The following is a 115,343-nucleotide window of genomic DNA, read 5'->3' as shown; positions in this document are numbered from 1 at the left end:
AAGAAGCAGATACGCCACTGTACGACCCAGCTGCACCAGGTTCTCGCTTAGGCATACGTGCTAGTGAGCTAGAAGGCGTAGACTTATCGGGTATTGAAGGTTTTCACTGCCACAACCTTTGTGAGTGTGATTCTTTTGCTACTGCACGCACGCTTGAAGCCATTGAAAAGCGTTTTGGCAAATGGCTTGGTCAATTAAAGTGGTTAAACCTAGGTGGCGGACACCTGATGACCCGTGAAGGGTATGATGTTGAGCACCTCATCAACACACTAAAAGACTTTAAAGCCCGTTACCCACATCTAGACGTAATTCTTGAACCAGGGTCTGCGGTAGCATGGCAGACAGGGCCATTAATTTGCGAAGTGGTTGATATGGTAGAAAATGAAGGTGATATCGCTATTCTAGACATTTCAGCTACTGCACATATGCCAGATGTGCTGGAAATGCCTTATCGACCTACAATTTTGGGCGCGGGTATGCCTAATGAAAAAGCATATAATGTGAAGCTAGGTGGCAATTCGTGCCTTGCAGGCGATGTCATTGATACCTACTCATTCGATGCGCCGCTTAAGACCGGCGATCGATTACAGTTTGAGGATATGATGCATTACACCATGGTAAAAACCACCTTCTTCAACGGTGTAGAACATCCTGCTATCGGCATCCTGCGTTCTAACGGCGACTTTGAGCTGGTTCGCGAATTCAGCTACGAAGACTTTAAAGGTCGTTTGTCTTAATTAGCCTTTTTTGTAATTGGCTAATTGTTAATGAGCCGTTTTACGGGCAAGCTGTTTGATTAAACAAACAGCTTGCTAATTTGCACGGCTCACACAGTGAATTCCCTACTATCTGGTTCACCTTAATCAATGAACCCCTCATTTTTCTCAGGTTAAATTAAACCCAAATATGAGCAAATGGTAACCAGAGTATACTGATGCGAACACTAAGTAGTTTTAGATAACTACTTAAGAAAATAGCGCCCTCTTCATCAGCTTAAAATTCACCTTCCAATTTGTCTTAATTTTATGCTTTAGCGCGCTTTTGCTACTGACTTTGGGATCTTCAACGTTTGCAATAACGTCTTCAAGGGCAGCAGGGTGTAAATTAAAATCTTCAACCCTTTCTTTTGGAACATTTCCATAGCCTTTATATTCATTCACCTTGTTTTCAAAATGAATAATCGACATCCACATTCGCTTTCCTCTGATAGGCGTCAGTTCTTTTACACCACTCCAATATCCGTGCCTTTCTTGACACCAGATGGTTTTAAAATCTTCACTTTTTTCAATTAAACTCATAAACGGATTATGCACATGTGAGTGCAGGCCTAGCCTTACACGAGGCGCTACCTGCAGCGTGTATCCGTCAACAAAGTCAATTGCCATAAAAGATTGCTCTGAAAATTGATTCTGTACTTCTTTAACGAAATCTTGGTGAAGGCTATCATCGTTATCAAGCCTCGTCGTTATGAGGAAAGGGGCTGTTAATCTAGACGCTATTTCTTTTTTTATAGACGGATAAAAGTTTTCCATTCCGTCTGTGTAAATAGGGATAAAATTGGAGAATTTTGAAGCTAGCTCGTTTATTTTTTCGCGATAAATTTCTGGTGTATTCGTATCGAAAAATACTAGCCATTCAAAGTTTTTTACCGTTTGAGATTTTATAGACGAATAACAGTACTGCTCAAACAGCTTCAATCTGTTTTCCATCCAGCTATCAGTTAAAACTTTGGATTGAGATTTGGTCTCATCCCAACCTTTTTTTCGAAGATTAAAGCGCGTTAATATGAAATGCTGAAACATGATAATGCCGTTGAATATAAGAAAATGAATTTACAAAGAAAAAGAATGCAAAAGGAATATTGAAATAATACCAATAAAAACTATTCTTTTACGAAATTTTTTCTTTTTCTTTGTTAACTAAGACCCACAAAACGTTAATTCGCTCACATTATTTCCTGAAAAAGGAAAAACTGAATTGATTTCAGGTCAGAGCGAGGCCTTAGCATTCAAGTAAACAACGTAGGAATTCATCGCGCATTGATTTTTATGGCGGCGCGATGGGGTTAGTGGCTATACAACTCCACTTCCCGACGCCGCCTCAGATTTGTCTATCTCACCTTCAGCCAACACTTCGTCATCTAACTCAATTTTAAATGACGTTCCCGCTTTTCCATGCAGGCTATAACGAAAGCCGTACATTTCGCCTTCATTAAGAGAAACTTCCGCAAAGGTATTAGGGTGGATTAAGTCGTAAACACCTGAGTCGTTAGCTTGAGAAAATATATCAACTAACCATTTTCCTTCTGACATGGTGATTTTGAGTGTTTTTGTCATATGAGCCTCCATAAACCTCAGTCCTTTTTGAACTGAGCAGTTGACGTGGATTACACTCTTTTGTATTTATTCCAAGGCCCTTAAGATCAACAACGTGTTTACGCTTTTGCGTCTAGCCCAGCTTGATAAAGCGCATTCTTTTTCAAGTCATAGTGAGTGGCGACCACCGCCGCGGCCTTTTTAAGCGGCATGTGCTCACACAAAACACTTAGCAACGACATTGCCTCACTGGGTATCGCCTGGTCACTTACCTTCGCGGGACCAATCATGACGACGAATTCGCCTTTCTGGTGCGCAACATCCGCATTGAGATAATCAATTACATCTTGCGCGCTGCCACTCACGTAGGTTTCGAAGGTTTTGGATAGCTCTTTCGCTACAACAATCTGGCGTTCGCCTAAAACGCGCTGTATATCAGTAACGGTGTCTAAAATTCGTCGTGGGGCTTCATAGTAAACTGTGGTGAACGTTCGATCTATTAGCGCTGACAACACGCTTTCACGTGCCTGCACTTTAACCGGTAGGAATCCTTCAAAAATAAACTTGTCTGTCGGCAGTCCCGACGCGCTTAATGCTGTTATTGCAGCACATGGGCCCGGCAGAGCGCTAACCGGAATACCTTGCTCACGGCACTTGCGTACCAAAACAAAGCCCGGGTCGCTGATTAACGGCGTTCCAGCATCACTTATTAATGCTACCGACTCGCCGCCCTTTAAACGCTCACAAAGCATTGCTGTGCGCTTATCTTCGTTATGCTCGTGCAGAGAAAGAGTTTTCGTTCCAATGCTAAAGTGCTGTAAGAGTCGAGCGCTGTGACGGGTGTCCTCGGCAGCGATCCAGCTTACTTCACTTAATACGCGTATTGCTCTGGCACTTATGTCGTCTAAATTACCGATAGGTGTTGGAACAATATATAAGGTGGCGGTGTCTGTCATAACAGTGATTAAGTCTTACGTTAATTTTGAAGAATATGCGATAAGTGTATCACGCCATTAGTCCAGATTATGCTGGCAAGCGTAGATTTTCACACTGGTTAAGATAAACTTGGCCTATAACGATGTAAAAGGAATGAAACTGTGCGTCATATTGGACAAGCTGGAAAAATCTTTACGCTATCAGCCGTCGCTTCTGTATTGGTGCTAACGGGCTGTGGAAGTACACCTAAAACCCAGTCAAAGCCTGTGGTAGTGGAACCTACCCCAATTGAAACCACACAGGTTGAAGATAACGTCACGCCTGAGCACAAACTCCTTGAAGCAAAAAAAGTATGGGAGCGCACCCGCAACAAAGAACAGCGCGATACGCTGTTGCTGCAAGCGGCTGACCTGTACCTTCAAAATCAACATCCCGTTTTGGCTCAGCAAGTGCTATATGAGGTAAAAGAAGACGGTATTTCAGGGGTAAATCAATCTTATTACTCCCTTCTGGTAACCAAAGCCTATGCGGGAATGCCTGATGCCTCGGCAGAAGAATTGCTGGCTATGTTGGATGGCGTAACCGGTACAGGCGAAACCGCATTCCAAAAAGCGGAGCTTCAAACCCAGCTCTTCACGCAGCAAGGCAACCTGGCTGCGGCAGCGAATAGCGTATTAAAGACCAATCTTACTGACGATGAAAAAGTGCAACAAGTTTGGCAGTGGATTACCTCCATTCCTGCATCGTCACTAGATTCAGTAGGCAGTGCTTATCCCGACCTGTCTCCTTTCATTACTCTTCGCGAACTAACCGAAGAAAACGCGTCGTCACCGGAAAAATTAGCCAAAAGCCTGCAGCAATTTAAGCAGGTTTATCGCGGTCATGTATTAGAAAACGCTTTGCCTGAAAACGTGATTGAAGCAACCCAGCTTACCGATGCTGGCGCCAACGATATTGCGGTTTTACTACCACTTTCTGGCAGGTTAGCTCGCACGGGACAAGTCGTAAAAAATGGCATCATGGCGGCTTATTACACCGATGTTGAAAAGCGCCAAGATGAACACCTTCTACCTCGTCTTCGTTTTATCGACACCAACGAAGTGGATACACAGCATTTACTCAGCGAAATTGGCGATACCAAGTTCATCATTGGCCCTCTTTTAAAAGACACTGTTGAGCGTTTAATTCCCAGTTTGCCGCTTGGTGTGAACGTACTTGCATTAAACAGGCCTGACGAATTGCCAGACAATGCGTCTGCTAAAAGGTTGGCAACAGGATCATCTAATCCGGCGATAGCCGATGATGCTCTTGCCTCTGGTACAGGTCTCGCAGGTGATGACACACAAAATGAACTCCACTCATTAGGCTTGCCCACCTCGCTGAATTATTACGGGCTAGCACCAGAAGATGAAGCAACGCAGCTTGCTGAATTTATCTTTAATAAAGGATATCGTGCGCCTATCGTTATTGCCGCACAAAGCAGTCTGTACCAGCGAATGGACGACACCTTTAAAAAGCACTGGCGAATACTCAACAATCAGGAAAACAAGCAGCGCGCCAACATAACGTCGGTATCGTTTAACGACAGTAATTCACTTCGAGAGGGAATTACACAGGCGCTAGATGTGGCGCAAAGCAACGAGCGTATCAATCAAATTGAGTACATGACAAATGATGAAGTGTACAACATGCCTCGCAGTAGGCGTGATATTGATGCCATTGTTGCATTTGCCTCACCTCAAGACACAGAACTGCTTAACCCCATTATCGAAGCGAGCTTAAACCCATACGATGGCAAACAAGTCCCCGTGTATGCCACCTCTCGTTCAATGGATTACGACAGCGGGAAAAACCAATGGCGTGACCTGCAGAATGTGCACTTTATCGACATGCCTTGGTTAATGCCTTCACATAGTTGGCAACCTCTTCAGAACGAAGTTGAACAGGCTTGGCAAAATCAAAATACGATGCAAAAACGTTTGTTTGCGTTCGGTTTTGATGCTTATCAGTTGTTGCCTCAGCTAGGCATGCTTAACACGCTGAAATATCTCTCACACGAAGGGTTAACGGGTACACTTTCCCTTAATCAACAAGGTGAAGTAATACGCAAACAGCCTCAGGCAATTATTCGTAACGAAAAAGTTCAAATGCTTTCGGAGTAAAATTATGTCAACACTGCAAGGGAATGCAGCAGAAGACAAGGCCTGTAAATATCTGATGGAACAAGGCCTTACTCTTCGATGTCGAAATTACCGCACTCGGCGTGGCGAACTCGACATTGTAATGCAAGATGGCAGCACCATAGTGTGCGTTGAAATTAAATACCGAAGACGAAATCAGTTTGGCAGTGCTTTAGAATTTGTGACTGCTAAAAAGCTCCAGCGAATTCAGGCTGCGTTTGATTTCTATTTGTTAGATAATGGCTTAAATCCAGCGTCTACTTCTCTGCGAATAGACGTTGTTGCCATAGACGGAGACAACCTTCAGTGGTTGAAGAACGTGGGCTAAAGACTGACAATATCCAGCTTTTAAACTGATGTTCCCCAAAAAGGACTAGAAGCGTACGCCATCAATGAGCGCGGCCGATATTAATGAAAATGTCTTTATGTCAGACGTATTCCGTTTGTTTTATCTTATGATTTGCAACCCTTCATCGGTTTGATGAAAGTTTCTTAGGTTCCCACAAATAATGAGTCATCCCAACAACAAGGTTTCGTCCAGCAGCGTTGATAACCAAGAAATAGAGCTAATAGTCGGCAACTCCAGCTCTAATTTTTCTGGCGTAACGTCTACGATGCTGCAAGTAACATCGCTACAGAAGCATATGATAAATTTGCGGATAATGGGCAAGCATTTTGTTCCAGACCCATCAATGACTATTACTTTTTGGGAGGTCGCAAAAATGTGTCGACGCCCGCTTAGTAATGGTAAGTGGCGAATTTTTCATGCACGTCGCGTTGACGAGATGATTCAGGGTGTGATCCTCAAATACGTGTTTCGCGCCAAAATAAAGCTTGTATTTAGCTCTGCCGCTCAGCGAAAGCGTTCGGCTTCTACGGTGTGGTTAAGCAATAAAATGGATGCGGTTATTGCAATGAGTAATCGCTCTGCAAAATATCTAAATAAGCCCCCCGCCAAGATAAATCTACACGGTGTGCAAATAGACAACTACACGCCAGCAGAAAACAAGCAAGAAGCATGGCAAGCATTAGGCTACGGCGGCAAGTACGGCATTGGTATTCTGGGCAGAGTTAGAGAGCAAAAAGGCGTTCATCTATTTGTTGAAGCGTGCATCAAAGTATTGCCCAAATACCCTGACGTGAACGCAGTAGTTGTAGGTGCCATATCCTCGAGTAACCAAGAATTTGTAAACGAGCTTAAAGAAAAAGTTTCTAGAGCCGGGTTAACTGACCGAATTGTTTTCACCGGTGAATTGCCGTTTGAGCAAATTCCTAGAATCTTCAGTGCACTGTCATTAGTAAGTGCACTTAGCTATAACGAAGGGTTTGGATTAACTGTACCTGAAGCCATGAGTGCTGGAGCTGCGGTATTAGCTACTCAGGCGGGCGCATGGGAAGACATCATTAGGCCAGGCGTTGATGGGTATATTGTACCTACCAAAGATCAGCAAGCTGTCACAGAAAAGATGGATTTGCTGCTTTCGGATATGGACAAACTTGCAGAAATGGGCAAAGCCGGGCGCGAACACGTTGTGAAAAATTTTAAAGTTGAAGATGAAGCAAGAAGCTTGGTTGAGTTTTTTCGCACGCTTCAATAGAAAATGCGGGTTGATTATCGCGAGCGATAAACGTTAGGCCATTTTTCTCTCACGCTGAGGCCACAGTTTAAACCTCTGACTTTCAGATACTGGCCATTACAAAAATCAAGGCGCTGTAATGCAGCGCAAAAAATTTCACTAAATGGTCTGCCATTTGGTGAAAACAAAGAGATGACACATGATTGAACAGATAAAAGCGAATTTTACCGAGAGCATACAAACCAAAATAGCGGCATCGGAAATATTGCCAGAGCATATTGAGAAAGCGGCGTACATGATCGTTGAAGCCTTAATTAGAGGTAATAAAGTACTGAGCTGTGGTAATGGCGGGTCTGCAGGTGATGCGCAACATTTTGCTTCCAACATGCTCAATCGCTACGAGCGCGACCGTCCCAGCTTACCGGCAATCGCATTAAGCACAGACACCTCAACCCTGACGTCTATTGCGAATGACTATAACTTCGAAGAAATATTTGCGAAGCAAGTACGAGCGCTCGGCCAACCCGGAGATATACTGTTGGCTATTTCAACCAGTGGTAACTCTCGTAACGTCATAGCAGCGATGGAAGCGGCATTATCTCGCGATATGACCATTGTCGCGCTTACTGGCAAAGACGGCGGTGAAATGGCGGGCTTTTTAAGTGAACATGATGTTGAAATTCGCGTACCGTCAAACCGCACTTCGCGTATTCAAGAAGTTCATTTACTGGTAATTCACAATTTATGTGAATGCATTGACGACAGCTTATTCCCTGCCGATCACGGCGACGAGTAGTAAAGAGGACACAAGTGAAAAATTTGGGACTACTGGGTTCTTTATTAGCCCTAATTCTTACATTACAAGGGTGTGTAGTGGCCGTTGGAGCTGCAGGCGCCATGGCTGCGAAAGTGGCTAATGACAGACGTACTGTAGGCACGCAGCTTGATGACCAAAATGCCGATGCTGCGGTGTCGTATCAATGGTCGAAAAGCGATGCGCTTAAAGAGCAAGCTAACCTTCAAGTGGATGTTTATAACGGTGTAGCGTTGCTAACCGGGCAAGCGCCAAACCAAGGCTTAGTTGACGAAGCTGTGCGCCGCGCCCAAGAAGTAAGCTATATCAAAAAAATTCACAACCAAATTAGAATTGGCGAGGCGATAGGTGCAGGCACACAAGCCAACGATCTGTGGTTAGCGTCAAAAGTGCGTACTAAAATTGTGGCAGACGAACGAGTGCCTGCTCTACAAGTTAAGGTAGTGGTTCAAGATTCAGAAGTATTCCTGATGGGTCGGTTAACCAATTTAGAAGCCACAGCCGCTGTAGATATTGCTCGTAATATTACGGGTGTCGCGCGCGTAGTTAGAGCCTTTGAAATTGTTCAATAGAGAGTTCGCCACTGCCCTTTTGGTTGCAGGGGCACTCTTTATGGAAATTTTAGACGCCACGGTTATCACCACGGCGTTACCTGTCATTGCTGCCGACTTCAATGTGCCGGCAGCCCACTTATCTATTGGTGTATCGGCATACTTGGTAGCCGTAACACTCTTTATTCCATTAAGTGGTTACGCCGCCGATAAATTTGGCGCACGCACTATATTTGTAGCAGCGATTGCCGTATTCACTTTTGCCTCGGTGCTTTGTGGTCTGAGTACCAGCTTATTCGAATTTACCTTATCTCGAATTCTTCAAGGTTTAGGCGGGGCAATGATGGTTCCCGTGGGAAGATTAGTGGTTCTGCGGGATTTGCCAAAGGAAAAGCTGGTAAAAACCGTGGCCATTATAACCTGGCCTGCGTTAAGCGCACCGCTACTAGGTCCTGTGCTAGGCGGTTACATCGCCACTCATTTCAGCTGGCAGTGGATTTTTTATATGAATATTCCACTGGGCATTATCGCTATCATCGCGTCACTGTATCTCCTTAAAAACATTAAAGGCAATGTAGGTAAATTCGATATTAAAGGCTTTTTGCTCACCGGTATCGGCTTTGCGCTATTTATGGCGGGGATCGAGTTTTTAGCAAGTACCAGCAACAAGCTTATTCGACCACTTGGCATCATCGCTATTGGCTTAGTACTCATGGTATTGGCAGTCAAACACGTAAAAACGGCCAAGAATCCACTATTTTCTTTCGATGCGATGCAACACAAAACCTTCCGGCTTACTGTGTTTGGAGGCTCTGTTATGCGTGTCGCACTTGGCAGTGCACCGTTTCTTGTGCCACTCATGCTCCAGCTTGGATTAGGTTACTCACCTGTAGAAGCCGGCTCACTGTTGCTGTGGCTGTTTGCTGGAAACTTAGCGATAAAGCCAGCGACAACGTGGATCATGAATACCTTCGGCTTCAAACGCGTGCTTGTAATAAACGGCGTGCTCATAGCCCTTGGTTTTGTGGCGCTCGCGATGATAAATCACTCCACATCGTCATTTACTATTGCCGTTATTTTATTTGTTAACGGTATTACTCGCTCAATGCACTTAACGCTAATAAACACCATTGCTTTTGCCGACGTCCCCCCCAATAAAATGCGAGACGCAAACACGCTAGGCGCCATTTTAATGCAAATGAACCGCGGTCTTGGTATTACCCTTTCTGCGCTCGCTATCGCCGCTGCAGCATTCATTCTTGGACAAAGTGCCAATATGCCAAACCTACAAACGTTTACGCTATCTATGATGTTTATGGCCGCAGTAGCACTTGTCAGCATTTACGATAGCTTAATGCTGTCGAAGGAAGATGGCGATTCAGTGTTAAACAAACGAAAAGCGAAAAAAGCACGACAGACTTAGTTAATAGGCTTCATTAAGTGAACTGATGACAATTGTCATACGCGATTGGTGACGTTTGTGACTAACGCAATCTGAGGTACCTCGGCATACTTTACCTATAGACATTACTACATCAGGTAAAGCTCATGGAACAAGTATCTCACGCTTCATCAATAACTCCCGTTCAAAATGCTTCCATCCCATTGGAACAGCAGCGGGAAGATTTTAAAAAGAACCGATTCATTGCCATGCCGCTGGCAGGCACTGTTGTTTGGGCTCTACTTGGTATCAGCGCTCCCTTTGTATCTGAATTAACCATAACCTGGTTGCTGTATATCGGCACAGGTGCCATCTTCTACCTCGGTGCAGGTCTCTCCTACCTCACCGGTGAGCGATTTTTTGCCAAAAAGCCGGCAAAGAACAGTTTTGACCGTCTTTTCTTCGTTGGCATGATCATGAGCCTAATGGTATTTGCCATTGCGCTTCCCGTTGCAGCCATCGACCACACCACCGTTCCATTGAGTATTGGCATTCTCGCAGGCCTGATGTGGATGCCTTTATCATGGGCTATCGAACACTGGATAGGCTACTTTCACACGCTAACCAGAACCTTCGGCATTGTCGCCGCCTGGTACTTGTTTCCCGATGCAAGGGTAGAGGCAATATCGGCTGTGATTGTCGCTGTCTACATTGTGTCATTAATTACCCTTGAACGTCGTTTTCAATCAATCAAATCTAACTAATTTCACTTTAATTAAGAAGGAATGCACTATGACTTATTTACTTTTGGCAGTTGCAGTTATCACCGAAGTTACCGCTACCATGCTGCTTAAAATGTCGAACGGATGGGAGAAGTGGGCTTTTGGGTACGGCGCTATCTTTTTCTACGCGATATCTGGAATGCTGTTTGCCATGGTCTTAAAGAATATGGGAATTGGGGTCGCCTACGCCATTTGGTCGGGCATGGGAATCGCACTTATCACCGCTGCTTCGGTGGTATTTTGGAAACAAACTTTCGACATTTATGCCGTGCTGGGTATTATGTTGATTATCTCTGGTACGCTGCTAATTACTAGCAAGTCTGCCGTTGTATTTCAGTAGGGACGAAGTACTCACAATGCTCAGCAATAAAAGCATACAAGATAGTAACAGCGCGGTGCCTGCCGTCAAAAACGAGAGCACCGCGCCTGACATGCCCCTTTTGGCAAGTGGACGGAAAAAGCGCTGGTCTCACGGAAGCTTGTTTTTTTCACTGTTCTTTTTTGTTCCGCTTATTATTTCCCGTCCTCTTCCCATCGAAACATGGGTGCTTCAAACCCTGGGATACCTTAGCTTTGTCATTCTTTACATTAAAGCCATAAACCAGCCTGTTAAAACACTGCCCACTTATTTGCTACTCATGTTTCTACTTTCGGTAGCATGCAGCTTTCAAAACCCTGGTGGCGCAACCATTATCGGCTTTATTGCTTTTATCGTAGGTTATTACAATTCGCTCAAGACAGGCATAATGAGCATAGGCGTGATGATGCTGGTACTCGTGTCACTGCACATTACCGTATTTAATAACGCACATTTTCTTTTAAGTGCTTCGTTGCTCAACAGCTTAGTGCTATTCGGGTTTGGTGTTATGGAGCGCAAAGAAACACTCCATAGTCTGAAAGAAAGCCAGCAGGCCGAAGCGCTACGAGTATTGTCTGCGATCGCTGAACGTGAGCGAATAGGCAGAGACTTACATGATGTTGCGGGTCACGCACTCAGCTCTATTTCGTTAAAGGCACAACTGGCCGATAAACTTATAAGCAAAGATAAGATTGAAGACGCGCATCGCGAGGTAAAAGCGCTGGCACAGCTTTCTCAAGCGCTACTGAGTGATATTCGTCAAGCAGTGTCAGATATCAAGCAGCTTTCTCTTAGCGATGAAATAGCAAAAGACAAATCACTGTTAGAAGAAAACGGCTTTAATGTTACAACCGATATTGAAGGCGGCGCTGAAGCACGTTTAAGCGCTAAACAAGAAAGCCAGCTTGCGCTTATTATCAAAGAGCTGACAACCAATACCTTGCGCTATTCAAACGGTAACGCGGTATCCCTTGGTCTTGAAGTTAATGAGCAAACCGTGAAAATGACCTATAAAGATCATGGCGTAGTTGAGAACACCGCATCAATTAAAGAAGGAAACGGATTAATGGGAATTAGAGAACGCGCGGCGTCTATTCATGCGGATGTGGACATTTCTTTCCTTCCTCACCCTATTGTCAGGGTTCAGCTTACTACCGAGCAAGCTTTGTCACATAAGGCTTCCCTATGAACTCAAAAGCGCCAACTACTATTTTGATTGTTGAAGATCAGTCGCTGGTTCGCGATGCCATTGCCATGCTTCTGTCATTAGAAGACGACTTAACCATTGTTGAAAAGTGCAGTAATGGAAAGGAAGCCATTGATTATTTAAATGATAACCCTGCACCACACATTATTTTGAGCGATATTGAAATGCCGCTGGTTTCAGGGCTAGATCTAGCCGCCCACATTGCAAAGCAAAGTCTCAATACCAAGGTGGTGTTAATGACTACCTTTTCTAAACCAGGCTACATCAAGCGTGCATTAAGTTTAGGGGTTAAGGGTTTTATATTGAAAGAGTCTGACAGCGACTACCTGATAGATGCCATTCACAAAGTCTCTGCGGGAGAAAAGGTAATTTCGACTGAGCTCGCCATCATGGCTCTTGACGACAACAATCCACTGTCGCAAAAAGAAATGTCCGCACTAAAACTTGCTTCAGAAGGGCTTAAAACCCAAGGCATTGCTCAATCGCTGTTTTTATCTGAAGGTACGGTAAGAAACTACCTCTCAGAGGCTATTTCAAAGCTCGATGCGACCAACCGCGTAGATGCTGCTCGCATAGCTAAACAAAAAGGTTGGCTCTAATAAAGGCTTAAAACCACGTCGTAGCAATTGCTGTAGACGTCGGTATATTTAGCTTTTCAGACAAACCGCTAAGCACGCGTTCGGGACCGTATACGATACCTTGCTGTTTAGCGGTCCATACGCAGGTTAAAATACTCGTACCTTTGCGTAATTCACACTGCCACTTAGCGGTCGTTTCAGCGAGCCGTTCATAGTCATCTTCTATTTCCCAACCTCCGTCTACATGGTCTACGATAAGTTGTTCAAATTGAGCGAACGGAATAGGTTGAATGATTACCCATTCGTTTTTCTTAAACTTTTTTTCTAACCGCGATTTTTTAAAACTGGTAAACAATCCCACGCTCCATCTCCGTATGATTGAAAGGCCCTACTTACTACAAAAGCACGTCTTCTATTTCGACACCGTTCCCATAATCTGCCCTGAAGGTGTTGGACAAGAACACGATGTTCCAACCATTTCACTATTTGACGTTGGGCACGCGCCATACTCACCGTTTCCGCTATAACGACATTGGTTACCAAATTCAGGTTTAGCAACTACAACCTTGCCGTTTTTCTTCGCGTTTATATCTTCATCGTCGGGTAAATACACCGTGTAGGTACACCCTGACAAAAGCATATTAACAACAAGAAAACCAATACCGTAAAGTGCTTTCACTTTCATAAATAGTTGCTGGGCATTTTTAGAACAGTTTTAAAACTATGCTAATAATGAAGATAAAACAAGAAAAAATAAGCAAAAAAAAGCCAGTCTTTAGACTGGCTTTATAATTGTAACTCGTTGTAGCTATTAGAATTCAGTTGAGAATCTAACACCAAACTCGCTTGCGTCGTTGCTTAGAATTTGCAGGATGTAGTCACCTGTATTCAAGCGTGCATTGTCGTAACGCTCATCAAAAATATTGCGACCGTAAAGTGCAACAGTATACGCATCATTCGCTGGCGTATAAGCGATGTCGAAGTTAACAAGCTCACGGCTATCAAGTTTAGTCATACGCTCAGGTGCTGAAGTAGGCTCACCATACATTTCTGCACGATATGAGTAATCTGCACGTACGCGAATTGAATCACCACCATCAAGCTCAAAGGTATACTGCGGACCAATTGCAAGGGTTAGGTCTGGAGTAAGTGGCGCTACAGGATTGAATCCATCTTGCTCTTCAACATCAACATCCATATAACCAACGCTGGTCATCATGCTGAAGTTGCCATAGGTAAACGTAGCATCAGCTTCAACACCACGAGATGTTTGCTCTACCACAAGGTTTGCGGTGTCGAAGCCACCTTCGCTCACGCGACTTACTTGGTAAGGAAGATCTTCAAACTCAGTGTTAAATACTGCAACGCTAATGTCGAAGTAATCATTCACACGACCTTTAATACCTACTTCATAGTTAGTAGCAGTAATATTGTCAGACGCCGTAAAACAGTTATTTGCGCGAACCGCCGCTTGAGCGCCTTCGATATCATCAAAGCCACCTGCACCGAAGAACTCACCAATTAGGCAGTAAGGACGTGCTGGGAATTGACCCGACTGGTAGCCAGACTGAATTGTCGCATAGCCTGTCATGCCATTTTCAAATGTGTAGTTAGTGGCGAGTTCCCACGTCACTTCGTCCCAATCATTTGAATCATAGATAGTACCAAGTGCTGAAAATACGTTCGCTGATGCTTCTTTTTCATCTTTCGTGTAACGAAGGCCACCAGAAAGGCTAAGCTCATCAGTTAAGTCACGGCGAACGTTAACGTAAACCGCTTTTGAAGTGGTTTCTTGATCGAGCTCTAGCAGGTTAGCCCCACCGTCAAAACTAGAGTCGTCACCTTGACGGTTGCTACCTTCTTCATTGAAGTAGTAAACACCAGCAACAAAGTCAGTGTATTCGTTGATATAGCCGTTAAGCTGAAGTTCGATTGATGTTTGATCGGCTTCGCCACGCTCAGGGAACTGATCCAACGAGTAAATTGTACCGTCATCATCAAGACCTGCTTTGTACTTAGATGTACGCTGGCTTGCAACAACCTTTGCAGTGTAGTCTTCGTTAATGTCCCACTCCGTAGTGAGTGAAAGACCACGCGCTTCGTTCGACACGCCAGTTACTGCTTCAGTACCTGTTGCATTGTCGTAGATATCAGCGCCTTCAGGTGTCACATCTGTGTTTCGTAACGGTACGCCAACACCATTCTGACCACCGAAGTAGCGATCTGAACCCACTTCATCAATTAGCACAGTGTAAGGACGCAGACCGCCGTCACCATTGTTAGCATCTGCAGTTAATACCATGCGGAAGTCATTTGATGGCTCCCACTTAAGAGAAACGCGGCCAGAAACATCTTCAGTCTCACCAACATCGTACTCGGCGTTAGGCACGTTGATGAACTCACCAAGACCATCGCGCTTGTTAAATGACAGGTTCATGTTAAACGCTACGGTTTCTGAAAGACCGTGGTTAACAAAAAGATCAGCTTTAACGCGACCACGTGTACCAAATTCAGTGTTGATTTTGGTTACATCACCTTGGTCTGGCTCTTTTGTGATGATGTTAATTGCACCACCAATCGAGTTACGACCATATAGCGTACCTTGAGGGCCACGAAGTACCTCAATACGCTCAATATTATTTAGGCTCCAGTTTTGACCAACCTGACGGCCCAGATAAACACCGTCTACATAAACACTCACACCCGGATCGGTTGTGATTAGGTGATCTTGAAGACCAATACCACGAATAAATGGGTTTACAGACGATGTGTGGCCGGCAGAGAAACCAGTAACATTTAGGTTTGGAACGAATTTACCAACGTCAGTCAGGTCAGTAATACCTTGGTCAGCTAACTTGTCGCCATCGAAGGCGCTAATAGCAATTGGAACTTCATAGATAACTTGAGGGCGTTTTGTTGCGGTAACGGTAATGGCTTCAAATTGTTGCTCTTCAGTTGCTTCTGCTTCTTGGGCAACGGCAATATTTGAAATTGCTGGAACGGTCATCGCTACTGCTAGTGCGACAGGTGAAAGCTTACTGGCGAGTGCCTTAGACACGTCAGTATTGGTTTTCATGGTATAACCCCTTTGCGTGAGTGTTAGGTGTAATAATATTTTTAGGCCGCTTCAAGTTCTTCTTTGGAACTTTGAAAGACTAAACTCACTAATTTAAGAGGCGCACATAACCTTGTGCTTATACTGGATTACAGGCAATAAAAAAGTAAGTCGCAATAAAACATTACAAACTTACTTTCAATGAAACTCTGCTTTAAAAGTAGAACTTACTTTTCCAGCCCTCTAAAATTCAGTACGAAGAATTTAGGCTTGAAGACTGGAACGATATGTTACCGTTAGATTACGATCTTGCAAAGTAAAATATTACACTTTTACTAAAATAAGACTTCAAAATTAGACTAATTGGTTAGGTTAAGCATCAAACAAAAAGTATGTATAAATTCCATAAAAACAATTAGATATAATAAAGATAATTTACTCTATCTCTTCACAACACCTAAGCGAATAAAGTAAAGAAGACCTAGACCAGATGGACAAACTTTAAACAAATCACCATTGGCTTGAATCATTCTTTAGCTCAGAACCTCTGTATGTAACTTTCGTTACCAAACTCCCTCCTCCGTCCGGGCAGTAGCTATCAATATGGTTGCGCAAGGTTCGCCTAATAGACGTAAGCTGACACATGGCTCTGTTTGCGTATCGCATTAAACCATTGCACAACTGTCAACACAGGCCTCTAAACAAGACTATCAGACTAATATCTTACTCTCGTTGTCGACAATCCTAACCTTTCAAGGTTGAAAAAACGCCAAAATGGGCATATATTGTCGACATTAGTCATTAAAAGATTCTATACAGTGTTAGCAAAAAGCGAACAAGCCATCACCAATGCCGACCGTACTTTCTTTCAGTTAAGGAAGGATATAGTTGAGGGTATCATTCCAGCAGGCAGTAAGCTGAGTGAAATGGAATTGTCGACAAAGTATGAAGTCAGTCGCGCCGTTATTCGTGAAGCCATCAATCGTCTCGCTACCTGTCACTTGGTGGAACGTAAAGCTAACGTGGGTGCTCGTGTGGTTGCACTGTCCCCCGAAGGCCTTATTCAGCTATACCAAGTGCGCGAAGCATTAGAGGGTATGGCCGCCCGCTTGGCTGCACGCTACATGAGCGATGAAGAAATTACCGACATGCAGGCGTTGCTTGATAGCCACTTCGATAAAGTAAAAGACGGTCAAAGCTATTATCAAGAAGCCGGCGATGTAGACTTTCACTACAGAATTGTAACCGGCAGTAAAAACGATCATCTCATCAGCGTACTTGTAGACGGGCTTTACCATCTTGTTCGTATGTATCGCGTACAGCTCGGTATGGCTGGCCCTCGCGTAAGTACTGCGTTTGATGAACACAGACACATCGTTAACGCTATTGCCAATCGCGACGAGGAACTGGCTGAAATGCTAATGCGTCGCCATATTCTTTATTCAAAAAATAATATTGAGAAGAAGCTTAATCATGGTTAACACCACTCAGTCTTCTTCATACCTAATTCACCTCTACCCTACTTTCAAATAAGCGAGTGATTATCATGAGTGCAGGAAAGAAATTCAGAACCGCATTAGAGAACAACAAACCGCTACAAATTGTCGGCACCATTAACGCCTATACTGCCATGATGGCAAAGGCCATTGGGCACCAAGCAATTTATCTTTCAGGTGGCGGCGTAGCGAATGCGTCTTACGGCCTACCGGACTTAGGCATGACGTCACTTAATGATGTGATTGCAGACGTTCAACGCATTACCAGCGCGTGCGATCTTCCGCTCATGGTAGACATCGACACCGGTTGGGGCGGCGCATTTAATATTGCCAAAACTATTCGCGACATGGAAAAAGCAGGCGCGGCGGCAGTTCATATGGAAGACCAGGTTGCGCAAAAGCGCTGTGGTCACCGTCCTAACAAAGAAATTGTTAGCACAGAAGAAATGGTAGACCGCATAAAAGCTGCAGTTGACGCCAGAACTGACCCAGACTTTTTTATTATGGCGCGCACCGACGCGTTCGCACAAGAAGGTTTAGACAAAGCCATTGAACGTGCAAAAGCCTATGTTGCAGCAGGTGCTGACGGTATTTTTGCCGAAGCAGTGCAAACCGAAGAACATTACCGTGCATTTGCTGAAGCGCTAGACGTTCCGATCCTTGCCAATATCACTGAGTTCGGCAAAACCGAACTATGGAATAAAGAAGAGCTTGGTGAATGGGGTGCCGACATGGTGCTTTACCCACTAAGTGCATTCCGTGCGATGAATAAAGCAGCAGAAATGGTTTACAAATCTATACTTGAAAACGGCGACCAAAAAGCCGTTGTCGACAGCATGCAGACACGCATGGAACTGTACGATTATCTTGGCTACCACGAGTACGAGCAAAAACTAGATGCTCTATTCGCAGAAGGTAAGAACTAACACGAATACGAAACAGCAGGAAGCGAGTGAGGTGCGAGGCACCATTGAAGTTGAAACGGTACACAGGGCGTTACCACGCCGTGACCCCATCCATGGGGGCTCCGTTTCGGCATCCATGCCTCAAAGGGGTAACGCCCCGTGCACCGCCCCCACTCTCTCGGTGCCTCGCACCCCACTCGCCTGATGAGTTCAATATAGTTTTTATTTCTAAATTTTTAAAAAAGTACCTTACAAATTTTACAAGACCGGAGACAACAAGATGGCTAAACAGTTAAGTGGCGCGGGTTTACGCGGCCAAGTTGCAGGCAAAACAGCATTATCAACCGTAGGTAAATCAGGTTCTGGTTTAACGTATCGTGGCTACGACGTAAAAGACTTAGCGCAAAACTGTCAATTTGAAGAAGTAGCGTACCTTATTCTAAAGGGCAAGCTACCTAACCAGTCTGAGCTAGACGCTTATAAAACAAAACTTCGCAGCATGCGCGGCCTTCCTACAGCGCTTAAAGAAGTGCTAGAGCGCATACCAAAAAATGCTCACCCAATGGACGTACTTCGCACGGGCTGCTCAATGCTAGGTAACCTTGAAATGGAAACCAGCTTCGACCAGCAACAAGATGTTACGGATCGTATGTTGGCATGCTTCCCAAGTATTATCTGTTACTGGTACCGCTTCTCGCACGACGGCGTGCGCGTAGACGTTGAAACCGATGACGATTCAATTGGTGGTCACTTCCTTCACATGCTTCACGGTGAAAAGCCACGTGAACTTCATGAACAGGTTATGCATGTATCGTTAATTCTTTATGCAGAGCATGAATTTAACGCGTCTACCTTCACTGCACGTGTTTGCGCTTCAACCTTATCTGATATGCATTCTTGTATAACGGGTGCTATCGGCTCACTGCGTGGTCCACTTCACGGTGGTGCTAACGAAGCCGCCATGGAAATGATCGAGGGCTTTACCTCTGCTGATGACGCAGAAGAAAAAATGATGGGCATGCTTGAGCGCAAAGAGAAGATCATGGGCTTTGGCCATGCTATTTACTCAGACTCTGACCCGCGTAACGAAATTATCAAGCAATGGTCTGAAAAACTGGCTGCTGATGTGGGTGACGACGTACTTTACCCTGTGTCTGTTCGCTGTGAAGAAGTGATGTGGCGCGAGAAGAAACTTTTCTGTAACGCCGATTTCTTCCATGCCTCTGCGTACAACTTCATGGGTATTCCTACGCCGTTGTTCACACCAATCTTCGTAATGTCTCGTCTAACTGGTTGGGCGGCACACGTTATGGAACAGCGCGCTGACAACCGTATTATTCGCCCGTCAGCAGAATACACAGGCGAAGAACTTCGCCCAGTGCCTGCTATCAGCGAACGCGCTTAAGATTAAGGTTGGGGTTTTATGAATATTGATTACCGTAAACCGCTTCCAAACGCGGGTATCGATTTTTTCGATACCCGTGAAGCGGTAGATGCTATTGAGCCTGGCGCCTACGCCAAGCTGCCTTACACCTCACGTGTACTGGCTGAGAACTTGGTGCGCAAATGCGCCCCTGAAATGCTTACCGACTCACTTAAACAGCTGATTTATCGTAAGCGCGACTTGGACTTTCCGTGGTTTCCTGCTCGCGTAGTGTGTCATGACATTTTAGGTCAAACGGCACTGGTAGACTTAGCGGGGCTTCGCGATGCTATTGCCGCAAAGGGCGGCGATCCGGCGAAGGTTAACCCCGTAGTTCCAACACAGTTGATTGTGGATCACTCATTAGCTGTAGAGCATGCTGGTTTTGAGAAAGACGCGTTTGAAAAAAACCGTGCAATTGAAGACAGACGTAACGACGACCGTTTCCACTTTATCAACTGGACAAAAACGGCATTTAAGAACGTGGATGTTATCCCCCCGGGTAACGGCATTATGCACCAAATCAACTTGGAGCGTATGTCGCCGGTTATTCAAGCTCGCGACGGCGTTGCCTTCCCTGATACGCTAGTGGGTACAGACAGCCATACGCCGCATGTTGATGCTCTTGGCGTTATTGCCGTAGGTGTGGGCGGTCTTGAAGCGGAAAGCGTAATGTTGGGCCGCGCGTCTTACATGCGTTTGCCCGACATTGTAGGTGTTGAACTTACCGGCAAACCACAGCCAGGTATTACGGCTACCGACATTGTATTAGCGCTTACTGAATTCTTGCGTAAAGAGCGCGTAGTCTCTGCTTATCTTGAATTCTATGGTGAAGGTGCATCGCACCTGACGCTGGGCGACCGTGCTACTATTTCGAACATGACACCGGAATACGGCGCCACTGCAGCCATGTTTTACATTGACCAGCAAACCATCGATTACTTACGCCTAACAGGGCGTGAGGAAAAGCAAATTGCGCTAGTTGAGCAATATGCTAAGCACACAGGTTTATGGGCTGATGATTTAGAAACTGCCGAGTATGAGCGGGTGCTTACGTTCGACCTTTCTGCTGTTGGCCGTAACATGGCTGGCCCTTCTAACCCACACGCACGTTTACCTACCAGCGATTTAGAAAGTCGCGGTATAGCAGCGAAGTGGACCGAGGAGGAAGGCAAAATGCCTGATGGCGCGGTTATTATCGCGGCAATCACAAGCTGTACTAATACATCGAACCCACGCAATGTAATTGCTGCAGGTTTACTTGCTCGAAATGCCAACGCGCGCGGTTTAACCCGTAAGCCGTGGGTTAAGAGCTCACTAGCACCAGGCTCTAAGGCCGTTAAGCTGTATCTTGAAGAAGCTAACCTGATGAGCGAGCTGGAAGATTTAGGCTTTGGCGTGGTTGCCTTTGCGTGTACTACCTGTAACGGTATGAGCGGCGCGCTAGACCCTAAAATTCAGCAAGAGATCATCGACCGCGATCTTTACTCAACAGCAGTATTGTCGGGTAACCGTAACTTCGACGGCCGTATTCACCCTTACGCAAAGCAAGCATTCTTAGCATCGCCACCACTGGTTGTAGCTTACGCCATCGCCGGTACCGTGCGCTTTGATATTGAAAAAGACGTATTGGGTACCGACAAAGAAGGCAACCCAGTAACGCTTAAAGACATTTGGCCAAGCGATGAAGAGATTGACGCTATTGTAGCGAAATCGGTTAAACCAGAGCACTTCAGAAAAGTGTACGAGCCAATGTTCGATTTAAGCGTGGACTACGGCAAAGACATTAACCCGCTTTATGACTGGCGTGAAATGAGCACCTACATTCGTCGCCCGCCCTATTGGGAAGGCGCAATGGATGCTGAGCGCACCATGAAAGGTATGCGTCCACTGGCTATTTTGGGAGATAACATCACCACCGATCACTTGTCGCCTTCAAACGCTATTTTAGCCAGCAGCGCGGCAGGTGAATACCTCCACAAAATGGGCTTACCGGAAGAAGACTTTAACTCGTATGCCACACACCGTGGTGACCACTTAACCGCACAGCGCGCTACCCTTGCGAACCCGAAAGTGTTCAACGAGATGGTGCTGGAAAACGGTGAAGTGAAGCAAGGTTCACTGGCGCGCGTTGAGCCAGAAGGACAAGTTATGCGCATGTGGGAAGCTATTGAAACCTACATGAACCGCAGACAGCCGCTGATTATTGTTGCTGGCGCTGACTACGGTCAGGGCTCGTCACGAGACTGGGCAGCCAAGGGCGTGCGCCTTGCGGGTGTTGAAGTGATTGTAGCTGAAGGTTTCGAACGTATTCACCGCACTAATCTAATTGGTATGGGCGTATTACCCCTTGAGTTTAAACCAGGCACAACACGTAAAACCCTTGAGCTAGATGGCACAGAAACGTACGACGTAAGCGGCGAACCGTCACCAGGGGCAACGCTTACGCTAGTAGTAAACCGCCAAAACGGTGAGCAGCTAGAAGTACCAGTAACCTGTCGCCTAGATACCGCAGAAGAAGTCTCTATTTACAGCGCAGGCGGTGTATTACAGCGCTTCGCCAAGGACTTCTTAGAAGCTGAAGCTAGCTGATTGTGATAGGAAGACCTTTCAGTGGGAGGAGGTGAACCAGTTACAGGGCACGCCGTGAATACGTCCCTATAGGCTCCCAACTCGCATCCTTGCGAGTTGAGGGCCCTGAAACTAATCCACCTCCTCCGTAGCTAGTATCAGCTAGTTTGGTTGGAAGCTGTTTGTGATTTGAAACCCTCCAGCCGCAAGGATGCGGCTGGGGAGCGCACATGGATGTGTTCACAGCGTGTTTCAAATCACGAACAACCTTACTTCTCTCCAGATAAAATAGTTTTTAGTTTAAGAGTGCGTTGAGGCACGGTTGAAACCTTCGGGGCGCATGGACGCGCCCCGAGAGCCTACAAGGATGTATTTACGGCGTGTTTCAACTGTGCCTCAACGCACTCATACCGACGAAAGGAAAAAACATGACAAAGTATGCGCCACAACTTCGAGTACCGGCTACCTACATGCGTGGCGGTACCAGTAAGGGTGTGTTTTTCAATTTAACCGATTTGCCAGAAGCCGCGCAAAAGCCAGGTCCGGCGCGCGATGCCCTGCTTCTGCGCGTAATTGGCAGCCCCGATCCGTACGGTAAACAAACCGACGGTATGGGCGGTGCTACATCAAGTACCAGCAAAACCGTTATCTTAAGCAAAAGTGAACGTGAAGGTTACGATGTCGACTATCTATTTGGTCAAGTAGCCATAGACAAGCCATTCGTAGACTGGAGTGGAAACTGCGGAAACCTAACGGCAGCCGTAGGCGCATTTGCGATAACCAATGGGCTAGTGAATAGAAGTAAATTACCAGAAAACGGCATTGCCACCGTCAACATTTGGCAAGCCAATATCAACAAAGCCATTATCGCTAAGGTGCCAATGACTAACGGGGAAGTACAGGAAACGGGCGACTTTGAACTAGACGGTGTCACCTTCCCTGCCGCAGAAGTAGAAGTGGCCTTTGTTGACCCAGCTGACGGTGAAGGGGCAATCTTCCCGACAGGACGATTAGTCGACACACTTGAAGTTCCAGGCGTAGGCTCACTTCAGGCGACCATGATAAACGCGGGTATTCCTACTATTTTCATCAACGCAGAAGATATTGGCTACACAGGCACTGAACTGCAGGATGATATAAACAGCGACTCCGAGGCGCTGTCCAAGTTCGAAGCAATTCGTGCACACGGCGCGGTTCAGATGGGGCTCATCAATGATGTGGGTGAAGCTGCAAACAGGCAGCACACACCAAAAGTCGCGTTCGTTGCACCTCCAAGAGGTTACCAAGCTTCCAGTGGCAAAGATATTTTGGGTTCAGACATTGATGTATTGGTTCGCGCACTGTCTATGGGGAAACTTCATCATGCTATGATGGGCACGGCAGCAGTCGCGATCGCAGCGGCTGCGGCGATACCCGGCACTCTTGTAAATATCGCAGCTGGCGGCGACGAAAGAGACTCGGTTACTTTTGGGCATCCATCTGGAACGCTTAGAGTAGGAGCAAAAGCTACGTTTGAAGATAACAAATGGCAAATTAAGCAAGCTGTAATGAGCAGAAGCGCACGTATTTTGATGGAAGGCTCCGTGCGTGTTCCCGCTGAACAAAGTTAGTACAACGCAATGTTATATAAGAATAAAATTATTTAGACATAAGTATAAAACGCCCTCTCTTTGAGGGCTTTTTTGTCTATAATTGGTTATTATCGAAGCCTAAGTGCCGAGAGTAGATCACATGTATAAAGTTCTTGTAGTAGAAGACAGTCTCACTGTCCGAAAGATTGTAAACAAACTTATTGAGGATAATCCTCACTTTACGTGTGATCTGTGCGAAGATCTTGCGGAAGCGAAAAGTGCTCTCGAGAGTGACACCGAATACTTGGCAGCCATCGTCGACTTAAACCTTCCCGACGCGCCCAACGGCGAGAGCGTTGAGCTTGCACTTTCCTACAACGTTCCAACCATCGTACTTACTGGAAATTTCGACGAATTTACCCGTGCTCAGTTACTCGATCAGGGCGTACTGGATTACATCACAAAAGAGTCTCGCTATTCATACCTTCAAGTGTCTAAACTTGTAGACCGTTTAAGAAAGAATCTCACTACCAAAGTGTTGGTGGTGGAAGATTCTAGAACGAGCCGAAATCACATTTGTTCATTACTTCGCAAATTCCAATTTCAGGTACATGAAGCGAACGATGGCTTAGAAGCGTTAGAAGAGCTTGATAATCACCGCGATATTAAAATGGTTATTGCCGATCACCGTATGCCCAATATGGACGGCTATGAACTAGTTAAAGCAATACGCCACGAAAAACGCATGCAAGACTTGGTATTTATCGGTTTATCGGCAAACGGCGACAGCGTGTTGACCTCGAAATTCATTAAGAGCGGCGCCAATGACTTCCTGTCCAAACCGTTTTATCACGAAGAATTCTACTGCAGAATTATGCAAAACCTTGAATCACAAGAAATGATTCAAACCATTAGAAATTCAGCAAACTTAGACCCGCTAACCAAGGTATACAATCGCCGTTTTCTCTACGAAAAAGCAGAGGAGTTATTTGCCAATAAAGCGTCGAGAAAGGATGTCATTGTGTCTATGATCGATGCTGACAACTTCAAAAGTGTAAACGATACCTACGGCCATAAAACGGGTGACATGTTATTGCAGGAATTTGCAGCATTGTTAAAAGATTACTTCCCCGACGATCTTATTGTGCGCTATGGGGGTGAAGAATTTACGGTGGTATCAGTAAGGCCGCCTAAAGTGTATCTATCTGCGCTTTCAGCGTTTATGGATGCAGTGCGCTCTACTATTTTTACCAATCACAAGTTCAATATCACGTGCAGTATCGGCGTATGTACCGAGGAACACAAGTGCTTGGAGTCGCAGTTAGAAGTGGCTGATGCGCGCTTATACGAAGCTAAGCACGCGGGCAAAGATCAGATTATTCTGAGAGACTCAGTCGCCAAAACAGTAGAGGCCTAAATCACTGAGTCTACTGCAGCCAACGCGGCATTAAGTAGCAAACCACGACCAATAAGCAAAAATAGCCAAGCAATAGGGTGGCAATCGGCTTATCAATCAGTAAGCGTCGTTGACCAGAGGTGGTGATCGTCGCTGTATCGTTTTCATCATTAGCTGACAAAACAGACAAGATAATAGCGGGTATCACTGTGCTCGCGAACCCCGTTACATTCCACCAAAACCAAAACACGTCCTCGACAAAAAATGCGAACGACAAATTAGTCAGCACGCCACACATCAGGCCGGTATTGACCTGTGTGGCATTTATCTTCTTCGTTAGCATGCCAAGTAGAAACACAGCCAAGACAGGACCAAAAAAAACAGAGCCCACTTTGTTCACCGCTTCTATTACGGTAGGCGCTATATCGCCAGCATTGAGCGAAAGCAGCAAAATAATCCCTCCCCAAAGCAAGCCCGCAAACTTAGCATGATTCAGGTAGCCTTCAGGTTTTGCGCGTTTCCGAGTGAGTTTGAAATAATCTTCAAGCGAAACAGCGGCAAGAGAGTTTATTGCTGAGCTCAGTGATGACATGGCTGCCGCAAGAATAGCGACCACAAGCAAGCCGATAAGCCCATGAGGTAAATAATTAAGAATAAAGACCGGCATAAGCCAGTCCGGATTATCTTTAGGAATTTGCGATAGCAAGTTGGCGTCGTTAAACGCTAGTGTGCCGACCACCAAGCCTGCTAAACAATATAGAAGTGTTATAGGGAACCTAAAAATGCCATTGGCTAACATCATCTTTTTAAGATCGCTTTCCGATTTCGCTGACAATGCCCTCTGTGCTTCTGATTGATCACAACCGTAGTATGAGGCGTAGAGGATCACGCCACCTAGCACCATAGGAAAAAAGCCGAAGCCGTCACCATCAAAACCCAGAGATGAAAAATTAAGGGTAGAGACCCGCTCGCTTGGAAGTAACTGTAAAAAGTGCTCCCAACCGCCTAATGCGTTAAGACCAAAAGCAATGCAGATAGCTGTGCCCAAAACGATGACAACCATTTGTACCGCGTCACCATATACAACTGCTTTCATGCCTCCTTGTAAGGAGTACAAAACGGTAATCACACCAATGAGTAATATTGCCTGCGTGGATGAAACCTGCATGGTTCCTTGCAATATAATGGATAGCGCGTAAACCATTATGCCGGTAGCGAAGGCTCTGCTAAATTGAAATACAACACTGATACAAATACGAGTAGAGGTAGAGAAACGTCGCTCAAGATAGTCATAAATACTCACCACACCGCTTCGGTATAATGTAGGCAACACGGTGGTAATGAGTAAAAGCATGGCTAACGGAACTGCCAGTTCATAAGAGAGCCAAATCAGCCCTCCACCCTCACGGAAGCCGACAAATGCAGGAGCGGAAATGAAACTGACCGCCGAGAGTTGCGTCGCCATCACTGAAAGTAACAGCGGTTTCCAACTTAAGCTTCTTCCAGCGAGAAAATAATCTTTCTTTGACTGCTGTCCACGCAAGCTAAAGCCGATGACGAGTAAAGTGATGAGGTAAATCGCGATGACACTGTAATCAAGAATATCCATATAAACGCAAGGTTAAGCAACTAAATACCTACCATTACATAAACTCGGTCTATTTGCATAAAAAACGTATAAAAAAGCAGCGCTCAAAGAAACAGTGTACGTTACATCCAAGACCTTCTGGTTGACTCCACCTCGAATAGCACACTATCAGCTAGTTTATTAACGTAGTCTTCTGGTAGAAACGGCACAGTCACCGCCCCCGAAGCCAGTACAAACTTAACGGTGGCCTGTTTTCTTCGCTTCATAAACACGCTTTGCTTAACGATAACTTGCTGCGCTTTATAGGGCTCAAAGCATTGATAGTCGATGCCTATTCTACCTCGCCTTATATAAACGTACTTACTGTCGTAGGCTATACCCCATCGCCACCACCTAAGCGTGAGTAACAGCGATACCGCACTAAAGACAACGAGTGAACCTAGCATAATATCTAGATGGGATGACACAGCGCCAATAGTGAAAAAGGTAATAAAAGGCAACGTCCAGCCCGCAAGCAACCAAAAAGTAATAAATCGCTTACTAATGGTTTGATAATCTTGACCTCGCAGGTCACATCCAGGCATCACTTCTTGACTAAGCGCGAAGGCTTCATCTTCGGTTACCGATGGCACAATAAGCTTATTTGGCGACATCAGTTCTTGCATTTGCTGCCCAGCCGTTGAGTTCTGCTCAAAATACAAATTCACCCGCTTTAGTATTTTATCCAGCCAGTCTTGCTTCGCCGTAATCATTTGGATGCGTGAAGCTCGCATGCTGACTTCCAGTTTATTAAGCAAGCCGCTGCGACGGATATAGCGATCACCTGTTCGTGAAAGTGTGTAGCCGTAAAAAGTGAAAAGCGCGCCACCAACACTCAGCAGTGCCACTAACGCCATAAGCATCATGAGAATGACAAAGGCATACAATCCAAATTGCCACCACGCAACCGTTTGTTCACCAACCAGCTGATTAAGCTGCAAGCCTTTATCGGCTAACCACTCTGAAACCAGACCGAACACATCGTCATAGAAAGGTGCCGCAGCACCCAGTATGATCCACACGCGATTGTTGGTGATACCGTGAATAATGATGTCTTTCACGGACCGTCGATTTAATACTTCTTCATTTGAATGGGAAGAATCTATCGCTTTAGTGCGCGTTCGTGGCGTGGGAAAAGACGAACTCTGCTCGTCGGATAAATCTTCATTTGGCAAACAATCCAGGTCACCCTCATCGTGCAGCGCTTTTTCATACAACACCTGCTTTTTGAGCGCTTCAGCATAATCTTCAGGAACCGCTACAATTTTAGCTTCTTCTTTCCCACTTCCTGCGGTATCAAGCACCACTAACGCGTACCCAAAAGGTCGGTAATAAAAAGGGCGTTCTATCTTAACGTTTTGAATACGCCACAAAGGCAAGTTGGTATAGCGGCGTTGGAACACGCCATGATGAATCTCAACGTGCTGGTTGTGCACGCGAAACTTGTACATTAAAAAGCTTATTACGCCGCTAACACTGGTAGATAGAAAAAGGATTCCAGCACCGATTAGTACTTCAGGCGACAGCAGGTTATCCCAAATATTGAACGATATGGCTAAGGCGGGAATGGTATAAATAAGCACTTGAGCCGAGTTGGTAAAATTGCGAATAGTAAAGTACAAAATAGAAATTAGAGAGAGGCGCTGCCACTCATCACCCGTTTCTACTTTAAGTTTCGGTTCTTCCATATTAGCATCTTGCCCATGGGATTTGAGCGCAGTATCTTCTTTCAGCTCTTTTGACTGATTAAGTGTAGGCGCTTGGTGTGAGGGCGTTTCTGATACCGTCATTAGCGTGCACCTATATCTTTATGAGCAAGAATGAACTCACGCAACTGCTCTGCCCTTTCAATGCTTAACCCAGGTATCTCAAACGTGTGCATTTCACCACCAGCCGAAAACACCTGAAGTGAGGCAAGACCCGCCCACCTGTCCAATGGACCGCGATTAACCTCTACATGCTGAACACGCAAAATAGGTTGGCACGAAAGTTTTCTAAAAATTAGCCCTGACTGCTTACTGATGTCTTGCTCTCGAATCGCATAAAATATGCGTACATCAGCAAAAAAGTGGTACAGAGCCCATAGAGAGCCTACCGCGACGATACCAGCAACAACATACGGGTAGGCTTGCAGCAGTCCTTCTGGCAATGACCAAAAGCTTTGGAATCGTAACGCAGAAGCAATACCGATTAGCACTAAGGCTATCAATCCAATGGAGAGGATATTTAGTGTCCGGTACTTTTTGGATATAGGAAGTAATGCGAGCGTTTGAAGTGAGGGAATTTCCTCAACACTGAGCTGATTATTTGAAAACACGGTTTCTTGTTGTGCGCTAATTGTCATCGCATTAATTCCTTTTACCACTGTATAAATAAGATCAGCCTGCCGCCTTTTTTTAAGGAGAGGCTTAGCTACTTAACTACTTAGCTACTTTGCTACTTTGCTACTTTGCTACTTAGCAACGCTGCTCTGAACGCTTTCTCTAGCGCAGTTTTTATAACAAAAAAGAGGGCAAGCCCTCTTTTTTACGTTTCCTATTAAAGAGCGCGTTATGCTAACTAGTCATCAACCTGCTGTTCATTCAGCCAATCGTGTAGTGCCTTCATGTCGTGCTGAACCGCCATTTGTAGCTCTTCCACCCAATCATGCACGTTCTCCCACCATGTAGGGTGGTCGCCCTGTTGAATTTGATTAGCAATACGCTGTACACGAGCCAAACCAACAGAGCCAGCGGCGCCTTTAATTTTGTGAGCCTGTGAGCACACTTCTGACTTTTCGTCCGCACTTAAGCTTAGCTGCAGTATTTCCATGTATTCAGGCATTTTTTCTTGGAATACTTTAACGCTAGCGCGCACCATTTCATCCCCTATGGTATCAACTAACATCTGTAACAAGTCCATATCTAAAATGTTACTTAATGTTTTGTTAGGTTCAGGGCGCTCTACTTCGCCATCAATTTCAAGCGGTGCAGGTGGTGCATGGAACAGCTCGTTAAACACCTCGATAACGCGAGATTTTTTAATCGGCTTCGCAATGACGTCATCCATACCGTTTTCTAAGTATTCATCACGCTTTTTAATGACGTTTGCCGTTAGCGCCACGATAGGCGTTTGCATAACCAGATCTTCTTCAATAATCGTACTTGCCACATCGAATCCTGTCATGTCAGGCAATTGAATATCAAGCAAGATAAGGTCGTATTGGTTTTCCCTGACTTTGTCTATGGCTTCTTGACCGGTCATTGCTACATCGACTTTCTGGCCAAGCTTCTCGAGCAAGGCTTTAGCGACCATTACGTTCAATTCAATATCTTCTACTAACAAGATATTGAGCCCTGTCACTTGAAGCTGCGCGACTTTCATCGGGCTATTAGAAATCTGAACAGGCAACACAATTTCAAAACGGGTGCCTTTACCCACTTTACTTGAAACGTGAATTTCACCTTTCATCAAGTCGACCATTTGCTTACAAATTGCCAATCCAATACCGGTACCTGTGGCCGATTGGTGGTCAGGGTGATCAACCTGATAGTACATGGCAAAAATCTTATCAATTTCGCTTTCAGGAATACCTACGCCCGTGTCTTCAATCACAAATGTTACATACGCCTTATCACCATCAGGTTTCGTCGATGAAACCGTTAGACTTACGTGACCTTTTTGTGTGAACTTCACTGCGTTAAACAGGATGTTCCATAATATCTGACGAAGGCGCGTACCATCTATTTCAACAAGACGGGGAAGCGGCTCGTTAATTGTCGTTTTAAGCTCTAGCTGTTTGTCGGCTGCAAGTAGACGAATAATGCTGCTAAGTTCTTCGGTAAAGTCTTTCAACGATATGGTTTTTAGACTCAGCTCAAGCTTATCTCTGTCTAACTTATCAAGGTCGATAATATCGTTAAAAATATTACCTAATGTTATAGCGCTGGCGTATATCGTACTTACCCAGTTAAATTGTTCTTCACTCAACTCGGTATCACGCAGCATACGGCTTAAGCCCACAATACCATTTAGCGGTGTGCGTAGCTCATGACTTATGGTTGCGATAAAGCGAGTTTTGTCGGTACTTGCTTTTGCAGCAGCATTTTCAGCCTGCTTACGCTCAGTCATGTCTCGACCGAACGACAACAAGCCGAGGCGATTACCGTCTTTATCGAAGAAAGGTACACGCTTCATTTCGAAGTAACGACGACGTCCATCAGCAAAGCGAAGCCACAGCTCTTCTGTGATACTGGCGTTGGTTTCTAGAACTTCGTGATCACTCGCTACAATTTGGCGGGCAAGCTCTTCCTCATATACGTCTTTTGGCGTTAAGCCAAGCAGCTCTTGCTCGGTTTTGCCCGTCATAAGCTCCGCTATACGGTTACAACCAGCAAACCTGCCTTCTTCATTTCGGTAATATATTAAGTCTGGTGAGGCATCGATGATTGAACGTAACAAGGTTGATAAGCGGCGTGCTTGTGCTTCTTGTTCTGATTTATCCTGAATTTCTTTTTCTAAGTCTTTAAACAGCGCCTCACGCTCTTCTTGTGCTTGCTTGCGCTGCTCTATCTCGTGATTAAGCTGTCTGATGTTGCTTTGAAGTTCGCGGTTAAGAAAGACATCTTCTTCACGCAAACTTTCCAACTGGCTTACCACTTCCTTTAAGTTGGTACGTGAGTTTTCTAATTGCTTGATTAACTCACTAAAGAAATAAAGAACCCAAGGCGCAGATAACATGGTCAGTACTACAGCACTGATGAAGTCATCGGGCTGAACCTGGCTTCCCATGCTCACGCGAATTACGTATGAGCCCCCTAGCGTAAACACAAGCGAAAGAACAACAAACAATATGCTGAGCTTTAGAGTGCCAAAACGCTGAACAAATTGGGCAAAGCGAATTGCCCAAGAATCGTTTGGTGAATCTGAATGCATGTACGTCTAATTTAAGCTTATTTTGCGGTTATCCTATCAGGCTTTCCTCTTTTCGGGAATGCGGTTTGTCAAAGCATAACTCTGTGGCCCTGCTCAGAATTAGGATTTGAAAGGCGACTTTTCAGTAATTTCATTAATGTATTTGGTATTCACCCATCCCACCTTCGTGTAAGACACTTTCGCCCACTCCCCTCGCTTTTCCAGTATTTTTAGCACTTCGCCCTTATTCAAACCGTTCTCGACAGTTGGGTACGAAACATCTGGCCCTTTTCTCACATTCAGCGAATTGGCACTTACATTGGCCACCCGCTTTACAGGGCTAGCGAGATCCCGCTGAATTTGATCATGCGCCTCTCGCTGTGAATTCGAATCACTTGACTCAGTTGCCCACGTTTCACTATCACTTTGCAAAACAGCGGCTTTGAGTCTTTGAAGGGGAAAAGCGGGGCCAGGATCGACCTTTCGTGACGGCGCTATTTCTTCGTGCCCGACGATAGTAGAGATGTTGTAGTGGCTACACAACGCTTTACACAGCGATAGCGTCCTAACAATTTGTACGTCGGTGTACTTGTGCCAATAGCCCATAGACTGTTGGTTAATGTGCTGGGCAGCTAATACTTCATTCTCGCCAAAAATTTCGCCAAACCAACTTTCAAAGGTGCCGTCTCCTCTAGCCTTAAGCTGGCCGGCATTGTCTAATTCAATGCCGATAGAGTACTGATTCAAGCCACTACGCCCCTCGTAATAACTTTCTCCTGCGTGCCACGCTATTTTATTAGTCGGAAGCATTTGAACAATGTCACCATTGCGTCCAACGGCAAAGTGAGCTGACACACCGCTATCGGCATTGGTCAAGACATTCACCGAAGATGAAAGGCTACTACCGGCGGTAAAATGAATAACAATAGTATCGGGAGAGCCAGATTGAAAACGCCCAGATGTGTTAGGAGAAAGCCTGAAGGTGATATTGTCGCCAGTTAGAATATGATCATCTATACTAAATAAAGGCAGTGGTGAAGCATGTAGTGTATTCATACAATAATCCTTATTGTCTTAACAGCACGCCACCACAGTGAATTTTTATTCTTCGCCTTCCACATAAGCGTACACTCAATTCACACACAGGGCTCTCTATCAACATCCTTCAGCGCACCACGAGCCTTACCTGTGGTTAATTTTCAACCAATATAGCAAACTACTTATATTAGTGGAACCATAGCTTTACAAATTAATAAAAATACACCGCAAACCGCTATTGACAACATAAAACATCAATTTCAAAGCATATTTATTCATTAATAAAACGCAAATGAGAAGTAATATCATTTATAAGGGGTGAGTTATTCACTTTGCAATACTGATAACATTTTTGTTACAAACATAAATGACGACACGTAAGAAACTGATTAATATATATTTAATTATATTTATACTAATTCACTATAAAGCTTATACTTTTAGCGTTTGATTTTAGTTTTTAATGTGGGTATTTTGTACGGCCCGCATCGCAATAATGCATAAAAATGCGGAAACGACTGGAATCCTCTAATAATAAAATAACGACAAGAAAGGCGCACGCCGCGAGCAATACCGCTCGCAGGCATAAAAGACGTCTAATAATGTTGTGATACGCAAACCTAGGCGCATCTACACGCAACGCATACCTTGCCCAGTCAAAAGGTTGAAGGAGTTAAGAGATGAGTTTATATAATCCCAATGATTCCCGGGACAACTGTGGGTTTGGCTTAATCGCTCACACTCATGGGGAAGCCAGTCATGAATTGGTAACTACTGCAATACACGGTCTTGACCGTATGCAGCATCGTGGCGGTATCGCCGCCGACGGGAAAACCGGTGACGGCTGTGGTTTATTACTACAGAAACCGGATGCGTTCTTCCATGCAATCGCCGAAGAAAATGGCTGGAAACTCAGCAAAAAATACGGCGTGGGCATGATTTTCTTAAGTCAGGACCCGGTACTTGCGCAAGCCGCGCGTGAAGTACTTAATGAAGAACTAGAAAAAGAAACACTTTCAGTAGTGGGTTGGCGCGAAGTGCCTGTCGACCACTCAGTACTGGGTGAATTAGCGCTAACGGGTGTTCCACAAATTGAACAGGTATTTGTGAACGCGCCAGCAGGTTGGAGAAAACGCGACCTTGAGCGTCGTTTGTATATGATCCGCCGCCGCGCTGAAAAACGTCTTGAGAAAGATCCCGATTTTTACGTAGCTTGTTTGTCGGGCTTGGTAACGATCTACAAAGGCTTGGTAATGCCAAAAGATTTACCCGCCTTTTATCACGATCTTGCCGATGAGCGTATGCAAAGCGCAATTTGCGTTTTTCACCAACGCTTTTCAACAAATACACTACCACGCTGGCCGCTTGCTCAGCCTTTCCGCTTCCTTGCGCACAACGGTGAGATTAACACCATTAAAGGAAACCGCGACTGGGCCATGGCACGTGCTGCTAAATTCGCAACGCCACTTATTCCAGATCTTAAAGATGCAGCACCTTTTGTTAATACTGAAGGTTCAGACTCATCATCGCTGGATAACATGCTGGAGCTATTCTTAGCCGGCGGTATGGATTTATTCCGTGCTATGCGGTTACTTGTTCCACCCGCCTATCAAAACAACAAGACCATGGACGATGATCTTCGTGCATTTTACGAGTTCAACTCTATGCACATGGAACCATGGGACGGCCCAGCGGGTATCGTTTTAACTAACGGTCGCCACGTTGCCTGTAACCTTGATAGAAATGGTCTACGTCCTGCTCGTTACGTTATTACTAAGAACGGTTTCATTACCCTAGCCTCAGAAGTAGGTATCTGGGATTACGAGCAAGCTGACGTAATTGAAAAAGGCCGTGTAGGCCCAGGTGAAATGCTTGCTGTAGACACATACACAGGCAAAATCTGGCGCTCTACTGAAATTGATGAAGACTTAAAAGCACGTCACCCTTATAAAGAGTGGCTAGATAAGCATATTCGTCGACTTACACCAATTGAAAAGCTTGATGCGTCATTAATTGGTAAACGCGTGTTTGACGACGATGCCATGGCGGTGTACCACAAGCTACACGCCTACAGCTATGAAGAAATTCAACAAGTTGTAAAAGTACTCGCGAAAGACGGTCAAGAAGCCGTTGGTTCAATGGGTGATGACACGCCAATGGCGGTTATGTCCTCGCGTCAACGTACGGTTTACGACTATTTCCGTCAGCAATTCGCACAGGTTACTAACCCGCCTATCGACCCGCTACGTGAAAACCACGTTATGTCGTTGGCAACCTGTATTGGCCGCGAGCAAAACGTATTTAGCGAAACCTCAGGTTACGCTGACCGCGTATTGTTTGACTCGCCAGTGCTAATGTATACCGACCTTAAGCAACTGCGCGAATTTAACCCAGACAACTACTACTCAGAAGTCGTGGAGCTTCAGTATGCGCCGCAAGAAGGTTTGAAGAAAGCCATCGAGCGCGTGTGTAACGAAGTCGAGATGCTGGTTAAAAACAAGCGTGCTGCGTTCGTTATTCTGTCTGACAGAAACATTAAACAAAATCGCTTGGTTATCCCTGCAGCAATGGCAGTTGGTGCGGTACAACGTCGCTTAGTTGAAAAGTCATTGCGCTGCGATGCTAACGTTGTTGTTGAGACAGCAAGTGCCCGCGATCCACACCATTTCGCGGTGTTGATTGGCTTAGGTGCCACTGCGGTTTACCCATTCCTAGCATATGAAACTATTGAGCAGCTTTGTGAAAAAGGCGAGCTAGATATTTCTCCTATGCAGGCCACGTTGAACTACCGTAAGGGTATCAACAAAGGCTTGTACAAAATCATGTCGAAAATGGGTATTAGCACTGTTGCTAGCTACCGTAGCTCTAAACTGTTTGAAGCAGTGGGTATTAACAACGAAGTGATGAAGTTATGCTTTAAAGGTGTGACCTCACGCATTCAAGGTGCGGGCTTCGATGATTTCCAGCAAGATCTTATCAACCTAAACCGTATTGCTTGGCTTAAGCGTAAGTCTGTCGATCACGGCGGCTTGCTTAAATACGTGCACGGTGGCGAATATCACGCCTATAACCCAGACGTAGTCAGTACGCTTCAAAAGGCTGTGGTGTCTGGTAACTACGACGACTACCAGCAATATGCAAAGCTTGTTAACGAGCGTGCGCCTGCGCACATTCGCGACTTGCTAGCTATAAACCCTGATTGCGACCCTATTGATATTAGTGAAGTAGAAGCACCGGAAAACTTATTCCCACGCTTTGATACTGCGGCAATGTCAATTGGTGCACTAAGCCCTGAAGCGCATGAAGCGCTAGCGATTGCCATGAACCGCCTGGGCGGTCAGTCTAACTCTGGGGAAGGTGGCGAACACCCTTCTCGCTTTGGAACTGAAAAGAACTCTAAAATTAAGCAGGTGGCTTCAGGTCGCTTTGGTGTAACGCCTCACTATTTGGTTAACGCAAACGTTATTCAAATTAAAGTGGCGCAGGGTGCAAAACCGGGTGAAGGCGGTCAGCTTCCTGGCGATAAGGTAAATAAATACATCGCACAGCTACGTTTCTCTGTGCCGGGTGTAACCCTTATTTCACCACCACCACACCACGATATTTACTCAATTGAAGATTTGGCACAGCTAATTTTCGATTTGAAACAGGTTAATCCAACGGCACTTATATCCGTTAAGCTAGTATCTGAGCCGGGTGTTGGCACCATTGCAACAGGTGTAGCGAAAGCCTATGCCGACCTTATCACCGTTTCAGGTTACGACGGCGGTACAGGTGCAAGCCCGCTAACATCAGTTAAATATGCGGGTAGTCCGTTCGAGCTTGGCTTATCTGAAACTCAGCAAGCACTTATTGAAAACGGCTTACGTCATAAAGTACGCGTTCAAACCGACGGCGGGTTGAAAACAGGCTTAGACGTAGTAAAAGCCGGTATTTTAGGTGCTGAGAGCTTTGGTTTTGGTACAGGTCCAATGGTTGCGTTAGGCTGTAAATATTTGCGTATTTGCCACTTGAACAACTGTGCGACCGGTGTTGCGACGCAGGATCAAAAACTGCGTGACGACCACTTCATTGGCTTACCTGATATGGTAATGAACTACTTCAAGTTTATTGCTCAAGAAGTGCGTGAAATCATGGCGTCTATGGGTATTGCTAAGTTCGACGACCTTGTTGGTCGCACAGAGCTACTTAAAGTTTTAGATGGCATTACCGCTAAGCAAAACCGTTTAGATTTGTCTCCGTTGCTAGCGCAGCCTAAAGCAGGCGACCATACGCGCTTATTCTGCTCACAAACGACCAACGCACCTATCGATAAAGGTGAATTGAACGCGCAGATGCTTAAAGACGGCCAGCAAGCGGTTGTTGACGGTAAATCTATTACCCTTAAATACCCAATCCGCAATACGGATCGCTCTGTCGGCGCATTGCTATCAGGTGAAATCGCTAAACACCACGGTAACCACGACTTTGAAGATACACCTATCAAAGTTGAACTTACCGGTACAGCGGGTCAGAGCTTCGGTGTGTGGAACGCTGGCGGCCTGCATATGCACCTTGAAGGTGATGCCAACGATTATGTAGGTAAAGGGATGACCGGCGGTAAGCTTGTTATTCACCCACCACGCAATATCTCTTACGACGCCCACGACAGCGCCATTATGGGTAACACCTGCCTTTACGGTGCAACAGGCGGTAAGCTGTTTGCTGCTGGCCGTGCTGGCGAGCGCTTTGGCGTACGTAACTCTGGTGCTATTGCGGTAGTTGAAGGCATTGGCGATAACGGCTGTGAATATATGACAGGCGGTATCGTGGCTGTACTTGGTCCGGTTGGTGTTAACTTCGGTGCAGGTATGACTGGTGGTTTTGCTTATCTTATGGATGATGGCGACGACCTTGATAACCGTGTAAATGCGGAACTGGTCGATGTAATGCCAATTGAAGATAAAGCGATTCTTGCTGAGCACTTACGTGGCTTAATTAATCAGCATTACGAAGAAACAGGAAGCGAGCACTCGTTGTCGTTGCTTACTGACTTCGCCGCAACGCTGAAACGCTTCAAGCTTATTAAGCCAAAAACCAGTGATGTGAAAAACTTGCTTGGTCACATCAGTCGTTCAAGTGCTGAATTACGCATTCAGGCTCAGTAGGAGGATTTAGTTTATGGCAAAGAACGTATATCAATTTGTCGATGTTGAACGTATCGATCCGCCGAAAAAGCCGATCATGGTACGTAAACAAGAGTTCGCGGAAATTTATCAACCGCTGAGCCAATCTCAAACCGAAGGCCAAGCAGATCGCTGCTTGGACTGCGGTAACCCATACTGTGAATGGAAGTGTCCTGTACACAACTATATTCCACAATGGTTAAGCTTGGCGAACGAAGGCCGTATTTTGGAAGCTGCGGAACTCTCTCATAAAACCAACAGTTTGCCGGAAGTATGCGGCCGCGTATGTCCACAGGACAGACTGTGCGAAGGTGCATGTACACTGAATGACGATTTTGGCGCTGTGACTATCGGTAGTATTGAGAAGTACATTACCGATACAGCATTCAAAATGGGCTGGCGCCCAGATATGTCTGACGTGGTATGGACCGACAAGAAAGTGGCGATTGTAGGTGCAGGCCCAGCTGGTCTTGCATGTGCTGATATCCTGGTTCGTAACGGCGTTAAACCTGTTGTTTACGACAAATACGAAGAAATTGGTGGCCTACTTACATTTGGTATCCCGTCTTTTAAATTAGAGAAAGACGTGATCAAGCTACGCCGCCAAATCTTTACCGAGATGGGTGTTGAGTTCGTACTTAACACTGAAATTGGTAAAGACATACAGTTCCAGGATTTGCTTGATAAATACGATGCTGTTTTCTTAGGCATGGGTACGTACAAGTCGATGCAAGGTGGTTTCGATAACGAAGAAGTTGAAGGCGTTCACGAAGCCTTACCTTTCCTTATCGCCAACACCAATCGCGTAATGGGCCTTGAAAAAGATCCTGCTGATTACATTGATATGAAAGGCAAGCGCGTAGTAGTACTAGGTGGTGGTGATACCACGATGGACTGTGTTCGCACGTCAATCCGCCAAGGCGCTGCCCAAGTTACCTGTGCATACCGCCGTGACGAAGAAAGCATGCCAGGCTCTCGCCGCGAAGTTGTTAATGCGAAAGAAGAAGGGGTTGAGTTTAAATTCAATCTTCAGCCTCTAGACATTGCAGTAGATGAAAACGGTAATGCATGTGGTGTTAAGCTGGTTAAAACCGAAATGGGGCCACCGGATGCCAATGGTCGCCGCCGCCCTGTTGAAGTGGAAGGTTCAGAGCACGTACTAGAAGCAGACGCGGTAATTATCGCCTTCGGCTTCCAGCCCAGCCCTGCGCCATGGTTTGCTGACTTCGGCATTATGCTTGATGAAAAAGGTCGCGTACGCGCGCCATCTGCTGGCAAATTTGCTTACCAGACCTCTCACCCGCAAGTCTTTGCCGGTGGCGATATGGTACGTGGTAGTGACTTGGTTGTTACTGCTATCGACGAAGGCCGTAAAGCTGCCGAAGGTATTATGGATTACATAGGCGTTTAACCGTCGCTCTCAAGTCGCTTTATAAAAAGCTCGATAGTTCTGCTATCGAGCTTTTTTATTTAAAACTAAAGAGATACGATTTACATTAGATAGAATAATTGAATAAAGAGATGACATCATGAGATTGCGGACAGGGCTACTTTACGGGTTATTTTTAGTTTCCGTTTCATATTGCGCCCAGGCAGAGGAAAGTAACGCACTTACCACTCACTCGGCTAAAGCTGTGTTCGCAGACTACTTGGAATATCTCACGCTACCCAACGTTGCAACGCAATCAGCAACTGATATAGAAAAGGTTGCGCGTTGGACGGCAACGAAATACAGCGAGTATGGTTTTAATACTCAGCTGCTGGAAAACAACGGCATGCCGATGCTGTATGCTGATTACATGCTAGCTGGGAAAAATGCCCCTACCCTGCTTTTTTATGCACATATGGATGGTCAACCGGTTAACGCTGAGTTGTGGGAACAAGACAGCCCTTGGCAGCCCGTTCTAAAAATCGAAGAAAATGACAGCTGGGTTGAAAAACCACTCTCTTTACTCGATAAAGACTATGACCCTAATTGGCGTATTTTTGCGCGCTCGGCATCTGACGACAAAGCCCCAATTATGATGTTACTAGCAGCCATAAACTCACTTTCGACGAATAAGGTGACGCCATCAGTTAATATCAAAGTGCTCCTTGATTCAAACGAGGAAGGTGGCTCTCCTACCCTCGCAAAAGTGATAGAAAAAAACAAAGCGCAGCTTTCTGCAGATGCCGTAGTAATGTTAGACGGTCCCATGCATCCATCCAACGCTTCTACCGTAGTTTTCGGTCATCGCGGTGCGACACTGGTTAAGCTCACTGTTTTCGGACCAAACTCTGATAGCCATAGTGGGCACTTTGGCAACTACATTCAAAACCCCGCTTTTATGCTCTCAACACTCTTAGCAGGGATGAAAAATGAAAATGGCAAGGTGACTATTCCTAATTATTACGGAGACGCTCCTTTGTCAGAAGAAACAAAACAGGTGCTTCGAGACATTCCTATTGATGAAACTGCACTATTGGCACGCCTTGGGGTAGCAAAGTCAGAGTCTGTAGGTAGCAACTACTATGAATCCATTAGTCTTCCGTCTCTAAATATCAATGGATTGAGCGCTGCAAGCACAACAGCAGTAAGGACAATCATTCCGGCTAGCGCTACAGCGTCCATCGATATTAGAACTACAAAAGAGGCTCACTCGTCCAGACAAGTTAAGCTGTTAAAAGACTATATAACAGCTAAGGGATATCACATTGTGGACGAATTGCCATCAAAAGAAACCCGTCTAAAGCATGAAAAACTCATTCTTATAGAAGTTAGCCCCGGCACTGCAGCACTACAAACGTCCCTCGATGAGCCAGTTGGTCTATGGGCGCAAAAGGCACTAGAATCTGTAAGCGATGAGAAGGTTGTAGTTATTCCAATGATGGGGGGTACTGTTCCAACCGCACCGCTAGTAAACAGTATAGAGAAGCCGGTAATTCTTATTCCATTAGTCAATGCTGATAACAATCAACACGCCCCTAATGAAAACTTACGTATAGGGAACTTTTACAGTGGAACAAATGCGCTGTATCAATTACTGACCACGCCTTATGACCAGTAATAGAGTTGTAGTGATGAAGTGATGCTTTAAACCAAAACTTATACGAAAAACCTCACTAATATACGTTAATAGACCAAGGTTTAGTTGAAGCGCGAGAGTTACGACTCTACTATCGTTTAAGCAATTAAAGACATCGCACATCGGGTGAAGAATCTATCTATGCAGCATTTAAACATTAAGAAACTTACATTTTGTCTAACACTGGCGATAGCAGCGAGCAATGCCAGCTTAGCTGATACCATTGCTGTTGACGCTTCATTAAATGCGCAAGTTAACAACCAAACTAAGAAACAAAGCGTCAACTCTTCACCTAGTAAGCCAAGCATCAGGTCTTGCCCTTCTGATTTTCAGCAAGTTAAGATTTCTGATGATGCAAGACAATGCCAAGCATTTGACGAAAGCAAGACAGCAGTAATGGTTTACCACTCTCCTCGCTCCCCGAGTGAATTACTGAATGTTTACCAAACGGCGCACCCCGCTTTAAAAACTCACACGCCAGTTAGCGGCCGCACGTTGTTATCCTCAGAAGATAAAGGGGTCAGGGTAATAATCAGCCCAGATAATACTGGCTCTCAAGTGGATATTCTTGTTACATCCACAACAAAATAAGCCCTTTTAGCAAGACAACTACGAAATCTACTCATGTTGGCATCTGCTTTGCAAAATCATCAATAACTACTCCACGGTAACAGTGAGTGTCATTTTTATGACGCTCAAACTGCAAACGGAGCCCAAGCTTTTTTCGATATAAATACTTTAGCGGGCTTCTTTATTATGCATTCCGTGGGCTTTAACTATTGATATTTGCGAGGGTTACGATGGAATTGGCAATTATTCTAATGATGTTACTTATTGTCGTTGCACTGGGTGCCATAAAGTTGTCAGACGGCGGTGTCGCATTTCCATTTAGGCGAAAGCGGCAATTGTTCACCCCCGTTGAGCACTCTTTTTTAAACCTTATCGAACAGGCTATGGGAAGAGAGTTTCGCATAGTGTGCCGTGTGCGTCTTAACGATTTAGTGGCGGTTCGCCAGTCTGCAAATAAAAAGACGGCAAGCCAAGCCATCAGCAGAGCTTCTAGCAGACAGCTCGACTTTGTATTAGTAGATAAACACGACATGAGTCCTGTTCTTGCTATCGACTTAGTTCATAGCCAAGGCAAAGATGGTTATAAATCACAAAAAGACTGGTTTGTAACAGGAGCTCTTGATGCTGCTGGCCTTCCTCACGCAAGAATTAAAGTGAAGTCTGGTTATACCGTTGACGATATTCGCGAGTGTTTGGAAAACAAACTCATTCCATATCGCCGTTTACAGCAAAAAATGGCACAGCTGCCAACGCATAATCCAGAGCCACCAAAGCGCCCGACTCGCCCAGTGCGTTCAAGCAGACCAGCTGCAGCTTAAGACATAAGCCCACTTCCCCTGGCCTTTGTTGCTTTGCTATTTTCTTACTCTCAAATAGCGGTTACAGAGGCATTTTTCTGTCAGTTTGCCCGTTTTCCTTATACAATTAACGCATTCAACAGCGTATTCACGCGTTAAACTCCCTCAACACCGTCGGTAAAGTTATGAAAAAAATTGGTATTTTAGGTGCAATGGACGAAGAAGTTGCGCTACTTAAAGCGTCACTTTGGAATGTAAAAGAAACCCAGTGGAAGCACCTGACGTTTTACGAAGGTACACTTAACGACATAGAAGTGGTGCTAGTGAAATGCGGTATTGGTAAAGTGGCTGCAGCAATTGCTACTACTGTACTTATCGAACAGTACGCCCCTGATGCTGTTGTCAATACCGGTTCTGCCGGAGGTTTCGACAAGAATCTAAACATCGGTGACTTAGTGATCGCCAGTCACGTTATTCACCATGATGCCGATTTAACCCATTTTGGCTACAAGCTCGGTCAATGCGCAGGTATGCCTGAAGATTTCCGTTGCGATACAAGGTTAATGGAAGCCGCTCGTAGTGCTGCCACAGGCATTACGTCGCTTCAGTCGACAACAGGTTTAATCTGTACGGGCGATGCGTTTATCGGTAGCGACGAAGCTGTAGCAGAACTGCGTGAAAACTTCCCAGACATGAAAGCGGTTGAGATGGAAGGTGCAGCTATAGGTCAAACTTGCCATATGCTCGACACGCCTTTCCTTGTCATTCGTTCATTGTCGGATATTGCAGGAAAAACGTCGTCAGTGAGCTTTAAAGAGTATCTAGACACTGCCGCTAAACACTCAGCACAATTAGTTATGGCAATGATTAAGGCCCTCGCAAAATAAGATGACAGAGGTAATTAGCGACCCGCAATACCAGTCGCTATTCGTACTTTGGCTGGCTATCGCCGTTGACGCATTATGGCGCTGGCCCCAAAGTACTCATCCATTAACGCTCATGCGCTACCTCGTTCAGCAAATGGGGCGCAAAGTGGTGCCCTCTCGCGAATACGGTAGGTCTCAGCACTATATTTCAGGCTCATTAGCCGCCCTAGTTCTTCTTGCGCCATTGGTAGTATGTGTTGCCATCTTGGTGTACATGGCCCAATACCCCGTATTCTTTGAGGCGATTATTCTTGTCGCACTGCTCGATTACGGTTACCAGCGTCAACAGTACAAAAAAGTGCTGGCGAGTGTGGGAAGAAATAAAAAATCCCTCGCACGTGAAATGGCGCAAACCATTACCGCACGTCAATGCGCTTCACTTTCCGATATAGGAATTGCCAAAGCCGCGATAGAATCGCTTTGGCTGAAGTTTCTTTATCTTTATTGCGGCGTCATTTTCTACTTTGTAGTGGCAGGCCCCATAGGCGCACTCATTTATCGATTGCTTTTGCTCACAACTTGGCAGTGGCATTACCGAACCCCTGCAATGACTTTCTTTGCCAAACCCGTACGTAACCTTGTTTACTTACTTAATATGCCGCCCGCGGTCATTGGTGGTCTAGCAACACTACTGGTCAGCCATCCTATTAAAGGGTTTCGCGCCATAAAGCGCTCCCCAGTGAAAGATAAAACGTCGCTACTGCTTGCGCTTATGGGCGGTGTGCTTGATATTAAACTCGGCGGACCAGCAATTTATGCCAACAAGAAGATTCGATACACCCGCGTGGGAGGCGCTAACGAGGTAAAGTACTCTCACATGTTGACAGCCAAAAATACGGTCACTCATGCCATGATTGCGGTTAGCGCCTTTGCATCGTTAGCTATGCTGGCAATGGCCGTAGCCCAATGAAAACAGCAGTTATGATGAAAACCATTTTTTTTGTAATTTTAAGCTATTTACCTCTTCTCACATTTGCTAACTCAGAATCAGATGCCGAGACAAAGCACCTAGCTCATTCAGATCAATTTGCTTCTGCCGATGTTGCACCAAGCTCGGAATCAAGCGCCTTATCAAATTCCGTCGAGCTAAAGATAGTCAGCCTTGCGCCCCACCTTACCGAATGGGCATTTAGTTTGGGCTTAGGCCCTAACCTTGTAGGTGTAAGCGACTATAGCGACTATCCTGACGCCGCGAAAAATATTAAGCGGGTGGCGGATTTTCAAGGTGCCGATATCGCTACCATTGTGGCGTTAGAACCTGATTTAATTCTTGCATGGGATGGAGGCAATAAGCCGCAAGATATCCATAAGCTTTCCTCGATGGGTCTAAACGTATTTAGCAGCAAGGTCGAAAATATCACTGATATAGCCAGCGAAATTAAAAGGCTTGGGGCACTTACAAATACGCAAAAGCAGGCGACCCAGCTCTCCAATGATTTTCTCAACGAACTAGCCGAACTTCGAAGTAAATACGACAAATCCTCGCTTATACCAGTATTTTATTATTCGTGGACTGCTCCACTTATGACCATCGGTCCCAACGCGTGGGGTAACCAACTGCTGAATGTGTGTGGTGCTCAAACATTATTTGCAGACAGTCCTGTAGACTATCCTCAAGTCGCATTAAAAGATGTACTTACTCGCCAACCTCATGCACTCATTGCGGCATCTAAAAGTACGCATTCAGAACTTGAGGTATTCTGGCGTGATCATCGCTCTTTCCTCAAAGCCCCCTTAATTGTTGTTGATCCAGACGTCACCAGTCGGTTTTCATTGCGATTAATAAATGAACTAAAAGTACTCTGTAAAGGTATTAAAGAAAGCGCATAAGCGTTATACTTAAGTCTAGACCTGCTGGGCTGTTTTCAATTGATACACACCGACTTGGCTCAACTTAAGCGCCTTTGTGTAACAGAATAAGAGCAGGTTCTAATCTTCTATAAAAAGGTAAGAGTTTTTATTCATGCGGATTGTTGTTGCGGGTTTTCTAGTTGTTATCAGTGTTGCATTGTTTGTGTCGCTTCAGTGCACAGCGAAAGCGACCGCGCAAGCCTCTGTTGCCGCATCACCATATCTTATCGAGCGAGTTGCGAACAACGACTGGCTCCTTATTGATGTTCGCTCTCCGCAAGAATTCGCCGATGGTCACATTCCTGGCGCAGTAAATATGCCCCATGAAAATATCAATGACTACCTTAGCGAATTAGAAGGCCACAAAAACAAGCCTATTATCATTTATTGTCGTTCAGGCAGAAGAGCCAAACTGGCAATGAAAGTATTGGAAGAACTCGATTTTTCTGAAGTCATGCATTTAGAAGGCGATATGTTAGGCTGGAGTGCCGCTGGCATGACAGTTGACCGAATGTAGACTCAATATTCCGCCTTCTCCTTCGTATTAGTCTTTGGCACTAAAGATGTTGTAAGTTCAACCTCTTGGCTGATTACTGTGTGTAACTGAGCCCCTGTGATACACTCTTTTTACTCGACGATTGTATGAAACACCCATGAAAATAGATATTGCTACTCCGGCCATGTTATTTCCGGCGATTTCTTTATTGCTTCTAGCCTATACCAATCGCTTTTTGACGCTTGCAACTATTATCCGAAACTTTTCAAAAGAAGAGAGAGATGAGAATACTCAAGCACAAATAAAAAACCTTCGATTACGTATTCAACTTATTAAGCGAATGCAAATAGCAGGTGTGGGTAGTTTTTTTCTTTGTGTAGTATCCATGCTAGCGATATACCTCACCTATCAACAGGTAGGAAACTGGGTGTTTGCTGCAAGTTTAGTATCACTTCTATATTCACTATGGATGTCGGTAAGAGAAATATTGATATCAGTTGAAGCCTTGGATGTGCACCTTGACGGGATGAAAAACGCCCCGCGTAAAGAAAAAGTATGAAGCCCACAAATCATTTGAGCCACATAATTCAAAGTGATATCAGCTACGAGTCTCTAGCGCCTGAGTTTTTTGCAGGGGTGATTGCTCTTGGCAATCACGTGCACGGAGATAACTACCTAACCAACGAGCTACTTGCTGATTACTATGCAAAGAGCTTTGTTGGCAATACTAATGCTAGCTGGGTAGCCCTATACAAACAAAAAGTTGTTGGTTTCAGGCTCACCTTTGCGCATAAGCAATGGGAAGCAGATGAGTGGTGCAGCCCTTCCCTTTGGCCAGTAGATCCAAATACCGTATGTTATTTCAAATGTAATACGGTATACCCCGCAATGCAGGGCTGTGGAATTGGCAGCAGACTATTAAGTAAATCGATTGAATGTGCGCAAACTCAAGGCGCAGAAGCGGGTTTAGCACATATTTGGTTGGCAAGTCCGGGCAACAGCGCATTTAAGTACTTCACCAAAAATGGGGGGCAGCTTATCAAGAAACACCCCAATAAATGGCGCTACGCATCTATTCACGAAGGCTACGATTGCCCTGTATGCGAGGGTTTTTGCGAGTGTGAAGGTGCGGAAATGCTACTTCAATTTCAAGCCCCATAAGTACGCCAAAGGTAAAAACGTTTTTATTCTATGACCTACGACCCTCTTATTTCACGCGGCGTTTCATCAATGTTACCCGCGGCAAACAGCTACTGGCATGCCACACATAAACCACCGACAATACCGCCTTTAAACAAGAAGGTAAACACTGAGTACCTCGTCATTGGTGGTGGTTATACCGGTCTTTCAGCTGCCATCACTCTTGCTCAAGCGAAACAAGAAGTCACGCTACTTGATGCGAATTCACCGGGATTTGGCTGTGCGGGCCGCAACGGGGGCTTTATCCTCTCGGGTAGCGGCCGATTGAGCTTAAGCGCCATAGAGGACAAGTGGGGTCGCGACATCGCCAAAGCTATGCAGGAAGAGTTTGATGGCGCGGTACACCTGCTTAAACAACGTATTGCAGACTTTGATATGCAGGTCGATTTGGTAGAAGGACCCTATTTAAAACTGGCGCATAACCCAAAGCAAGCCGAACTACTCTGTGCCAGTGCTAAGCATCTTGAGTCACACTTCAATGTGCCGAGCTCTCCACTTAGTGAAAAAGACCTTATTGCGCGCTTTGGTATTGAAGGGGCGTATGGTGGCGTTGAGCTAAAGGGTGCATGCTTACACCCTTTAAAATTAGTGAGCGAATATGCAAGAGTAGCAAAGGAGCTTGGAGCAACGCTTTTTTACGACTCGCCAGCCATTCGCATTGAAAAGCACAAGACCGGATATGTTGTCGCAACACCCAGCGGGTCAGTTTCGGCCAAACACATACTCATTGCTACTAATGCTTATACCCCTAAGCGCTTTCATGACAGCGTAGACAATAAGCAATTTCCTGTTCAGTCGAGCATTTTTGTCACTGCGCCATTGAGTAGCGAACAGCGCGCAAAGTCTGGCCTAACCACGCCAATGAGCTTTATGGATACACGGATGATGAAATACTACTACCGTGTTTTGCCAGATGGCAGATTATTATTCGGCGGTCGTGGTGCCGTAAAAGGTAAAGATGCAGATAACGCGTCAGAGAAACAGCGACTATACCGCGCTATGGTAAAAAGTTTCCCTTCACTTAGCGGTATAGCCATGGATTATTTTTGGAGTGGTTGGGTAAGTGTATCGTTAGACAATATGCCGCGGATTTTCATCGACAATGAGGTAAGCGGCAACAATTTAAACCGCTCTAGCGGTAATATCGGTTACGCCATGGGGTATTGCGGTTCGGGCGTTTCTTTTGCCGCGTTTGCAGGGCAACGACTTGCTCAACGTATGATGGGTAGCAATGACGTCGATTTATCGCTTCCCCTTTATCGTTCTCCTTTGAAAACCTACCCCTTTGCAAAAGCAAGAAGGCTAGCACTGCATGGCTTGTACCAATGGGCGAAAATAGCAGAACGCTAGTAATGGTTATAAATTACGATTCACCTTAAAGTTAAGCATTGCATGCTGTCTATAAATTAGGCTATTTTAGGTATCTATTCTTTGACGGAGTCACCTCATGTCATATATCGATGCCTTTGCTGTAGCCGTTCCCACTGAAAATAAAGCGTTATACATTGAGCACGCCAAACTCGCCGGCGATATTTTTAAAGAGTATGGTGCGACTAAAATACTTGAAGCTTGGGGTGACGATGTCCCTGAAGGGGAAGTCACGTCTTTCCCGATGGCTGTTAAAGCCAAAGAAAATGAAACCGTGGTGTTTTCCATTGCATTTTGGCCTTCAAAAGAAGTACGAGATACTGCATGGAAAAAGGTGATGGAAGATCCCAGAATGCAGGAAAACGAAAACCCCATGCCTTTCGACGGTAAGCGCCTTATTTATGGGGGCTTCGTACCAATGCTGGAATTATAAGACTATTAGTTTCAGCTATTTCATATCTTCTATTTTCTTTAGCGCCGACGGCAAGTCGGCGGCTAACTTTTTGTACCGGCGGTATACAATAAAAACGACCACGCTGTTTATCAAAAGCTGTGTCCCCCACAGCGTGAAGGCATTAAACATCAGTACATTAAATACGGCGAGTGCCAGCAATCCACACCACAAAGCTAAGCATCCATAGAGGCTAATTTTCCAGTAATGTAATTGCTGTCTTAATTGGTTTTGTTTAAACGCCAACATTGACTGAACGTCTAACGTCTGGACCTTCCACTGTTTTTGCCTTACCCAATATCCCCATGCCCCGAAAGCGGCGGGAATAGGTGTGAGTACCATGAAAAGCAAAAATTGATACGTGCTAAGTGGCTCGAACAACACCAAAGTTAAACACCACACAGAAACCGCTAGCCCGAGCACCAAATCAACGGCACCTTTTAGTTTAAGTTTAAATCTTGCGCTCTTGGTTTCCTTTATCAGTGCATCTGTATCTACTGAAGGGGTTGCATCCTTGTAGGCACTTTGCCACTGAGCGAGTTGCTTATCTAATTCGTTCATTTGCGTGCTGCTCTCGGCCATACTTAATTTTTCTTCGCTCAAGGCTCTTTTGTTATCGCTCAAGGCTTTTTTATCTTCGCTCAAGGCTTTTTTGTTATCGCTCAAGGCTGTTGCTCCATTATCTGCGTTAGCTGTTGGCGGGCGCGGCTTACTCGCTTAGCAACGGCACTCTCTTTGATACCTAACATATTGGCTATTTCCAGCTGACTAAAACCTTCTAATAACAAAGCCAGTACCTGTCTGTACTTTATTTCTAGTTGACGTAAGCCTGTCAAAAGATCCATCGCATTCTCTTGTAACGTGGCATCCCGAGATGAGCTGGCGCTGGTTGTGTGAGAAGAATCAAATTCGCCGTCATGGTTAAACTCTTGACGCCGCTGCTCTTTAATCACGTGATCGACCGCCTTGTTATGCGCTACTTTGGCCACAAACGTTTTCACACTTGCCTCACCGCGAAAGCCACTACCACTGTCTTTTGAAGCTCCTTCAAAAGCGCGCCAAACCGCCAGTGACATTTCTTGTATCAGCTCATCTTGAAGTGATTTATTAGCCTCAAATGTTGTCGCAATACGCGCCATGAGCGGCGCGTATTCACTAAGCAGTTTTTCTATTTGAATGGTTTCTTTCACTGCATTTCCATTTTTATTATTTTTTAATTCCACGCTTTAAGTGAGCTGTTGAATTACGCTTCCTAGCTGATTAGCGAAATAAGCGCTGGTAAGCAACAAAGCACATACATGAAACAATAGGGCCAAACACTAATCCCGACAATGCGAAAGTATAGGGCGCAAGTGCAACTGTTAAGAAAATCAGGGCACCTATTATCAACATCGGCTTATAAGCGCCCACTACTGCAGCAATACTATTTGTAAAAGATGCTGGGATTGAGCGATGTTTTAAAATAAGCAACATAGGTACAAATAAAAGCAGTAAATTTATTGGTGTTGCCGAGCCCATCATTAGCCCGACCTTCCAAGCGGGTACATCTACTACAACACCATTTGCTAACGCCGCCACTGAATCTGCGCCCATTAACATAGCGCCAATTTGAAATTGTATCCACGCGATCACTGGCCCGGTCAAACTCCACAAAGCAACATTTGTCCATGAGCGCAGGGTTCCGCCCGACAATCTCACCTTGTTATTTTCTGCTAAGTTGGCAATGGCCAGCCACATCACGGCAGCCAGAAGCGGACCTACCCATTTAGATATGCTTAAGCCAATTGGCCCTGCTAGCGCTTGAATGAGCCCCGCGGCTAATAAGGTAACAAAAGAAAGCCCCATTAATTTAAAAGGCGCTTTTACAAAAAGCTGCCAACCCTCTTTCAGCCATGTGAACGCTTCCTTCGCAGGAAGGCTCTTGTTAGCTTGATGGTATGTTGCACGAGTTGAAGTTACCGTTGTCATGTTTTTATCCTTTGCATTGCGTAAGCGTTAGTATTGAGTTTCACTGTTGTTTCATCCCAGCCTGCTACGCGTTAACTGCTTATCGTACAGTTGGGTTCATTGATTGATTTTTCCCCTATAGACGATAGCGATTGCAAAATCCTGACAAACTTTTTCAAAAAAAAGTAAGAAAAATAAAAAAACGTTTAACGACAATTACTTATAAACGTTAAAGCCAATATCCCCCACTTTCAAATTTGGCTTGATGCTTAACTTTGTATGAGTAGTTAGGGCCTTCTAAAAAAATGATCGCCCTACTATCCACTAGTACTTATATTTCAGGCAAAAAAAAGCCCGCTTAACTAAGCGGGCTTTCAAAAACTATCAGAAAAATATTAGGCTAGCGTAATACGCGCAAACTTGCGTTTACCCACCTGATACACGTTTTCACCTTTTTCGGTGATTACTAAGCGGGTGTCTTCCACTTTATCGCCGTTAATTTTAACTGCGCCTTGCTTAATCATGCGCATAGCATCTGAAGTCGAACCTACAAGGTTAGCTTCTTTCAACAAATTACCAATGGCAATACCTTCATCGCTCAATGCAATTTCAAGCTCGGGCATGTCGTCAGGAATAGCGTTCTTCTGGAAACGTTGAATAAAGTCCTGATGCGCGCCTTCTGCCGCTGCGTCGTCATGGAAACGTGCAATAATCTCTTTCGCCAGCATGATTTTGATATCACGTGGGTTTTCACCGTTCGCAACGCGAGTTTTAAGCTCAGCAATCTCTTCTAGCGGACGGAAGCTTAGAAGATCATAGTAACGCCACATCAAATCATCAGAAATAGACATCACTTTACCAAACATGTCGTTTGGCGCGTCTGTAATACCAATGTAGTTGTTCAAAGACTTAGACATCTTCTGAACGCCGTCTAGACCTTCTAGAAGCGGAACCATTACAATAGATTGCTGCTTTTGGCCTTGCTCTTTTTGAAGCTCACGACCCATTAGCAAGTTAAAGCGCTGATCAGTACCACCTAATTCAACGTCTGACTCTAGCGCAACAGAATCCCAACCTTGCACTAACGGATACAGAAACTCGTGAATAGCAATTGGCTGACCGTTGTTATAACGCTTTTTAAAGTCATCGCGCTCTAGCATACGAGCAACCGTCTGACTTGCAGCAAGTTTGATCATGCCCGCCGCACCAAGGTCGTCCATCCACTCTGAGTTAAAACGTATTTCCGTTTTATCTTCATCAAGGATCTTGAACACCTGTTCTTGATACGTTTTCGCGTTCTCTAATACCTGTTCTTTACTTAAAGGCTTGCGTGTTACATTTTTACCTGTAGGATCGCCAATTAGGCCAGTAAAATCGCCAATAAGAAAAACAACTTTGTGGCCTAGTTGCTGGAATGTACGCAACTTGTTGATCAACACAGTGTGACCAAGATGCAGATCAGGCGCAGTTGGATCAAAACCCGCTTTGATGGTTAGGGTTTTGCCGGATTTTAGTTTTTCAATTAAATCCTCTTCGGGGAGTATTTCATCAACGCCCCGTTTAATCTCAGCTAGCGCTGTTTGCCAATCTTTCATTTGTACGTCACACTCTTAAAAAAACTGTATATTCAATATTGGCGGGCATTTTACGCGTACAACGGAACCATTAAAAGGTTTGCGCGTCAAAAAACGGATTACAAACAGTCATGTTGTTAAACCCAACAGCTTTTAACGTGGAAATAGAGTGCTGAATTAACGTGGACTGTATTCAGTAAACTCAAGAAATAGTCTTCATGATAAGAGCTATTGGGTGTAACAATTTGCGCTAACAATATAATGAGAAAAGTTGCATTTTTAAGCAACGTATGTGAAATAGTGTTGTGCACATAACATTTCTCAGGTGGGCAGTAGTATGAGAAAGAAATTAGACGCTTCTAAAGCGCTCAATTTATTTAAAAAATTACCGAAACAGCACAGAACTGGGTTAGCAGTAGCTAGCTTATTTCTGGGTGGGCTTATTCTTTTTCCAAGTGAACCAGTAGAAGCCAGTCGCCATCAAGAAGCACACATTCTGGATGCGGGTGTCCGCTATCCGGTGGAGCTTCATATTGCGCCGTCAACCAACGTATTTTCTGGTGAAGAAGAATCTTCATGGCAGACGTACAAGGTGCGCAGTGGCGATACATTAGCAAAGCTTTTTAAGCGTGCTGGCTTCACTTCGCGTGACGTATATAACGTAACGCAGGCAGGAGAGCTAACAAAAACGCTGGTTACTTTATTGCCCGGCGATGAACTATCGTTTAAAGCGAATAAAGACGGCAGCTTCGGCGAGCTAAAGTACAAATTGTCTTCGACTGAAACCCTGTTTGTACGTCCAGAATCGTCGGATGAGAACAGCGCCTTAACCGCTGAGCTTGAAAAGCGGGATGTAGACATTCGCTACAACTTCGCCCAAGGTGAAATTCACTCAAGCTTTTGGAACGCTGCCAGTGATGCAGGCTTAACCAGCAACCAAATTATGAATTTGGCGGGTATTTTCGGCTGGGATATCGACTTCGCCATTGAGATCCGTTCTGGCGATACGTTCAACGTAGTATTCGAAGAGCAATACATCGACGGTGAATTTGTCGGTTACGGCGACATCGTAGCAGCGGAATTTACTAACCAAGGCGAGCATTTTAGCGCTATTCTTCACGAAGATGGCACATACTACACGCCTGAAGGGCGCAGTATGCGTAAGAGCTTCTTACGTGCGCCGGTGAATTTTAGATATGTAAGCTCTAACTTCACAAAAGCTCGCTTCCACCCCGTGCAAAAGCGTTGGAAAGCGCACCGCGGTACAGATTATGTTGCTGCGGTTGGTACGCCAATTATGGCTGCGGGTGACGGTAAGGTAATTAAAGCCGGATACGATAAATATAACGGTCACCATGTATTCATTCAGCATGGCGAGAAATACACAACCAAATATCTTCACTTTAAAAAGCGTGCAGTGAAGGTAGGAGATACGGTTAAGCAAGGCCAAACCGTGGGCTATTTAGGTAGTTCAGGTATGGTTACTGGCGCCCATCTTCACTACGAGTTCTTAGTGGATGGTGTTCACCGAAACCCTCGTACGGTAGAGCTACCGAAGGCGCTTCCTATTGCTAAGGAAGAGAGAGAAAGATTTATGGAAATTGCCGCAATACGCCAAGAGCAGCTAGATAATAACAAGCGCATTATGCTTGCAATGAAATAGCGACGACTAAATGGCAAAATATATTGGCCTGATGTCAGGTACTAGCATGGACGGCGTCGACGCCGTCCTGTGCGACATCTCGCAAACGTCTTGCACCACCCTCGCCGCCCATTCAATTCCTTATTCTGCCGAATTACTTACTGCACTCAATGCACTTTGTAGTGAAGGTCCTGATGAACTTAATAGTTTGGCCATCGCTGATAGACTGGTTGCTGAAACCTTTGCAAAGGTCACCTTAGCGCTGATTGAGAAAAACAACCTACATCCTTCGGATATTACGGCTATTGGCTCGCACGGCCAAACCATACGTCACCACCCAAATTCCGATGTATTGTCAGCACACTTTGCAGAATCATCCATACGCGGCTTCACCTGTCAGATAGGCGATCCTAATACCATCGCTGTTCTTACCGGCATTGATGTTATTGCCGACTTTAGGCGCAAAGATATAGCCCTTGGTGGTCAGGGTGCTCCCTTAGTGCCCGCTTTTCACAATGCAGTATTTGCCAGTGATGATAAACACCGGGCACTCGTTAACATTGGCGGCATAGCAAACGTTTCACTGCTTGCGCCAAAACAAGATGCTTCGCCACCTAAAGGGTTTGATACCGGACCCGGTAACACCTTGATGGATCAGTGGATAAGCCTTCATTTAAATAAAAGCTTTGATGAAGATGGAGCATGGGCTGCGTCAGGGCATTGTCACTCAGGTCTGTTAGACAGGCTCTTACTGGATGATTACTTCGCTTTGCCTGCGCCTAAAAGTACTGGCAGAGAGTATTTCAATATTAATTGGTTAAGCAATGCGCTCGCCGATTACTTCCCTTCTAGTGCAGAGCTGCAAAGCGAAGAAAAGAACAATAATTTAGCCCCTAAAGACGTGCAAGCATCCTTACTTTCGCTAACAGGTAGCACTATCGCTCAGGAAATTGTAAAGCATTTACCTAAAACGAATAGAGAAGGCGCAAAAAGCGAAGTTATAGTGTGTGGCGGTGGCGCATTCAATAAAGCATTAATGCATAACCTGAGCAATGCGTTAAGCGATTATGTAGTAACAGACAGCCATGCTCTGGGCATCCATCCACAGCACGTTGAAGGCGCAGCATTTGCGTGGTTTGCACATGCGTATGTGAATGATATTCCAGGCAATGTGCCTGCAGTCACAGGGGCTTCGAAAGCCACGGTACTCGGAGCGTTATATAAAAAAGCGTAAGGGCGACAGACTATCGCCCTCAAACGCTTTATTGGTTCTTTTTATAAAAGCAACGTCACCACCTTAACTTGCCGTAACAAACATATTCGCCATTACCAATACCAGCGCGTAACCCACGCTATACGCTGCAAGAAGAAGCAACACGAACTTGCCGTATTTGGCGAACGTCAGGCCCTTAACCTTACTCATGGTAACAATGCCTGCTGATGAGCCAATAATAAGTAACGAGCCCCCCACGCCTACTGCATACGTGAACGCCATCCACTCAGCTGTCGACATGGCAATGTCCGCTTTTAACAACGCAGCAGTTAATGGCACATTATCTATCATGGAAGACAACACCCCCATCACAAAGTTGGCCCCTGTTGAAGGCATTACGCTATATACATGTAAAAGTGCGCCCAATGCGTCAATGTGATCGAGCATTCCGACAAGCAGCAACACCCCAAGGAAAAACAGAAGCGTGTCGAATTCTATTAGGCGAATATAGTCCAAGATAGGATCATCATATTTTTCTTCTCCCATAAAGGTTGCCACTAAAAACATAACCGCCATACCCGCTAAAAACGAAAGCATAGGTGGAATAGCAAAAAGCACATTGGCAATTAACGTCAGTACAATAGTGGACAGGAATATTCCCGCAATTACGTAATCAACCGGCCTAAGTTCATGGCGTGTTTTTTTTATTTTAACCTCCCCCTTCATACCTATACTCAACAGTAACGCTAGAAATAGTACTGCTGTGAGTGAAGGAATAATAAGTAAGAGCAGCTGAGTTATAGTGACCTTATCATCCAAGAAAATCATAAGAGTGGTGACATCCCCGGTTATTAGCGACACGCCCCCAGAGTTCACCGCAAATACCACTAGCACGGCAAATCGCATGGTTTGGTTAAAGGGCAAACCCAAGGATAAAACCATGGCAATAGACACCAAGGTCGCTGTGATGTTGTCAGCTAGCGAGGAGAAGCAAAAACTAAAAATAGCGGTAAAGAATATGAGTTTTTTGAGGGTTATTTTTTGCGGCATGATAATGTTTAACATGTTTTCAATCATGCCTTTGCGGTTAAGGTAAGCAACGAAAGTCATTGCCGCTACAAGGAATAACCAGAGGGTGGATATTTCGTTTATGTTTTCTATGAGGTGTTCATTGAGCTCTGCTAGGTGAGGGCCCCTATTCGCATCTATGAAAAGAAGGATCCATGCGAATGTTCCGAAAAATAATGTGGTTTTGGCTTTATTCACGTGTAGCACTTCTTCAAATACCACACCCAATAATGCCATTACCGCTATGCCAATGAGCACATAGTCCAGCATACGTTTTACTCCCAAATTGTCAGGGGTGAATTATACGATTGCTGTTCATGCTTTAGCAGGTGTTCTGCGCTATACAAGGGGAAAAATCAGTTATATTCAACATGCACTAAACTGATGAAAATACGGTGAAAAAATGCTGTTAACTAATTGAGTGCATTCCTCAAAAAAGTGGAATACATAACGTATTCAATATACAAAAAAGGCCAGTGATAGAATCACTGGCCCCGTACACGTTTCTGAAGAAATACTATTTAGCTATTCCCATTTCCATCTTTTTAAGGGCATCTGCGTCTATTTCGGACTGAGGCTTAGCGCTGCTCTTTTTGGCGCGCATGTCGAAGTAGCCATAGCCACCTACTAGCAAGAAGCAAATAGCTGGAACAATATATGACACAACAACACCTGCGCTATCAATAATGGCGGCTTGGAACAGCGGCATAATAGCTCCACCAAGAATGGCCATTACAAGGCCTGCTGCGCCTAGCTTAGTGTCTTCCCCCAGACCTTCAAGCGCAATGCCGTAAATCGTTGGAAACATGAGTGACAAACAGGCAGAGATAGATACCAATGCGATTACGCCTGCTAAATTAGGAGACTGTGTCATGAAGATACATAGCGCCATGGCAATCAGTGACATGATCATTAGCAGTCTAGCTGGATAGAGGTACTGCATAACCCACGTCATCACGAAACGAGAAATTAGAAATACAATCATGCTGTATTGTAAAATTTCACCACCACTCACTTCATTGCCACCTGTCGCTTTCATTGCATATTGGATGGTGAAGGTCCACACGCACGTTTGTGCTCCGACATTAAAAAACTGAGCCAATACGCCAAACCGATAATGCTTGTTGGCTACTAACCGCTTAAGCGAAGCGCCCAACTGAACGTCTTCCACACTAGACTCAACCGATTCTTGAATTGGCGCTTTGATCAGGAAGATTGCAACCCAAACCAAAACGAGTACACATGCCATACCTACATAAGGAAGCATTACCGCATCAAGCTCAGCCCCTATCACGTTTTTAAGCTCGCTTACCGACATGGCGGCACGCTCTTGTGCAGATGCCTGATTCAGGTTTGGCAATATAAGTGTTGCAGCCAAAAACACACCTAAATTAGTACCAACGGGATTAAATGCTTGAGCTAGATTTAAACGGCGTGTCGCACTTTTTTGATTTCCCATCGCCATGACGTAAGGGTTCGCCGACGTTTCCAGAATGGATAATCCACCAGCCAATACAAAAAGTGCAGCAAGGAAAAAGCCGTAAGTCATGGTTTGGCTTGCAGGATAAAACAAGAATGCCCCCGCGGCCGCGCAGCCCAGTCCGGTCAATACACCTGTTTTATAAGAAAAGCGCTTGTTGATAAAAGCAGCAGGGATGGCTAAGCAAAAATACGCGCCATAATAGGCAAATTGAACCAATGCCGATTGCAAAGACGACATGGTAAATATTTTACTAAATACCTTTACCAAAGGGTCTGTCATGTTCGCAGCCACACCCCATGCAGCAAAGCAAATCGTTAACAATACAAAGGGAATCAATGTGTCTTTGGAAACCAAAGGGGCGTTGTTTTTCATAAGAACGGCCTTTCGCTTGTAAAAAATTAGTTAACCAATTTAAGCATTGCTCTTTACCCCTGTCAATAAATCAATTTGATTTACTTATTTCAGATTGCGTTAAAAATTAGACTTTATATGTAGACGACCGTTAACAGAAAATGCGTGACTATTATTAAACGGATAAAACCGCCTTTGAAAATTTCTTAATAGACAATGACATAACCTAGATAGCACGCCTCACTGAACGCTTTCTACTCACCTTGAAATACTGCCATCGCATCTCCCCACTATTAACGAAAAACACACAAATGTAGCAAAAGAAATAAATAAACAAGGTTGATTTAATAACAAAGGTTAGTTAGATTTCGTTCAAAACAAGCATATGTTAACGCGTTGTAACGTTAGCTAACTCTGATTTATCTTGCGTCAACAAGGAGTTAGCAACAAATGCGTAGATGTCATCAGTCACACGCTTATAACAAGCTGCGGTTGATAAACATTTTTAATTGAGAGAATAATGATGAAAACACCTACAGTTACCCGTCGCTTTTCTGGATGTAAGACAGGCTTGCAAACAGCGCTCCTCGCAAGCACCGCCATTGTTGCCGCCACTGCGTCAGCATCACAAAGTAAGTTTCAAGACGCGTTTGACTTTCAAGCAAGTTATACGGGTGAGTCAGCCACCAATATTGACGGTGGTGAACGCAGAGGCAGTGCCTATGCTGGTCAGCTCTTTGTAGGTGGGGAATTAGATTTAAATACGCTAGCGGGCTGGAAAGACACCAAAATCCATATTGCCATGACAAACCGACACGGCAAAAACTTAGCCGAGCACTACATTGGGAACAGTACGTCCGTACAAGAAATCTTTGGCGGCCAAAATACCCGTCTTGCACGGTTTACGATTTCTTCCTCGTTTTTAGATGGCGATTTAGAACTGGAAGGTGGCCGCACAGTAGCGAATATCAGCTTTTTAGGCTCTGAACTTTGTCAATATTTTCAAACCAATGCTGCTTGTGGGAACCCAACCTTTGTATTTAGAACCAGTAACTTTACTTGGTGGCCGGTTTCGAGTTGGGGTGGCCATGCGAAATACTGGCTTTCGCAAAAAACATACTTTCATACCGGCGTCTATGAAGATAACACCAGTCATCAAGACTTAGGCGATCACGGCTTCGATTGGGCGACTAATGAGGCTACAGGTGTTGTTGTGCCCTTCACTCTGGGATATCAAACTACGTGGGACAATGACGAACTTCCAAGACGCTACGAAATTGGCGGTTGGTACGATGGCGCAGACTACACCGACCCAGTCTTTGATGAGGAGGGCAACTATGCGGCGCAGTCAGGCAATGATTACGCTGTTAGAAACGGTCGCTCGGGTATATTCGCACGTTTTGAACAAACTGTTACTCGTCCTAACCCACTAACGAAAGAAGGGTTAACACTATTCGGTGCCGTGCTAACCGGTACATCGGGCGAGCTGATTGAAGACTACTATATAAAAGCGGGCTTTGTATTGCGAGGCACACTGGCCTCACGCCCTGACGATACCATTGGCTTCGTATTTACCCGTCAACAGTACAGTGACGAAGCGCTAGAGGATCAGCGTATATTAAGAAGCATAAACGGCGGGGTTGGTACACCAGCAAGCAGCCAAACCATGTTAGAGCTAAGTTATGGTTATCAACTCAATGACCACGTAAGAATTCAGCCGAACGTTCACTACATTATCAACCCCGACCAATTCGCACAGCGCGACAGAGCCATGGCACTTGATGATGCGATTGTTCTGGGCCTAAGGTTCGACGTAAACCTAGCGGCTTTGATACTTTAAATCTCCCTGCAATACACTTTACAGCGCCTTCGGGCGCTTTTTTTCAAACCGATGCCATTCCCTGCCGTTGAGTTTAATTAGTTTCAAGGACAACTTTCTACCAATCCAACTTCTCGCTATCTCTGTATTCACTACTATCTTATAGCGTTTTGAGCACCAATACGCTTAGCGCTTCAACATCAATCTATTCTACGTTGAATAAGGAATAAGAATGACAGACTCAGTACTTTTTAGCCCGTTTGATTGGGCAGAGAATACACTGCAAAACCGCATGGTCTTAGCCCCTATGACGAGAGGTAGAGCTGGCGCCGATCGCATACCCAATAAAATTATGGGCGATCACTATGTACAACGCGCAGATGCAGGGCTCATTATTACTGAAGCAACGGCCATTTCAGAAGAAGGCATTGGTTGGGTTGATACCCCTGGAATTTATACCGACAAAATGGTCGAGGGCTGGCGCTCGGTGGTCAATAGAGTGCACGAGGCAGGGGGAAAAATCGTTTTGCAGCTCTGGCATACTGGACGCGCATCACACAGCGATTTCCACAATGGAAATTTGCCCCTGTCTGCATCAGCAATAAAAATTGAAGGGGACGAAATTCACACGCCTAAAGGCAAGAAGCCCTACGAAGTGCCGAAGGCGATGACCTTTGACGATATAAAACGCACAGTACAAGACTACAAAAAAGCGGCCATTAACGCCAAGGCAGCCGGATTCGACGGTGTGGAAGTTCATGCTGCAAATGGCTATCTCATCAATCAATTTTTGGATAGCCGCAGCAATCAGCGCACCGATAATTATGGTGGTAGTGTCGATAACCGCTACCGCTTTTTGGCCGAGGTGATGGATGCAGTATTGAGCGTGTGGGATAAAGAGCACGTTGGCGTGAGATTATCGCCAAACGGGGTGTTTAACGATATGGGGGCCGATGATTTTCGTGAAACCTTTACCTTTGTTGCCCAACAGCTAAACAAATTGGAGATAGGTTATTTACACGTAATGGATGGCTTGGCCTTTGGCTTCCATGAACGAGGCGAAGCCATGACCCTTGCTGAATTTAGAGCACTATTCGACGGTATGATCATTGGAAACTGTGGCTACACCAAAGAAGAAGCCGAGAAACGTTTATCTGATGGCGATGGTGACATGATTGCGTTTGGAAGACCTTGGATCACGAATCCAGATCTTCCGACACGATTTAAGCATAATTACCCTCTCGAGTCCTTTGACGATCCATCATCGTGGTACGGAGGTGGTGTTGAAGGCTACAACGATTTTGAAACCTACCGCGAGAAGAGTGGGAAGGACGCGATGACTTCGCTGACCTGATTGTCTTTGGGCAGAGCCTAGCGCTCTGCCCTTTTCAAAAGCGTTATTTGAAATAACACGATGCGTAATGCTAACGCGTTCTCACTATTTTAGTATGGCCTTAGTTAAACGACTTTTTCTTAGCGGCTAATACGGCAAGTTTTTCTAGACACGACATCCACGCGTAGTTGTGCTGATCGCACTCTTGCTTATTGAGAAAGCCCTGCTGAATGAGCACCAACCTTACATTCCCCTCTTCGGTCTTTTCGAAGTGAATGTCTACTGATGTCATCACCGACTCTTCCATATCATCTTCCCACGCCCAGGAAAACGACAGCTGCTCGTTCGCTAAAATAGTCACATACTCACCAGTTAATGACATTTCAATACCGCTGGGATCCATCATCTTTATGCGATAGCGACCGCCTTCCTTGAAATCACTCATGATTTGTGTGACCGAACAATCGCCCGGTGCAAACCACTCACTAAGATATTCAGGCTCGTGAAATGCTGCAAAAACAAAGGGCAATGATGCATCTAGCGTTACATCAATTTTAAACTCGTGCATAAGGCTGCCTTAGATATTCTTTGACGTTAAAGATCTGTGTCTATCTTACCTTATAACAAAAGTTAGGCGCTCTAGCGTCATTTACCTTTGCTATAAATAAAAAAATCCCGAGCCCGCGTAAGGAAAGGCCCGGGAGAAGGAGAACATCCTCAATATTTTTTATCGACAGCTCAAAGCAACTTCTTGAGCTAAAAAATGAACCTATGCACCTTTCATCAGTGAATCCATACTGGCCTTGCTGCCAAAGTGCTGTGAACTTACTCTTTCACTTACCGACAAATACAGATTGTCGATGTCGGCATTTGCCATAAACTTCTCACAAAATCCAGGAGCATGAGGCTCGATAAAATGTTTGGCGGCTAGCATAAAGTGGGCAATGAGCTGTTTAACGTTGTCGGTACCCATGGCGATACGCATAGTGGTCAGTTCTATCCCTGCTTTCTTCTGCTCGTCTGAGCTAAGCTCAGAGTGAGAGGTCAGCGCTGGGCATAAAATTATCGTATTATTCTGGCCAATACTCACTTGGTGGCTGAATGCAGGCTCTAGGGCATCGAAGAACCGCACAAATACATCGCGAGGCAGGTTTGCCGGCGCCATATCAACCGTGAATAAAGTACACGGCCAGCCGTGTGTATGCTGCTTTTCACGCAAACCGGCATTACTGTGTTCAGGCAGTGCGTGACAGTTAACGCGAATTTGATCGTGGGCATTCAAAAATGCAGTAAACACTTGCGTATTGATGACCTTGGTCATCATACGCTGCTCCAATGTCTTCATGCCGTTTAGTACATCAAAGGCCTTTTCAGAATCTAAGAACGCGCCTTTAATGTAGTAAACATCCCAGAACATAGTCTGTGACCAATCAACACCATTTGCTGAACTGCCTTTTGGCTGGAACATACGGTGTCCTTCACCAATCACCACGCCCGCTGTAGTTGCGCCACTGCCACACAAATCTTTGGTGTAGCTGTGAATGACATAGTCTGGTCGCGCAGCTTTGTTTTTATGCTGAAGTGGCTGGTGCAGTACAGGTGTAGCAAGGGTGGAGTCCAACATTACCAACGCATCTTGTGCATGCGCTAATTCACAGATCCCAGGCACGTCCAGTACGTAGCCGTGTGGGTTGCAAGGCGATTCTAGATAGACATGCATTTTTGCGCCATTGCTTAAGCGTGATGCATGTTCAGTTTTAGTTTGCTGCATGAACTCTGCAAAGCTCAGTGCGTCATAACCGTCAAACCACGCAATCTGTATGTCCATTCGGTTGCTGCGGGCGAAATAATCATGAAGTAGCTGGTACACTCCGCCGTACACGTTCCTCGAAACAATCAGTACATCGCCATGACTAAGAACATTTGATAAACACGCATCAATGGCAGCCATGCCCGAGTTGAAGTTCCAGGCTAGATATTCGGCAGCGTAAGGACCCGCTTCCATATCCACAATGGCGTTAGCAAGGGAAATATTCGTTGGGTTCAACAGACGTGAATAAATTTGGTGAGTAAATTCTTTGCCTTGAAACGCGTCGTCGACCCATTCAGTACAGGCATACACATAAGTCGCTGTTCTTACCACCACCGGTGTTGCAGAAAAAAGTGCCGTGACATTGTCGAACAGTGGATAGTGCCCTTGCGAGCCATTGCCACTCGACAAACTTTGGTACGTGGCACGAAATGGGTTTTGCAACGTATCCAGTATCTTCGCAATTTGAAAAGACAGAAACTTTTTAGCGTTGAAATAAGCCAGTCTGTCTTCTTTATCAAGTCCTTGTAGCGTATTACTCGTAATATCCCATAGCTGCATAACGCTTGCTTGAGCACCATATAAGTGATGAGCGGTGTTGGCGAGTGCCCTACCGTAGTCGCTCTCAGCATTTATACCGAAATGAGATAATTGTTCCTCAACTAAAGCCTGCGTTGTTTCGGCTTGGGTCGTGTTACGCTTAGGTGAAAGCACCTTAGCGTGCGTTACATCAACATCTGTTGAGTTTTGGAATTTGTTTTCTGACTGCATAGCGATTCCGTTGCAAATTGACTTCAGGTGCATGTACATGACACCAACACTGTTTACAAAAATGTAAAACTTAAATCACATTTTTAGAACAATTGACATTACGATTGTGCAGTCAGACAGAGGAAAGAAAAGTTTACTTTAGGAGTGTTAAGCAAATGACAGCAAGGAGTTCAAAGAGGATTGAACTGACTATTTTGAGCGATGAGGCGAATGATATTGCCGAAGCGATTCGCCAAAGAATAGCAGATAATAACGACTTCATAGGCGCTGATGGTCTCCCGCTTTTAACGCTTAAACAAATTGCTCAATGCCCTGAAGATGTAAATTCAGAAACCGTTACGGTACTGCTTGCAGACCCCGACCTTGCGTCTCGAATTATTGATACATGTTCAGCACTCACCTGGTGTCAGTCTACCTGGGCAGGCAATGCTCCCCTTCTAAATGCTGACAAGAAGAACTACATACTTACCGGACTAAAGGGAATTTTCGGTAAACTCATGAGAGAGTATGTTTTTGCTTACTTGCTTGGGCATGCCAGAAACGTAAAGGCTTTTGAGCAAAACCAGCGTGCCGCTCAGCCAATATGGGAAGCATCAAAGCGAATGCCGCTAAATGGTCAAACGCTTGGCATTGCTGGACTGGGCAGTATTGGGCAAGCATTGATCCCCGTTGCTCACGCATTGGGTATGAGCGTTGTGGGTTTAACCCGAAGCGGGCAAGCAGTGGAAGGTGCCTATGCTGTTTATACACCCGACACTATCGAAGCGTTTGCCAGAGCATGTGACCACGTGGTGAATTTAATGCCCGACACGCCATCTACGCAAAACATGCTTTCTCACGAATTTTTTAGTGCGCTGAAACCCCACAGTGTATTTATTAACGCAGGGCGAGGCAGTGCGGTTGACGACGATGCGCTTTTGCAAGCCTTAGACAACGGCACATTGGCCCATGCAGTATTGGACGTATTTCGCAACGAGCCACTCGACTTCGCTCATCCATTTTGGCAGCACCCTCGTATTTCGGTGACCGCTCATACTGCCGCAGAATCTCAACCGAGCGATGTAGCTGACGTGTTTTTAGAAAATGTAATGCGTTACATCAACGGTGAATCGCTTAATTACCAGTTTGATTTTGCAAAGGGCTATTAGTGTTTAAATAGCCCTTCTCGTCATCCACTCAAGGCTAAAATACAGCCTGTCTGTAGCTGGTTACGCTGACGCTTAAATTCTAGGGTCAGTTGCCGTTACCTCAATGCGATCATGGTGCTTTTCATGAAACGATAACAGCTGAGGATAATCCTTCATGCTGTGTAGCTCACGGAAAAGTACCCAGTCAATCATGCTGTACAAACAGATTTCGGGATAAGTCCAACCACTAAATCCACCCGCATCAAGCTGGTTTGACAGCGCATCTAACACAGCTTCAATTCGCTCGTTTTGAAGACGGTAATACATTTTGTTTTCGCTAATATCAAAGTCTGAACGTTTCAGCAGCATAAGCTGAACAAAGGAATCGTTAGCTGCATCAATCAGGGTTAGTTGATTCTCTTCTTCCCAACTTAACCCTTCGTGATCAAGCTTATCGGCAAGGTAGTTATAAATAATGCGAGAGTCGAAAATCATTTGGCCGTCATCTTCAAGACAAGGCACTTTAAGCGTAGGGTTGCGAGAGGCGAGCAACTCGCGATCTTCACCTGAAAAAATTTGAAGATTAAGAAATTCATGTTCTGTAGACGCAAGTACGATGCGAATGCGGCGCACGTAGGGAGAAGTGGTGGAGCCATATAATTTCATAAACGCTGTCCTAAACCTTAGTCGTTCTATGAAATCAGTGTAGCCGGAATTTGAAAATAAAAGGAAGTGTTGAGAACAAGACAACCGACAGGCATACAAAATGATGCGATGTATGCCTATCGTATTAACATCAAGCGCTCAAAGCTGAACGTTCAACGCTTAAAAAGCGTAGTAGTGTATAGCTTAAGCCCTTAAACGCTAAAGCTTGCACCACAGCCACAAGTCGTCGTGGCATTTGGGTTTTGAACTAAAAACCGTGAACCTTCCAGACCATCTACATAATCGACAATGCCACCGACCAAGTATTGTAAGCTCATCGGGTCGACAACCATAGTTACGCTGTCTTTTTCAATGGTCATATCGCCTTCGTTCACCTTCTCATCGAACGTGAAACCATATTGGAAGCCAGAACAACCACCACCTGTTACGTATACACGTAATTTCAAATCAGGATTTTCTTCTTCTGAAACAAGGGCTTTCACTTTCGCTGCTGCAGCGTCTGAAAACTCAATTGGCAACGCCGTTTCTACAGACATACCCACCTCTACATTAACCTCGTGCTTTCGCACTTTGTGCTTGGTCGCAATTATCTAATACTTGCGGATAGTTAGCAATTATTGGGGCAAAACTTAACGATTCAAGTTACTGCACATTAACGGCATTTCTGTTAAGTGACACGTTGAGATAGAAAAGTTAAGTAAACTAGTTAACACTAACAGATAGAAAATAGCAGTGTGGTCAACATATCTAAAATATTGACGATACACGAATAAAGGGGCGGCATATGAGTACAACCGACAACTTCCAATTACCTTCTTCCACCCCAGTGCTGTTTGACGATTTCGGCCAGTCTCGCTTTACGAGCAAAGAAGAATACAAAGACGCGTTAGTAAAACAGCAAGAAAAACTCTTTCACGTTCAGCAATCTTACTTTCATCAGAAAAAACGAGCACTTATTGTGTTTGAAGGATGGGATGCGTCAGGGAAAGGCGGCGCTATAAGGCGTATTACTGAGAAATTAGACCCTCGTGGCGTGAGTGTATTTCCTGTGGCAAAGCCCGCAAAAGAAGACCAAGACAAACACTTTCTCTATCGCTTTTGGCAACACATCCCCTCCCCTGGCATACTTAAAATATTTGACCGCTCACACTACGGAAGAGTGCTTGTAGAAAGAGTAGATAAGTTGGTTGATGAAGAGGTATGGCAGCGCGGTTATGAAGAAATAAACGCATTTGAGAAAACGCTCAGTGACAGCGGGGTTCGTATTATCAAACTCTTTATGCATATTTCGTCAAGGGAACAGCGGGAGCGGTTTGAAGAGCGGCTGCACAATCCTTTCAAGCGCTGGAAGTTAACCGAAGAAGACTTGCATAACCGTAAGATGCGAAACGCCTACGTAGAAGCTACAAATGACATGTTCAAGTACACCCACACGCGTTGTGCGCCATGGCATGTAATTAACGGAGAGTTTAAGTGGCAAGCAAGGGTTAACGTACTTGACGCCGTTATCGACAAACTCAGTGAAGGCGTAGATATCTCTCCGCCTCCACTTGATGAGCGTTTAATCGCGCTAGCCTCCAAACAACTAGATGTCGATGAAGATCTAATGAGCGGCTAAGGTGAAAGAACGCTGGCAGGCAGCCATAACTAATTAAGCGATTAAGCCTTAGTTATTGCTGTCTGGCAAAGTCACGTTCAATTCAAGTACGCTGCAATCATCGTTATTGTCTAGCTGTACTGAAACTTGATCGTCAGCAATCGTCACGTATTTGCGAATTACCTGAATAATTTCCTGCTGCATCATTGGCAAGTAATCAGGCTCTGTTCGCTTTTTACGTTCGTGCGCAACAATGATTTGTAACCGCTCTTTGGCGACCGCTGCGGTACTTGGCTTTTGCTTCTTTTTGAGCAGGTCGAAAATTCCCATTACTTCCCTCCTAGCAGACGCTTAAAGAACCCTTTCTTCTCTGCTTCTAGGAAACGATGTGGAACAGTTTCGCCTAGCAGACGTTTTACAGCGTCAGCATAAGCTTGTCCTGCATTAGCTTCTTCGTCAAGAATAACCGGCTGACCTTGGTTAGATGCTTTCAGCACCGATTCAGATTCTGGAATAACACCCAATAGTGGAATCGCCAAAATTTCTTCAACGTCTGCAACACTTAGCATTTCAGCACTTTCAACACGACTTGGGTTGTATCGGGTTAATAAAAGGTGTTCTTTAACCGGTTCGCCCTTTTCTGCGCGCATCGATTTACTTTGAAGAATACCCAAAATACGATCTGAATCACGTACAGACGATACTTCAGGGTTAGTAACCACAATGGCTTCATCAGCAAAATACAACGCCATCTGTGCGCCTTGCTCAATCCCCGCTGGCGAATCACAGATAATAAACTCAAAGTCTTTCTTAAGCTCATCTAATACGGCCTGCACACCATCAACGGTAAGCGCGTCTTTATCGCGAGTTTGTGATGCCGGAAGAATGGAAAGGTTTTCCGTTCTTTTGTCTTTAATTAGTGCCTGTTTAAGTGAGGCCTCTTTATTAATGACGTTTACAAAATCGTAAACAACGCGGCGTTCACATCCCATGATAAGGTCAAGGTTTCGCAAGCCCACATCGAAGTCGATCACTACCGTTTTATGGCCTGCTAACGCAAGTCCCGTACTTATTGCTGCACTCGATGTAGTTTTGCCTACACCACCTTTTCCTGAGGTTACTACGATAATCTTTGCCATCTATTCTTTCCTATTAGTGCGTACAAAGCATTAAGCCAACGGCTCTATACGTAATGTTTCGTCTTCTAAATATACTTGTGCAGGTTTCTTCCAGCATTCACCTTTTACGGTTTCGTGCATAATGAATTGCCCTGCAATTGAAATAAGTTCCGCGTCTAACGACTGGCAAAATACACGGGCTCCCGTATTGCCTTTTACGCCTGCCAACGCGCGGCCGCGCAGGGTGCCGTAAACATGAATATTACCATCGGCAAGCAGCTCAGCCCCCTCGCTTACAGAAGCCGTTACCACCAAGTCTCCGCCTTCGGCATAGACTTGCTGACCAGAACGTACCGGACGGTTAATTACTTTGGCAGGTTTGAGCGTGGTTGCGGCTGCAGGAGCCGGTTCACTTTTTGGCGGCGCAGAAACGGTTTGATCTTGTTGTGCGGTTTGAGACTGGTTTTCGCCGCTTCCGTTATTGTTTTCACTACCATTCGCTTTGTGCGAACGAAGGGCGCTGTCTGTAAATTTGCTTTGGCTTACATCGGCTAACCCCAAATCATTGATGGTAGGCTTCAGCTCTGCCACCTCACCTTTCACGGCCATGGGCTGTAATTGCAATCGACGACATAGCGCCACCAGCAGCTCGAACTCTGTAGCAGATAAAGGCTTTATCAAATGTAAAATCAGTGAGGAACGGGTAAAGAACTGCGGCGCGCTCGCGACCTTCTGAGATAACTGAGCTTCAAAATTATCTGGCTCAAAATCTATTACTTCTAACACAATACTGGTGAGCGTAGTGCCCTTCATGCGAAAGCAAGTTTCTGTCATTTTTTCTTCCCGAAAAGGCGTCACTTTCCTCATAGCAATTAGCCATGACAATAAGCAAAACCTATTAGCGCTAGTGTCTGTTGCTGTCTTACGCAGCTATACAATTTATTTATTGTGTCACTGTATCAAAAATCCCGTTCGCATACAGCAACTGTATACCGGTTAAAACACGTTTTACCCTGATAATAACCCTAGAACAAGCCAAGAACGTGCCAATCATTGAGCAGTTTTTAATCAAGCGTGGATCATGCGAGTTTTTAGTGCGTCCTGTTTGTATAAAAACGTCTCTTTCACTACAAAAAAATGCGATCGTAGATCGCACTTTTTATCATCTTCGTTTTCTCACGGCGCTTAAGGTGTGGTAAGTTTTTTCGGGTCTAGTAGTGATTCTAGCTCGCCTCTGGGGATATCTGTCATCGCTTCAGCCACATCAATAACAGGCTTGTTTTCTTTGTAGGCTGTTTTTGCTATTTCTGCGGCTTTAGCATAGCCAATAACAGGGTTGAGCGCGGTGACGAGCACGGGGTTTCTGTAAAGCGCAGCTTCAATGTTATCTTGATTTACAGTAAAGCCCTCTATCGCCTGCTCGCCGATTAGCGTTGCACTGTTGGTCATTAGCGACAGACTTGAAAGCAAATTGCTGGCAATCATTGGTAGCATTACATTTAACTCAAAATTCCCAGACTGCCCACCTACAGTAATCGCCGTATCGTTACCTATTACCTGTGCTGAAGCCATTGCCACTGCTTCTGGAATAACCGGGTTTACCTTGCCGGGCATAATCGATGAACCTGGCTGTAGCGCAGGCAGCGCAATCTCACCTAAACCAGCCAAAGGCCCAGAATTCATCCAGCGCAAGTCATTAGCAATTTTCATAAGGGTGACGGCTAAACTTTTTGTCGCACCGGAAAGCGTCACTGCTGTGTCTTGAGAGCCAATCAATGCAAAGAAATTGTCTGCGGGCTTAAACGCAATGTCGGTCAGCTCCCCTAGCGCATCTGAAAATGTCGTAGCAAAATCCGCATGGGCGTTTACACCTGTTCCCACGGCAGTGCCTCCTTGGGCAAGGGTTTGAATAGCTGGCTGCACAGCGCGCAAGGTTTTAACCTGCTGCTTAAGCTGAGAGGCCCAAGCCAGTAAGCTCTGATCCATGCCTACAGGCATCGCGTCCATGAGATGAGTGCGTCCGGTTTTGCAGTATTGCGCTACCGACTTTGCTTTAACTTCAATAGTACGAACTAAACTTTCAACGGCCGGTATAAGCTCGTTTGACAATGCAATAGCCGCGCTAACGTGAATGGTGGTAGGGATCACATCATTTGAACTTTGCCCGTAATTTACATGATCATTCGGATGAACCTCTTCGCTAGAATAACGAGAGGCTAAGCGAGCAATGACCTCGTTGGCGTTCATGTTTGTGCTGGTGCCTGAACCAGTCTGAAATATATCAACGGGAAAATGCTGCATCACATCATCAAGTGCCAACAGCTCATCACAGGCTTTAACTACCGCTTGGCCGCGATCTTTATCCAGCACTTTGAGTTTCATGTTGGCTTGTGCTGCGGCTTTTTTTACTGTAATCAACGCGCGTACGAAGGCTTCGGGCATGCGCTGCCCGCTTACAGGGAAGTTTTGAATGGCACGCTGAGTTTGCGCGCCGTAGAGTGCATTTTCGGGGACCTGTAGCTCGCCCATACTGTCGCGTTCTGTGCGTGTTGCTGTCATGACTCGTATCCTTGTGTTGATATAGCTAGTTTTTCGGCGTGGTTGCCACGCTTTTATCAGAATCCTATTAGGGCTAGTGGCATTAGAAAACTAGGCCCTAGTAAGTGAATTATAAAAAATGGTGCACTAGCGCTTGCAGACCTTTGCTGTACATCAAAGATCAACAGGCTCTTTGGTGTTCATGTCTATTTTTATTCTCGCAAGCGCAATTCGATCACTCTCGTTACACGCGTAGCGCTCAGCTTTAAGTAACGGCTTGTACAAATGCTCTAAACAACTATGCCGCCATTGCTGACTGACCTGCGGATCGCACAGGGTTTCATAAAGCACCTCAACCGCATTTTTATAGATAGAAAATTTGTCTCTATCACTTGGCAATAAGTTGGCAACGAAAGTTACGCCATCGAGATAGTTTCTTAAAAGCGTTGAGTTCAGCTCATTGTCGTTGTATCCAAATCGAACGTGTTGAACTGCATTTCGTATCGAAGACATGTGCATCCCTTGTACGTGAAAAAACAAAAAGGCTCGATAAACATAAATAAGCTTTCTTTATATACCACTCAATATAAATGATAATCGTTAGCATTTACAATGATCCAGTGCTATTCTTTTTCGTAAAGAAAATTGAATCTTCCAATTCCACCGATAGGTGAAGTTAACCAAAATTCAAAGGACATTATTTATGATCAAGAAATTACTTGGTGGCACAGCCCTTTTTCTTATGGCCTCTGGTGCATTTGCTAACGAATGCGAAGTGACTGTGGAATCAAACGACGCCATGCAATTCAATACGTCGAACGTTGTTATCCCGGCGAGTTGTAGCGAGTTTACCGTGACTTTAAAGCACACAGGTCAGTTACCTAAACAAGCCATGGGCCATAACTGGGTGATGACAACAAAAGCCAACGGACAAGCAGTGGCAACAGACGGTATGAGTGCGGGTTTAGACAACAATTACGTTAAGCCAGACGATGAGCGCGTAATTGGCGCGACTGACATTATTGGCGGCGGTGAACAAACTTCTACGACCTTTTCTGTTGAAGGGTTAAGCAAAGATGAAGAATACATGTTTTTCTGCTCGTTCCCTGGTCACATCGGCATCATGAAAGGCACAGTTACGCTTTCGAGCTAAGGCGTTGCGAAAACTAGGCGTGCTTAACTAGGCACGCCTTAAACATGGATAACAATAGGTCGAGGGTGTAGTTGTAATGGATACGGCGTCTCACACATCAAAAAGCGCTAAGGCGGTGGTCCGGTATAAGCACTTACCTTCTTTTACTAGCGCCCTATTAAAAAACGTTTTTTTTCCTCACTTAACCAATAAACGGCTGTTGATGCCGCTGTTTATAGCCATTCTTCTTACTTATAACAGCACCCGTGCGGTTACCTTATCGGTGTTGTCAGATGCATTTTTTCAAGTGGCAGCGTTTGTATATGCATCGCTTGCGCTTTATTACGTCGCCACGTTGCGCGTTTCGGCCGAAGCCATTGGTAATTATATGAAAGCGCACCCTGTACATGAGGTAGGATTATCTGCCCTACTTGGTGCTCTGCCAGGCTGCGGCGGTGCTATTATCGTTGTTACTCAGTACACGCGAGGTGTGACAAGCTTTGGAGCTGTGGTAGCAGTGCTAACCAGCACTATGGGCGATGCCGCATTTCTGTTACTCGCCCAAGCACCGTTAGATGCCTTAACCGTAATGGCCGTCAGCGTCACGGTGGGTGCAATGACTGGGCTAGTGGTCAATAAATTTCATAATTACCAGGCTCCTGAAGCCGATGGTGCGCTCCAACAATCGCAAAACTGTGATAAACCCAAAACAGTAAGCCACAAAGCCATATCACTTTCTAAAGTATTCTGGATGATTGCGAGCTTACCCTCGTTGGCGATTGCGCTTGGTTTGGCCTTTCAACTTCCCGTACACAGTTACCTTGCTATCAGTGAAAGTACACTAACGCTGATTGGTGCCGCGTTATGTATTTCGAGCCTTGGACTATGGTCTTTGTGTGGTTCGGGAAGCGGATACGCTTCGATTACGAAAGAGGATTTAATTCCGCCTCCGCCTAAATGGCAAGAGAAAGCCGCACTAGACACGCAGTTTGTATTGGCATGGGTAGTACTCGCGTTTCTTATGTTCGAGCTGTCTGTTGTCTGGTTTGGGCTAGACATTGCAGGGCTGCTTCAATCCATGGGCCCCGGCTTAGTTGGCTTGGCGATCATCATCGGGTTCTTACCTGGCTGCGGCCCACAGATATTGGTAACCAGCTTATATCTTAATGGCGCAGTTCCGTTTTCAGCACAACTCGGCAATGCAATAAGTAATGACGGCGACGCGTTGTTTCCCGCCATTGCGCTCTCACCCAAAGCAGCGCTTATTGCCACAGTGTACTCTGCTATTCCTGCGTTTATTGTGGGTTATGGCTACTGGTATTTGTTTGAATAAAGCTTTCGATGCGTTAAAAGGTTGAATTAACGGATAGGCTAGCGCTGCCCCACAGCGATTACTCTATTTCGACAGAAAGCGCTTCATTCCACGGCACGCTTATCTCATAGCTGCCTTTACGGGTTTTGTATTGATAGACCGTTGTAGAAAAACTAATGGTTTCGGGATTTATATCTTCCTCAATAGTGAGAGTTACGTTAACGGCTTGGAAAAAGCGAAAGCGATATTTGATATCTTCTGCCAGCAGGCTCGATTCGCCCGATTTCAGCGTGATCACTTCACCGTTTCGCTGACCGACTACGGCAATATCTAAACTGCCATTTATCACTGCTTTTTGCTGTTTAGACTGCAGCAGAACCAACCTAAGTTGATAGGTATTGTCACTTAACTTAAAAACTTCTACCCCTTCAATGGCAAAACCTTCGTCGGTTTTCTCAGGCGCCACGACGCGTTCATAGAAACTCAGTAATTCTTGTTGTGCCTCTAGTTCTTTTTTCTGTTCGCTTAACGTATTGGTAATGCTCTCCGTCTCGAGCGTGGCAAGCTCCATGGCGACTTCCAGCTGATTCACTTTGGTAGTAAGCGCATGGTTTTCTTCAGACAAAATAGCAATAGTTTCTTGCTGAGCCTGTACTTTCTTGCTGTCGCCTTCGTCAATAATTCGCGCTAGCTTATAGCCGAACCCAACCATGGCAAACATAATAAGCGCCACTAACAGTGTCCACTTGTAGTTGCCTAAAACTTCTTTTAACTGATCTGTCGTCATGATATCTACATCAACAAAAAACACCGTGCGCTAAGGCGCTCTAAACATTATGAATTTTAGGTGTTTATGGTAAGCTTCTTTTTACGTTAATCTACTGTACCACAACATGCGCTTGCAGGCTTTAAGAGAGGAAGTAGCTCATCCACGCACATCCATTCAGTTGTGCATGCTGGGCATTGTAGGGGGAACCTGCGCGGCGCTTATCATTATACTGTTTCGGCTGTGCGTAGAATGGCTACAAGAAACAGGCGTTTCGTCGCTTCAGTCGGTGCTTACCTATGACTGGTTGGTTTGGCTTATCATGCCATTTATCAGTGTAGGGTTAATTCTATTTATCGCCTTTCTTACGGGCTTCAAGCACTACCGTTTAGGTATTCCCTTCGTTATTCATCGAGTGAAGTACTATTACGGTCATATTCCATTTAGAACCACCATTAACCAGTTCTTTGGGGGCATGCTAGCCCTGGCCGGCGGTTTCGTTGTTGGTCGAGAAGGCCCTTCCGTTCATTTAGGCGCGTCAGGCAGTAGTTTCTTAGGGCAATGGCTTCGCTTGCCTTATAACAGTATTCGAATACTTGCAGGCTGCGGCATTGCGGCAGGGATATCGGCATCATTCAACACCCCGTTTGCTGCCGTAATATTCGTGATGGAAGTGGTACTTAGGGAATACAAAATACATATTTTTGTTCCTGTCATGCTGGCTGCTGCCTGTGGCTCGGTGCTCACTCGCATTGTATTTGGGGAAGTAAACGAGCTTTCGTTTTTATCGTTTAATGCATTTAGCCAGTGGATGTATTTTTATTTGGTGCTACTAGGCATTCTGTTGGGCATGCTGGCCGTTTTATTCAATAGCCAGCTCATGCGGGTGATGACGTGGTTCAGGCCGGTTTCCATGGTGTGGCGTTTAATACTTGCTGCGCTAATTACCGGTACCATTGGTATGTTTATACCTGAAGCCCTTGGCGCCAACTTTATCGATGTTGAGCACTTATTTGATAGCTCCCCCGGCGCGCTGCTGTTGGTTTCTACTTTGGTGTTTAAAGTTATCTTAGCGGTATTTGCTATTGGCCTCGGTATTCCAGGAGGGATCATTGGCCCTGTGATGGTTATTGGCATGCTCGCTGGCGCCGTACTTTTATTGCCACTGTCGTACTTTATTGACGTACCCGAATTTACCAACAGCTTCGCCCTGTTAGGCATAGCAGGCATGTTGACCGCAGTATTGCACGCGCCTCTTGCAGCGCTTTCCGCGGTTATGGAACTATCGTACAGCCCGCAAATTATTCTACCAGCCATGTTGGTAATTGTGCCTGCTTACGTGACTTCTACGCAGTTCTTTGGCAACCGCTCTATTTTCATACGCCAGCTTGATTATCAAAATCTCCCTTACGCTATCTCGTCTATTCGTGAAGCGCTTGAGAAAACGGGCGTACTTGCAGCGATGAATACTGAGTACAAGCTATTTCACGATGCGCCGGAGCAAGCGTTAATTAACTACTTAGAAAGCGATCCAACAAAAATTGTCATTCAGAAGTTAAAATTTGAAATAGATGTGCAGTATAAGCTGGTCCAATACAATGTGAGTTTGGAACACGATGCAACAGCGTTAAACTATTACGAAATGGAAGGTATTAGCGCGCAGTCTACACTGCACGAAGTATACGAACACCTTAAAAATTCGCGCTCTGGCGCAGTTTATATTTACGATCAGGAGCTAAACGATATTATTGGCGTAGTAACGTGGAATATCTTACAAAGCTTCTTACAAAAGGCTCATTATTAGTATGTACATTTTATGGTTTAAAGCGCTGCACATCTTTTTCATGCTGGCTTGGATGGCAGGACTTTTCTATTTACCGCGACTTTTCGTGTATCACGCGACAACGAAATCTCAAGTGGTAAAAGACGAATTTAAGGTCATGGAGCGCCGCCTGTGGTTCTTTGTTACTCCATTCGCCTTGTTAACTCTGGCATTCGGCGTTGCGCTTATTGTCAGCTATGGTGGAACTTGGTTTAAAATGTCGGGGTGGCTTCATATAAAGTTGCTGCTGCTTCTTGCTATTTACGGCTATCACTTCTATTTGTTTAAGTTGATGAAGCAATTTGCACGCGACGAAAATAGACACTCTCCGCGCTTTTATCGCTTTTTAAATGAAGCGCCGGTGCTTATCATTCTCGCCATCGTTTGCCTAGCTGTGGTAAAACCTTTATAAAAGTTTAAGCCAAACTAAATAGTAAAGGCGCACGTACAAAGTTATTGAAAAGTCAGTACTCAAGGAACCAGTACTGCTGTGTAGTGTGAGAAGTAATTTTAAGCTTGTTGTTGAGAGTGTTGTAAGCATTGCACATAGTCGCCCAGAACCTGCTGTTTCTCGGGTTTAACAAATTGTTTTTATCGGAATGCTATACATGGATGACAGTAATCAACACCTCAAGCATTTGCTCAAACAGACAGACATTGCCTTTAAGGCGCTCATGAGGGAGCCTGCTTCAAGGCTTCTTAACGAGCAATACGAAAAGGCGAAGCTTGAATTAGACAGCTATACCGCTTCGCTTAAACACACGTTGAATCAACGGCATCAACAACAAAGACAGCGCTAATTTTGAATTAGCGTTTTTGTTTTTTGCTTCTCCTGCAGCTCCCAGTTATCAAATTTTCCCCTAGGTTACTTTGTTAAAGGTTTCAAATTGATTGGGTAACGCGCCTGCTAGCTCTCCTGACAACTTAGTGTAATCTGCCAGCACCGAAGGAAGCTGTTTAACAAGCATGTTTATATTACTTTCAAGCTGAGCAGCTTGTTTGTCGTTTCTGTAAGACAAGGCTAATTCAATATTAGCAAGCGTTGAGAAAAGCTTTAAACATCGAGACAGGCGAGCTTCTGCAGGTTCTGTTTTCTCAGGCTCGTTACTGTCACAGTCTTTCTTGTTCGCCTTACTTTTTTCTAAATGCTTTTCCCAATGGTTCCACGCATTTTGCCACACAGGTTCTAATTGCTTGTGCACGTGTAAAAGCCCACTTAGCCAGCTTTCGAGCTCTTTCGAAGGCCTCGTCGTTCCTTGCACCTCTATCGCAACGTTCAATTCACTAGGCATGGGCGACTTTTCCTGACGCATAAAATCCAAATGCGCCCGCAGGCCATTCATTAATGTATCAGCAAGCTTATCTACATCTTTGTCTACAAGGTGGCTGTCACTAGACTGTATGAGCCACGGCATCCACTGTTCGGGCATGGGAATTTCAGGCGCGGAAGCAACGGCAAAGATCATTCCATCTACATAATAAGCATTCGGAAGCACATTCTCGAAATTGGGAAGCGAAACAATATCGCTGATTGTGTTTATTGGAAACCCATCTTTCACCATTACCATCCTATTTTAATTTGCGTTCTCTTTTATGAAACGGTAGTCTGCGCGGCCACTTTGTAGAGGGCATGTTTTGTAACCTTTTATCTACCCAAAATAATGGGGAAATAAGGTAAAGAGTAAACAACAAACTTCTACACTGGGTACGCGACAATAGGTTTAAAACCAATCTGTTACTGTATTGGTTTAGCGGTACTGTTGCGTGCTCGCCTACCTATTGTCATGATAGCAAAACTTAACTAAGAGTCGTTGCAATGGCAAAAGATAAATCAGGATACATCATCGCGGCCGCCTTTATTGGCCCTGGAACAGTAACTACAGCAAGTCTGGCAGGTGCAAACTTTGGCTTTCACCTAGTATGGGCGCTCCTTTTCTCCATATTCGCAACCATAGTATTGCAAGACATGGCTGCGCGTTTAGGTGTGGCCAGCGGCCAAGGCCTAGCCAGTGCAATGAAAAACATGGCTTACAAGCCATGGCTAAAGAATCTTTTTATCGTGCTTATTGTCAGTGCTATCGGCATTGGCAACGCAGCCTATGAATCGGGCAACCTAACCGGCGCAGCAATCGGCCTAGACGCATTTATCAGTATAGGCATTGGCCCTTGGGCCAGTATTTTGGGCACGATCGCTATAGTTTTACTCTGGTCGGGCAGCTACAAGTGGATAGAGACAGTACTGGTTTATCTCGTCTTTATTATGGCTGGCGTATTTCTTATCACGCTGTTGGTAGCCAAACCTGATATCGCCGCGATGTTTAGTCAGTTAATGTCTCCGCGGCTGGACGCTGACGCCATTACCACGGTGCTGGCGCTTATTGGTACCACCATCGTGCCTTACAACTTGTTTCTTCACGCGAGCCTAGTTGCAAAATCATCGAAAGGCCAAGATAAACAAGACGCGGTCGTTGCGTGCCGAAACCAGTCTGCTAGAGCTATTAGTATGGGTGGGCTTATTACGCTTATCGTAATGGCTACAGCAATGATGGCGTTCTTCAATCAAGCTGCCACTATGGACGCTTCAAACATGGGCGAACAGCTTAAACCGGTTTTAGGTGACAAAGCTCAGTGGTTCTTTGCACTAGGGTTATTCGCCGCAGGCTTAACCAGTGCTATCACTGCGCCGCTAGCAGCCGCTTATGCGGTAACAGGAGCACTAGGGCTTTCTGACGATATGCAAAGCAAGAGCTTTAAAGCGGTATGGTTTATCATCATTGTAGTGGGTGTCAGCGTTGCAGCACTTGGCTTTAAGCCCCTACCCGCCATCTTGTTTGCTCAAGCGACTAATGCTCTTTTACTGCCAATTATTGCCATATTCCTATTGGTCGTTATGAATAAAAGCACCGCACTGGGTGAATTTAGAAACACATGGAAAAGTAACCTGGCAGGCTTTCTAGTAGTGGGTACTGTGATTTGTTTAGGCCTGTATAAGCTAATCGGCGTATTTAGCTAATCTCAAAAATGGCAAAAATGGGGTCAGAGTAATTTTCTCCCTTTGTATGTCATTATAGTGTGCACTCGCAGATAGCAATGAAATTACGTGACTAACAAACTAACTGCATATGAGAAGGGCCAAAGTAATACTTTGGCCTTTTTTAATAGAGAGCGTAGCTGCAAAAAGTACTCTGACCCCATTTTGGGGCTGAAAAAGTACTCTGACCCCAATTTTTAGCTGGCGAGGCGTTGCAGAATATCTTGGAGCATCGCTTTGCTGCAGCCAAAGTTAATTCTGAAATGGTCCGCCTTGTGAAAATCGATGCCTGGTGACGGGCCTACGCCTTTCTCTTCGGCCCACTGCTGGACGTTCTCTACACCTAGTCCACTGGCGTCTACCCACGCAAGGAACGTCGCATCGGCTTTGAGCATTTTAAGCCCGTCAATGCTGTTTACTGTGTTAAACACCATATCTCTGTTTTCACGCAAGTAGGTAAGTTGCTGCTGATGCCACTCATCACATTGAGTGAATGCTGCTTCTGTAGCCGCTAAGCCCAATACAGTAACCCAAGGTACGATGCCCGCTGCGGCATTGGTAAATGCCTGGCGTAATTGGCGATTAGGGATGATGGCAAAAGACGTTCCCAAACCAGCAATATTAAATGTTTTACTGGCAGCCATTAGCGTAACGCTATTTTCAGCAAGGTTCGACTCGCGGCCTGCCGGTATGTGCTGCTTGCCTTCTTCTAGAATAAGGTCGCAGTGGATTTCATCAGAACATAGCTTAACGTTGTTCGCGTTACAGATCTCAGCAATGCGATCTAATTCAGCTTTAGTAAGCACCGAACCTACCGGGTTCATTGGGTTACAAAGAATAAACAGCTTACATTTAGGATCAGCCGCTTCTCTTTCTAATGCTTCAAAATCTAACGTATAGCGCGCACCTTCAACACTTGAGATAGTTTCAGAACTCGTGCCGTCGTCATTTTGCACTACCGTGCCTATATCTACCCGTTCGAGACCATTTAGTTTTGGGGCAGCCAGTAGAGGCGGATAATTAGGTGTTTGAATAAGTACTTTATCACCGGGTTCACAATAGGCTTTACACGCTACGTTAAACGCTGGCACAACGCCTGGTGTCCACACTAGCCACTCGGGTTGAATTTCCCAATTATGCTTATCTTTAAGCCATCTCACTACAGCCTGAATGGCGCCTTCGTGATGTGCAGGCAGTATGTAACCCATGTTGCCATGCTCAACCTGACCCGAAATGGCGTCTAGAATTGGCTGCGCGCAACGAAACTCAGTATCGGCAACCCACGCAGGAATGATGTCTTTCCCTTTGTACTTTTGCCATTTAAACGAAAACGTGTCTTTTCTGGGAGGGGTATTATCGAATAAGGCGCTCACATTACATCCTGTTGCATAAAAACTTATGCCAACAGTGTAGAATTTTAGCGCCTCATAAACTAGGGGCGTGAGATGAATTAACCCGAATTTTCTATATCGAAATGTACTTTAATAGAGATAAATTAACACGTTAAAGCCAAAGGTAAATTGCGCTTTGCTGTCCTAACCTGTTTTACATTGTCATCGTTAACCACGAAGTAGATCTTTGGCCCGCATGCACACCTTTAGCGTGCGATGCATAAAATGAAAAACAACCTACAGGCTTAGCTGGCCTGCGACACCGCCTCTCTCGATTTTTGAACTAGCTCTTCCATATTGAGTGGCTTAGCAAGAAAACCGGTAACCTGAAGTTTACGCGCTTCTATCACTAACTCTTTGTTAGGGTCGGCAGTAATGAGTAAAAATGGAACGTCCAAACCCGAAGACTGGCAGGTTTTTAGAAGACTTAGTCCATCATAATCCGGCATTACTTGGTCACTGATGATCAAGCTGATAGATTCCGCAGTTTGTTGCAGCAAAAAATCCCTTGCAAATTTACTACGTGTAAATGGATACACGGTAGCGTCTAACTGCGTTTCCAACGCGTCAGTAATAAGGTCAAGCGTGATAGGATCATCTTCAACTACTGCTACAGAAAACACTACCCTTCCCCTTTTTTTTAGGTCATTAGCCGTAAATATTACAACGACTTAGCTCACGTGTTAAGACGTCAGTTTATTGTACCAATCCGCATAGATAAATGCTCGCTGGGTATTGACCTATGCGGACTGGTATTTTTAAGCATAGAATCTCTGAACGCTTTTGACCACTAACCTTTGGTCGATATTTAAACTTTTTCTAACGTTTTAGTGATAATGCTAGAAAGCAGCTTTTTTGATAGGAAGTGACGGTGTGTAAGTTGAGACACGAGTTGAAAGATTGCAGGCCAAACTCATCGGCAAAATGGAAAAAAAATGCCAGCTGACGCTGGCATTTTCAAAATCAATGTAAGTTTTAGAAGCTATTAAGACTTAGGTGCACGTGATGCACGCTTACGCTCGTTTTCTGTAAGAAGCTTCTTACGAATACGGATAGATTCAGGCGTTACTTCTACTAGTTCGTCGTCATCGATGAACTCAAGCGCTTGCTCAAGTGACATTCTGATAGGCGGAACAAGTGTTTGCGCTTCATCAGTTCCCGATGCACGAACGTTAGTAAGCTGCTTACCTTTAAGCGCGTTAACAGTAAGGTCGTTGTCACGGCTGTGAATACCGATAACCATACCTTCGTACACTTCAACACCGTGACCGATGAATAGGCGACCGCGTTCTTGAAGGTTAAACAGGGCGTTAGTTAGTGCTTTACCGTTTGCGTTAGCGATTAGAACACCGTTCTTACGCTTACCAATGATACCGCCTTTGTACGGACCATAGTGATCGAACGTGTGATATAGCAAACCAGAACCCGACGTTAACGTCATGAATTCTGTTTGGAAACCAATTAGGCCACGGCTTGGAATGATAAAGTCGATACGTACACGACCTTTACCATCAGGAGACATGTCAGTCATTTCTGCTTTACGCAGACCAAGCTGTTCCATGATTGAACCCTGGTGCTGTTCTTCACAGTCGATAGTCAAGGTTTCGTATGGTTCTTGCGTTGCGCCGTCAACTTCTTTCAGAATTACTTCTGGACGTGACACTGCAAGCTCGTAACCTTCACGACGCATGTTTTCGATAAGAATACCTAGGTGAAGTTCACCACGACCAGATACGCGGAACTTGTCCGGATCAGGCATTTCTTCAACGCGCAGTGCAACGTTGTGTACTAGTTCGTCTTTAAGGCGCTCTAGAATGTTACGTGACGTTACATACTTACCTTCTTTACCTGCAAACGGCGAGGTGTTTACCTGGAACGTCATGGTTACTGTAGGCTCGTCAACCGTAAGTGGAGGAAGTGCTTCTACAGTGTTGATGTCACAAATGGTGTCAGAGATCTTAAGTTCGCCAAGACCTGTGATTGCAATGATGTCGCCCGCGTGAGCAGATTCAACTTCGTGACGAGCAAGGCCAAGGTAGCCGTAAACTAAGCCTACTTTGCCGTTGCGCTTTTTGCCATCAGCAGTAACAACCGTTACTTGTTGATTTGGCTTAACAGAACCACGCTTAACACGACCTACGCCGATAACACCCACGTATGAGTTGTAGTCAAGCTGAGAGATCTGCATTTGGAATGCGCCGTCGATATCTGCATCAGGAGGAGAAACCTGGTCAACGATAGTTTGGAACAATGCCGTCATATCGTCTTCTTTAGTATCTGCATCTAGTGATGCCCAACCGTTAAGTGCAGACGCATAAACAACTTGGAAATCTAGCTGTTCGTCAGTTGCACCTAGGTTGTCGAATAGGTCGAAAACTTGATCCATAACCCAATCAGGACGCGCACCAGGCTTGTCGATTTTGTTGATAACAACAATTGGCTTAAGACCTTGAGCAAATGCCTTTTGCGTAACGAAACGGGTTTGTGGCATCGGGCCTTCTTGCGCATCTACAAGTAGAAGTACAGAGTCAGCCATCGACATTACACGCTCTACTTCACCACCGAAGTCAGCGTGTCCTGGAGTGTCTACGATGTTGATACGGTAGTCGTTCCAGTTAATCGCTGTGTTCTTAGCTAGGATGGTAATGCCACGTTCTTTCTCGATGTCGTTCGAGTCCATTACGCGCTCTTCTTGCTCGCCTCGAGATTCAAGGGTGCCAGACTGCTGTAACAGTTTGTCTACCAGGGTGGTCTTACCGTGGTCAACGTGGGCGATGATTGCGATGTTACGCAATTTATTAATATCAGTGGTATTCATGCTTATATAGAGCCTGTGTAAATCAACGTCTACTTCAATTCAGTGGAAAGGAGTATGCGTTAGATTTGTTGCAAAAAAATGCAGATAGAAAAATTTGCGCGGATTGTACAGAAAAACCACGACGTTTGCGCATCTTTTTTTTGATGGAAACGAGTTTTATTGGTTTTCAAACACTTGTTCAACAAATAACCAGCCCCGTTGCACCTAATTGATCATATTTGGTGGCTATACGCTACAAAGTAATCTAGGCTGATTGACGTATAAATGAGCACAAAACGCCATATTGGTGCAACATTGCACCAATATAATGCAATTTAATTCAAACGGAAGTGATAAATGCCCGTCTATGCCACAGAAATCGGTATACATATAGATGGCATGATAATCGCTTTCACTTTTTCCACTGTTGGAGTGAAGCTGATCATTCCGCATTTTTACATTAAACCTGGAGGACACGATGTCAGTAGAAAAGGCATTAGAGCTGATTAAAGAAAGTGAAGCGAAATTTGTAGATTTACGTTTTACCGATACAAAGGGTAAAGAACAACACGTATCTATTCCTGCGAGCGTTGTTGATGAAGAGTTTTTCGAAGAAGGTAAAATGTTCGATGGTTCTTCAATCGCTGGCTGGAAAGGCATCAACGAATCAGACATGGTTCTTCTTCCAGACGCAACAAGCTGCGTAGTTGACCCTTTCGCTGAAGAGACACAAGTAAACATCCGTTGTGACATCGTTGAACCTTCAACAATGGAAGGTTATGAGCGTGACCCTCGTTCAGTTGCTCGCCGTGCAGAAGAATTCCTAAAATCAACTGGCATCGGTGACACATGTTTCTTCGGCCCAGAGCCAGAGTTTTTCCTTTTTGATGACGTACGCTTCCACACTGACATGGCGGGTTCTTTCTACAAGATTGACTCTTCTGAAGCAAAGTGGAACTCTGGCGAAGAGTTTGAAGGCGGCAACATGGCACACCGCCCTGGCGTTAAAGGCGGTTACTTCCCAGTACCACCAGTGGACTCTGCTCACGATATCCGTGCTGCAATGTGTCTAGTTATGGAAGAGATGGGCCTTGTTATCGAAGCGCACCACCACGAAGTAGCAACTGCTGGCCAAAACGAAATTGCTTGCCAATTCAATACGCTAGTTAAGAAAGCTGACGAAATTCAAGTTTACAAGTATGTTGTTCACAACGTTGCACACGCATACGGTCAAACAGCTACCTTTATGCCTAAGCCGCTTGTTGGCGATAACGGTTCTGGTATGCACTGTCACCAATCTATCTCTAAAGATGGCGTAAACATCTTTGCAGGTGACAAGTACGCAGGTCTTTCTGAGGAAGCACTTTACTACATTGGTGGTATCATCAAGCACGCGCGCGCAATCAACGCGTTTGCTAACGCTTCTACTAACTCATACAAGCGTCTAGTTCCTGGATTCGAAGCACCGGTAATGCTTGCATACTCTGCACGTAACCGTTCTGCATCTATTCGTATTCCTCACGTAACTAGCGATAAAGCACGTCGTATTGAAGTACGTTTCCCTGACCCAACAGCTAACCCATACCTAGCGTTCACTGCTATGCTTATGGCGGGTATCGACGGTATTAAGAACAAGATCCACCCTGGTGATTCAATGGATAAAGACTTGTACGACCTACCGCCAGAAGAAGCTGCTGAAATTCCAACAGTTGCAAGCTCGCTAGAAATGGCACTTGAAGCTCTTGATAACGACCGTGACTTCCTTAAAGCTGGTGGCGTTATGACTGACGACATGATTGATGCATACATCGATCTTAAGTCTGAAGAAGTAACGAAACTTAACATGACTACTCACCCTGTTGAGTTCGACATGTACTACAGCGTGTAATTTCGCACTGTATAGCAATTTATACTAAAGCCCGCTCTGCGGGCTTTTTTTATGCGTACGATTTATCTACTATGTTTTTATAGCTATGCTAATGAATACTCTTTCATGCTGTATCAACTGCGCACAGGGCTTTGCCCGCTTGCATCTGCATACAACTAGAAAGGTTATCCATAAGCCAAACATAGCAAGCTATATGAATTAGCCAGCTAGCCAAAACCACATTGATTAGGTAACGACACGTGCACTACATGACGCGAGACATTTGCTTAATTTCGCTATTACTAAGTAGCGGCAATGGCTTACTGCCTGTGCAAGCGGAAATGCTGAGCCAAGAAAGTACCCAGCAAGAAGCACAAGAAAACGAAACCGGACAAAGCAGCAATGCAACATCAGCCGCAGCTACCTCTCCAATGACCATATACAAGGTGGTAGGTAAAGACGGCTCTGTGACTTACACCGACAAGCCGCAGCAAAACGCAGAACCCCTAGCTTTCGATGTAAAAACGCAAAACGTAGTAACCGCGGCAAAGGTTACCCCACCTCCCCCTGCGAAGCCGGCTGCCCCCAAGCCCAACTATCGCGTAGTCATTAAGTCACCTGCACCAGAAGCGACAATTCGCAATAACTTGGGTGAATTCACTATTTCTGCCGCACAACCTGGTGCACCCAAAGCGCCAATCTACCGATTAATCTTTGACGACGCCCCATTAGCTAGCAATAGTTCAGGCGTCTTTAAGCTTTCTGGTATCCATCGTGGGGCACATACTTATAAAGTTGAACTCACGAACAATACGGGCAAGACTCTTGCATCGTCTCCATTACAAACCCTTTACCTGCATCAGGCATCGGCGTTAATTAATAACTAATAGCGTGCAACCATTGTTATGTATGCGCACCATAGAGGTTCAGTGAACATTTCTTCTTGAGCTCTTTATTCGCGCAACGCATCATTGCAAGCTACAATGCACAATTATGGTGCAAAGGAGACGAGCTCGGATGCATTCCACCGAGTTAGAAACACAACAGCTAATCAATAGCCTAAATACCGCACTGGTAATGGTAGACAACAAACTTACGATTGTTTATGCCAACCACGCTGGTGAAGCTTTGTTTGAGACTGGATTAAAACAACTTATTGGGCATCCACTTCAAGATTTTTTCTTGCCGGGCACAATAGAAACCACCCGACTTAAAGCTGCCATCAGAAAAGGTGAAGATTTCACCGAAAACGAAATTAAGTTGGCTTTTCGAGATAACCGCTATGTATCTGCCGACCTAACCGTTACCAACTTGCACTTCGAAGACGGCCCACGACTGCTATTTGAAGTTAAAAAGATTGACCAGCAAAAGCGAATTTCTCGAGAAACTTTACAAAACGCGCAGCATTACGCAGCACGGGAATTGGTTCGCGGCCTTGCACACGAAATCAAAAATCCTCTTGGTGGTATTCGCGGTGCAGCACAGCTATTAGAAAAAGAGCTGATTGACGAGCATAAAGAATTTACAAGCATGATCATTGAGCAGTCTGACCGTCTGCGAAACTTAGTTGATCGATTGCTTGGACCAAATTCACTACCTCGATTTGAAGAAAGCAACGTGCATCAAGCGCTTGAAAAAATACGCAGCTTAATGCGCTTTGACTCAGACAATCCCATTACCATAGTTCGCGACTATGACCCCAGCATTCCACCGCTTATGTTAGACCCTGACATGATTCAGCAAGCGGTGCTCAATATTGTGCGCAACAGCGTTCAGGCATTAACCGAGAGCCAAACCCCCAACCCACAAATTAGGTTAATTACGCGAATAGAGCGCCAAATGACAATTCAAACGAAGCGTCACGCGCTGGTAGCTAAAATAAAAATTATTGATAACGGCCCGGGTATTCCGGCTGAAGTAAAAGACACACTTTTCTACCCCATGGTCACAAGCAAGCAAAATGGCTCTGGGTTGGGTTTGTCTATTTCACAGACCCTTATAAACCACCACGGCGGCAAAATAGATGTAGATAGCTACCCTGGTCACACTGAGTTCGTAATTTACATACCAATAGATCGTAAGGAGACAGACGATGACGAATGAGTCTGTGTGGATTGTCGATGATGACAGTTCTATTCGTTGGGTGCTGCAAAAGGCCTTACAAGCAGCAGATATCAGCTGCTTAAGTTTTGAAAACCCTGAAGATTTATTGCTTCAACTTCAAAGCGGCCAAGCCCCTGAAGTCATCATTTCAGACATAAGAATGCCACAAATGGACGGCATGACGTTACTGAACGAAGTGCATGCCTCGCACCCTATGCTCCCCGTTATCATTATGACGGCGCATTCGGATTTAGACAGCGCAGTTAACGCATATCAAAAAGGCGCCTTTGAATATTTGCCAAAGCCATTTGATATCGACGAGGCAGTAACCTTAACCCAGCGGGCGCTGGCACATGCCAGAGAGCAATCCACCGTATCTAAAGCGCAAGTTGAAGACGTAGTAACGGAAATAATTGGCGAAGCACCTGCCATGCAGGAAGTGTTTCGTGCCATAGGTCGCTTGTCTCGCTCTTCAATTAGCGTGCTAATTAACGGGCAATCAGGAACGGGTAAAGAACTTGTGGCGCACGCCCTTCATAGGCACAGCCCAAGAGCAAGTAAACCTTTCATCGCCCTTAATATGGCCGCCATTCCTGCCGACCTTGTAGAATCAGAACTATTTGGCCATGAGAAGGGCGCGTTTACCGGAGCCCAGGCAGCTCGCCAAGGCCGCTTCGAACAAGCCGACGGCGGAACATTGTTCTTAGATGAAATAGGCGATATGCCGTTAGATGTACAAACCCGCCTTTTACGTGTGCTTGCAGACGGCCAGTTTTATCGTGTCGGTGGCCATCAATCAGTGAGTGTGGACGTACGCATCATCGCTGCAACTCACCAGAATTTAGAACAAAGGGTTGCTGAAGGTAAGTTTAGGGAAGATTTGTTCCACCGCTTAAACGTTATCCGAGTGCACCTTCCTTCACTTAACGAGCGCCGCGAAGATATTCCATTACTAACCCGTCATTTCTTGCGCCGAGCAGCCAAAGAACTTGATGTAGAAGCTAAAAGCATATCGAAAGACGCTGAGCGCGTAATGTCTCAGCTACCATGGCCTGGAAACGTAAGACAGCTAGAAAACGTGTGTCGCTGGTTAACGGTAATGGCGAGTGGTCAAGAAGTGCTGCCCAGCGATCTGCCACCGGAAATTCACAGCGATAGCAGTATTGAAAAACCCAGCGCTGAATCGGGTGAGTGGCCAGATTTGTTGGCAAGCTGGACCGATAAACAGCTTCGCGACGGCCATCACAACATTCTTAACGACGCGATGCTGACGTTTGAGCGTATTATGCTTGAGCGAGCACTTCAGCACACTCATGGCCACAAACAAGATGCGGCTAAACGCTTGGGTTGGGGAAGAAATACCCTAACAAGAAAGTTAAAAGAATTAGGCGTGAACTAACCCTAGTGATTACGCCGTAAGCTAGCAGGGAACTCACTGCTAGCTTATGAGCGGCTTGCGACCTAATGTCCTTTCGTCAGTAGCGCCGTCATTCCCTGATTGAAATGCCTTACCCACTTCATACTAAACTGGCCTTTGGCGCTTCGATTTATTTCTATCACCGCCTCTTTTTTAGAAAGTACGTTATCTTCATTGTGCGCTCTTGGGTGTGTCATTGCATCGTAGGTATCAATAATGGCAAGTAACTTCGCACCTTCACAGATATCGTCTTCTTTTAGCCCCAATGGATAACCTGTTCCATCAGTGCGTTCATGGTGCTGCATCACGATTTTGCGCGCCATATCCCATTGGTCTAGGTGCTCTAACAAACGGGCGCTTTTATACACATGAGAGCGCATAAGATTAAATTCGATATCGCTTAGCGCATCGCCTTTGTGCAAAAGCTTCAATGGCATGAAGGCCATTCCGAAGTCATGTACATAGCTGGCTACGGCAAGCTGATCTTCGTCTATAGGGTTTTCGGCCACGTCGTTAATATACATAGCCAGTTTGGCAATGCGATCACCACGACCAGACCAGTAGTTTGAGCGGCGTTCAATGGTTTGCATTAAGTCGCGGAAAAATAGAATATCTTGCTTCTTTTCACTACTAATATCTTTAGGGATACCTGTAGCCGCTAACGTAGGGGGCTTTATCTGAACGTTTTGTGGGTCGTCTTCATCCGCAACAATATCTAACGCTGGGTTAAGTAATAAGACCGCTTCGGTAAGGCGTTTTTCATGCTCAGCAGTATTTTCAGGCGTCACACGACCGATAGCTAAAACCAGCTGATTGTGAAGATTGTCATCGTATTCGGCTTTGCCACTGGCCATTACAGCCTCTACGAAGGCTTTTACTCTGTCCATTGTAAGCAATACCAAGTCACTCATAGTACTCGTGTACGCCACCTGCCCTTTGCGCAAGTAATCTAGCAAGTCCTCTACATGCTGCAAAAGCGGGATCATGGGAGAGAAGTTAACCAGGCCTAAATCACCTTTAATGGTGTGGATTGAGCGAAACAGAGCACGCTGCAATTCGTTGTCTTCCGGACGAAGCTCTAATTCAATCAAGGTTTGTTCACTTGATTCATAGAGTTCGTTTATTTCCTCCATAAGGTCAGCAAGAATATCTTCTTCTAGGTCGTCTGGAGTAAATGTCTGCATATAGTGGTTACCGAGTTAGGTTCGATTGCGCTTTTTATTATTGTAATTGGGTATCGGCAAAATTTCCTCATACTAAAGGTGAGAAACATAGCCACTTTTCCAACTTATTGCTCAACTATACCTTCCGCACTGTAAAAACTCATCGGACAAGTGTACGCTGAAACTTCATCTATACTGCGCGCGTCAATTGTATCTAGGAGTTGTTTTGATCGCTTTATTCCGCATTCCGGCGCTTTTTATCGCTTTTTTACTCATTAACATCGTTCTGCTAATTGTTTGTATCGCACGACCTTTTCACAAAGATAACGTGCATATTGCGGGTAGTATGTATTCATTTATGGCTAAGGTCGTAGGTCTCAAAATTATTATAAAGAAAGATCCTGCGGTTAAAATAAACGAGCCCTACGTTTACATCGCCAATCATCAAAACAGTTTCGACGTTATCACTATCTGTAAAGCTGCACTGCCTGGCGTGGTAACCATTGGCAAAAAGAGCTTAAAGTGGATCCCTATTTTCGGCCAAATCTATTGGTTGTCGGGCAATATCATGATTGATAGAAAGAATTCCGGTAAAGCCCGTAATACACTCGATATTGCTGCAAAACGCATTGCGAAAAAGAAAACGTCGGTATGGCTATTCCCAGAAGGTACACGAAGCTATGGCAGAGGCATATTACCTTTTAAGCAAGGCGCGTTTCGCCTAGCTAAGACCACCAACGAACCGGTTGTTATGGTAACCGCCAGCAATTTGCACAATAAAGTAAAATGGAACCGTTGGAATAACGGCATTGTGCTTATTGATATAGCTGCCCCTCAGGCTTTGGGCGAAGACAAGACAATTAAAGAGTGGATGGTGCATTTTAACGATGAAATGAAACAAAAGTTTGATGCGCTTAATACACAGGTCGATGAACTGGAAAAAAGCAGGTAAACTTGCGTCAAAATTGCTAACGAGTGTTTATTATGACCCAGTTCGATGAAAGAGAAGAGTGGTACGAGTTTAACCAAGAAACTATTGATGCCCTTCTAGAAGACGGCAGCCAAGCCGATGCCGACTATACCATTGAGCACCACTTCGCCAGCACTGACTTCGACGTGCTAGAAAAGGCAGCTGTTGATGCGTTTAAAGCTGGTTTTGAAGTCACCGACGCAGAAGAGCTTATTCTTGATGATGGCGAAACCATTTTCTGCTTCGACGCAGTTGCAGAGCGAAAGCTAGATATTGAAAAGCTTAATGCGGACTCTGACACCTTGCTTAAAATTGCCGACAAGCATGATGTAACCTACGACGGTTGGGGTACTTACTTCGAGCCGCGTGAAGAAGGTGAATACGAAGAAGAAGATCACTACTTCGACGACTGATCTCTAAGGCACCCTCACCGTTTTAACTGAGAAGGCGTTAAGTTACCCTTCAGCTTTTGTTCATCTTTTTCCGTCAACAATGACACTGTCATTATCGATTGGAAAAGGATGGACAGATGAAAAAGCTACTTTTCTCACTTACTACATATTCTGCTATTGCAACATTACAGCTTGCGCTTATGTCACCTGTGCATGCCAGTACCGAAAATAGCGCACAAAACAAAAACGTTACCTCTAACGAATACCGTTACAACAAACCATTTGTTGCCGCTGAATCGCTGCTGCCTAAAACCTCAGGTGCATTGACAAGCGAAGAAACAATCTCTCAATCTGTTGATGACGTTGAGACTGATCAACAGTCCCTTGCCAAGGCGGGTAAGCATCAACAGCATTTAGCCGTGAGTAAGTCCTCTAGCGATATCGTAGTCAGCAGTATTAATGAGTTTTGGATTTATGAAAGCTGGGTAACGCTTGAGCAAGACATTGATTACGATGGTTATCACTCTACGTTTTCGATTGAGTTTGACGCCGACACCATTTTCACTCGCGCGCCAGTATACGCGGTCTTGTATTTGGGCAAAAACGACGTGTACGAGTCTATTCACGTGTCGTCTGAATTTTACATTTACTCAGAAGACTCAACAGATACCTTTACCATTGAAAGCACATTAGTTTCTGGCTATCCGCCGGGTGAGTACGACATTCTATTAGAGCTTTATGATGCAGATACCGAAATGCTTGTGGCGTATACCGATGCCTATGATGACAGTGCACTCGCCTATCTTCCCCTTGAAAGTGAAAATAATGAATATGTGGTTGAAGATACGGTAATCATAGTAGAAGAGCATGGCGGAGCATGGTCTTTACTCCCACTGTGTCTATTAGGTGGCATTGTACTTGTTAGACGAACTGTTAGACGCCGACACTGCTAACTATCTTGGAAAGTTAATCAGCTAAAAGCTGCATGCACCTGCAGCTTTTGGCTATTTTTTATACTAAAGTCTATTATATAATATAAACCTTCTTTTCCAATTAACGTTGATTCGCCAATGTACCAAGGAAAACAGTACATACTGACGCTTTCAATTGGTGTAGTGCAATGAGCATCGACAATGTTAACTTGTTCAATCTATTAGAAAATACGCAAATTGGCGTAGTCATTCACAATGCTACTGGCGTTGTAGAGTATGCCAATCCCGCTGCGTTAACGCTACTTCGATTGAGTATAGGTAAACTTAAAGAGAAAAGCTTAGACGTGGACTCCTGGGAGTTCATTGACATGCGTACCTTACCACGAACTTCCCATTGCCCAGGTGCTTGCTACTAGCACCGCTATAAATAACCGAATATTGGGAACGATAAATAAAGATACCGATAAAATAACGTGGTTTAATGTCAACGCATATCCCGAAAAGTACAAGGTCAATGGCAGTTCACCGTCTTTTGTAGTGGTTTATTTCACTGATATCACGGCAAAGATTAGTGATTTCTCTTACAAAGATATTGTTCAACATTCACAAGATATGATTTTGGTAACGGAAGCTCAGAATATCGATGCCCCGCTTTCTCCTAAAATCATCTATGCAAATGAATCATTGTGTAAACATACTGAATATAGTCTTGAGGAGTTATTGGGTGAGACACCTCGCATTTTTCAAGGTGCCCTAACCGACAAAGCCTCTACGCTGCGTATTCGGCAGTCACTTATTGATCAACGCCCATGTACCGAAACACTTTTAAATTATACGAAGTCTGGCACACCTTTCTGGGTTCAAATGAACATATTCCCGCTTACCAATGAATTTGGTGAAGTAACCCATTTTGCAGCTGTTCAGCGTAACGTTAGCGAAATGAAGTTCCAATCTGAACAGCTAGATAAGCGCAATTCAGAACTTAAGAAAATAAAGCAGAACTTAGAAAGCCTGGTTAACCATCGAACCAGCGAGCTTCGTTCAGCCAATCATAAATTAGAGAAACTGGCATATTATGACGCGCTCACGAACATTCCAAATAGACGGGCATTTCTAGACGCATTTGCAAAGTCTTTAAACTTCGCAAAACGCAATGGATATGCAATGTTGATTGGCATCGCCGATGTAGATCACTTTAAGGCTATTAATGATAGTTATGGCCATGGATTTGGCGATGACGTATTAACCATCGTTGCTCAGACAATGCAGCAATTTTTCGTCAAGAAGATGCCATTGGGCGCATAGGTGGCGAAGAGTTTGCGTTCTGTATGGTACTAACAAGTCCAGTCTCCCCTCGCCAACTATTAGACAGATTTCGCGAGAAAGTCAGCATTCTCCATGAAACCCATCCTCCGTTGAAAGGAAGACAAGTTACCCTTAGTTTGGGAGCGGTATATGTAAGCGACTTAAAAGAGGTAAGCATAAAGCAACTACTTTGCGATGCAGATGAAGCCCTTTATAGAGCCAAAAATAAAGGTCGCAATACCATAGAGTGCGAATGTTATGACGATATCGATAACGAAGGGTTAGAACCCTGTGAAGATGGTAGAGCTGGCACAGAGTCTCATTCTAAACCTCATCATGTTACGTAAAAGCTAATATTGATTCGTGGTAACGCTACATGAGCATATTGTTCACTACGGCTCACCTTTAATAACCTAAATCGTTAGCTTATCAGCTCAGCATCGATTTGGCTGTCCAGCCACGTTGCTTAGTTTTCTCCCCCGTCAGGCGGCTCAATACCTTCAACCTCTACTACCACTTTTTCTACCAGCTTCACTCTTCCCTGCTTCACTAGCGCTTGTCTTAATACATACTCTATTTGCGCATTTACACTGCGCAAGTCATCGGCAGCCCATCGCTCCATGGCGGCAAGTACATTTTCATTTATCCTAAGTGGATACGCTTTTTTCTTTGCCAAAATTACAAACCTTATGTGCCGCAGTGCATTGCTGCGGCACTACAATTTCAAACTTAAATTAAAAAAACGAGCTAGTAGATTGTACCTGTATTAATAACCGGTTGCGTCGACTTATCACCACACAGCACAACTAATAAATTACTGATCATCGTCGCTTTACGCTCTTCATCAAGCTCTACTACACCCTTTTCATTTAATCGCTGAAGTGCCATTTCTACCGTTCCCACAGCACCATCTACAATTTGCTTCCGGGCAGCCACAATAGCTGATGCTTGTTGACGCTGTAGCATGGCGCTTGCGATTTCTTGCGCGTAGGCAAGGTGGCTGATACGAGACTCCAAAATTGTGATCCCAGCTTTCGCAAGGCGAGCTTGGATCTCTTCTTGTAAACGCGCTGATATCTCTATTGGGTGGCTACGAAGTGCGACTTCCGCTTGCTCGTCGTCACGTGGATCGTAAGGAAAGCTACTTGCCATATTGCGGATCGCGGACTCACTTTGAATTCGCACAAAACTTTCGTAATCGTCTACGTCAAACATTGCTTCAGCAGTATCGCTCACTTTCCACACGACAATAGAGGCGATTTCAATGGGGTTTCCTTGATTGTCGTTAACTTTAATTCTGGCACTTTCAAAGTTTCTTATGCGCAGAGAAATATTAGCTCTACGGAACAAAGGAATTGTCCAGCGTAATCCAACATCAGAGACAGTACCTACATAGCTGCCGAAAAACGTCATGACCTTAGCTTGGTTGGGTTGCACCATGAAATAGCCCAACCACAAACTTCCCACTAAAACGCTTAGAATTACACCAGCTTCGGGGTTACCCGACACTGCATAGAAAAACGTAGCAACCTGTGCGACTAGCAAAACACAGATCATCAAATAACCGTTTACCGAAAACCCTTTCCTTTCTTTCATATCACTCACCTTTGATATCATTTTGATATCTTTATAATACAAAATTTAACTACTCGCTAATTTTGATGTGTTACCAAATATGTCAAAGCAACATTTTATTTTTAACTATGGGGTAACATTTTTTGGTAACTCTATGAAATAGATGCCAGAATAATGGTGGGTCATCGTTTACTATGGACGTACGTTAATGCCTTCAAACTCAGATAAAAACGTCGCTTCTTCTTTCCAGCGCCGTACCTTGTTAAAGGGCGGTCTCGCCTTTGGTCTTACTGCGGGCATTACCCCTTTTTCAATCGGAAAAGAAAAACCGACGCTGCGCGTATTAGGCACTCATGTCACGCTTCAAGAAGCCATTCGTCAGCGCGCCATGGAAGACTTAGGCATTAATATTGAGTTCGAGCCGGGTGGCAGTGCAACCGTTCTTCAAAAGGCGTCGATGAACCCTACGTCATTCGACCTTTATGAGCAGTGGTCTAATAGCATTAATGTATTGTGGCGCGCTCATGCTATTCAGCCCATAGAGAAGAAACGCCTTCAGTATTGGGAAGAAATAAACGATTTAAGCAAAACCGGAAAGCTTACCGAGAACGCGCGAATGGGCGCTGGCGACGCACCGCATAAAATTATTAATGTTCAGGACGACGGCACACTAGGCGCCAACCATACTGACACAATTAGTTTTTTACCTTATGTGCACAATGTTGACTCTTTTGGCTATGACACATCAAAGTTACCCAAAGAACTGCAAGGGCAAGAAGAAAGCTGGGGCTGGCTTTTAGACAGTCGCTATTCAGGAAAAGTGGGCATAGTCAACGACCCCACTATCGGACTTTTCGATTTAGCACTTGCCGCACAAGCTAAAGGGTTCATTCAATTCCAAGATATCGGTGCCATGACCGAGTATGAACTTGATGATTTGTTTAGCTTACTTATAGAGTTGACTCAGTTAAACCATTTCAATGGGTTCTGGACCTCGGTCCCTGAGTCAGTTGAGTTCATGAAAAGTGGACGGGTTGCAATCGAAAGCATGTTCTCGCCTGCGGTCTCTGCGCTGAACGGTCAAGATATTCCGGTTACGTTTGCAGCACCGAAAGAAGGCTACCGCGGATGGCACGGTGTAATGTGCATGTCCTCTGCCACACAAGGTAGAATAAAGGACGTGGCTTATGAGTATATGAATTGGTGGCTGTCGGGGTGGCCTGGCGCATTTATTGCCAGACAAGGCTACTATATTTCCAACCCTAAACGTTCAGCTCAATATCTTTCAGACGCCGAATGGAATTACTGGTACAAAGGGCAAGTAGCATCAGAGCCGCTAAAAGGGCCCGACGGAAATATTAGTGTTAGACAAGGCGCCCAGCGCACTGGTGGGAGTTATGAAGAGCGTTTTAGTAATGTTGCCGTATGGAATACCGTTATGCCAACCTACGAATACAGTTTGCAGAAGTGGTACGAATTCATCACTGCATAATGTTGCGTTAAGTAAAAACCCATAACGTAAATGGAATAAGGCTTTTTTAGTTCACATGTTATCCTCAATTCGAATTCAGCTTATCACCGTGCTACTCGCTCTTATAGCGCTTATATTGGCACAGGGGTTTATTGCTAGAGAAAACCAAGAAGTCCTAAACAAAGGCGTGGCATCAGCGTCAAAGGCAGTAGTTGATGTTGCACTTGTTAAGGAACTTGAACGGGATGTGGTGGACTTACAGCGCAACGTGCTCATATTCAAAGAGAACGCGAGCAAATCAGCCATTACTCGCTTCAGTCGACTCATGGTGACTATTAACACCAAACTCGACAAGTTAGCCCTGGTAGACGAAGACAAGGAAATACAGGAAGACAACCATATCCTTTCAAGAATGAAGGAGCACCTTAACGCCTATCAGGAGAACTTTACTCAAGTTGTCGATGCGCGCTCTGAAAGGGATAACCTCATAGCAAGAGGCACCCTATCTGATATTACGTTACTGGAAAAGATACTGAGTGACGCTAAAACAAACGGCGATATCTCTGCTGCCTCTGAAGAGCAGGCAAAGACGCTTCTTATTCGGGCAGAAAATGCGATGTTGAAATATCTGATGAAACCCGACATGGGTTTTATTCGAGCATTCAACGAAGCCGCAGATTCACTACGCAAATTAACGCTAACGAAAAATACATCCCTTCAGGAAAGAGTGGAGCGATTGTCGGAAAAAATTAAAGCCGATTTCGTTAAGCTAACCCAGATAACCCAAGGTAATTTATTCTTGGTTAACGTAGTCATGGCGGGTTCTGCCAATGAATTTCTCTATTTAAGCGGTGAGCTGGCCAAAAAAGTAACCACAGACTCTGAAATTGCGACTCAACGCACCTACACACTAGCTGAAAGCACACAGCGTAACGGAGAGTTATTTTCTCTTGTTGCCATTCTACTCGCCCTCTCAGCCGCGCTGTTTGCCATGTTTCGCATATTGGGCCCTATCCGCTCTATCACTCAAGTTTTCAACAAACTTGCCCAAGGCGTACAAATTTCCAATATTCCTGGCAGCAGTCGAAAAGATGAGATTGGCAAGCTAGCAAAAGCGGCGCTTGTTTTTAGTGATAAAAACCGAGAGACAGAAAAACTGCTAGATGAAGCAAGAACCATGAACTCTCAGCTTGAAAGCTTAAATAAAGCGATTACTGAGGCGAAAATAAAAGCGGAGCAAGCAACCGCGTCAAAGAGTATGTTTTTAGCCAATATGAGTCATGAAATCCGCACGCCGATGAATGGCATTATCGGGCTAATAGAACTGGCGCAACAGCAAGAGCTGTCCACTACTGTTAAAGGGTATCTCGACAAGGCAGCGTATTCTGGGCAAATATTATTGAGCGTAATTAACGATATTCTCGACTTCTCAAAAATTGAAGCGGGTAAATTGAAGATTGAGGAAGTGAGCTTTTCTTTGCATTCACTGTTCGACAACCTCATTGCAGTCATTGCACTACGCGCAAAAGAAAAGAATTTATCGGTGCACTTTACGGTAAATCCAAAGATACCTCCGCAAGTAATTGGCGACCCACTGCGCATTGCCCAAATAATTATGAATATAGGCAACAATGCTGTGAAGTTCACCGAGCAAGGGCGTATAGATATTGAGTTTGATGGCAACTTGAACGAAAAAGGGAACGTGTTAAACCTTACCATGCGAATTACCGACTCCGGCATAGGTATGAGTGCAGCCCAGCTAGATAGAATATTTAAGCCTTTCACTCAAGCCGACGGTTCAACCAACAGAAAATACGGAGGTACCGGCCTAGGCCTTGCGATTGTAAGCCAGCTTACTGAACTTATGAACGGCCGCCTTGATGCCACTTCTACTATGGGAAAAGGCAGTACGTTTGAAGTTGAACTACCGCTGAAAGCATTTAAAAACCAACCAGGCGTGCTTGAACAAACACCTCAGCTACCTGTTGATAGCCTTTATATTACTGAAGCAGCATTGCTGCCTGTGGCTTATTGCAACCAGATACAGCTGCCAACTAAATCAACGCTATCAATAGAAGATGCCAAAAATACCGCCGCTTTACCTGAACATATCATTGTAGATATCCATGAGTTCAGTGAATTCAGACAGAATATTGCTTGGTTAAACACCTTGCTAGAACAAGGGAAGTCGGTAGGCCTGGTAATGGAAAGTGCAGGCAGCGCGCTACAAGCTAAATATGACACGCTATGGAAAGGCCCACTTATCATGCATCCATTCACACCTGCGCAATTTGAGCGTTTTGTTCATCAGGTGATATCTAAAGATGCAAGTTATGACGGACATCATTTTAGTGAAGAAGCGGAAGCAACATCGCTAGAAGGCCACGTGCTTTTAGTAGAAGACAATAATATAAATCAACTCGTCACCGGAGAAATGCTTACCAATCTTGGGCTTACTTTCGATATTGCAGAAGACGGCAAGCAAGCCGTGCAAAAAGTAGAAAATGCCCCGCAGTACGACCTAATATTGATGGATGTACAAATGCCAGTGATGGACGGTTATGAGGCAACCAAACAACTCCGCGAAAAAGGCTTTACTGGCGTACCTATTATCGGCCTTTCGGCCAATGCAATGAAGGAAGATAAACAAAGCGCGATAGACGCGGGTATGAACGACTACCTCACCAAGCCAATAAAGCAAAAATCATTGATAGGCATGTTAAAACAGTACTTAGGCAAACAGCGCTATGTTTAGGGCCTGTTCAATTGCTAATAAAAAAGGGTTACCTTTCGGTAACCCTTCTAATTTGTATCGACACAACCCGTTCTAGGGGCTGCACTTAAAGCGCTTTAATGGTCTCGAACTGCTCTTTAAGTTTGGCTAGGGCTTTTTCACCCTCTTCCAACTTAGCGCGTTCCTTTTCAATTACCGCTTCTGGCGCATTACTTACGAACTTCTCGTTACCCAATTTGCCGCGAGTACGAGATACATCTTTCTCGATTTTCTCCATGGCTTTAGTAATACGAGCAAGCTCTGCGTCTTTGTCGATAAGCCCTGCCATTGGGATAAGAATTTCCATCTCACCCACAAGTGCTGTTGCGCTGGCTGGCGCTTCTTCACCGTCTTTTAATATGGTTACGGTTTCAAGCTTAGAAAGCTTATCTAGGAATGCCTTAGCCGCATCAAGACGACGCGCGTCTTCGTCGCTTACGTTTTTAAGTAGCGCATTAAGTGGTTTGTTTGGCGAGATATCCATTTCACCACGGATATTACGAATACCCACGATAAACTTCTTCACCCACTCGATATCAGCTAGTACTTTGTCGTCTTGTTTCGCTGCATCAACTTCAGGGAATGCCTGAACCATAATGCTTGCGCCCTCTTCCACCTTAAGTGCACTTAGTGGCACAACGCGCTGCCAGATAGTGTCGGTGATAAATGGCATTAGTGGGTGCAACAAGCGAAGCAGGCTTTCAAGTACGTTAATAAGCGTATGACGTGTACCGCGCTTTTCAGCTTCGGTGCTGGCGTCATTGTTAAGCACTGGCTTAGTAAGCTCTAGATACCAGTCACAGAACTGGTTCCAGGTGAACTCGTAAACGGTTTGTGCTGCAATATCGAAACGGTAGTCTTCAAGCGCTTTTTCAAACTCAACCAGCGTTTGTTGGAACTTAGCCCAAATCCAGCGATCGGCCATGCTAAGCACCATTTCACCACCGTCGCGACCTGTATCGTGCTCTTCTGTGTTCATCAATACGAAACGCGATGCATTCCAAATTTTGTTACAGAAGTTGCGGTAGCCTTCAACACGGGCCATATCAAAGTTGATATCGCGGCTGGTTGACGCCATAGCGGCAAAGGTAAAGCGCAATGCGTCTGTACCGTAGGCCTGAATGCCGTCTGGGAATTGCTTGCGAGTACGCTTGGCAATCTTCTCAGCAAGCTGAGGCTGCATCATGCCAGCAGTGCGTTTAGTCACAAGCGATTCAATATCAATACCGTCAATCAAATCGATGGGGTCAAGCACGTTGCCCTTCGACTTTGACATTTTATCGCCATTCTCATCGCGGATAAGACCAGTAATGTAGATGTCTTTAAACGGAATTTTGCCCGTGAACTTCTTGGTCATCATGATCATTCTGGCAACCCAGAAGAAGATGATGTCAAAGCCGGTTACTAGCACTGAAGACGGTACAAAGGTTTCTAGATCTGGCGTTTCTTCTGGCCAGCCCATGGTCGCGAACGGCCATAGTGCGCTTGAGAACCAGGTATCTAGTACATCATCGTCTTGTGAAAGGGTTACGTCACTGCCAAGGCCGTGTTTTTCACGCACTTCTTCTTCGGTGCGGCCAACAAAAACGTTACCGTTTTCGTCGTACCACGCCGGAATGCGGTGTCCCCACCACAGCTGACGTGAAATACACCAGTCTTGAATGTTGTGCATCCACTGGTAGTAAGTCTTGTTCCAGTTCTCTGGCACAAAACGAATTTCGCCGCTTTCAACCGCTTCAATTGCAGGTTTAGCAAGAGACTCAACGGCTACATACCACTGGTCAGTTAGGTAGGGTTCAATTACCGCACCTGTTCTGTCGCCACGCGGCACTTTAAGCTTGTGCGGCTCAATCTTAACCAATGCGCCTTGTGCGTCTAAATCAGCAACAATTTGCTTACGGGCGTCGAAGCGATCTAAACCGCGATATGCTTCTGGCGCATCATCATTAATTTTCGCATCGTCGGTAAGAATGTTGATCATAGGCAAGTTATGACGCTTACCCATATCGTAGTCGTTGAAGTCGTGAGCAGGCGTAATTTTAACGCAGCCTGTACCGAATTCTTGATCGACATAGTCATCGGCGATAACCGGAATTAAACGGCCAGTAATCGGTAGCTTAATTTCTTTGCCGATAAAGCCTTGGTAACGCTCGTCATCTGGGTGTACCGCAACCGCGGTATCACCTAGCATAGTTTCAGGACGCGTTGTCGCAACCACTAGCTCACCGCTACCATCTGCAAGTGGGTAGCGCATGTGCCACATGTGGCCGTCTTCTTCTTCGTTCAGTACTTCAAGATCAGATACTGCAGTGTGAAGCACTGGATCCCAGTTAACCAAACGCTTACCGCGGTAAATAAGGCCTTCTTCGTGTAGCTTAACGAATACTTCAGTTACGGCTTTAGACAGGTCTTCGTCCATGGTAAACACTTCGCGAGACCAGTCAGGAGACGTACCTAGACGGCGCATTTGACCGGTGATCGTTCCGCCGCTGTGCTCTTTCCATTCCCACACTTTCTTAATGAAGTCTTCGCGACCTAAATCGTGGCGCGTCTTGCCTTGTGCGTTAAGTTGGCGTTCTACCACCATTTGGGTAGCAATACCGGCGTGGTCAGTACCCACTTGCCATAGCGTATTGTCGCCCTTCATGCGGTGATAACGGGTTAAGGCGTCCATAATGGTTTGCTGGAAACCATGGCCCATATGAAGGCTACCGGTAACGTTTGGTGGCGGAAGCAAAATACAATAAGGGTCGCCGCTACCTGAAGCTTTAAATAAACCCGCCTCTTCCCATGACTTGTAGCATTGCTGCTCGATGGACTGCGGTTCGAAGGTTTTATCCATTACACACTCTCAAATTGAAGCTAAACGCGAATGACTTATGCAGATTTGAACTGCATGTTGCATCCAGCTTGCTGATAGTTTTTGTATCTTACCCGCGCGGCCTGTTTGGCGTTCTCGTCCACGGGTACAAAATCGATGATTTGACGATGCTGGTTGGGTGTAGGCACCATACCGGACCCCACATTAACCACCATTTGTCGTCTGGCTACCTGCTCTGGCCGCCAACAAATTTCCACCGGCGTTCCCGATTGCGGCCCTTCACCATAAAGGTTATGGGGCACAAAGCGGTCAGCCGGCAGCTGCCACAACAATTCATCAACTTCTTCAGCCTGCGCCTGTGTATCGCACAGCACGCTAATTTTTTGCTTATTGGCAAACGCTGATGCAATAACTTCGCTGGCGCGGCCTGCCACACCATTGTCACTGCTGGTAAGTTGATAAAATATCACTTGTGGCATGAATGATTAGTCCTCTAACTTGATATCAGCGCGGTTCATTAGGAACTGAGACAGCATAGGCACTGGACGGCCTGTTGCGCCTTTGTTCTTACCACTGCGCCATGCCGTACCGGCAATATCAAGGTGAGCCCAGTTGTACTTCTTAGTGAAGCGCGACAAGAAACAACCCGCAGTAATTGACCCTGCTGGGCGACCACCAAGGTTCGTCATGTCGGCAAACGGGCTTTCAAGCTGCTCTTGGTAATCGTCCCATAGCGGTAGACGCCATGCGCGATCTGAGCTTTGCTCTGACGCATTAAGTAGTTCGTGAGCAAGCGGATTGTGCGTACTCATTACCGCTGTTGCATGGTGACCAAGTGCGATAATCGCTGCGCCAGTTAGCGTGGCTACGTCAATTACTAGCTCTGGGTCGAAGCGCTCTACATAGGTTAGCGCGTCGCATAATACTAAACGGCCTTCGGCATCAGTGTTTAGCACTTCAACGGTTTGACCCGACATAGTCGTTAGAATGTCACCCGGACGGTACGCTTTGCCATCTGGCATGTTTTCACAGCCTGCCAATACACCAATAACGTTAATGGGCAGATTCAGCGCCGCGATAGTGTGCATGGTACCCAGTACGCCTGCAGCACCACCCATGTCGTACTTCATTTCATCCATGGCTTCGCCTGGCTTAATTGAAATGCCGCCTGAATCGAACGTAAGGCCTTTACCTACAAGTACAATTGGGGCTTGATCAGCTGGGCCACCGCGATGATGCATAATACTCATCATACTTTCGTTGTCTGAACCACGACCTACAGCCAAATACGCTTGCATACCAAGCTCTGCCATTTGGGTTTCATCAACGACTTCAGCGGTTACGCTGTCGTACTGGCTGGCAAGCTCTTGCGCCTGCTGCCATAGGTACGCTGGGTTACAGATGTTTGGCGGCATGTTAGCCACATCTTTGGTCACTTTCGCACCACGAGCAACCGCTAAACCATGCTCAACTGCACGTTCACCCACAGTAAGTTCACGGCGTGTAGGTACGTTAAATACAATTTTACGCAGTGGGCGACGTGGTTCGCCTTTCTTGGTTTTAAGCTGCATAAAGGTGTAAAGCGTGTCTTCAGTTGCTTCTACTGCCTGACGTACTTTCCAGTAGGTATCGCGACCTTTAACGTGAAGTTCGGTAAGGAAACATACCGCTTCCATCGAGCCTGTTTCATTCAATGTTTGAATGGTTTTGGCGATTATGTTTTTGTACTGGCGCTCGTCTAATTCGCGCTCTTTACCACAACCGACTAGAAGCACGCGCTCGCTTAGTACATTTGGCACGTTGTGTAGCAACAACATTTGGCCGGCTTTACCTTCAAGGTCGCCACGGCGTAACAAGTTGCTGATATAACCTTCACTGATTTCGTCTAGCTGTTCAGCCACTGCCGTTAGGCGGCGCGGCTCGAAGACACCTACAACAATACATGCGCTGCGTTGCTTTTCAGGACTGCCACTTTTTACACTAAACTCCACGATATCACCTCGCTTTTCGTCGTTTATGGTTTGCACGATGACTAAAATCACGTAACGTTTCGCGCTGCTTTATGTTTTAATACGCAGCATAACTTTTTAGTTCGCTGCAATTCACGCTTAAAGACCTATTGAATATAGGTTAAATTTGCGTCAAAACACCATGCAAACGGTTTATGATTGCAGGCAAAACTTGTAAAAACGGTAAGTTTAAACAAAATTGTGCTTTCTTTCACTAAAATTCCTAATTTTCCGGAAGGGCTGAGATGCTGATATTCCGCTATTTACTTAAGGAAACGCTGAAATCTCAGTTAGCGATTTTCTTTATCCTAATGGCAATTTTTGTCACCTTGCGATTTGTGCGCGTTTTGGGCGACGCCTCGGACGGTGATATTCCCGCTGGGCTAGTGCTTGGCTTCCTAGGTTTATATGCCCCTATCCTCTCTTCATTAGTGCTGCCTATCAGCGCCTATTTGGGCATTATGCTGGCACATGGCAGGCTGTATGTAGACAGTGAAATGACCGTAATGCGAGCCTGTGGTATCAGTGAATGGTATGTAACGCGGGTAATGCTGTTCTTGTCTGTACTTATCATGATAGTCACAGGCGCAATTACCCTTTATTTCGCGCCATTGGCTGCAGAGAACGAGTATCAGCTGCGAGAAAAAGCCAGAAATGAGGCGGGAATATCGGCGCTAATGCCAGGTAGATTCCAGCAAACCGGTAACGAAAAAGCGGTTATTTTTGTTCACGATGTAGACAATAACGATAAGCTACAACGTGTGTTTTTATCGCAAAATCAAACAGACGATAGCGAAGGCGACGTGCGCGTTGTGTATGCACAAACTGGTGAAGTGGCAAATAACCCTGACGGCACGCGAAACCTTGTACTGAAAGAAGGGGTACAGTACGAAGGAAAGCAATCTGAAAAGGCTTTCCGCAAAGTAGAATTTGACGAATACCAAATTCAGATTGCCGATAAACCTGCCGACGAAACTCGTCGTAAGGTAAGCGTACTGCCTACTAACGAACTGTGGGAAGACGACAGTATTGAAGCTAGAGCAGAACTTCAGTGGCGTATTGCCATACCGCTTTCCATTCCGTTTTTAGTACTAATTGCTGTGCCGCTAAGCGCAGTCGACCCGCGTCAGGGGCGCTTTGGTAAAATGTTCCCTGCCATCCTGCTTTACTTGGGATACTTCTTGCTGCTGCTTGCGAGTAGACGAGTGTTAGAAGACGGCAAAATGCCACCTCAGCTTGGCTTATGGTGGGTGCATACCATCATGCTGATTATTGGTGTCATGTTGATTGTGCGAGACAGAAAAACCGGCACTGAGCTTCGCGCTTGGATATTGGGGAAAAAGTAGATGTTTAAGATCCTCGATTTATATATCGCCCGTACGCTGTTAGGCACTATTACCGTTACGCTTAGTGTACTAATTGGCTTAAGCGCGCTTATTAAATTTGTAGAACAGCTGCGAAAAATTGGCGAAGGCGACTATGACATGCTGGTCGCTTTTATCTACGTATTGCTAAGCTTGCCTCGCGACTTAGAGCAGTTCTTCCCTATGGCAACATTGCTGGGCGGCCTTATTGGCATGGGCGTACTGGCTAGCAATAGCGAATTGGTAGTGATGCAGGCCGCAGGTATGAGCCGCTGGAACATCATAAACTCAGCCATGAAGTCGACCCTTGTAATGATCTTATTAGTGATGGCCGTTGGCGAGTGGGTCACCCCGTACAGTGAAACCAAGGCAAAACAGATAAGAACTGAAGCCATTTCAGGCGGTAGTTTATTTTCTTCCGATAAGCTGGTGTGGGCAAAGGATGGCGACCGATTTGTAAGCATAGGTCAGGTGTTAAGCCAAGACTCTCTCAAAGATGTGAGCATATTTAGCTTTAACCCTGACTTGTCGCTAGAGAGCATTACTCACGCTAAAAATGGGGCCTTCGACGGCGACGGTTGGTGGCTAAGCGACGTTGAAGTAACCAAGTTTACTGAAACGAATGTTACAGTAGATGAAAATAACCGCATGCGTTGGAATTCAACACTGACACCAGACAAACTAGGCATTGTTGCGGTTAAGCCAGAGGCTTTATCTATTACTGGGCTGCTGGATTACGTGAACTACCTAGAAAATAACGATCAAGACCCTTCTCGTTATCAACTCGCCTTGTGGCGCAAGGTATTCCAACCTATTTCGGTAGGCGTAATGCTGTTAATGGCATTGTCGTTCATCTTTGGCCCGCTGCGTAGCGTTACAATGGGCGCTCGCGTGATCATGGGCGTACTGACAGGCTTCGGTTTCTTTATTCTCAATGAAGTATTTGGCCCAGTGAGTTTAGTCTATCAGCTGCCACCATTCCTTGGCGCCTTACTGCCTAGCTTACTGTTTGCGGCCATTGCAGGGGTAATGTTGAGGCGTTGATCAAGCTATCACATTCGTCTACTTCAACAGTCAAAACTAATAAAAAGAGCTTGCAGCCTCTTTTTTTGTTATTTTTTAGCGCCTTACAAAGCACGTTTACCAGCTCTTGTGGTCGTTCGCTTCTTTGGTCAACTTCAGCACTTCGGTCTTTGCCAGTCGGTCTTGCAGTGATTGTTTATTTTTAAAATCAAACAAAACAAGTAAGGTGCCTAGACCACCTAACGATGCTATTAGGCGAATGAACAAGCGTGGCCAGGTCATTGGCTCTTCAACCGTGCTGTAAATTCGCAAACGCCATGCACGCATGCCTAGGGTTTGCCCGCCCCTGCGCCAGAACCACAAGAAAAACCCAGCTATCCACAAGCCCACCCACGTTTGAATAAGCAGCTTATAACCAAAAGAGGCCTGAATCAGATCGGCAGGTTCAGCATAGCCTTGCAGGTCAAGGGCGCCATTTTTCAGCATGACCACCAGCGTTACGATCATGACCATGGCCGCACACATCCCTACGGCAGTAGCCACGAGCGTGTCGTAAATCATTGCCAACAAACGCCTAACGAATCCAGCTCGCTCAAGCGATGAACTGTCTGATTCTGAGTTGGGCGCGTTTTTATCATCCTTCGCCTTTAAGTGATTAGATGATGAGGACTTCTTCTTGGCTTTTTTGTCGTGTCTCGCCACGGGCTTCTCTTCGCTTCATTAACAACAGCGTTTATTTTGACACAAGCGCCACATCGCTTAAACAACATAAGCCTTAGTTAACGGCATTTAATAGTGCAATAAGCAAAGAAAAATGATTTCCACCTTTTTGCATCCATTAACCATTGTTAATCGTTATTGCTATTACAAACGGATAATGGACGTAAATACGGTGACAGCAAAAACTCTGGTAACAACACTTCTCGCTAGCTCATTTTCGCTTGGTATGGGCGCTGCAATGGCGTTAGACGACCCCGAAGGTAATATTGAGCATATTCGAGTACGTGGTGACTCATCTGTAAAAGACGGAGAGTTTATCTCGGCTTCGCAGGGATGGGTGTCTGGTGACACCTTGATTGAACGCCCAATGTTGCGCGCCGGTGAAATACTCGAATTCATCCCGGGCATGATGGTGACCCAACACAGTGGTTCGGGAAAAGCCAACCAGTACTTCCTGCGCGGTTTTAACCTCGACCATGGCACGGATTTCACGGTGAGTGTAGACGGTATGCCTGTGAACATGCGAAGCCACGGACATGGCCAAGGCTACAGTGACCTTAACTTTATTATTCCCGAATTTATCGACAATCTAAGCTACTTCAAAGGCACCTATTATGCCAACATCGGCGATTTTTCTAGCGCTGGCGGGGCATTCTTCAATTTAAGAGATTCACTTGAGCAAAACCAGTTGTTCTTAGGTTTAGGAGAATATGGGTTCAAGCGCGCTGTTGCATTAAATCACTTTGAAGCAGGAGAGAACCGCGTTGTTACAGCGTTGGAATATCAAACCTATGACGGCCCGTGGACTGACGTTGACGAAGATGTAAAAAAGAAAAACGCCCATATTCGTTATATTACGCCTTTGTTAGACGGCCAACTCACCATTACAGGAATGGCCTACGATAATAGCTGGAACGGTGCTGACCAAGTACCTGAGCGCGCTATTGAAAGCGGCATAATAGACCGTCTTGGCTCTATCGACACCCAAGTTGGCGGCGATTCGTCTCGCTATAGTCTCTCCGCAAACTATACCAGTGATACATGGAATGCTTCACTGTATGCCATAGATACAACGCTTAGCCTTTTTTCTAATTTCACTTACTTCCTTGATAACCCAGAGAGAGGCGATCAATTCGAACAGGCCGACGACCGAAAAATTTATGGTGGTGAAATATTCACTACCCTTCCCTTGGCGCTTACGGATGGAAGCAGTATTACCTTAGGCGGCCAGTGGCGTTTCGACGATATTGAAAACGTGGGTTTGTATCGCACCCAAAACTTAACCCGCTTTGGCACTATTCGAGAAGACGAAATAGACAGTAACAGCTATGCACTTTTTGCCCAGTCAAACATTGTGCTAAGTGACGCATTAAGCCTTTCATTAGGAGGCAGATACGATTACTTAGATGTGGACGTTACCAGTAATCTTGGTGCTAATTCAGGAAGCGAAAGTGACGGTTTATTTACCCTTAAAGCAGGCTTGAAGTACAGTGTATCAGACCAACTTACCGCATTTGCCAACGTTGGGCAGGGCTTTCATTCCAACGATGCACGGGGAGCCACCATTAATATAGACCCGGTAAGTGGTGACGCCACCGAAGCTGCTCCCTTGTTAGTAAAGAGCCTTGGCTATGAAGCGGGCGTTAACTATACCGATAACAAAACCTATAACCTGTCTGCTGCCTTGTGGCGCCTAGAGCTTGATAGCGAGCTGGTATATGTTGGTGATGCAGGCTTTACTGAAGCCAGTCGCCCCTCCGAGAGACACGGCATTGAAGTGAGTGCCTACTACTGGATAAGCCATCACCTAACAACAGACATTGAAGCTGCGTGGACCAAAGCCCGATTTAGCGACAGCGTTGAAGGCGAAGGTCGCCACATCGATGGCACCGTGCCAGGTGTGGTGAGTGCAGGGCTAACCTACTATCAAAGAAGTAACCAACTAGGGTTCAGCTATACCTTACGAAGCCGCTACCTAAGCTCTCGCACCGTAGAAAGCTTCGATGAAATTTCACCGCCGTCAACATTTTTAGTGAATGCTCAAGTTGCCTATCGCCAGCCAACTTGGGACGTAACGTTAGAAGTACTCAATGCCCTAGACAGTGACGATCACGATATTGATTATTTTTACGCATCTAGGCTGCCCGGAGAGCCAGAGGAAGGGATTGAGGATTTGCATTATCACCCTGTAGAGCCAAGAAATGTTCGCCTTACCTTTTCAGTAAAGTATTAATACATAAACGCTTTACTGTTTGGGGTCTGTCTATTGATTAGGTAACCATTCAGGCAGTTGTATATAAAACATGCTACTTTAAGAAGTAGCCGCCAAATAGTTAGAGCAATAAACAAATGGCCGCGCTACAACGATAAAAATAGGAGCAACAATGGAACACGAAACTCTGTTTCCTCTGCTGTGTAAAACCGCAGACGGCGACAAAAAAGCGTTCGCAGAGCTTTATAAGATAACCAGTCCACAGCTCTACGCTGTTGCTTTAAGGCTTTTGAAACGCCCTGAACTCGCTGACGAAGCCACACAAGACGCCTATATAAAAATTTGGCATAACGCCGGTAATTATCAACGAGGCAAAGGTACGGTACTTACCTGGATGGTCAGTATAGCTCGCTATCGTGCGCTCGATTTAATCCGCTATCACAACGTAAGAAATGAAGTCGAATTAAATGATGACGCACCGTCAGGTATGGAAACCACGCAATCAATAAAGTTAGAGGCAGAGCAAGCAAAATTGGCCTCTTGTTTAGATGAACTTGATGGACCGCAGCGTCAGGCTATCCATTTAGCCTATGTGAATGGTATGTCGCATCAAGAGGTGGTAACTCACTTGGCGTCACCACTTGGAACCATTAAAAGCTGGATAAGACGAGGCTTGCAAAGCTTGCAGAGGTGCCTATCACTATGAATTATTTAAAAGAAGAGCGATTAAACGCCCTCGCCGCTGAATATGTAGTTGGAACGCTGCGCGGCAAAGCGCGTACGCGCTATCAAAAGTTAATGATGCAGTATCAGGCTGTTAGCGATGCAACCGCACAATGGGAGCAATACCTTACTGGATTTGCTGAAACCTTGCCTCCGGTGACACCACCTGACAGCGTGTGGGAGAGCATACAAGTGAAGCTTGGCCACAAAGCGGCCAATGATACAGAGTTTGTCGGTCAGACTACTAATAGTATACCCAGTAGCGACAATGTAGTTGATCTTGAAAAAGAAAAGCAGAAACGCTGGAAGAACTTATCGTTCATATCCACAGCTGCTGCATTGGTGTTAGCCGTATTGCTTTTCCTGATGCAACCTGTGCCTACCCCAGAGGTTTCCCATATTGCCGTAGTCAATAATGCTGATAACACGCCATTGTGGGTAATAGAAGTATCTGACACAACCATGAATGTTAAGGTCACCGATGCATTTGTGGCGTTAGCAGACAAAGACTATGAGCTTTGGATGGTGCCGGCAAACGGCGAAGCACCAATTTCTCTCGGCTTGATGCCTGAAGTTAATGGCGACACGCGCGCGACACCAGATATCTTGCTAGATCAAAGTATCGCGGCGTTAGCAGTGAGCTTAGAAGCACCAGGCGGCTCGGTAACAGGCGCACCAACGGAAGTGCTATATATAGCGCCGATTGTTTCCGTGTAATTTTACGCACAAAGCAGCACACCAAAAGGCCACGAAACGTGGCCTTTTACTTTTTATAAAAACTTTATTTTAATTTTTTAAATATTTTTGCATCTAAGGTGAAACCTCAGTCGTTTGGTCTCTTGAACTCATAAAAAAGCAGAGAGACTCGACATGATCCAATTCAAACGCAAAACTTTGTCACTGGCTGTCGCCGTGACATGTGCAGCCGTAACTGCTGGCGCAATAGCGTCAAGTCACCGAGAAGCACCTAATATCACTCGCCACCCAGCGTTAGATAGCACCGACTTTTATGCTTTCAATAGCTATGAACAAGGCCGTGAAGATTATGTGACTTTCATAGCAAATTATATTCCACTGCAAGATGCCTATGGTGGCCCTAACTACTTTGCAATGGACCCGAATGCGCACTACGCGATTCATATTGATAGCGATGGCGACGCGGTTGAAGACTTAAGCTTTGTTTTTAAGTTTAACAATATGCTTGCTGCCGATAACGAAGGTATCGCCTTGCCTATAGGCCCTGAAGGCGAACAGAAAATGGTGAAAGTACCGCTTAAAAATGTAGGCGGTATCAGCGCAGACGATTCAAGCGCAGCAAACTTCTCGGAAATGTACAGCCTTACTATGGTGAGTGGCGACATGCAGACAGGCACGCGCACTACTCTTAATCCCGCCATGGGCGATATGTTTAAAAAGCCGCTTGATTACATTGGTAATAAAACCTTTACCAGTGAAGCGGAATACGTACGCTATGCTGAAAGCTTTATTTATTCGTTCAGCATCCCTGGGTGCGATGACATGGCCAAAGTGTTTGTTGGTCAGCGTAAAGACCCCTTCGTTGTTAACTTGGGCAAAACATTCGACCTGGTAAATTATGTACCTGTTGAGGGCGACAGCGCACCGGGCGCAGGCGATGGTGAAGGTTTTCCTGGCGGTATAACGCAAAGTGCCATGAATGATGACTTAGCCGATAAAAACGTGACAGCGTTATCTATTGAAGTACCTAAGGCGTGTGTTACAGGTGAAGGTAATGGCGTAATTGGTAGTTGGACCACGGCAAGCTTGCCGCAAGCGCGTATCCTAAACCCAGATGCTACTTTTGCGAAACCTGAGACTAATGGTGGTGCGATGACTCAAGTGTCTCGTTTAGGTAGCCCGCTAGTAAATGAGCTTGTTATCGGTATTGGCGATAAAGACAAATTCTCTACTTCTCATCCAAGTGCAGACGGTCAATTCGCTGATTATGTAACCCACCCTTCTTTACCAGAACTACTGAACATTCTGTTTAAAGATGCAGTGAATACTACGCTGGGTACGGATATTGAGACCCTTGCGCCGACGAATTTCCCGCGTATGGACTTAGTAACAGCGTTCCTTACAGGTTTCCCTGGCGTTAACCAGCAAGCAACTGTAACAGCATCAGAAATGCTGCGCCTAAACACAGGGATCCCAGCAACGCCAGCCGAATCGCAGTCAGCATTTGGTGTGGCAGGCGATGACTTAGCAGGATTCCCGAACGGTCGCCGCCCAGGTGATGACGTGGTTGATATTGCCCTTCGCGTTGTTATGGGCCGTTTGTGTTATCCCATCCCGGTAGCAGGTGAAGATACAGACCTTGGCCTTTGTACACCAGAGGACGCCAGCGTAGGTAATGTACCTTTCACTGATGGTGCACCTGTAGATGCAAGCATGATTGATTCATCGTTTCCTTACCTAAAAACACCACTTGCTGGCTCTGAATAAGGAGATCCATCATGTCTATGAAGATTAGGTTATTTAACAAGAATCCAAATGCCCCCGCGTTTGTTAAGTCGGGTCAAGCCCCTTTGCAGAAACATAAGTTGTGGGTCATTTCTGGATTGGTGCTAGCGCTAACTGGTTGTTTCGATAGTGATGACGATAACGATTATCAAGCGCCAGAAGAAAATGCAGCGCCCGTAGCCATTGATGAAATGCTAACGACGCAAGCAGATATTGCGTTTGATGGCACGTTGACAGCAACCGATGACGATGGTGATGCACTTACCTTCGGGCTTGGTGAAAACGGTACGTTAGGTAATGCAGAAGTTAATGCTGATGGCAGCTTTACCTACACACCTAACGCTCAGGTAACAGGTAGCGATAGCTTCACATTCACCGTTTCTGACGGCGTAAATCCAGAAGTTACCGCTACTGTTAGCGTTACGATTGAGGCACAGCAGGTATCGTTCTCTAGCTATACCCGTGACGCCTTTAATCAAGCACCAACCGATGAACCTCTGCCAATTAACGGGCGCGAGTTCACCCAAGATGCTGACGACACCACGTTCGATGATTTATTGATTGGTCAATAACGAGCGGTCAGTACACAGTGTCAACCGTAAAGCCAAGGACGGCTTTTATAAAGGAAGTTCTGATGAAGTTGATGAGAAGCAGTACTCTCATACTCCCTATAATGAGCGTATTGTCAGCCCTAACAGTCTGTTCGGTATCTGCTCAGTCTGAAAAATTCAATTATGATACCGTCATCGCAACGTGGCAGCCTAGGCAGCTATCCATAGCAAGTATCGACGAAGCGGAAAAAATTTTAACTTCAAGTAGATACCTTCAAGCAAAAGGTGATGAGAGAGAGCGTATTGTTAGGTTCACGAACATAATGCGACAAAAATTCGATTCGCTGAACGCAGGTCAAAAAGAGCGTTTAGTTGTTTTAGAAGCTCGACTACTTCAAGGCATTCATAAGTTCGAACAAGCCAAGCAACATCTCAATCAAATAGCCCGCTTTCGCTCTCCAGCTGCACAGTTATTGTTGGCAGATATAAACGTTCAGCAAGGTAACGCTAAAAAGGCGAAAGAAAACTGTGAAAAGCTGGTAGGGCAAACAAGTTTTTTAATCGCTTTCACGTGTATGGTTAACGCTGATTTTTCACAAAATAAAGACGTAAAATTTTTGAAAAAGCTTAGCGCTTTTGAGACCTACACGAGTACAGTGAGACCTGCGGAGCGCCAGTGGTTTTATGAAGTACTCGCAGACATGTCGCTTCAACTTGGTAACGCTGAAGCCGCGCTTGAGCATTTGTCACAAACAGAATTCAAAAAGCTACCTATAAGCGCAATGTTAGTTTGGGCCGACGCACATTTTGCGTTGAATAACTATAAGGCAGTGAGTTCTGGGTTTAGCAACTCCGTTCCCGATATATTGACAGCCGACGATGGCTTGCTACTTAAATGGGCCATTGCGGAACGAGCGCAAGGTATTGTGCGCTCTGAAGTACAAACTCAACTTGCTAAGAACATGGAAATTCGAGTGTGGCGAGAAGACAGTTCTCACGCCGCACAGGTCGCCACTTACTTTTTAGAGATTGAGCCCAATTACCCACTGGCGCTTAAATTTGCCGAAATAAACTGGCAATACGCACAGTCATTAGATGACAAAAACCTCCTAGAGCGCGCTCGCCGTGCTAATGAAGTATCGACCAATGCTTAAAGTTCTCCCGCCCTTCAGTAAACGAGTCATGATTAGATTTATCACACTTTTCATCTTTGCCGCCTTCAGCGTTTTCACGCATTCACACGAACTGAGTAACGGCTACTTAACGCTTAAAAACGATTCAAATAACACTTTGTCTGGCGAGCTTTTGCTAAAGCCTGAAGATATAGGACAAGCAGCAGGGCTAGATAGTAATAATGACGGTAATTTGACCTGGGGTGAAGTCAACAGAAACCACACTATGGCAAACGACTATATCCAAAACCACCTAGTGATTCGAGATAGCGAAACGCGATGTACGGTTAGTATTGCTCCCCCTTCTATACGAGATATATCTGCAGAGTCATTACTGGTATACCCGCTGTCGGTAAACTGCGTATATGTAAACGAAGTATCGATACAATACACTGGCATAGTTAGCGATTTTCCCACCCACAAGCTACTCACAACGGTAACGTTAAACGATCACACACGTGTTTATGTACTAAGCGATGAACGCTCTTTTATCACTGCTTCTGCTACAGGAAACAGCTGGATTTCGCAGTTTGGGGAGATGGTTTATCAGGGAATTTGGCACATTTTCATTGGGCTAGACCATATACTGTTTTTGGTTGCTACGTTGCTCACCGTTAATCTTTACAGGGAGAATAAGAGCTGGGTGAAAGAGCAAAGCAAAAGGCACATTATAAAAAGTACGGTGATATTAGTAAGCACGTTTACGTTAGCGCACTCGATTACATTAACTGCCACAGCACTGGATTTTATTACGCTAGATAGCCGTATTGTTGAGCTAGGCATTGCTATATCAGTGGCTATAACTGCGCTTAACAATGTGTACCCTATCATCATGCGTTTAGGATTTATTACCTTTGGGTTCGGCCTACTCCATGGAATGGGATTTGCGAGCGTGTTTGGCGACCTTAATGCCCAGTCGGGCAGCTTGGTAATGAATGTATTCGCTTTTAATATAGGGGTAGAGCTGGGTCAACTTGCCATAGTCACGCTGCTATTGCCCTTACTTATCTTACTTAGAAACGTAAGGTTATATTCAAAAGCCATAATGCCAATTGCATCGTCAGTAATCGCGGTAGTAGCGATTAATTGGACGCTTCAGCGTTGGTAAAAGTGTGCGTTCTGTTGATTAATAGGAAATAGATAAAGCAAAATACGCTTTTGAACAATCTTTCGGCACTTAATCACAAAAAGCTTAAAAAGTTGTTGTATAGGCGCGCCGCATCGCTATAATGCCATGCATCAACACCACGTTGATAACCATACACAATGCCAGTGTGATGGAATTGGTAGACATGACGGATTCAAAATCCGTTGCTAGCGATAGCGTGGCGGTTCAAGTCCGCCCACTGGTACCATCTTCTTCTAAAGAAGGGCTCTACCCCATAAACGGGGGATCAGCATTCACCTTACACGATTGATAACACCATCCCATCCACAATGGGTCATCA

General features: G+C 45.3%; 99 protein-coding genes, 1 tRNA gene and 1 pseudogene (1 of these 101 running past the window's edge). 63 read left to right on the top strand and 38 right to left on the bottom strand.

Translation table 11 applies throughout. From position 1 onward, the window contains the following. Positions 1 to 737: the 3' portion of a carboxynorspermidine decarboxylase gene (nspC, locus tag AC0J2X_RS00505; RefSeq protein ID WP_156078772.1), read on the top strand. It extends 394 nt beyond the left edge of the window; only the last 737 of its 1,131 coding nucleotides appear in the window; its start codon lies off the left edge, out of view; it ends in the stop codon at positions 735 to 737. A gap of 228 nt (positions 738 to 965) precedes the next feature. Here nspC and AC0J2X_RS00500 read toward each other — a convergent pair whose 3' ends face one another. The 3 genes from AC0J2X_RS00500 to rsmI all read right to left on the bottom strand — a co-directional run bounded on the left by AC0J2X_RS00500 (position 966) and on the right by rsmI (position 3,271). Next, complete coding sequence (locus AC0J2X_RS00500; protein ID WP_156078773.1) at positions 966 to 1,802, bottom strand: glycosyltransferase; 837 nt, start codon at positions 1,800 to 1,802, stop codon at positions 966 to 968. Positions 1,803 to 2,072: 270 nt separating this feature from the next. Then, positions 2,073 to 2,336 carry a hypothetical protein gene (locus AC0J2X_RS00495; protein WP_014950517.1) on the bottom strand — a complete coding sequence of 88 codons (264 nt, stop codon included), beginning with the start codon at positions 2,334 to 2,336 and terminating at the stop codon, positions 2,073 to 2,075. A 98-nt stretch (positions 2,337 to 2,434) separates the two neighbouring features. After that, entirely contained in the window at positions 2,435 to 3,271 is an 837-nt protein-coding gene (gene rsmI, locus AC0J2X_RS00490) for a 16S rRNA (cytidine(1402)-2'-O)-methyltransferase (RefSeq protein ID WP_014950518.1), read from the bottom strand. Positions 3,272 to 3,412: 141 nt separating this feature from the next. On the opposite strand from rsmI, the gene AC0J2X_RS00485 reads away from it, so the two are divergent. From AC0J2X_RS00485 to AC0J2X_RS00440, 10 genes are all read left to right on the top strand, one after another. Further along, positions 3,413 to 5,413, top strand: a complete 2,001-nt coding sequence (locus AC0J2X_RS00485; protein WP_156078774.1) for a penicillin-binding protein activator — start codon at positions 3,413 to 3,415, stop codon at positions 5,411 to 5,413. Between the two features lie 4 nt (positions 5,414 to 5,417). Then, entirely contained in the window at positions 5,418 to 5,759 is a 342-nt protein-coding gene (locus AC0J2X_RS00480) for a YraN family protein (RefSeq protein WP_156078775.1), read from the top strand. Between the two features lie 181 nt (positions 5,760 to 5,940). Further along, a complete protein-coding gene (locus AC0J2X_RS00475) occupies positions 5,941 to 7,029 on the top strand; it encodes a glycosyltransferase family 4 protein (RefSeq protein WP_156078776.1) in 1,089 nt (362 codons plus the stop codon). Positions 7,030 to 7,207: 178 nt separating this feature from the next. Beyond that, complete coding sequence (locus tag AC0J2X_RS00470; protein WP_014950522.1) at positions 7,208 to 7,804, top strand: phosphoheptose isomerase; 597 nt, start codon at positions 7,208 to 7,210, stop codon at positions 7,802 to 7,804. 14 nt (positions 7,805 to 7,818) lie between these two features. Further along, the gene (locus tag AC0J2X_RS00465) at positions 7,819 to 8,394 is read left to right on the top strand and encodes a BON domain-containing protein (RefSeq protein WP_014950523.1); all 576 of its coding nucleotides are present in this window, start codon (positions 7,819 to 7,821) and stop codon (positions 8,392 to 8,394) included. 19 nt (positions 8,395 to 8,413) lie between these two features. Beyond that, complete coding sequence (locus AC0J2X_RS00460; protein ID WP_338141210.1) at positions 8,414 to 9,796, top strand: MFS transporter; 1,383 nt, start codon at positions 8,414 to 8,416, stop codon at positions 9,794 to 9,796. Positions 9,797 to 9,921: 125 nt separating this feature from the next. Then, positions 9,922 to 10,518 (top strand): DUF7010 family protein, encoded by a 597-nt coding sequence (locus AC0J2X_RS00455; RefSeq protein WP_014977258.1) that lies wholly within the window; start codon positions 9,922 to 9,924, stop codon positions 10,516 to 10,518. 28 nt (positions 10,519 to 10,546) lie between these two features. After that, complete coding sequence (locus AC0J2X_RS00450; protein ID WP_014950526.1) at positions 10,547 to 10,876, top strand: DMT family transporter; 330 nt, start codon at positions 10,547 to 10,549, stop codon at positions 10,874 to 10,876. A 16-nt stretch (positions 10,877 to 10,892) separates the two neighbouring features. Beyond that, entirely contained in the window at positions 10,893 to 12,083 is a 1,191-nt protein-coding gene (locus tag AC0J2X_RS00445; RefSeq protein ID WP_239300561.1) for a sensor histidine kinase, read from the top strand. Further along, on the top strand, positions 12,080 to 12,700 hold the full coding sequence (locus tag AC0J2X_RS00440; protein ID WP_049589067.1) for a response regulator transcription factor: 621 nt from the start codon (positions 12,080 to 12,082) through the stop codon (positions 12,698 to 12,700). The genes AC0J2X_RS00445 and AC0J2X_RS00440 overlap by 4 nt, the downstream gene beginning before the upstream one ends. A 7-nt stretch (positions 12,701 to 12,707) precedes the next feature. Here the strand turns inward: AC0J2X_RS00440 and AC0J2X_RS00435 are convergent, their stop codons facing one another. The 3 genes from AC0J2X_RS00435 to AC0J2X_RS00425 all read right to left on the bottom strand — a co-directional run bounded on the left by AC0J2X_RS00435 (position 12,708) and on the right by AC0J2X_RS00425 (position 15,755). Further along, entirely contained in the window at positions 12,708 to 13,040 is a 333-nt protein-coding gene (locus AC0J2X_RS00435; protein WP_061486456.1) for a hypothetical protein, read from the bottom strand. Positions 13,041 to 13,091: 51 nt separating this feature from the next. Then, entirely contained in the window at positions 13,092 to 13,364 is a 273-nt protein-coding gene (locus tag AC0J2X_RS00430; protein WP_014950530.1) for a hypothetical protein, read from the bottom strand. Between the two features lie 126 nt (positions 13,365 to 13,490). Continuing rightward, positions 13,491 to 15,755 carry a TonB-dependent receptor gene (locus tag AC0J2X_RS00425; RefSeq protein WP_014950531.1) on the bottom strand — a complete coding sequence of 755 codons (2,265 nt, stop codon included), beginning with the start codon at positions 15,753 to 15,755 and terminating at the stop codon, positions 13,491 to 13,493. Positions 15,756 to 16,552: 797 nt separating this feature from the next. On the opposite strand from AC0J2X_RS00425, the gene AC0J2X_RS00420 reads away from it, so the two are divergent. From AC0J2X_RS00420 to AC0J2X_RS00395, 6 genes are all read left to right on the top strand, one after another. Beyond that, complete coding sequence (locus AC0J2X_RS00420) at positions 16,553 to 17,215, top strand: GntR family transcriptional regulator (protein ID WP_069944827.1); 663 nt, start codon at positions 16,553 to 16,555, stop codon at positions 17,213 to 17,215. Positions 17,216 to 17,280: 65 nt separating this feature from the next. Beyond that, positions 17,281 to 18,156 carry a methylisocitrate lyase gene (gene prpB, locus AC0J2X_RS00415; protein ID WP_014950533.1) on the top strand — a complete coding sequence of 292 codons (876 nt, stop codon included), beginning with the start codon at positions 17,281 to 17,283 and terminating at the stop codon, positions 18,154 to 18,156. A 259-nt stretch (positions 18,157 to 18,415) separates the two neighbouring features. Next, the gene (gene prpC, locus AC0J2X_RS00410) at positions 18,416 to 19,540 is read left to right on the top strand and encodes a bifunctional 2-methylcitrate synthase/citrate synthase (protein ID WP_069944828.1); all 1,125 of its coding nucleotides are present in this window, start codon (positions 18,416 to 18,418) and stop codon (positions 19,538 to 19,540) included. 18 nt (positions 19,541 to 19,558) lie between these two features. Then, positions 19,559 to 22,150 (top strand): Fe/S-dependent 2-methylisocitrate dehydratase AcnD, encoded by a 2,592-nt coding sequence (acnD, locus tag AC0J2X_RS00405; protein WP_061095773.1) that lies wholly within the window; start codon positions 19,559 to 19,561, stop codon positions 22,148 to 22,150. 407 nt (positions 22,151 to 22,557) lie between these two features. Then, complete coding sequence (gene prpF / locus AC0J2X_RS00400) at positions 22,558 to 23,739, top strand: 2-methylaconitate cis-trans isomerase PrpF (protein ID WP_061486461.1); 1,182 nt, start codon at positions 22,558 to 22,560, stop codon at positions 23,737 to 23,739. Positions 23,740 to 23,860: 121 nt separating this feature from the next. After that, the gene (locus tag AC0J2X_RS00395) at positions 23,861 to 25,117 is read left to right on the top strand and encodes a response regulator (protein WP_014950537.1); all 1,257 of its coding nucleotides are present in this window, start codon (positions 23,861 to 23,863) and stop codon (positions 25,115 to 25,117) included. Positions 25,118 to 25,127: 10 nt separating this feature from the next. On the opposite strand, the gene AC0J2X_RS00390 is transcribed toward AC0J2X_RS00395, so the two are convergent. The 5 genes from AC0J2X_RS00390 to AC0J2X_RS00370 form a co-directional block, all read right to left on the bottom strand. Then, entirely contained in the window at positions 25,128 to 26,705 is a 1,578-nt protein-coding gene (locus tag AC0J2X_RS00390) for a sodium:solute symporter family transporter (protein ID WP_061486462.1), read from the bottom strand. A 101-nt stretch (positions 26,706 to 26,806) separates the two neighbouring features. Further along, positions 26,807 to 28,513, bottom strand: coding sequence for a PH domain-containing protein (locus AC0J2X_RS00385; protein WP_061486463.1), 1,707 nt, complete (start codon positions 28,511 to 28,513; stop codon positions 26,807 to 26,809). Then, positions 28,513 to 29,067, bottom strand: coding sequence for a PH domain-containing protein (locus tag AC0J2X_RS00380; protein ID WP_061486464.1), 555 nt, complete (start codon positions 29,065 to 29,067; stop codon positions 28,513 to 28,515). Before AC0J2X_RS00380 ends, AC0J2X_RS00385 begins: the two co-directional genes overlap by 1 nt. A 215-nt stretch (positions 29,068 to 29,282) precedes the next feature. Continuing rightward, on the bottom strand, positions 29,283 to 31,637 hold the full coding sequence (gene arcB, locus AC0J2X_RS00375) for an aerobic respiration two-component sensor histidine kinase ArcB (protein ID WP_014950541.1): 2,355 nt from the start codon (positions 31,635 to 31,637) through the stop codon (positions 29,283 to 29,285). Between the two features lie 99 nt (positions 31,638 to 31,736). Beyond that, entirely contained in the window at positions 31,737 to 32,672 is a 936-nt protein-coding gene (locus AC0J2X_RS00370; protein WP_014950542.1) for an N-acetylmuramoyl-L-alanine amidase, read from the bottom strand. A gap of 662 nt (positions 32,673 to 33,334) precedes the next feature. Between AC0J2X_RS00370 and gltB the strand changes: the two genes are divergently transcribed. From gltB to AC0J2X_RS00305, 13 genes are all read left to right on the top strand, one after another. Next, positions 33,335 to 37,801: a glutamate synthase large subunit gene (gene gltB, locus AC0J2X_RS00365; RefSeq protein WP_014950543.1), complete on the top strand. Its 4,467-nt coding sequence runs from the start codon at positions 33,335 to 33,337 to the stop codon at positions 37,799 to 37,801. 13 nt (positions 37,802 to 37,814) lie between these two features. Further along, positions 37,815 to 39,230, top strand: a complete 1,416-nt coding sequence (locus AC0J2X_RS00360) for an FAD-dependent oxidoreductase (protein WP_014977264.1) — start codon at positions 37,815 to 37,817, stop codon at positions 39,228 to 39,230. Positions 39,231 to 39,348: 118 nt separating this feature from the next. After that, positions 39,349 to 40,866 carry a M20/M25/M40 family metallo-hydrolase gene (locus AC0J2X_RS00355; protein ID WP_061486465.1) on the top strand — a complete coding sequence of 506 codons (1,518 nt, stop codon included), beginning with the start codon at positions 39,349 to 39,351 and terminating at the stop codon, positions 40,864 to 40,866. Between the two features lie 159 nt (positions 40,867 to 41,025). Continuing rightward, the gene (locus AC0J2X_RS00350) at positions 41,026 to 41,475 is read left to right on the top strand and encodes a hypothetical protein (protein ID WP_014977266.1); all 450 of its coding nucleotides are present in this window, start codon (positions 41,026 to 41,028) and stop codon (positions 41,473 to 41,475) included. A 209-nt stretch (positions 41,476 to 41,684) separates the two neighbouring features. Next, on the top strand, positions 41,685 to 42,272 hold the full coding sequence (locus AC0J2X_RS00345) for a DUF2726 domain-containing protein (RefSeq protein WP_472995673.1): 588 nt from the start codon (positions 41,685 to 41,687) through the stop codon (positions 42,270 to 42,272). Between the two features lie 164 nt (positions 42,273 to 42,436). Next, complete coding sequence (locus tag AC0J2X_RS00340) at positions 42,437 to 43,138, top strand: 5'-methylthioadenosine/adenosylhomocysteine nucleosidase (protein WP_014950548.1); 702 nt, start codon at positions 42,437 to 42,439, stop codon at positions 43,136 to 43,138. Position 43,139: 1 nt separating this feature from the next. Beyond that, positions 43,140 to 44,087 carry a cobalamin biosynthesis protein CobD/CbiB gene (locus AC0J2X_RS00335; RefSeq protein WP_061486466.1) on the top strand — a complete coding sequence of 316 codons (948 nt, stop codon included), beginning with the start codon at positions 43,140 to 43,142 and terminating at the stop codon, positions 44,085 to 44,087. Then, positions 44,084 to 45,007 carry a cobalamin-binding protein gene (locus tag AC0J2X_RS00330; RefSeq protein ID WP_170826515.1) on the top strand — a complete coding sequence of 308 codons (924 nt, stop codon included), beginning with the start codon at positions 44,084 to 44,086 and terminating at the stop codon, positions 45,005 to 45,007. Before AC0J2X_RS00335 ends, AC0J2X_RS00330 begins: the two co-directional genes overlap by 4 nt. Positions 45,008 to 45,140: 133 nt before the next feature. Beyond that, complete coding sequence (locus AC0J2X_RS00325) at positions 45,141 to 45,545, top strand: rhodanese-like domain-containing protein (RefSeq protein ID WP_014950551.1); 405 nt, start codon at positions 45,141 to 45,143, stop codon at positions 45,543 to 45,545. A 136-nt stretch (positions 45,546 to 45,681) separates the two neighbouring features. Beyond that, positions 45,682 to 46,083 carry a DUF2721 domain-containing protein gene (locus AC0J2X_RS00320; RefSeq protein ID WP_014950552.1) on the top strand — a complete coding sequence of 134 codons (402 nt, stop codon included), beginning with the start codon at positions 45,682 to 45,684 and terminating at the stop codon, positions 46,081 to 46,083. Further along, positions 46,080 to 46,685 carry a GNAT family N-acetyltransferase gene (locus tag AC0J2X_RS00315; RefSeq protein ID WP_069944830.1) on the top strand — a complete coding sequence of 202 codons (606 nt, stop codon included), beginning with the start codon at positions 46,080 to 46,082 and terminating at the stop codon, positions 46,683 to 46,685. Before AC0J2X_RS00320 ends, AC0J2X_RS00315 begins: the two co-directional genes overlap by 4 nt. A 30-nt stretch (positions 46,686 to 46,715) precedes the next feature. Further along, on the top strand, positions 46,716 to 48,074 hold the full coding sequence (locus AC0J2X_RS00310; protein WP_069944831.1) for an NAD(P)/FAD-dependent oxidoreductase: 1,359 nt from the start codon (positions 46,716 to 46,718) through the stop codon (positions 48,072 to 48,074). A gap of 97 nt (positions 48,075 to 48,171) precedes the next feature. After that, on the top strand, positions 48,172 to 48,525 hold the full coding sequence (locus AC0J2X_RS00305; protein ID WP_014950555.1) for a DUF1428 domain-containing protein: 354 nt from the start codon (positions 48,172 to 48,174) through the stop codon (positions 48,523 to 48,525). Positions 48,526 to 48,540: 15 nt separating this feature from the next. Here AC0J2X_RS00305 and AC0J2X_RS00300 read toward each other — a convergent pair whose 3' ends face one another. The 4 genes from AC0J2X_RS00300 to tyrS all read right to left on the bottom strand — a co-directional run bounded on the left by AC0J2X_RS00300 (position 48,541) and on the right by tyrS (position 52,085). Continuing rightward, entirely contained in the window at positions 48,541 to 49,209 is a 669-nt protein-coding gene (locus AC0J2X_RS00300) for a hypothetical protein (RefSeq protein ID WP_231513106.1), read from the bottom strand. Then, positions 49,206 to 49,733 (bottom strand): RNA polymerase sigma factor, encoded by a 528-nt coding sequence (locus AC0J2X_RS00295; protein WP_069944906.1) that lies wholly within the window; start codon positions 49,731 to 49,733, stop codon positions 49,206 to 49,208. The genes AC0J2X_RS00300 and AC0J2X_RS00295 overlap by 4 nt, the downstream gene beginning before the upstream one ends. 70 nt (positions 49,734 to 49,803) lie before the next feature. Then, positions 49,804 to 50,511, bottom strand: coding sequence for a hypothetical protein (locus AC0J2X_RS00290; protein ID WP_069944832.1), 708 nt, complete (start codon positions 50,509 to 50,511; stop codon positions 49,804 to 49,806). Positions 50,512 to 50,885: 374 nt separating this feature from the next. Continuing rightward, positions 50,886 to 52,085 carry a tyrosine--tRNA ligase gene (gene tyrS, locus AC0J2X_RS00285; protein WP_069944833.1) on the bottom strand — a complete coding sequence of 400 codons (1,200 nt, stop codon included), beginning with the start codon at positions 52,083 to 52,085 and terminating at the stop codon, positions 50,886 to 50,888. A 316-nt stretch (positions 52,086 to 52,401) separates the two neighbouring features. Here tyrS and AC0J2X_RS00280 point away from each other — a divergent pair, with 316 nt between their 5' ends. Then, positions 52,402 to 53,727: an OapA family protein gene (locus AC0J2X_RS00280; RefSeq protein WP_049588114.1), complete on the top strand. Its 1,326-nt coding sequence runs from the start codon at positions 52,402 to 52,404 to the stop codon at positions 53,725 to 53,727. A gap of 10 nt (positions 53,728 to 53,737) precedes the next feature. Next, positions 53,738 to 54,940, top strand: coding sequence for an anhydro-N-acetylmuramic acid kinase (locus tag AC0J2X_RS00275; RefSeq protein ID WP_069944834.1), 1,203 nt, complete (start codon positions 53,738 to 53,740; stop codon positions 54,938 to 54,940). A gap of 63 nt (positions 54,941 to 55,003) precedes the next feature. Here the strand turns inward: AC0J2X_RS00275 and AC0J2X_RS00270 are convergent, their stop codons facing one another. Then, entirely contained in the window at positions 55,004 to 56,257 is a 1,254-nt protein-coding gene (locus tag AC0J2X_RS00270; RefSeq protein ID WP_061486471.1) for an ArsB/NhaD family transporter, read from the bottom strand. Positions 56,258 to 56,504: 247 nt separating this feature from the next. After that, positions 56,505 to 57,842 carry an L-fucose:H+ symporter permease gene (gene fucP, locus AC0J2X_RS00265; RefSeq protein ID WP_061486472.1) on the bottom strand — a complete coding sequence of 446 codons (1,338 nt, stop codon included), beginning with the start codon at positions 57,840 to 57,842 and terminating at the stop codon, positions 56,505 to 56,507. 499 nt (positions 57,843 to 58,341) lie between these two features. On the opposite strand from fucP, the gene AC0J2X_RS00260 reads away from it, so the two are divergent. Together AC0J2X_RS00260 and AC0J2X_RS00255 are read left to right on the top strand one after the other, a co-directional pair. Further along, a complete protein-coding gene (locus tag AC0J2X_RS00260; RefSeq protein ID WP_014977269.1) occupies positions 58,342 to 59,661 on the top strand; it encodes a carbohydrate porin in 1,320 nt (439 codons plus the stop codon). A 211-nt stretch (positions 59,662 to 59,872) separates the two neighbouring features. Next, complete coding sequence (locus AC0J2X_RS00255; RefSeq protein ID WP_061486473.1) at positions 59,873 to 60,994, top strand: alkene reductase; 1,122 nt, start codon at positions 59,873 to 59,875, stop codon at positions 60,992 to 60,994. A gap of 100 nt (positions 60,995 to 61,094) precedes the next feature. On the opposite strand, the gene AC0J2X_RS00250 is transcribed toward AC0J2X_RS00255, so the two are convergent. Then, positions 61,095 to 61,541 carry an SRPBCC family protein gene (locus AC0J2X_RS00250; protein WP_014950566.1) on the bottom strand — a complete coding sequence of 149 codons (447 nt, stop codon included), beginning with the start codon at positions 61,539 to 61,541 and terminating at the stop codon, positions 61,095 to 61,097. A gap of 201 nt (positions 61,542 to 61,742) precedes the next feature. Then, the gene (locus tag AC0J2X_RS00245; protein ID WP_061486474.1) at positions 61,743 to 63,554 is read right to left on the bottom strand and encodes a trans-sulfuration enzyme family protein; all 1,812 of its coding nucleotides are present in this window, start codon (positions 63,552 to 63,554) and stop codon (positions 61,743 to 61,745) included. Positions 63,555 to 63,709: 155 nt separating this feature from the next. Between AC0J2X_RS00245 and AC0J2X_RS00240 the strand changes: the two genes are divergently transcribed. Next, the gene (locus AC0J2X_RS00240) at positions 63,710 to 64,702 is read left to right on the top strand and encodes a D-2-hydroxyacid dehydrogenase (protein WP_061486475.1); all 993 of its coding nucleotides are present in this window, start codon (positions 63,710 to 63,712) and stop codon (positions 64,700 to 64,702) included. 72 nt (positions 64,703 to 64,774) lie between these two features. On the opposite strand, the gene AC0J2X_RS00235 is transcribed toward AC0J2X_RS00240, so the two are convergent. Both AC0J2X_RS00235 and erpA read right to left on the bottom strand, forming a co-directional pair. Beyond that, positions 64,775 to 65,347 carry a glutathione S-transferase family protein gene (locus AC0J2X_RS00235; RefSeq protein WP_061486476.1) on the bottom strand — a complete coding sequence of 191 codons (573 nt, stop codon included), beginning with the start codon at positions 65,345 to 65,347 and terminating at the stop codon, positions 64,775 to 64,777. A 191-nt stretch (positions 65,348 to 65,538) separates the two neighbouring features. After that, positions 65,539 to 65,883 (bottom strand): iron-sulfur cluster insertion protein ErpA, encoded by a 345-nt coding sequence (gene erpA / locus AC0J2X_RS00230; protein ID WP_014950570.1) that lies wholly within the window; start codon positions 65,881 to 65,883, stop codon positions 65,539 to 65,541. Positions 65,884 to 66,131: 248 nt separating this feature from the next. Here erpA and AC0J2X_RS00225 point away from each other — a divergent pair, with 248 nt between their 5' ends. Further along, on the top strand, positions 66,132 to 66,965 hold the full coding sequence (locus AC0J2X_RS00225; RefSeq protein WP_061486477.1) for a polyphosphate kinase 2 family protein: 834 nt from the start codon (positions 66,132 to 66,134) through the stop codon (positions 66,963 to 66,965). Between the two features lie 48 nt (positions 66,966 to 67,013). Here the strand turns inward: AC0J2X_RS00225 and minE are convergent, their stop codons facing one another. The 5 genes from minE to AC0J2X_RS00200 form a co-directional block, all read right to left on the bottom strand. Continuing rightward, positions 67,014 to 67,274: a cell division topological specificity factor MinE gene (gene minE, locus AC0J2X_RS00220; protein WP_014950572.1), complete on the bottom strand. Its 261-nt coding sequence runs from the start codon at positions 67,272 to 67,274 to the stop codon at positions 67,014 to 67,016. Continuing rightward, entirely contained in the window at positions 67,274 to 68,083 is an 810-nt protein-coding gene (gene minD, locus AC0J2X_RS00215; RefSeq protein WP_061486478.1) for a septum site-determining protein MinD, read from the bottom strand. Before minD ends, minE begins: the two co-directional genes overlap by 1 nt. Positions 68,084 to 68,113: 30 nt before the next feature. After that, positions 68,114 to 68,896: a septum site-determining protein MinC gene (minC, locus tag AC0J2X_RS00210; RefSeq protein ID WP_061486479.1), complete on the bottom strand. Its 783-nt coding sequence runs from the start codon at positions 68,894 to 68,896 to the stop codon at positions 68,114 to 68,116. A 351-nt stretch (positions 68,897 to 69,247) separates the two neighbouring features. Further along, positions 69,248 to 70,621: a class II fumarate hydratase gene (locus AC0J2X_RS00205; protein ID WP_014977274.1), complete on the bottom strand. Its 1,374-nt coding sequence runs from the start codon at positions 70,619 to 70,621 to the stop codon at positions 69,248 to 69,250. 153 nt (positions 70,622 to 70,774) lie between these two features. Then, entirely contained in the window at positions 70,775 to 71,113 is a 339-nt protein-coding gene (locus AC0J2X_RS00200) for a hypothetical protein (protein WP_061486480.1), read from the bottom strand. Positions 71,114 to 71,303: 190 nt separating this feature from the next. Here AC0J2X_RS00200 and azu point away from each other — a divergent pair, with 190 nt between their 5' ends. Next, positions 71,304 to 71,753 (top strand): azurin, encoded by a 450-nt coding sequence (azu, locus tag AC0J2X_RS00195; protein ID WP_014950577.1) that lies wholly within the window; start codon positions 71,304 to 71,306, stop codon positions 71,751 to 71,753. Positions 71,754 to 71,829: 76 nt separating this feature from the next. Further along, a complete protein-coding gene (locus tag AC0J2X_RS00190; RefSeq protein ID WP_061486481.1) occupies positions 71,830 to 73,065 on the top strand; it encodes a putative manganese transporter in 1,236 nt (411 codons plus the stop codon). Positions 73,066 to 73,123: 58 nt separating this feature from the next. Here AC0J2X_RS00190 and AC0J2X_RS00185 read toward each other — a convergent pair whose 3' ends face one another. Further along, positions 73,124 to 73,831 (bottom strand): DUF6776 family protein, encoded by a 708-nt coding sequence (locus tag AC0J2X_RS00185; RefSeq protein ID WP_061487001.1) that lies wholly within the window; start codon positions 73,829 to 73,831, stop codon positions 73,124 to 73,126. Positions 73,832 to 73,937: 106 nt separating this feature from the next. Here AC0J2X_RS00185 and AC0J2X_RS00180 point away from each other — a divergent pair, with 106 nt between their 5' ends. The 3 genes from AC0J2X_RS00180 (at position 73,938) to AC0J2X_RS00170 (ending at position 76,432) form a co-directional block, all read left to right on the top strand. Beyond that, complete coding sequence (locus AC0J2X_RS00180) at positions 73,938 to 75,614, top strand: chloride channel protein (RefSeq protein WP_039235311.1); 1,677 nt, start codon at positions 73,938 to 73,940, stop codon at positions 75,612 to 75,614. Between the two features lies 1 nt (position 75,615). Next, the gene (locus AC0J2X_RS00175) at positions 75,616 to 76,044 is read left to right on the top strand and encodes a CopD family protein (RefSeq protein WP_014950581.1); all 429 of its coding nucleotides are present in this window, start codon (positions 75,616 to 75,618) and stop codon (positions 76,042 to 76,044) included. 196 nt (positions 76,045 to 76,240) lie between these two features. Then, positions 76,241 to 76,432 (top strand): hypothetical protein, encoded by a 192-nt coding sequence (locus AC0J2X_RS00170; RefSeq protein ID WP_014950582.1) that lies wholly within the window; start codon positions 76,241 to 76,243, stop codon positions 76,430 to 76,432. Between the two features lie 60 nt (positions 76,433 to 76,492). On the opposite strand, the gene AC0J2X_RS00165 is transcribed toward AC0J2X_RS00170, so the two are convergent. Next, positions 76,493 to 77,194 carry a UPF0149 family protein gene (locus AC0J2X_RS00165; RefSeq protein ID WP_014977279.1) on the bottom strand — a complete coding sequence of 234 codons (702 nt, stop codon included), beginning with the start codon at positions 77,192 to 77,194 and terminating at the stop codon, positions 76,493 to 76,495. A gap of 254 nt (positions 77,195 to 77,448) precedes the next feature. Here AC0J2X_RS00165 and AC0J2X_RS00160 point away from each other — a divergent pair, with 254 nt between their 5' ends. Then, complete coding sequence (locus AC0J2X_RS00160) at positions 77,449 to 78,645, top strand: Nramp family divalent metal transporter (RefSeq protein ID WP_061486482.1); 1,197 nt, start codon at positions 77,449 to 77,451, stop codon at positions 78,643 to 78,645. A 215-nt stretch (positions 78,646 to 78,860) separates the two neighbouring features. Here the strand turns inward: AC0J2X_RS00160 and AC0J2X_RS00155 are convergent, their stop codons facing one another. The 3 genes from AC0J2X_RS00155 to typA form a co-directional block, all read right to left on the bottom strand. Then, positions 78,861 to 80,036 (bottom strand): MalY/PatB family protein, encoded by a 1,176-nt coding sequence (locus AC0J2X_RS00155; RefSeq protein ID WP_014950585.1) that lies wholly within the window; start codon positions 80,034 to 80,036, stop codon positions 78,861 to 78,863. Between the two features lie 263 nt (positions 80,037 to 80,299). Beyond that, on the bottom strand, positions 80,300 to 80,677 hold the full coding sequence (locus AC0J2X_RS00150; protein ID WP_014950586.1) for a response regulator: 378 nt from the start codon (positions 80,675 to 80,677) through the stop codon (positions 80,300 to 80,302). Between the two features lie 362 nt (positions 80,678 to 81,039). After that, positions 81,040 to 82,872 (bottom strand): translational GTPase TypA, encoded by a 1,833-nt coding sequence (gene typA / locus AC0J2X_RS00145; protein ID WP_014950587.1) that lies wholly within the window; start codon positions 82,870 to 82,872, stop codon positions 81,040 to 81,042. A gap of 457 nt (positions 82,873 to 83,329) precedes the next feature. Here typA and glnA point away from each other — a divergent pair, with 457 nt between their 5' ends. From glnA to glnG, 4 genes are all read left to right on the top strand, one after another. Then, entirely contained in the window at positions 83,330 to 84,739 is a 1,410-nt protein-coding gene (gene glnA / locus AC0J2X_RS00140; protein ID WP_014950588.1) for a glutamate--ammonia ligase, read from the top strand. Between the two features lie 239 nt (positions 84,740 to 84,978). Further along, complete coding sequence (locus AC0J2X_RS00135; RefSeq protein WP_061486483.1) at positions 84,979 to 85,605, top strand: hypothetical protein; 627 nt, start codon at positions 84,979 to 84,981, stop codon at positions 85,603 to 85,605. A gap of 130 nt (positions 85,606 to 85,735) precedes the next feature. After that, a complete protein-coding gene (glnL, locus tag AC0J2X_RS00130; RefSeq protein WP_014950590.1) occupies positions 85,736 to 86,821 on the top strand; it encodes a nitrogen regulation protein NR(II) in 1,086 nt (361 codons plus the stop codon). Continuing rightward, the gene (gene glnG, locus AC0J2X_RS00125) at positions 86,811 to 88,220 is read left to right on the top strand and encodes a nitrogen regulation protein NR(I) (RefSeq protein ID WP_014977284.1); all 1,410 of its coding nucleotides are present in this window, start codon (positions 86,811 to 86,813) and stop codon (positions 88,218 to 88,220) included. The genes glnL and glnG overlap by 11 nt, the downstream gene beginning before the upstream one ends. A gap of 62 nt (positions 88,221 to 88,282) precedes the next feature. Here glnG and AC0J2X_RS00120 read toward each other — a convergent pair whose 3' ends face one another. After that, positions 88,283 to 89,422 carry an HD-GYP domain-containing protein gene (locus AC0J2X_RS00120; protein WP_014977285.1) on the bottom strand — a complete coding sequence of 380 codons (1,140 nt, stop codon included), beginning with the start codon at positions 89,420 to 89,422 and terminating at the stop codon, positions 88,283 to 88,285. A gap of 205 nt (positions 89,423 to 89,627) precedes the next feature. On the opposite strand from AC0J2X_RS00120, the gene AC0J2X_RS00115 reads away from it, so the two are divergent. The 5 genes and pseudogenes from AC0J2X_RS00115 to AC0J2X_RS00095 form a co-directional block, all read left to right on the top strand. Continuing rightward, positions 89,628 to 90,353, top strand: coding sequence for a 1-acylglycerol-3-phosphate O-acyltransferase (locus AC0J2X_RS00115; protein ID WP_061486484.1), 726 nt, complete (start codon positions 89,628 to 89,630; stop codon positions 90,351 to 90,353). A 32-nt stretch (positions 90,354 to 90,385) separates the two neighbouring features. Further along, on the top strand, positions 90,386 to 90,784 hold the full coding sequence (rraB, locus tag AC0J2X_RS00110) for a ribonuclease E inhibitor RraB (RefSeq protein ID WP_014950594.1): 399 nt from the start codon (positions 90,386 to 90,388) through the stop codon (positions 90,782 to 90,784). A 116-nt stretch (positions 90,785 to 90,900) separates the two neighbouring features. Continuing rightward, positions 90,901 to 91,716 carry a choice-of-anchor H family protein gene (locus AC0J2X_RS00105; RefSeq protein ID WP_061486485.1) on the top strand — a complete coding sequence of 272 codons (816 nt, stop codon included), beginning with the start codon at positions 90,901 to 90,903 and terminating at the stop codon, positions 91,714 to 91,716. 167 nt (positions 91,717 to 91,883) lie between these two features. Further along, on the top strand, positions 91,884 to 92,111 hold the full coding sequence (locus tag AC0J2X_RS00100; RefSeq protein ID WP_232375953.1) for a PAS domain-containing protein: 228 nt from the start codon (positions 91,884 to 91,886) through the stop codon (positions 92,109 to 92,111). 196 nt (positions 92,112 to 92,307) lie between these two features. Then, positions 92,308 to 93,243, top strand: a pseudogene (locus AC0J2X_RS00095) (GGDEF domain-containing protein); the annotation flags it as partial. Positions 93,244 to 93,466: 223 nt separating this feature from the next. Here AC0J2X_RS00095 and AC0J2X_RS00090 read toward each other — a convergent pair. Both AC0J2X_RS00090 and AC0J2X_RS00085 read right to left on the bottom strand, forming a co-directional pair. After that, positions 93,467 to 93,676, bottom strand: a complete 210-nt coding sequence (locus AC0J2X_RS00090; RefSeq protein WP_014950597.1) for a type II toxin-antitoxin system antitoxin — start codon at positions 93,674 to 93,676, stop codon at positions 93,467 to 93,469. A 71-nt stretch (positions 93,677 to 93,747) separates the two neighbouring features. Then, positions 93,748 to 94,596: an SPFH domain-containing protein gene (locus AC0J2X_RS00085; RefSeq protein WP_278711794.1), complete on the bottom strand. Its 849-nt coding sequence runs from the start codon at positions 94,594 to 94,596 to the stop codon at positions 93,748 to 93,750. Positions 94,597 to 94,783: 187 nt separating this feature from the next. Here AC0J2X_RS00085 and AC0J2X_RS00080 point away from each other — a divergent pair, with 187 nt between their 5' ends. Both AC0J2X_RS00080 and AC0J2X_RS00075 read left to right on the top strand, forming a co-directional pair. Further along, a complete protein-coding gene (locus AC0J2X_RS00080) occupies positions 94,784 to 96,067 on the top strand; it encodes an ABC transporter substrate-binding protein (protein ID WP_101565717.1) in 1,284 nt (427 codons plus the stop codon). A 55-nt stretch (positions 96,068 to 96,122) separates the two neighbouring features. Then, positions 96,123 to 98,801 carry a hybrid sensor histidine kinase/response regulator gene (locus tag AC0J2X_RS00075; protein WP_278711793.1) on the top strand — a complete coding sequence of 893 codons (2,679 nt, stop codon included), beginning with the start codon at positions 96,123 to 96,125 and terminating at the stop codon, positions 98,799 to 98,801. An 85-nt stretch (positions 98,802 to 98,886) separates the two neighbouring features. Here AC0J2X_RS00075 and AC0J2X_RS00070 read toward each other — a convergent pair whose 3' ends face one another. The 3 genes from AC0J2X_RS00070 to pepA are packed head-to-tail and all read right to left on the bottom strand — an operon-like array spanning position 98,887 to position 103,631. After that, entirely contained in the window at positions 98,887 to 101,661 is a 2,775-nt protein-coding gene (locus tag AC0J2X_RS00070) for a valine--tRNA ligase (RefSeq protein ID WP_168462826.1), read from the bottom strand. A 35-nt stretch (positions 101,662 to 101,696) separates the two neighbouring features. Further along, positions 101,697 to 102,119 (bottom strand): DNA polymerase III subunit chi, encoded by a 423-nt coding sequence (locus AC0J2X_RS00065; RefSeq protein ID WP_039226120.1) that lies wholly within the window; start codon positions 102,117 to 102,119, stop codon positions 101,697 to 101,699. Positions 102,120 to 102,125: 6 nt separating this feature from the next. After that, positions 102,126 to 103,631: a leucyl aminopeptidase gene (gene pepA / locus AC0J2X_RS00060; protein WP_014950602.1), complete on the bottom strand. Its 1,506-nt coding sequence runs from the start codon at positions 103,629 to 103,631 to the stop codon at positions 102,126 to 102,128. 263 nt (positions 103,632 to 103,894) lie between these two features. Here pepA and lptF point away from each other — a divergent pair, with 263 nt between their 5' ends. Further along, positions 103,895 to 104,995, top strand: a complete 1,101-nt coding sequence (gene lptF, locus AC0J2X_RS00055) for an LPS export ABC transporter permease LptF (RefSeq protein WP_014950603.1) — start codon at positions 103,895 to 103,897, stop codon at positions 104,993 to 104,995. After that, positions 104,996 to 106,057: an LPS export ABC transporter permease LptG gene (lptG, locus tag AC0J2X_RS00050; RefSeq protein WP_014977294.1), complete on the top strand. Its 1,062-nt coding sequence runs from the start codon at positions 104,996 to 104,998 to the stop codon at positions 106,055 to 106,057. 96 nt (positions 106,058 to 106,153) lie between these two features. Here the strand turns inward: lptG and AC0J2X_RS00045 are convergent, their stop codons facing one another. Next, a complete protein-coding gene (locus AC0J2X_RS00045; protein WP_156086876.1) occupies positions 106,154 to 106,738 on the bottom strand; it encodes an RDD family protein in 585 nt (194 codons plus the stop codon). Positions 106,739 to 106,913: 175 nt separating this feature from the next. Here AC0J2X_RS00045 and AC0J2X_RS00040 point away from each other — a divergent pair, with 175 nt between their 5' ends. The 8 genes from AC0J2X_RS00040 (at position 106,914) to AC0J2X_RS00005 (ending at position 115,250) form a co-directional block, all read left to right on the top strand. Further along, positions 106,914 to 108,989, top strand: coding sequence for a TonB-dependent receptor (locus tag AC0J2X_RS00040; protein WP_341459741.1), 2,076 nt, complete (start codon positions 106,914 to 106,916; stop codon positions 108,987 to 108,989). Between the two features lie 151 nt (positions 108,990 to 109,140). Beyond that, the gene (locus AC0J2X_RS00035; protein WP_014977297.1) at positions 109,141 to 109,674 is read left to right on the top strand and encodes a sigma-70 family RNA polymerase sigma factor; all 534 of its coding nucleotides are present in this window, start codon (positions 109,141 to 109,143) and stop codon (positions 109,672 to 109,674) included. Beyond that, positions 109,671 to 110,408, top strand: coding sequence for an anti-sigma factor (locus tag AC0J2X_RS00030; RefSeq protein WP_049588265.1), 738 nt, complete (start codon positions 109,671 to 109,673; stop codon positions 110,406 to 110,408). Before AC0J2X_RS00035 ends, AC0J2X_RS00030 begins: the two co-directional genes overlap by 4 nt. Positions 110,409 to 110,561: 153 nt before the next feature. Next, positions 110,562 to 112,154: a DUF4331 domain-containing protein gene (locus AC0J2X_RS00025; protein ID WP_239241163.1), complete on the top strand. Its 1,593-nt coding sequence runs from the start codon at positions 110,562 to 110,564 to the stop codon at positions 112,152 to 112,154. 11 nt (positions 112,155 to 112,165) lie between these two features. Next, positions 112,166 to 112,744 (top strand): Ig-like domain-containing protein, encoded by a 579-nt coding sequence (locus AC0J2X_RS00020; RefSeq protein WP_278345963.1) that lies wholly within the window; start codon positions 112,166 to 112,168, stop codon positions 112,742 to 112,744. 62 nt (positions 112,745 to 112,806) lie between these two features. Beyond that, positions 112,807 to 113,877, top strand: a complete 1,071-nt coding sequence (locus AC0J2X_RS00015; protein ID WP_239241161.1) for a hypothetical protein — start codon at positions 112,807 to 112,809, stop codon at positions 113,875 to 113,877. Between the two features lie 28 nt (positions 113,878 to 113,905). Continuing rightward, positions 113,906 to 115,003 carry a HupE/UreJ family protein gene (locus tag AC0J2X_RS00010; RefSeq protein WP_278711791.1) on the top strand — a complete coding sequence of 366 codons (1,098 nt, stop codon included), beginning with the start codon at positions 113,906 to 113,908 and terminating at the stop codon, positions 115,001 to 115,003. Between the two features lie 160 nt (positions 115,004 to 115,163). After that, positions 115,164 to 115,250: transfer RNA gene (locus AC0J2X_RS00005), tRNA-Leu, on the top strand. The last annotated feature ends 93 nt before the right edge of the window (positions 115,251 to 115,343 follow it).

This window comes from Alteromonas sp. R7 (assembly GCF_055755235.1).
The sequence above is the reverse complement of the archived record's forward strand: the minus strand, read 5'-3'. Positions and strand labels throughout refer to the sequence as shown.

Excerpts from the sequence above, each read along its gene's own strand:
- AC0J2X_RS00500 (WP_156078773.1), bottom strand. The coding sequence starts at position 1,802 with ATGTTTCAGCATTTCATATTAACGCGCTTTAATCTTCGAAAAAAAGGT.
- AC0J2X_RS00495 (WP_014950517.1), bottom strand. The coding sequence starts at position 2,336 with ATGACAAAAACACTCAAAATCACCATGTCAGAAGGAAAATGGTTAGTT.
- rsmI (WP_014950518.1), bottom strand. The coding sequence starts at position 3,271 with ATGACAGACACCGCCACCTTATATATTGTTCCAACACCTATCGGTAAT.
- AC0J2X_RS00480 (WP_156078775.1), top strand. The coding sequence starts at position 5,418 with ATGTCAACACTGCAAGGGAATGCAGCAGAAGACAAGGCCTGTAAATAT.
- AC0J2X_RS00475 (WP_156078776.1), top strand. The coding sequence starts at position 5,941 with ATGAGTCATCCCAACAACAAGGTTTCGTCCAGCAGCGTTGATAACCAA.
- AC0J2X_RS00470 (WP_014950522.1), top strand. The coding sequence starts at position 7,208 with ATGATTGAACAGATAAAAGCGAATTTTACCGAGAGCATACAAACCAAA.
- AC0J2X_RS00455 (WP_014977258.1), top strand. The coding sequence starts at position 9,922 with ATGGAACAAGTATCTCACGCTTCATCAATAACTCCCGTTCAAAATGCT.
- AC0J2X_RS00450 (WP_014950526.1), top strand. The coding sequence starts at position 10,547 with ATGACTTATTTACTTTTGGCAGTTGCAGTTATCACCGAAGTTACCGCT.
- AC0J2X_RS00445 (WP_239300561.1), top strand. The coding sequence starts at position 10,893 with ATGCTCAGCAATAAAAGCATACAAGATAGTAACAGCGCGGTGCCTGCC.
- AC0J2X_RS00440 (WP_049589067.1), top strand. The coding sequence starts at position 12,080 with ATGAACTCAAAAGCGCCAACTACTATTTTGATTGTTGAAGATCAGTCG.
- AC0J2X_RS00430 (WP_014950530.1), bottom strand. The coding sequence starts at position 13,364 with ATGAAAGTGAAAGCACTTTACGGTATTGGTTTTCTTGTTGTTAATATG.
- AC0J2X_RS00425 (WP_014950531.1), bottom strand. The coding sequence starts at position 15,755 with ATGAAAACCAATACTGACGTGTCTAAGGCACTCGCCAGTAAGCTTTCA.
- prpB (WP_014950533.1), top strand. The coding sequence starts at position 17,281 with ATGAGTGCAGGAAAGAAATTCAGAACCGCATTAGAGAACAACAAACCG.
- prpC (WP_069944828.1), top strand. The coding sequence starts at position 18,416 with ATGGCTAAACAGTTAAGTGGCGCGGGTTTACGCGGCCAAGTTGCAGGC.
- acnD (WP_061095773.1), top strand. The coding sequence starts at position 19,559 with ATGAATATTGATTACCGTAAACCGCTTCCAAACGCGGGTATCGATTTT.
- prpF (WP_061486461.1), top strand. The coding sequence starts at position 22,558 with ATGACAAAGTATGCGCCACAACTTCGAGTACCGGCTACCTACATGCGT.
- AC0J2X_RS00395 (WP_014950537.1), top strand. The coding sequence starts at position 23,861 with ATGTATAAAGTTCTTGTAGTAGAAGACAGTCTCACTGTCCGAAAGATT.
- AC0J2X_RS00390 (WP_061486462.1), bottom strand. The coding sequence starts at position 26,705 with ATGGATATTCTTGATTACAGTGTCATCGCGATTTACCTCATCACTTTA.
- AC0J2X_RS00385 (WP_061486463.1), bottom strand. The coding sequence starts at position 28,513 with ATGACGGTATCAGAAACGCCCTCACACCAAGCGCCTACACTTAATCAG.
- AC0J2X_RS00380 (WP_061486464.1), bottom strand. The coding sequence starts at position 29,067 with ATGACAATTAGCGCACAACAAGAAACCGTGTTTTCAAATAATCAGCTC.
- arcB (WP_014950541.1), bottom strand. The coding sequence starts at position 31,637 with ATGCATTCAGATTCACCAAACGATTCTTGGGCAATTCGCTTTGCCCAA.
- AC0J2X_RS00370 (WP_014950542.1), bottom strand. The coding sequence starts at position 32,672 with ATGAATACACTACATGCTTCACCACTGCCTTTATTTAGTATAGATGAT.
- gltB (WP_014950543.1), top strand. The coding sequence starts at position 33,335 with ATGAGTTTATATAATCCCAATGATTCCCGGGACAACTGTGGGTTTGGC.
- AC0J2X_RS00360 (WP_014977264.1), top strand. The coding sequence starts at position 37,815 with ATGGCAAAGAACGTATATCAATTTGTCGATGTTGAACGTATCGATCCG.
- AC0J2X_RS00355 (WP_061486465.1), top strand. The coding sequence starts at position 39,349 with ATGAGATTGCGGACAGGGCTACTTTACGGGTTATTTTTAGTTTCCGTT.
- AC0J2X_RS00350 (WP_014977266.1), top strand. The coding sequence starts at position 41,026 with ATGCAGCATTTAAACATTAAGAAACTTACATTTTGTCTAACACTGGCG.
- AC0J2X_RS00345 (WP_472995673.1), top strand. The coding sequence starts at position 41,685 with ATGGAATTGGCAATTATTCTAATGATGTTACTTATTGTCGTTGCACTG.
- AC0J2X_RS00340 (WP_014950548.1), top strand. The coding sequence starts at position 42,437 with ATGAAAAAAATTGGTATTTTAGGTGCAATGGACGAAGAAGTTGCGCTA.
- AC0J2X_RS00335 (WP_061486466.1), top strand. The coding sequence starts at position 43,140 with ATGACAGAGGTAATTAGCGACCCGCAATACCAGTCGCTATTCGTACTT.
- AC0J2X_RS00330 (WP_170826515.1), top strand. The coding sequence starts at position 44,084 with ATGAAAACAGCAGTTATGATGAAAACCATTTTTTTTGTAATTTTAAGC.
- AC0J2X_RS00325 (WP_014950551.1), top strand. The coding sequence starts at position 45,141 with ATGCGGATTGTTGTTGCGGGTTTTCTAGTTGTTATCAGTGTTGCATTG.
- AC0J2X_RS00320 (WP_014950552.1), top strand. The coding sequence starts at position 45,682 with ATGAAAATAGATATTGCTACTCCGGCCATGTTATTTCCGGCGATTTCT.
- AC0J2X_RS00315 (WP_069944830.1), top strand. The coding sequence starts at position 46,080 with ATGAAGCCCACAAATCATTTGAGCCACATAATTCAAAGTGATATCAGC.
- AC0J2X_RS00310 (WP_069944831.1), top strand. The coding sequence starts at position 46,716 with ATGACCTACGACCCTCTTATTTCACGCGGCGTTTCATCAATGTTACCC.
- AC0J2X_RS00305 (WP_014950555.1), top strand. The coding sequence starts at position 48,172 with ATGTCATATATCGATGCCTTTGCTGTAGCCGTTCCCACTGAAAATAAA.
- AC0J2X_RS00290 (WP_069944832.1), bottom strand. The coding sequence starts at position 50,511 with ATGACAACGGTAACTTCAACTCGTGCAACATACCATCAAGCTAACAAG.
- tyrS (WP_069944833.1), bottom strand. The coding sequence starts at position 52,085 with ATGAAAGATTGGCAAACAGCGCTAGCTGAGATTAAACGGGGCGTTGAT.
- AC0J2X_RS00280 (WP_049588114.1), top strand. The coding sequence starts at position 52,402 with ATGAGAAAGAAATTAGACGCTTCTAAAGCGCTCAATTTATTTAAAAAA.
- AC0J2X_RS00275 (WP_069944834.1), top strand. The coding sequence starts at position 53,738 with ATGGCAAAATATATTGGCCTGATGTCAGGTACTAGCATGGACGGCGTC.
- AC0J2X_RS00270 (WP_061486471.1), bottom strand. The coding sequence starts at position 56,257 with ATGCTGGACTATGTGCTCATTGGCATAGCGGTAATGGCATTATTGGGT.
- fucP (WP_061486472.1), bottom strand. The coding sequence starts at position 57,842 with ATGAAAAACAACGCCCCTTTGGTTTCCAAAGACACATTGATTCCCTTT.
- AC0J2X_RS00260 (WP_014977269.1), top strand. The coding sequence starts at position 58,342 with ATGATGAAAACACCTACAGTTACCCGTCGCTTTTCTGGATGTAAGACA.
- AC0J2X_RS00255 (WP_061486473.1), top strand. The coding sequence starts at position 59,873 with ATGACAGACTCAGTACTTTTTAGCCCGTTTGATTGGGCAGAGAATACA.
- AC0J2X_RS00250 (WP_014950566.1), bottom strand. The coding sequence starts at position 61,541 with ATGCACGAGTTTAAAATTGATGTAACGCTAGATGCATCATTGCCCTTT.
- AC0J2X_RS00245 (WP_061486474.1), bottom strand. The coding sequence starts at position 63,554 with ATGCAGTCAGAAAACAAATTCCAAAACTCAACAGATGTTGATGTAACG.
- AC0J2X_RS00240 (WP_061486475.1), top strand. The coding sequence starts at position 63,710 with ATGACAGCAAGGAGTTCAAAGAGGATTGAACTGACTATTTTGAGCGAT.
- AC0J2X_RS00235 (WP_061486476.1), bottom strand. The coding sequence starts at position 65,347 with ATGAAATTATATGGCTCCACCACTTCTCCCTACGTGCGCCGCATTCGC.
- erpA (WP_014950570.1), bottom strand. The coding sequence starts at position 65,883 with ATGTCTGTAGAAACGGCGTTGCCAATTGAGTTTTCAGACGCTGCAGCA.
- AC0J2X_RS00225 (WP_061486477.1), top strand. The coding sequence starts at position 66,132 with ATGAGTACAACCGACAACTTCCAATTACCTTCTTCCACCCCAGTGCTG.
- minE (WP_014950572.1), bottom strand. The coding sequence starts at position 67,274 with ATGGGAATTTTCGACCTGCTCAAAAAGAAGCAAAAGCCAAGTACCGCA.
- minD (WP_061486478.1), bottom strand. The coding sequence starts at position 68,083 with ATGGCAAAGATTATCGTAGTAACCTCAGGAAAAGGTGGTGTAGGCAAA.
- minC (WP_061486479.1), bottom strand. The coding sequence starts at position 68,896 with ATGACAGAAACTTGCTTTCGCATGAAGGGCACTACGCTCACCAGTATT.
- AC0J2X_RS00205 (WP_014977274.1), bottom strand. The coding sequence starts at position 70,621 with ATGACAGCAACACGCACAGAACGCGACAGTATGGGCGAGCTACAGGTC.
- AC0J2X_RS00200 (WP_061486480.1), bottom strand. The coding sequence starts at position 71,113 with ATGTCTTCGATACGAAATGCAGTTCAACACGTTCGATTTGGATACAAC.
- azu (WP_014950577.1), top strand. The coding sequence starts at position 71,304 with ATGATCAAGAAATTACTTGGTGGCACAGCCCTTTTTCTTATGGCCTCT.
- AC0J2X_RS00190 (WP_061486481.1), top strand. The coding sequence starts at position 71,830 with ATGGATACGGCGTCTCACACATCAAAAAGCGCTAAGGCGGTGGTCCGG.
- AC0J2X_RS00185 (WP_061487001.1), bottom strand. The coding sequence starts at position 73,831 with ATGACGACAGATCAGTTAAAAGAAGTTTTAGGCAACTACAAGTGGACA.
- AC0J2X_RS00180 (WP_039235311.1), top strand. The coding sequence starts at position 73,938 with ATGCGCTTGCAGGCTTTAAGAGAGGAAGTAGCTCATCCACGCACATCC.
- AC0J2X_RS00175 (WP_014950581.1), top strand. The coding sequence starts at position 75,616 with ATGTACATTTTATGGTTTAAAGCGCTGCACATCTTTTTCATGCTGGCT.
- AC0J2X_RS00170 (WP_014950582.1), top strand. The coding sequence starts at position 76,241 with ATGGATGACAGTAATCAACACCTCAAGCATTTGCTCAAACAGACAGAC.
- AC0J2X_RS00165 (WP_014977279.1), bottom strand. The coding sequence starts at position 77,194 with ATGGTGAAAGATGGGTTTCCAATAAACACAATCAGCGATATTGTTTCG.
- AC0J2X_RS00160 (WP_061486482.1), top strand. The coding sequence starts at position 77,449 with ATGGCAAAAGATAAATCAGGATACATCATCGCGGCCGCCTTTATTGGC.
- typA (WP_014950587.1), bottom strand. The coding sequence starts at position 82,872 with ATGAATACCACTGATATTAATAAATTGCGTAACATCGCAATCATCGCC.
- glnA (WP_014950588.1), top strand. The coding sequence starts at position 83,330 with ATGTCAGTAGAAAAGGCATTAGAGCTGATTAAAGAAAGTGAAGCGAAA.
- glnL (WP_014950590.1), top strand. The coding sequence starts at position 85,736 with ATGCATTCCACCGAGTTAGAAACACAACAGCTAATCAATAGCCTAAAT.
- glnG (WP_014977284.1), top strand. The coding sequence starts at position 86,811 with ATGACGAATGAGTCTGTGTGGATTGTCGATGATGACAGTTCTATTCGT.
- AC0J2X_RS00120 (WP_014977285.1), bottom strand. The coding sequence starts at position 89,422 with ATGCAGACATTTACTCCAGACGACCTAGAAGAAGATATTCTTGCTGAC.
- rraB (WP_014950594.1), top strand. The coding sequence starts at position 90,386 with ATGACCCAGTTCGATGAAAGAGAAGAGTGGTACGAGTTTAACCAAGAA.
- AC0J2X_RS00105 (WP_061486485.1), top strand. The coding sequence starts at position 90,901 with ATGAAAAAGCTACTTTTCTCACTTACTACATATTCTGCTATTGCAACA.
- AC0J2X_RS00100 (WP_232375953.1), top strand. The coding sequence starts at position 91,884 with ATGAGCATCGACAATGTTAACTTGTTCAATCTATTAGAAAATACGCAA.
- AC0J2X_RS00085 (WP_278711794.1), bottom strand. The coding sequence starts at position 94,596 with ATGAAAGAAAGGAAAGGGTTTTCGGTAAACGGTTATTTGATGATCTGT.
- AC0J2X_RS00080 (WP_101565717.1), top strand. The coding sequence starts at position 94,784 with ATGCCTTCAAACTCAGATAAAAACGTCGCTTCTTCTTTCCAGCGCCGT.
- AC0J2X_RS00075 (WP_278711793.1), top strand. The coding sequence starts at position 96,123 with ATGTTATCCTCAATTCGAATTCAGCTTATCACCGTGCTACTCGCTCTT.
- AC0J2X_RS00070 (WP_168462826.1), bottom strand. The coding sequence starts at position 101,661 with ATGGATAAAACCTTCGAACCGCAGTCCATCGAGCAGCAATGCTACAAG.
- AC0J2X_RS00065 (WP_039226120.1), bottom strand. The coding sequence starts at position 102,119 with ATGCCACAAGTGATATTTTATCAACTTACCAGCAGTGACAATGGTGTG.
- lptF (WP_014950603.1), top strand. The coding sequence starts at position 103,895 with ATGCTGATATTCCGCTATTTACTTAAGGAAACGCTGAAATCTCAGTTA.
- lptG (WP_014977294.1), top strand. The coding sequence starts at position 104,996 with ATGTTTAAGATCCTCGATTTATATATCGCCCGTACGCTGTTAGGCACT.
- AC0J2X_RS00040 (WP_341459741.1), top strand. The coding sequence starts at position 106,914 with ATGGACGTAAATACGGTGACAGCAAAAACTCTGGTAACAACACTTCTC.
- AC0J2X_RS00035 (WP_014977297.1), top strand. The coding sequence starts at position 109,141 with ATGGAACACGAAACTCTGTTTCCTCTGCTGTGTAAAACCGCAGACGGC.
- AC0J2X_RS00030 (WP_049588265.1), top strand. The coding sequence starts at position 109,671 with ATGAATTATTTAAAAGAAGAGCGATTAAACGCCCTCGCCGCTGAATAT.
- AC0J2X_RS00025 (WP_239241163.1), top strand. The coding sequence starts at position 110,562 with ATGATCCAATTCAAACGCAAAACTTTGTCACTGGCTGTCGCCGTGACA.
- AC0J2X_RS00020 (WP_278345963.1), top strand. The coding sequence starts at position 112,166 with ATGTCTATGAAGATTAGGTTATTTAACAAGAATCCAAATGCCCCCGCG.
- AC0J2X_RS00015 (WP_239241161.1), top strand. The coding sequence starts at position 112,807 with ATGAAGTTGATGAGAAGCAGTACTCTCATACTCCCTATAATGAGCGTA.
- AC0J2X_RS00010 (WP_278711791.1), top strand. The coding sequence starts at position 113,906 with ATGATTAGATTTATCACACTTTTCATCTTTGCCGCCTTCAGCGTTTTC.